At 49.3% G+C, this 115343-nt stretch carries 98 protein-coding genes, 5 tRNA genes, 3 rRNA genes, 1 other RNA gene, 5 pseudogenes and 1 other annotated feature (2 of these 113 only partly in view); of the genes and pseudogenes, 56 read left to right on the forward strand and 56 right to left on the reverse strand.

Annotated features, from left to right (window positions below; genetic code table 11):
* A protein-coding gene (gene trmN / locus PMPD1_RS16910; protein WP_173635149.1) for a tRNA(1)(Val) (adenine(37)-N(6))-methyltransferase TrmN crosses the window boundary here: on the reverse strand, window positions 1-452 show its 5' portion. 286 nt of this gene lie to the left of the window's left edge; the window shows 452 of its 738 coding nt (coding positions 1-452); it begins with the start codon at window positions 450-452; the stop codon falls past the left edge of the window.
* Window positions 453-584: 132 nt separating this feature from the next.
* On the opposite strand from trmN, the gene srmB reads away from it, so the two are divergent.
* A complete protein-coding gene (gene srmB, locus PMPD1_RS16915; RefSeq protein WP_173635150.1) occupies window positions 585-1910 on the forward strand; it encodes an ATP-dependent RNA helicase SrmB in 1326 nt (441 codons plus the stop codon).
* A gap of 209 nt (window positions 1911-2119) precedes the next feature.
* On the opposite strand, the gene grcA is transcribed toward srmB, so the two are convergent.
* Window positions 2120-2503: an autonomous glycyl radical cofactor GrcA gene (gene grcA, locus PMPD1_RS16920; protein WP_173635151.1), complete on the reverse strand. Its 384-nt coding sequence runs from the start codon at window positions 2501-2503 to the stop codon at window positions 2120-2122.
* Window positions 2504-2779: 276 nt separating this feature from the next.
* On the opposite strand from grcA, the gene ung reads away from it, so the two are divergent.
* A complete protein-coding gene (ung, locus tag PMPD1_RS16925) occupies window positions 2780-3457 on the forward strand; it encodes a uracil-DNA glycosylase (RefSeq protein WP_173635152.1) in 678 nt (225 codons plus the stop codon).
* 58 nt (window positions 3458-3515) lie between these two features.
* On the opposite strand, the gene grpE is transcribed toward ung, so the two are convergent.
* A complete protein-coding gene (gene grpE / locus PMPD1_RS16930; RefSeq protein WP_173635153.1) occupies window positions 3516-4097 on the reverse strand; it encodes a nucleotide exchange factor GrpE in 582 nt (193 codons plus the stop codon).
* Between the two features lie 122 nt (window positions 4098-4219).
* Here grpE and nadK point away from each other — a divergent pair, with 122 nt between their 5' ends.
* From nadK to bamE, 3 genes are all read left to right on the forward strand, one after another.
* Complete coding sequence (gene nadK, locus PMPD1_RS16935; protein WP_173635154.1) at window positions 4220-5098, forward strand: NAD(+) kinase; 879 nt, start codon at window positions 4220-4222, stop codon at window positions 5096-5098.
* Between the two features lie 87 nt (window positions 5099-5185).
* A complete protein-coding gene (recN, locus tag PMPD1_RS16940) occupies window positions 5186-6847 on the forward strand; it encodes a DNA repair protein RecN (RefSeq protein ID WP_173635155.1) in 1662 nt (553 codons plus the stop codon).
* 177 nt (window positions 6848-7024) lie between these two features.
* Window positions 7025-7369 carry an outer membrane protein assembly factor BamE gene (gene bamE / locus PMPD1_RS16945; protein ID WP_173635156.1) on the forward strand — a complete coding sequence of 115 codons (345 nt, stop codon included), beginning with the start codon at window positions 7025-7027 and terminating at the stop codon, window positions 7367-7369.
* A 49-nt stretch (window positions 7370-7418) separates the two neighbouring features.
* On the opposite strand, the gene PMPD1_RS16950 is transcribed toward bamE, so the two are convergent.
* The gene (locus PMPD1_RS16950; RefSeq protein WP_173635157.1) at window positions 7419-7706 is read right to left on the reverse strand and encodes an RnfH family protein; all 288 of its coding nucleotides are present in this window, start codon (window positions 7704-7706) and stop codon (window positions 7419-7421) included.
* Window positions 7699-8133: a type II toxin-antitoxin system RatA family toxin gene (locus PMPD1_RS16955; protein WP_173635158.1), complete on the reverse strand. Its 435-nt coding sequence runs from the start codon at window positions 8131-8133 to the stop codon at window positions 7699-7701. The genes PMPD1_RS16950 and PMPD1_RS16955 overlap by 8 nt, the downstream gene beginning before the upstream one ends.
* A 159-nt stretch (window positions 8134-8292) precedes the next feature.
* Here PMPD1_RS16955 and smpB point away from each other — a divergent pair, with 159 nt between their 5' ends.
* The 3 genes from smpB (at window position 8293) to PMPD1_RS16970 (ending at window position 10634) form a co-directional block, all read left to right on the forward strand.
* On the forward strand, window positions 8293-8775 hold the full coding sequence (smpB, locus tag PMPD1_RS16960; protein WP_173635159.1) for an SsrA-binding protein SmpB: 483 nt from the start codon (window positions 8293-8295) through the stop codon (window positions 8773-8775).
* 49 nt (window positions 8776-8824) lie between these two features.
* Window positions 8825-9188: a transfer-messenger RNA gene (gene ssrA / locus PMPD1_RS16965) on the forward strand.
* Between the two features lie 204 nt (window positions 9189-9392).
* Window positions 9393-10634, forward strand: coding sequence for an integrase (locus PMPD1_RS16970; RefSeq protein WP_173635160.1), 1242 nt, complete (start codon window positions 9393-9395; stop codon window positions 10632-10634).
* A gap of 36 nt (window positions 10635-10670) precedes the next feature.
* On the opposite strand, the gene PMPD1_RS16975 is transcribed toward PMPD1_RS16970, so the two are convergent.
* Complete coding sequence (locus tag PMPD1_RS16975; protein WP_173635161.1) at window positions 10671-11414, reverse strand: hypothetical protein; 744 nt, start codon at window positions 11412-11414, stop codon at window positions 10671-10673.
* Window positions 11415-11555: 141 nt separating this feature from the next.
* Here PMPD1_RS16975 and PMPD1_RS16980 point away from each other — a divergent pair, with 141 nt between their 5' ends.
* The 4 genes from PMPD1_RS16980 (at window position 11556) to PMPD1_RS16995 (ending at window position 14235) form a co-directional block, all read left to right on the forward strand.
* Window positions 11556-11768 carry a helix-turn-helix transcriptional regulator gene (locus PMPD1_RS16980; protein WP_072009167.1) on the forward strand — a complete coding sequence of 71 codons (213 nt, stop codon included), beginning with the start codon at window positions 11556-11558 and terminating at the stop codon, window positions 11766-11768.
* A 175-nt stretch (window positions 11769-11943) separates the two neighbouring features.
* Window positions 11944-12633: a YagM family protein gene (locus PMPD1_RS16985; RefSeq protein ID WP_173635162.1), complete on the forward strand. Its 690-nt coding sequence runs from the start codon at window positions 11944-11946 to the stop codon at window positions 12631-12633.
* A gap of 139 nt (window positions 12634-12772) precedes the next feature.
* Window positions 12773-13336, forward strand: coding sequence for a Clp protease/crotonase-like domain-containing protein (locus PMPD1_RS22790; RefSeq protein ID WP_354292668.1), 564 nt, complete (start codon window positions 12773-12775; stop codon window positions 13334-13336).
* A 296-nt stretch (window positions 13337-13632) separates the two neighbouring features.
* Window positions 13633-14235, forward strand: a complete 603-nt coding sequence (locus PMPD1_RS16995; RefSeq protein WP_173635163.1) for an inovirus Gp2 family protein — start codon at window positions 13633-13635, stop codon at window positions 14233-14235.
* Between the two features lie 40 nt (window positions 14236-14275).
* On the opposite strand, the gene PMPD1_RS17000 is transcribed toward PMPD1_RS16995, so the two are convergent.
* The 3 genes from PMPD1_RS17000 to PMPD1_RS17010 form a co-directional block, all read right to left on the reverse strand.
* Complete coding sequence (locus PMPD1_RS17000; protein ID WP_173635164.1) at window positions 14276-15190, reverse strand: hypothetical protein; 915 nt, start codon at window positions 15188-15190, stop codon at window positions 14276-14278.
* 43 nt (window positions 15191-15233) lie between these two features.
* Entirely contained in the window at window positions 15234-19085 is a 3852-nt protein-coding gene (locus PMPD1_RS17005) for a hypothetical protein (RefSeq protein WP_173635165.1), read from the reverse strand.
* 170 nt (window positions 19086-19255) lie between these two features.
* The gene (locus tag PMPD1_RS17010; RefSeq protein WP_173635166.1) at window positions 19256-20320 is read right to left on the reverse strand and encodes a DUF5677 domain-containing protein; all 1065 of its coding nucleotides are present in this window, start codon (window positions 20318-20320) and stop codon (window positions 19256-19258) included.
* A 193-nt stretch (window positions 20321-20513) separates the two neighbouring features.
* On the opposite strand from PMPD1_RS17010, the gene PMPD1_RS17015 reads away from it, so the two are divergent.
* From PMPD1_RS17015 to PMPD1_RS17030, 4 genes and pseudogenes are all read left to right on the forward strand, one after another.
* Window positions 20514-21416 (forward strand): radical SAM protein, encoded by a 903-nt coding sequence (locus tag PMPD1_RS17015; RefSeq protein WP_173635167.1) that lies wholly within the window; start codon window positions 20514-20516, stop codon window positions 21414-21416.
* A gap of 11 nt (window positions 21417-21427) precedes the next feature.
* A complete protein-coding gene (locus PMPD1_RS17020) occupies window positions 21428-21835 on the forward strand; it encodes a DUF6375 family protein (protein ID WP_103860969.1) in 408 nt (135 codons plus the stop codon).
* Window positions 21836-21849: 14 nt separating this feature from the next.
* Window positions 21850-25908 (forward strand): NACHT domain-containing protein, encoded by a 4059-nt coding sequence (locus PMPD1_RS17025; protein WP_173635168.1) that lies wholly within the window; start codon window positions 21850-21852, stop codon window positions 25906-25908.
* A 411-nt stretch (window positions 25909-26319) separates the two neighbouring features.
* Window positions 26320-26604, forward strand: a pseudogene (locus PMPD1_RS17030) (GTPase family protein); the annotation flags it as partial.
* A 7-nt stretch (window positions 26605-26611) separates the two neighbouring features.
* Here PMPD1_RS17030 and PMPD1_RS17035 read toward each other — a convergent pair.
* Window positions 26612-27825 (reverse strand): IS3 family transposase gene (locus tag PMPD1_RS17035; protein ID WP_173632181.1). Its coding sequence is split into 2 segments (ribosomal slippage): window positions 26612-27531 and window positions 27531-27825, totalling 1215 coding nucleotides; the frame shifts between segments, so codons are not numbered across the junction.
* A gap of 29 nt (window positions 27826-27854) precedes the next feature.
* On the opposite strand from PMPD1_RS17035, the pseudogene PMPD1_RS17040 reads away from it, so the two are divergent.
* From PMPD1_RS17040 to PMPD1_RS17085, 10 genes and pseudogenes are all read left to right on the forward strand, one after another.
* A pseudogene (locus PMPD1_RS17040) lies at window positions 27855-28433 on the forward strand (DUF932 domain-containing protein); the annotation flags it as partial.
* Window positions 28434-28463: 30 nt separating this feature from the next.
* On the forward strand, window positions 28464-28907 hold the full coding sequence (locus tag PMPD1_RS17045) for an antirestriction protein (RefSeq protein WP_173635169.1): 444 nt from the start codon (window positions 28464-28466) through the stop codon (window positions 28905-28907).
* A gap of 12 nt (window positions 28908-28919) precedes the next feature.
* Window positions 28920-29462, forward strand: coding sequence for a RadC family protein (radC, locus tag PMPD1_RS17050; protein WP_173635170.1), 543 nt, complete (start codon window positions 28920-28922; stop codon window positions 29460-29462).
* Entirely contained in the window at window positions 29459-29680 is a 222-nt protein-coding gene (locus PMPD1_RS17055; RefSeq protein WP_173635171.1) for a DUF987 domain-containing protein, read from the forward strand. Before radC ends, PMPD1_RS17055 begins: the two co-directional genes overlap by 4 nt.
* Before the next feature lie 12 nt (window positions 29681-29692).
* Window positions 29693-30058 carry a type IV toxin-antitoxin system YeeU family antitoxin gene (locus tag PMPD1_RS17060; RefSeq protein ID WP_173635172.1) on the forward strand — a complete coding sequence of 122 codons (366 nt, stop codon included), beginning with the start codon at window positions 29693-29695 and terminating at the stop codon, window positions 30056-30058.
* Window positions 30059-30096: 38 nt separating this feature from the next.
* A complete protein-coding gene (locus PMPD1_RS17065) occupies window positions 30097-30426 on the forward strand; it encodes a TA system toxin CbtA family protein (protein WP_173635173.1) in 330 nt (109 codons plus the stop codon).
* Between the two features lie 368 nt (window positions 30427-30794).
* Window positions 30795-31979 (forward strand): integrase arm-type DNA-binding domain-containing protein, encoded by a 1185-nt coding sequence (locus tag PMPD1_RS17070; protein WP_173635174.1) that lies wholly within the window; start codon window positions 30795-30797, stop codon window positions 31977-31979.
* Between the two features lie 1102 nt (window positions 31980-33081).
* Window positions 33082-38613 (forward strand): DUF3320 domain-containing protein, encoded by a 5532-nt coding sequence (locus PMPD1_RS17075; RefSeq protein ID WP_173635175.1) that lies wholly within the window; start codon window positions 33082-33084, stop codon window positions 38611-38613.
* Between the two features lie 136 nt (window positions 38614-38749).
* Window positions 38750-39424 (forward strand): annotated as a pseudogene (locus PMPD1_RS17080) (restriction endonuclease); the annotation flags it as partial.
* Window positions 39425-39480: 56 nt separating this feature from the next.
* Window positions 39481-40706 (forward strand): IS3 family transposase gene (locus PMPD1_RS17085; RefSeq protein ID WP_173635176.1). Its coding sequence is split into 2 segments (ribosomal slippage): window positions 39481-39823 and window positions 39823-40706, totalling 1227 coding nucleotides; the frame shifts between segments, so codons are not numbered across the junction.
* Window positions 40707-40717: 11 nt separating this feature from the next.
* On the opposite strand, the gene PMPD1_RS17090 is transcribed toward PMPD1_RS17085, so the two are convergent.
* The 3 genes and pseudogenes from PMPD1_RS17090 to PMPD1_RS22945 form a co-directional block, all read right to left on the reverse strand.
* Window positions 40718-41599, reverse strand: coding sequence for a hypothetical protein (locus PMPD1_RS17090; RefSeq protein WP_354292672.1), 882 nt, complete (start codon window positions 41597-41599; stop codon window positions 40718-40720).
* 384 nt (window positions 41600-41983) lie between these two features.
* Window positions 41984-42181: pseudogene (locus PMPD1_RS22940) on the reverse strand (phage polarity suppression protein); the annotation flags it as partial.
* Window positions 42170-42496: pseudogene (locus tag PMPD1_RS22945) on the reverse strand (IS3 family transposase); the annotation flags it as partial. The pseudogenes PMPD1_RS22945 and PMPD1_RS22940, both read right to left, overlap by 12 nt.
* A 165-nt stretch (window positions 42497-42661) precedes the next feature.
* Here PMPD1_RS22945 and PMPD1_RS17105 point away from each other — a divergent pair.
* Together PMPD1_RS17105 and PMPD1_RS17110 are read left to right on the forward strand one after the other, a co-directional pair.
* Window positions 42662-43384 (forward strand): hypothetical protein, encoded by a 723-nt coding sequence (locus PMPD1_RS17105; RefSeq protein WP_173635177.1) that lies wholly within the window; start codon window positions 42662-42664, stop codon window positions 43382-43384.
* A 2-nt stretch (window positions 43385-43386) separates the two neighbouring features.
* On the forward strand, window positions 43387-43860 hold the full coding sequence (locus PMPD1_RS17110; RefSeq protein WP_173635178.1) for a hypothetical protein: 474 nt from the start codon (window positions 43387-43389) through the stop codon (window positions 43858-43860).
* A gap of 336 nt (window positions 43861-44196) precedes the next feature.
* On the opposite strand, the gene PMPD1_RS17115 is transcribed toward PMPD1_RS17110, so the two are convergent.
* Both PMPD1_RS17115 and cynR read right to left on the reverse strand, forming a co-directional pair.
* Window positions 44197-47409 (reverse strand): autotransporter family protein, encoded by a 3213-nt coding sequence (locus tag PMPD1_RS17115; RefSeq protein ID WP_354292674.1) that lies wholly within the window; start codon window positions 47407-47409, stop codon window positions 44197-44199.
* Window positions 47410-47645: 236 nt separating this feature from the next.
* Window positions 47646-48521 carry a transcriptional regulator CynR gene (gene cynR / locus PMPD1_RS17120; RefSeq protein ID WP_173635179.1) on the reverse strand — a complete coding sequence of 292 codons (876 nt, stop codon included), beginning with the start codon at window positions 48519-48521 and terminating at the stop codon, window positions 47646-47648.
* Window positions 48522-48636: 115 nt separating this feature from the next.
* Between cynR and PMPD1_RS17125 the strand changes: the two genes are divergently transcribed.
* Window positions 48637-49284 (forward strand): carbonic anhydrase, encoded by a 648-nt coding sequence (locus PMPD1_RS17125; RefSeq protein ID WP_173635180.1) that lies wholly within the window; start codon window positions 48637-48639, stop codon window positions 49282-49284.
* On the opposite strand, the gene PMPD1_RS17130 is transcribed toward PMPD1_RS17125, so the two are convergent.
* From PMPD1_RS17130 to PMPD1_RS17145, 4 genes are all read right to left on the reverse strand, one after another.
* Window positions 49281-50669, reverse strand: a complete 1389-nt coding sequence (locus PMPD1_RS17130; RefSeq protein ID WP_173635181.1) for an LLM class flavin-dependent oxidoreductase — start codon at window positions 50667-50669, stop codon at window positions 49281-49283. The two genes, PMPD1_RS17125 and PMPD1_RS17130, sit on opposite strands and share 4 nt — an antisense overlap.
* A gap of 170 nt (window positions 50670-50839) precedes the next feature.
* Window positions 50840-51652 (reverse strand): MetQ/NlpA family ABC transporter substrate-binding protein, encoded by an 813-nt coding sequence (locus tag PMPD1_RS17135; RefSeq protein WP_173635182.1) that lies wholly within the window; start codon window positions 51650-51652, stop codon window positions 50840-50842.
* A gap of 20 nt (window positions 51653-51672) precedes the next feature.
* Window positions 51673-52341: a methionine ABC transporter permease gene (locus tag PMPD1_RS17140; protein ID WP_173635183.1), complete on the reverse strand. Its 669-nt coding sequence runs from the start codon at window positions 52339-52341 to the stop codon at window positions 51673-51675.
* Entirely contained in the window at window positions 52334-53359 is a 1026-nt protein-coding gene (locus tag PMPD1_RS17145) for a methionine ABC transporter ATP-binding protein (RefSeq protein ID WP_173635184.1), read from the reverse strand. The genes PMPD1_RS17140 and PMPD1_RS17145 overlap by 8 nt, the downstream gene beginning before the upstream one ends.
* A 242-nt stretch (window positions 53360-53601) precedes the next feature.
* On the opposite strand from PMPD1_RS17145, the gene speG reads away from it, so the two are divergent.
* The gene (gene speG / locus PMPD1_RS17150; protein ID WP_173635185.1) at window positions 53602-54150 is read left to right on the forward strand and encodes a spermidine N1-acetyltransferase; all 549 of its coding nucleotides are present in this window, start codon (window positions 53602-53604) and stop codon (window positions 54148-54150) included.
* A 46-nt stretch (window positions 54151-54196) separates the two neighbouring features.
* Here the strand turns inward: speG and PMPD1_RS17155 are convergent, their stop codons facing one another.
* Together PMPD1_RS17155 and PMPD1_RS17160 are read right to left on the reverse strand one after the other, a co-directional pair.
* The gene (locus PMPD1_RS17155) at window positions 54197-54619 is read right to left on the reverse strand and encodes a putative periplasmic lipoprotein (RefSeq protein WP_173635186.1); all 423 of its coding nucleotides are present in this window, start codon (window positions 54617-54619) and stop codon (window positions 54197-54199) included.
* A gap of 202 nt (window positions 54620-54821) precedes the next feature.
* Window positions 54822-55157 (reverse strand): DUF2002 family protein, encoded by a 336-nt coding sequence (locus PMPD1_RS17160; protein WP_173635187.1) that lies wholly within the window; start codon window positions 55155-55157, stop codon window positions 54822-54824.
* 152 nt (window positions 55158-55309) lie between these two features.
* On the opposite strand from PMPD1_RS17160, the gene PMPD1_RS17165 reads away from it, so the two are divergent.
* The 13 genes from PMPD1_RS17165 (at window position 55310) to emrB (ending at window position 68383) form a co-directional block, all read left to right on the forward strand.
* Window positions 55310-55624, forward strand: a complete 315-nt coding sequence (locus PMPD1_RS17165) for a DUF883 family protein (RefSeq protein ID WP_173635188.1) — start codon at window positions 55310-55312, stop codon at window positions 55622-55624.
* Between the two features lie 282 nt (window positions 55625-55906).
* Window positions 55907-56149, forward strand: coding sequence for a glutaredoxin-like protein NrdH (gene nrdH, locus PMPD1_RS17170; protein WP_173635189.1), 243 nt, complete (start codon window positions 55907-55909; stop codon window positions 56147-56149).
* A gap of 4 nt (window positions 56150-56153) precedes the next feature.
* Window positions 56154-56564: a class Ib ribonucleoside-diphosphate reductase assembly flavoprotein NrdI gene (nrdI, locus tag PMPD1_RS17175; RefSeq protein ID WP_173635190.1), complete on the forward strand. Its 411-nt coding sequence runs from the start codon at window positions 56154-56156 to the stop codon at window positions 56562-56564.
* Window positions 56537-58687 carry a class 1b ribonucleoside-diphosphate reductase subunit alpha gene (gene nrdE, locus PMPD1_RS17180; RefSeq protein ID WP_354292676.1) on the forward strand — a complete coding sequence of 717 codons (2151 nt, stop codon included), beginning with the start codon at window positions 56537-56539 and terminating at the stop codon, window positions 58685-58687. Before nrdI ends, nrdE begins: the two co-directional genes overlap by 28 nt.
* A 63-nt stretch (window positions 58688-58750) precedes the next feature.
* Complete coding sequence (gene nrdF, locus PMPD1_RS17185; RefSeq protein ID WP_173635192.1) at window positions 58751-59713, forward strand: class 1b ribonucleoside-diphosphate reductase subunit beta; 963 nt, start codon at window positions 58751-58753, stop codon at window positions 59711-59713.
* 398 nt (window positions 59714-60111) lie between these two features.
* Window positions 60112-61311, forward strand: coding sequence for a glycine betaine/L-proline ABC transporter ATP-binding protein ProV (proV, locus tag PMPD1_RS17190; RefSeq protein ID WP_173635193.1), 1200 nt, complete (start codon window positions 60112-60114; stop codon window positions 61309-61311).
* Window positions 61304-62401 (forward strand): glycine betaine/L-proline ABC transporter permease ProW, encoded by a 1098-nt coding sequence (gene proW, locus PMPD1_RS17195; RefSeq protein ID WP_173635194.1) that lies wholly within the window; start codon window positions 61304-61306, stop codon window positions 62399-62401. The genes proV and proW overlap by 8 nt, the downstream gene beginning before the upstream one ends.
* 55 nt (window positions 62402-62456) lie before the next feature.
* The gene (gene proX, locus PMPD1_RS17200; protein ID WP_173635195.1) at window positions 62457-63452 is read left to right on the forward strand and encodes a glycine betaine/L-proline ABC transporter substrate-binding protein ProX; all 996 of its coding nucleotides are present in this window, start codon (window positions 62457-62459) and stop codon (window positions 63450-63452) included.
* Window positions 63453-63805: 353 nt separating this feature from the next.
* The gene (locus PMPD1_RS17205) at window positions 63806-64543 is read left to right on the forward strand and encodes an AzlC family ABC transporter permease (protein ID WP_173635196.1); all 738 of its coding nucleotides are present in this window, start codon (window positions 63806-63808) and stop codon (window positions 64541-64543) included.
* On the forward strand, window positions 64543-64884 hold the full coding sequence (gene ygaH, locus PMPD1_RS17210; RefSeq protein WP_173636265.1) for an L-valine transporter subunit YgaH: 342 nt from the start codon (window positions 64543-64545) through the stop codon (window positions 64882-64884). The genes PMPD1_RS17205 and ygaH overlap by 1 nt, the downstream gene beginning before the upstream one ends.
* 91 nt (window positions 64885-64975) lie before the next feature.
* Complete coding sequence (gene mprA / locus PMPD1_RS17215; RefSeq protein WP_173635197.1) at window positions 64976-65509, forward strand: transcriptional repressor MprA; 534 nt, start codon at window positions 64976-64978, stop codon at window positions 65507-65509.
* 148 nt (window positions 65510-65657) lie between these two features.
* Complete coding sequence (emrA, locus tag PMPD1_RS17220; protein ID WP_173635198.1) at window positions 65658-66833, forward strand: multidrug efflux MFS transporter periplasmic adaptor subunit EmrA; 1176 nt, start codon at window positions 65658-65660, stop codon at window positions 66831-66833.
* Between the two features lie 14 nt (window positions 66834-66847).
* A complete protein-coding gene (gene emrB, locus PMPD1_RS17225) occupies window positions 66848-68383 on the forward strand; it encodes a multidrug efflux MFS transporter permease subunit EmrB (RefSeq protein WP_173635199.1) in 1536 nt (511 codons plus the stop codon).
* Between the two features lie 70 nt (window positions 68384-68453).
* On the opposite strand, the gene PMPD1_RS17230 is transcribed toward emrB, so the two are convergent.
* Window positions 68454-69500 carry a tRNA/rRNA methyltransferase gene (locus PMPD1_RS17230; protein ID WP_173635200.1) on the reverse strand — a complete coding sequence of 349 codons (1047 nt, stop codon included), beginning with the start codon at window positions 69498-69500 and terminating at the stop codon, window positions 68454-68456.
* Window positions 69501-69706: 206 nt separating this feature from the next.
* On the opposite strand from PMPD1_RS17230, the gene trxC reads away from it, so the two are divergent.
* The 5 genes from trxC to PMPD1_RS17255 all read left to right on the forward strand — a co-directional run bounded on the left by trxC (window position 69707) and on the right by PMPD1_RS17255 (window position 75421).
* Complete coding sequence (gene trxC, locus PMPD1_RS17235; RefSeq protein ID WP_173635201.1) at window positions 69707-70126, forward strand: thioredoxin TrxC; 420 nt, start codon at window positions 69707-69709, stop codon at window positions 70124-70126.
* An 83-nt stretch (window positions 70127-70209) separates the two neighbouring features.
* Window positions 70210-70911 (forward strand): tRNA-uridine aminocarboxypropyltransferase, encoded by a 702-nt coding sequence (locus PMPD1_RS17240; protein WP_173635202.1) that lies wholly within the window; start codon window positions 70210-70212, stop codon window positions 70909-70911.
* A gap of 34 nt (window positions 70912-70945) precedes the next feature.
* Window positions 70946-73603: a bifunctional acetate--CoA ligase family protein/GNAT family N-acetyltransferase gene (locus PMPD1_RS17245; protein ID WP_173635203.1), complete on the forward strand. Its 2658-nt coding sequence runs from the start codon at window positions 70946-70948 to the stop codon at window positions 73601-73603.
* 116 nt (window positions 73604-73719) lie between these two features.
* The gene (gene pssA / locus PMPD1_RS17250) at window positions 73720-75075 is read left to right on the forward strand and encodes a CDP-diacylglycerol--serine O-phosphatidyltransferase (RefSeq protein ID WP_173636266.1); all 1356 of its coding nucleotides are present in this window, start codon (window positions 73720-73722) and stop codon (window positions 75073-75075) included.
* A 25-nt stretch (window positions 75076-75100) separates the two neighbouring features.
* Window positions 75101-75421 (forward strand): YfiM family lipoprotein, encoded by a 321-nt coding sequence (locus PMPD1_RS17255; protein WP_173635204.1) that lies wholly within the window; start codon window positions 75101-75103, stop codon window positions 75419-75421.
* A gap of 148 nt (window positions 75422-75569) precedes the next feature.
* On the opposite strand, the gene rrf is transcribed toward PMPD1_RS17255, so the two are convergent.
* The 7 genes from rrf to rluD all read right to left on the reverse strand — a co-directional run bounded on the left by rrf (window position 75570) and on the right by rluD (window position 85665).
* A 5S ribosomal RNA gene (gene rrf / locus PMPD1_RS17260) occupies window positions 75570-75685 on the reverse strand.
* Between the two features lie 69 nt (window positions 75686-75754).
* Window positions 75755-78661, reverse strand: a 23S ribosomal RNA gene (locus tag PMPD1_RS17265).
* A gap of 335 nt (window positions 78662-78996) precedes the next feature.
* Window positions 78997-79072 (reverse strand) — tRNA-Glu (locus PMPD1_RS17270).
* Between the two features lie 174 nt (window positions 79073-79246).
* A 16S ribosomal RNA gene (locus tag PMPD1_RS17275) occupies window positions 79247-80788 on the reverse strand.
* The 16S, 23S and 5S rRNA genes sit together here with 1 tRNA gene alongside, the layout of an rRNA operon.
* Window positions 80789-81255: 467 nt before the next feature.
* Window positions 81256-83841 (reverse strand): ATP-dependent chaperone ClpB, encoded by a 2586-nt coding sequence (gene clpB, locus PMPD1_RS17280; RefSeq protein ID WP_173635205.1) that lies wholly within the window; start codon window positions 83839-83841, stop codon window positions 81256-81258.
* A 112-nt stretch (window positions 83842-83953) separates the two neighbouring features.
* Complete coding sequence (gene yfiH / locus PMPD1_RS17285) at window positions 83954-84688, reverse strand: purine nucleoside phosphorylase YfiH (RefSeq protein ID WP_173635206.1); 735 nt, start codon at window positions 84686-84688, stop codon at window positions 83954-83956.
* Window positions 84685-85665 carry a 23S rRNA pseudouridine(1911/1915/1917) synthase RluD gene (gene rluD, locus PMPD1_RS17290; RefSeq protein ID WP_173635207.1) on the reverse strand — a complete coding sequence of 327 codons (981 nt, stop codon included), beginning with the start codon at window positions 85663-85665 and terminating at the stop codon, window positions 84685-84687. The genes yfiH and rluD overlap by 4 nt, the downstream gene beginning before the upstream one ends.
* Window positions 85666-85795: 130 nt before the next feature.
* Here rluD and bamD point away from each other — a divergent pair, with 130 nt between their 5' ends.
* The 6 genes from bamD to PMPD1_RS17315 all read left to right on the forward strand — a co-directional run bounded on the left by bamD (window position 85796) and on the right by PMPD1_RS17315 (window position 90420).
* Window positions 85796-86527 (forward strand): outer membrane protein assembly factor BamD, encoded by a 732-nt coding sequence (gene bamD, locus PMPD1_RS17295; RefSeq protein ID WP_173635208.1) that lies wholly within the window; start codon window positions 85796-85798, stop codon window positions 86525-86527.
* Window positions 86528-86797: 270 nt separating this feature from the next.
* The gene (gene raiA, locus PMPD1_RS17300; RefSeq protein WP_173636267.1) at window positions 86798-87127 is read left to right on the forward strand and encodes a ribosome-associated translation inhibitor RaiA; all 330 of its coding nucleotides are present in this window, start codon (window positions 86798-86800) and stop codon (window positions 87125-87127) included.
* A 95-nt stretch (window positions 87128-87222) separates the two neighbouring features.
* Window positions 87223-87347: a sequence feature (Phe leader region), on the forward strand.
* Complete coding sequence (gene pheL / locus PMPD1_RS22795; RefSeq protein WP_354292928.1) at window positions 87224-87271, forward strand: pheA operon leader peptide PheL; 48 nt, start codon at window positions 87224-87226, stop codon at window positions 87269-87271. (Overlaps the previous feature by 48 nt.)
* Window positions 87348-87367: 20 nt before the next feature.
* The gene (gene pheA, locus PMPD1_RS17305; RefSeq protein WP_173635209.1) at window positions 87368-88528 is read left to right on the forward strand and encodes a bifunctional chorismate mutase/prephenate dehydratase; all 1161 of its coding nucleotides are present in this window, start codon (window positions 87368-87370) and stop codon (window positions 88526-88528) included.
* Window positions 88529-88651: 123 nt separating this feature from the next.
* Window positions 88652-89707, forward strand: coding sequence for an ABC transporter substrate-binding protein (locus tag PMPD1_RS17310; protein WP_173635210.1), 1056 nt, complete (start codon window positions 88652-88654; stop codon window positions 89705-89707).
* Window positions 89704-90420 carry a substrate-binding domain-containing protein gene (locus tag PMPD1_RS17315; protein WP_173635211.1) on the forward strand — a complete coding sequence of 239 codons (717 nt, stop codon included), beginning with the start codon at window positions 89704-89706 and terminating at the stop codon, window positions 90418-90420. Before PMPD1_RS17310 ends, PMPD1_RS17315 begins: the two co-directional genes overlap by 4 nt.
* Window positions 90421-90477: 57 nt before the next feature.
* Here the strand turns inward: PMPD1_RS17315 and tyrA are convergent, their stop codons facing one another.
* The 7 genes from tyrA to ffh all read right to left on the reverse strand — a co-directional run bounded on the left by tyrA (window position 90478) and on the right by ffh (window position 96536).
* On the reverse strand, window positions 90478-91599 hold the full coding sequence (gene tyrA / locus PMPD1_RS17320; protein WP_173635212.1) for a bifunctional chorismate mutase/prephenate dehydrogenase: 1122 nt from the start codon (window positions 91597-91599) through the stop codon (window positions 90478-90480).
* Window positions 91600-91602: 3 nt separating this feature from the next.
* Window positions 91603-92682 carry a 3-deoxy-7-phosphoheptulonate synthase gene (locus PMPD1_RS17325; protein WP_173636268.1) on the reverse strand — a complete coding sequence of 360 codons (1080 nt, stop codon included), beginning with the start codon at window positions 92680-92682 and terminating at the stop codon, window positions 91603-91605.
* Between the two features lie 339 nt (window positions 92683-93021).
* Entirely contained in the window at window positions 93022-93369 is a 348-nt protein-coding gene (gene rplS, locus PMPD1_RS17330; protein ID WP_085070477.1) for a 50S ribosomal protein L19, read from the reverse strand.
* A gap of 42 nt (window positions 93370-93411) precedes the next feature.
* Window positions 93412-94176 carry a tRNA (guanosine(37)-N1)-methyltransferase TrmD gene (gene trmD, locus PMPD1_RS17335; RefSeq protein ID WP_173635213.1) on the reverse strand — a complete coding sequence of 255 codons (765 nt, stop codon included), beginning with the start codon at window positions 94174-94176 and terminating at the stop codon, window positions 93412-93414.
* A 35-nt stretch (window positions 94177-94211) separates the two neighbouring features.
* Window positions 94212-94760 (reverse strand): ribosome maturation factor RimM, encoded by a 549-nt coding sequence (gene rimM, locus PMPD1_RS17340; RefSeq protein WP_173635214.1) that lies wholly within the window; start codon window positions 94758-94760, stop codon window positions 94212-94214.
* 18 nt (window positions 94761-94778) lie between these two features.
* Window positions 94779-95027 carry a 30S ribosomal protein S16 gene (gene rpsP / locus PMPD1_RS17345; protein WP_033739514.1) on the reverse strand — a complete coding sequence of 83 codons (249 nt, stop codon included), beginning with the start codon at window positions 95025-95027 and terminating at the stop codon, window positions 94779-94781.
* 147 nt (window positions 95028-95174) lie between these two features.
* The gene (ffh, locus tag PMPD1_RS17350; RefSeq protein WP_173635215.1) at window positions 95175-96536 is read right to left on the reverse strand and encodes a signal recognition particle protein; all 1362 of its coding nucleotides are present in this window, start codon (window positions 96534-96536) and stop codon (window positions 95175-95177) included.
* A 171-nt stretch (window positions 96537-96707) separates the two neighbouring features.
* Between ffh and PMPD1_RS17355 the strand changes: the two genes are divergently transcribed.
* Complete coding sequence (locus tag PMPD1_RS17355; RefSeq protein ID WP_173635216.1) at window positions 96708-97499, forward strand: cytochrome C assembly family protein; 792 nt, start codon at window positions 96708-96710, stop codon at window positions 97497-97499.
* Window positions 97500-97522: 23 nt separating this feature from the next.
* On the forward strand, window positions 97523-98809 hold the full coding sequence (locus tag PMPD1_RS17360; protein ID WP_173635217.1) for an HlyC/CorC family transporter: 1287 nt from the start codon (window positions 97523-97525) through the stop codon (window positions 98807-98809).
* Between the two features lie 41 nt (window positions 98810-98850).
* Here the strand turns inward: PMPD1_RS17360 and luxS are convergent, their stop codons facing one another.
* The 20 genes from luxS to PMPD1_RS17460 form a co-directional block, all read right to left on the reverse strand.
* Window positions 98851-99366, reverse strand: a complete 516-nt coding sequence (luxS, locus tag PMPD1_RS17365; RefSeq protein WP_173635218.1) for an S-ribosylhomocysteine lyase — start codon at window positions 99364-99366, stop codon at window positions 98851-98853.
* A 152-nt stretch (window positions 99367-99518) separates the two neighbouring features.
* Window positions 99519-101123 carry a glutamate--cysteine ligase gene (gshA, locus tag PMPD1_RS17370; RefSeq protein WP_173635219.1) on the reverse strand — a complete coding sequence of 535 codons (1605 nt, stop codon included), beginning with the start codon at window positions 101121-101123 and terminating at the stop codon, window positions 99519-99521.
* Window positions 101124-101154: 31 nt separating this feature from the next.
* Window positions 101155-101583, reverse strand: coding sequence for a YqaA family protein (locus PMPD1_RS17375; protein WP_173635220.1), 429 nt, complete (start codon window positions 101581-101583; stop codon window positions 101155-101157).
* Window positions 101580-102146, reverse strand: coding sequence for a fructose-1-phosphate/6-phosphogluconate phosphatase (gene yqaB / locus PMPD1_RS17380; RefSeq protein ID WP_173635221.1), 567 nt, complete (start codon window positions 102144-102146; stop codon window positions 101580-101582). Before yqaB ends, PMPD1_RS17375 begins: the two co-directional genes overlap by 4 nt.
* Window positions 102147-102443: 297 nt before the next feature.
* Window positions 102444-102520: transfer RNA gene (locus tag PMPD1_RS17385), tRNA-Arg, on the reverse strand.
* A 98-nt stretch (window positions 102521-102618) separates the two neighbouring features.
* Window positions 102619-102695: transfer RNA gene (locus PMPD1_RS17390), tRNA-Arg, on the reverse strand.
* A gap of 188 nt (window positions 102696-102883) precedes the next feature.
* Window positions 102884-102960: transfer RNA gene (locus PMPD1_RS17395), tRNA-Arg, on the reverse strand.
* Between the two features lie 4 nt (window positions 102961-102964).
* A tRNA-Ser gene (locus PMPD1_RS17400) sits at window positions 102965-103057 on the reverse strand.
* A gap of 288 nt (window positions 103058-103345) precedes the next feature.
* Window positions 103346-103531, reverse strand: coding sequence for a carbon storage regulator CsrA (csrA, locus tag PMPD1_RS17405; RefSeq protein ID WP_013574027.1), 186 nt, complete (start codon window positions 103529-103531; stop codon window positions 103346-103348).
* A 244-nt stretch (window positions 103532-103775) separates the two neighbouring features.
* The gene (gene alaS, locus PMPD1_RS17410) at window positions 103776-106403 is read right to left on the reverse strand and encodes an alanine--tRNA ligase (RefSeq protein ID WP_173635222.1); all 2628 of its coding nucleotides are present in this window, start codon (window positions 106401-106403) and stop codon (window positions 103776-103778) included.
* A gap of 140 nt (window positions 106404-106543) precedes the next feature.
* Window positions 106544-107053 carry a regulatory protein RecX gene (locus PMPD1_RS17415; protein ID WP_173635223.1) on the reverse strand — a complete coding sequence of 170 codons (510 nt, stop codon included), beginning with the start codon at window positions 107051-107053 and terminating at the stop codon, window positions 106544-106546.
* A 135-nt stretch (window positions 107054-107188) separates the two neighbouring features.
* Window positions 107189-108253: a recombinase RecA gene (recA, locus tag PMPD1_RS17420; protein ID WP_173635224.1), complete on the reverse strand. Its 1065-nt coding sequence runs from the start codon at window positions 108251-108253 to the stop codon at window positions 107189-107191.
* Window positions 108254-108350: 97 nt separating this feature from the next.
* A complete protein-coding gene (gene pncC, locus PMPD1_RS17425; RefSeq protein ID WP_173635225.1) occupies window positions 108351-108845 on the reverse strand; it encodes a nicotinamide-nucleotide amidase in 495 nt (164 codons plus the stop codon).
* A 183-nt stretch (window positions 108846-109028) separates the two neighbouring features.
* On the reverse strand, window positions 109029-109799 hold the full coding sequence (gene tam / locus PMPD1_RS17430; protein WP_173635226.1) for a trans-aconitate 2-methyltransferase: 771 nt from the start codon (window positions 109797-109799) through the stop codon (window positions 109029-109031).
* 58 nt (window positions 109800-109857) lie between these two features.
* Window positions 109858-110199 (reverse strand): zinc ribbon domain-containing protein YjdM, encoded by a 342-nt coding sequence (locus tag PMPD1_RS17435; RefSeq protein WP_173635227.1) that lies wholly within the window; start codon window positions 110197-110199, stop codon window positions 109858-109860.
* A gap of 115 nt (window positions 110200-110314) precedes the next feature.
* Window positions 110315-111385: a lytic murein transglycosylase B gene (gene mltB / locus PMPD1_RS17440; RefSeq protein ID WP_173635228.1), complete on the reverse strand. Its 1071-nt coding sequence runs from the start codon at window positions 111383-111385 to the stop codon at window positions 110315-110317.
* A 130-nt stretch (window positions 111386-111515) separates the two neighbouring features.
* Window positions 111516-111986, reverse strand: coding sequence for a hypothetical protein (locus PMPD1_RS17445; RefSeq protein ID WP_173635229.1), 471 nt, complete (start codon window positions 111984-111986; stop codon window positions 111516-111518).
* Window positions 111973-112800: a transcriptional regulator gene (locus PMPD1_RS17450; protein ID WP_173635230.1), complete on the reverse strand. Its 828-nt coding sequence runs from the start codon at window positions 112798-112800 to the stop codon at window positions 111973-111975. Before PMPD1_RS17450 ends, PMPD1_RS17445 begins: the two co-directional genes overlap by 14 nt.
* Before the next feature lie 296 nt (window positions 112801-113096).
* Complete coding sequence (locus tag PMPD1_RS17455; protein WP_173635231.1) at window positions 113097-114551, reverse strand: FAD-binding oxidoreductase; 1455 nt, start codon at window positions 114549-114551, stop codon at window positions 113097-113099.
* Between the two features lie 32 nt (window positions 114552-114583).
* Window positions 114584-115343 carry the 3' portion of an SDR family oxidoreductase gene (locus tag PMPD1_RS17460; RefSeq protein WP_173635232.1) on the reverse strand. The gene runs 26 nt beyond the window's last position, so the window shows 760 of its 786 coding nt (coding positions 27-786); its start codon lies off the right edge, out of view — the gene reads right to left on this strand; its stop codon occupies window positions 114584-114586.

The raw sequence follows: 115343 nt of genomic DNA on the forward strand, positions 1-115343 counted from the left end.
AGCGCGGCATGGTCGAGAGTATGGGTTGCCCGCGCCGCCGCGCGTTCCGGTGAAGAACAGGCGGTACCGGGCGTGAAAAAAGGGGGATTACTAACGATCAGCGAATAACGCGCTTCACGATTTTGCGCCCAGCTAATGATATCCTGCTGATGGATGCTGATACGTTCAGCCCACGGGCACTCAGCCGCGTTTTCTGCTGCTTGCAATGCGGCCGAGTCATCCAACTCAACCGCATCAATATGCACATCGCTGCCCGTGCGCTGCGCCAGCATGATGGCGATAAGCCCGCTGCCGGTGCCAATATCCAGCGCGCGCGTTACCCGCGCAACCGGAACCCAGGCGCCCAGTAATACGCCATCGGTTCCCACTTTCATCGCACAGCGATCATGCGCGATGAAAAATTGTTTAAAAGTAAACCCATCGGCGCGTAAAAGGCCTTTATGCTGTGACATTCAACCGATCCAAAATAGAAACGGCGATAGCATAGGGCAAAGTTAGATGAGAGAAAAGCTATCGCTGCGACACAAACAGATGAAGATCGCGTTCAATCTGTCTATAATCAGCGCCCCAAACTGAGGTAGACCATGACCGTAACCACATTTTCCGAACTCGAACTTGATGAAAGCCTGCTGGAAGCCTTGCAGGATAAAGGCTTCACGCGCCCAACCGCTATCCAGGCGGCTGCAATTCCGCCCGCACTGGAGGGCCGTGATGTATTAGGTTCAGCGCCTACCGGCACCGGGAAAACGGCGGCCTACCTGTTGCCCGCTTTACAGCACTTGATCGACTTTCCGCGTAAAAAATCCGGCCCGCCGCGCGTCTTAATTTTGACCCCAACGCGCGAGCTGGCGATGCAGGTTGCCAACCAGGCGCGTGAACTGGCGAAACATACACATCTTGATATTGCCACCATTACCGGCGGCGTGGCCTACATGAACCATGCTGAAGTGTTCAGTGAGAATCAAGATATTGTGGTTGCCACCACCGGTCGCCTGCTGCAATACATAAAAGAAGAGAATTTTGATTGCCGCGCGGTCGAAACGCTGATCCTGGATGAGGCGGACCGTATGCTGGATATGGGCTTCGCCCAGGATATTGAAACCATTGCCGGTGAAACCCGCTGGCGTAAGCAAACCCTGCTGTTTTCCGCCACTCTGGAAGGGGAAGCCATTCAGGACTTTGCCGATCGCATCCTTAATGAACCTGCGGAAGTCGAAGCCGAGCCCAGCCTACGGGAACGTAAGAAGATCCAGCAATGGTATTATCGTGCCGATGATTTACAGCATAAAACCAAATTGCTTGTACACCTTCTGCAACAGGCTGATGTCACGCGTTCGATTGTGTTTGTGCGTAAGCGCGACCGTGTACATGAACTGGTCGCCTGGTTACGAGAAGCGGGGATTAACACCAGTTATTTAGAAGGCGAAATGGTCCAGGCCAAGCGTAACGAAGCCATTGCGCGTCTGGTTGATGGGCGCGTGACGGTACTGGTCGCAACCGATGTGGCGGCACGCGGCATCGATATTGACGATGTCAGCCATGTGTTCAACTTCGATATGCCACGCACTGCTGATATCTATCTGCACCGCATTGGTCGTACCGGACGCGCCGGGCGTAAGGGAACCGCTTTATCGCTGGTTGAAGCGCACGACCATCAGCTATTAGGTAAAATTGGCCGCTATATTAACGAGCCCTTAAAGGCCCGTACCATTGATGAGCTTCGTCCAACCTCGCGTGTGCCGAGTCCAAAAGCAACCGGTAAACCGTCGAAAAAAGTATTAGCGAAGCGCAAAGAGAAAAAAGCGGCGGAAGAGACAAAACCTCGGGTTAAAAAACGCCATCGCGATACTAAAAATATCGGTAAGCGCCGCAAACCCAGTGCCGAGATAAAAAACGATAGTGTTGAATAATTGCACCACGCAACAAAAAACCGCCCTACAAGGCGGTTTTTTTTATCGGGGAAAGAGCAACATTTTTTCACTTTGTTGGCTATTTCAGACGATAAGCGTTTAAAGTTCGCCTACCCGATAAAACATAAAGTTAACAAAAATTCAACATTATGTTTTCTATCGCCTTTTCTCTATTCTGCCCGTGGTGAGCTTTTCGACAGCCGTACAGATTACAGGCTTTCAGTGAACGTACGGGTGATCACATCACGTTGCTGTTCTGGCGTCAGAGAGTTAAAACGTACCGCATAGCCAGAAACACGGATGGTTAGCTGCGGATATTTCTCCGGATGCTTCACCGCGTCTTCCAGCGTATCACGGCTTAGTACGTTCACATTCAGATGCTGGCCGCCTTCTACCCGCACTTGCGGCTGTGCTTCTAGCGGAACCTCGCGATATTCAATGTCGCCAAGCTCCGCGACAGGAACCACCTGGTCTTCGCTATATCCTGCTTTCGCGCATACACAGCGCGCTTGCGCTTTTTCGTCATCCAACAGCCAGAATGAATTCAATAACGCATCATTGCCAGACTTAGTGATTTGGATACCGGTAATCATTGTGTGCCTCCCAGGCTTATCAGGGCCAGTGCTTCCACCAGCAACAGGTCATTTGGTCAAACCATTTTCTCTGGTTGGTATATCAAGTGACTCACACCCTCACATTGACATAAATCAATAAACACTCATCATGCTTCTGCGCAGACACCTCAATTATTTGTTTTATATCAAATTTTCAAAAAAATATTTTTTGTTATTTTCAACTATTTTTTAAGGTTTTGCCGTTGGAGAATTAACGTTAAGCTACAGCCACATTAATGCAGAAGGGAGAACGTCATGGTCAACGCGATGACCTGGCACGATGTGCTGGCGCAGGAAAAAGAAAAACCCTATTTCATCGATACGCTTGCCGCCGTAGCGCATGAGCGTGCCGCAGGTAAGGTGGTCTACCCGCCGCAGAAAGATGTTTTCAACGCTTTTCGCTTAACGGAACTGGGCGCAGTGAAAGTGGTCATTCTGGGGCAAGATCCCTACCACGGGCCAAATCAGGCGCACGGGCTGGCATTTTCCGTGCGTCCCGGCGTAGCGGTGCCGCCTTCGCTGGTGAATATGTATAAAGAACTTGAGCAGGATATTCCCGGTTTTCAGCGTCCAAACCATGGTTTTCTGGAAAGCTGGGCAAAGCAAGGCGTGATGCTGTTGAATACGGTGTTAACCGTTGAGGCGGGTAAAGCTCACTCACATGCGCGGTTTGGCTGGGAGACCTTTACCGATAACGTGATAGCCGCGATCAATACTCATCGCGAAGGCGTCGTCTTTTTGCTTTGGGGCTCACACGCGCAGAAGAAAGGCAGCATTATCACCAGGCAACGCCACCATGTTTTACAGGCGCCGCACCCTTCTCCGCTTTCCGCGCATCGGGGCTTTTTTGGCTGCCAACACTTCTCACGCACCAATCAAATTCTAAGCGAAAGCGGCGAAACGCCGATTGACTGGACTCCGGTGCTGCCCTAATTGGTTTGGCGATGACCGGCGGATTAAAAACCCCCCGGTCATCGCCAGCAAGGCGGGATTAACTTTTCGCTTTCGCTACGGCTACCATCGCCGGGCGCAGCAAGCGGCCATTCAATGTGTAACCACGCTGCATCACCATCATTACATGGTTAGGCGCAACTTCTTCGGATTCCATCATCGACATGGCCTGATGAACTTCCGGGTTAAACGGCACATTCAGTTCACCCACAACTTCAACGCCAAACTTACGTACCGCGCCCAGTAGCGATTTCAGCGTGAGCTCAATACCTTCAATCATTGCGCTTAATTCTGGATTGGTTTTATCCGCCACCTCCAACGCACGCTCCAGGCTATCAATCACTGGCAGCAGTTCGTTGGCAAATTTTTCCAGGGCGAATTTATGCGCTTTTTCGACATCTTGTTCGGTGCGGCGGCGGATATTTTCAATCTCAGCCTGCGCACGCAGTTGTGCTTCACGCACTCCGCCCTGCGCCTGCGCCAACTCAGCTTCAAGCTGCGCGATACGCTCATCACGCGGGTCCACCACTTCTGCTGTCTCCGCGTCCTCTTGGTGCTGTTGTTCCATCTCAATCTCGTCTGAGACTTGCTCGTTTGGTGTGTTCTGTTCTTTACTACTCATGAATTTCTCCGCGTTTTGCACATTCGTCTCGCTGGTTCGCTTATTATGGGGATCAGAATCGCGGTTTCAAGAGAACCAGTCACATTGTCAGGGCAGATTAGCCCATAAGGAATGCCAGCATAATGAACAAACATTTCAACTGCATTGGTATTGTTGGTCATCCACGCCATCCAACCGCGCTGACAACGCATGAAATGCTCTATCGTTGGCTAACAGCCAAAGGCTATGAAGTCGTGATTGAGCAACAAATTGCGCAAGAACTGGCGCTGGATAACGTCTCCACCGGAACGCTGGCGGAAATTGGTCAGCGGGCGGATTTAGCGGTGGTGGTTGGCGGGGACGGTAATATGCTGGGCGCAGCGCGGGCATTGGCGCGTTATGACATTAAAGTCATCGGCATCAACCGTGGCAACCTGGGTTTTTTAACCGATCTCGATCCTGATAATGCGCAGCAACAGTTAGCCGATGTGTTGGAAGGTGAATACATTATCGAGAGCCGTTTTCTGCTGGAGGCGCAAGTCTGTCGCGGCGATAACGCCCCGCGCATTGGGACAGCAATTAATGAGGTGGTGCTACACCCTGGTAAAGTGGCGCATATGATTGAATTCGAAGTCTATATCGATGAAAACTTTGCATTCTCACAACGTTCGGACGGCTTAATTATTTCTACGCCTACCGGCTCAACCGCTTATTCACTTTCTGCCGGCGGCCCCATCCTTACTCCCTCACTTGACGCTATTGCACTGGTGCCGATGTTCCCGCATACCCTTTCCGCGCGCCCATTAGTGATCAGTAATAAAAGCACCATCCGATTGCGCTTTTCCCATATGCGTAGCGACCTGGAGATCAGTTGCGATAGCCAAATTGCACTGCCGATACAGGAAGGTGAAGATGTGTTAGTGCGCCGTAGCGACTATCATCTTAATTTAATACACCCAAAAAATTATAACTATTTCAATACGTTAAGCTCAAAGCTGGGGTGGTCGAAAAAATTGTTTTAAAAATCAGCACTCGCCACTTTACTGTATATAAAACCAGTTTATACTGTATGAAAAACCATATCTGTGTTTATGTACAGGAAGGCAACTATGCTGGCACAACTCACTATCAGTAACTTTGCTATTGTTCGCGAACTTGAGATTGATTTTCAACGTGGCATGACGGCGATTACCGGTGAAACAGGCGCGGGCAAATCCATCGCGATTGATGCGCTTAGTCTGTGCCTTGGCGGGCGTGCCGAAGCAGATATGGTTCGTCAGGGCGCACCGCGTGCGGATATTTGCGCGTGCTTTCAGTTGAAAGATACCCCATCCGCACAGCGTTGGCTGGAAGAGAACCAACTGGACGATGGGCAAGAGTGTCTATTGCGCCGAGTGATTAGCAGTGACGGGCGCTCACGCGGTTTTATCAATGGTACGGCGGTACCCCTTTCCCAATTGCGCGATCTCGGTCAATTGCTGATCCAGATTCATGGGCAGCATGCGCATCAACTGCTGCTTAAACCAGAACATCAGAAGACACTGCTGGATGCCTACTCCGGTGAAACGTCGCTGCTTGAGGAAATGGCTTCCCGCTATCATTTGTGGCACCAAAGCTGTCGCGCGTTGGCGCAGCATCAGCAATTAACTCTGGAGCGCGAAGCCCGACGCGAATTGCTGCAGTATCAGCTAAAAGAACTTAACACCTTCGCGCCGCTGGCCGGAGAGTATGAGCAGGTTGATGAAGAGTACAAACGGCTGGCGAATAGCGGGCAATTGCTTTCCACCAGCCAGCAGGCGCTGAATTTATTGGCCGACGGTGAGGATGCCAATTTGCAAAGCTTGTTATATTCCGTTCGTCATATGATGAGCGAGTTGATCACGATGGACGATAAACTCGGCGGCGTGTTCAATATGCTTGAAGAAGCAGCGATCCAGGTTAGCGAAGCGAGCGACGAATTGCGTCATTATTGCGATCGCCTTGATTTGGATCCGAACCGCTTACAAGAGCTTGAACAGCGGCTCTCGCGCCAAATCAGCCTGGCGCGTAAGCACCACGTCGCACCGGAGGCATTACCGCATCTTCACCAGCAACTGTTAGCCGAACAGGCACAGCTAGACCAGCAGGAAAACGATCAGGAAGCGCTGGCCTCAGCGGTGCAAATGCATTACCAGCAGGCGCTGAAAACCGCCCGCGCCCTCCATGAGCGTCGTACACATTACGCGCAAGAACTGTCGCATCTGATTGTCGAAAGTATGCAGATGCTGTCAATGCCACACGGGCGTTTCAGTATTGATTTGCAATTTAATGCCGAGCAGTTAACCGCTGATGGTGCCGATCGCATTGATTTCCGCGTTAGCACCAACCCCGGTCAGCCGCTGCAACCGCTGGCAAAAGTTGCCTCCGGTGGCGAGCTGTCGCGCATTGCGTTAGCTATTCAGGTGATTACCGCACGTAAAATGGATACGCCAGCACTCATCTTTGATGAAGTGGATGTGGGGATCAGCGGCCCAACTGCGGCGGTGGTTGGTAAAATGCTACGTCAACTTGGCGAGTCAACCCAGGTTATGTGCGTTACTCACCTGCCACAGGTGGCTGGTTGCGGGCATCAACACTTCTTCGTTAGTAAAGAGACCGATGGCGCGATGACGGAAACGCATATGCAACCGTTGGATAAGCGTTCACGTTTGCAAGAACTGGCACGTTTACTGGGCGGTAGCGAGGTGACACGCAACACGCTGGCGAACGCAAAAGAACTTTTGGCGGCCTAATGCGCACTTTTTTACATTCCGATGGTCATATGCTTGCTCTGTAAAGGTTTAAAACTGTGGAAAGGTCTATTATCATCGGCAACTTGTCGCCTGAGTAAAGAGACACCCTCGCAGGCAGAGTTCAGATTTGATGGCAACGATATAGCCTATAAATGATAAGGCAAAAAGGAATGTATAATGCGCTGTAAAACGCTGACTGCTGCTGCAGTGGTATTTCTCATGATGACCGCCGGCTGTTCCACGCTGGGACGAGTGGTCTATCGTCCGGACATTAATCAGGGGAATTTCCTGGTTGCCAACGACGTTGCCAAAATCCATACCGGCATGACCAAACAGCAGGTGGCCTATACGTTAGGGACGCCGATGATGAGCGATCCGTTTGGTAGCAACACTTGGTACTATGTGTTCCGCCAGGAACCAGGCCATGAAAAAGTTACCCAGCAAACCCTGACCCTGACTTTTGATGGTAACGGTACGCTGACCAATATTGATAATAAACCGGCTCTCTCTGGCAATAATTAGAGATAAGCCCGGATGTTGTCGATAAAAAAGGCGCCCCGGGCGCCTTTCTTCATTTCTTAGCAGAGCGCTCTGCGCGTTGACGCCGCAGTTCTTTTGGGTCAGCAACCAGCGGGCGGTAAATCTCAATACGATCGCCATCGCGCACAATGTCAGCTAACTTTACCGGGCGGCTATATACGCCGATCTTATTTTCATTCAGATCAATATCCTGACGTAGCTCCAGAATGCCGGAAGATTTGATCGCTTGCTCTACACTACTCCCTTCAGGGAGTGTGACACGGTAGAGATACTGTTTTTCGGGCAATGCGTAGACAACTTCAACCGCGATATCAGGCACGGTAAACCTCTTTTGCCCTAAGGGTAAATGCCTGAACCATACTGTTGGCTAACTCTTTAAAAATGCGCCCAAATGCCAGCTCAACCAGCATATTAGTAAACTCAAACTCAAGATTTAACTCGACTTTACAGGCATCATCACCCAGTGAAACAAAATTCCAGCCGCCGGTCAGTTTACGAAATGGCCCATCAACCAACTGCATATGGATGCTTTGATTGTCGGTTAGCGTGTTACGCGTGACAAAGGTCTTACTGATACCAGCCTTGGAAACATCAACAGAGGCGGTCATCTGCTGCTCACCGGACTCCAGTATGCGGCTACCGGTACAACCCGGCAGAAACTGCGGATACGCATCCACGTCATTCACTAACTGATACATCTGCTCAGCGCTGTAAGGAACAAGCGCAGAGCGGCTAATCTGGGCCATAAGGGATCCTGTTAATCTCGTAACGAGTAAATAATATCATTTTCAATAATCAAACAAAAATTCTCTGCCGTCGCCGACATGCTAAAATAGCGCTTTTCCCTGCCGCTGATGGAACAGGGGATGCCATTATTCATTGCCTGATGTAGACTAAGCCGCACTATGACAAAGAAAAAAGCACATAAATCCGGTTCCGCGACAATTGCCCTCAACAAGCGCGCCCGCCATGAGTATTTCATTGAGGAAGAGTTCGAAGCAGGCTTATCGCTACAAGGATGGGAAGTAAAATCTCTCCGCGCAGGTAAAGCCAATATCAGCGACAGTTATATTCTGATGCGCGATGGCGAAGCCTACCTGTTCGGCGCTACCTTTCAGCCGCTATTAGTCGCGTCCTCCCATGTGGTATGCGACCCGACGCGCAACCGTAAGCTCCTGCTCAAGAAACGTGAGCTGGACTCACTGTACGGGCGTATTAATCGCGAAGGCTACACCATCGTAGCGCTATCGCTATATTGGAAAAACGCTTGGTGTAAGCTGAAGATTGGCGTGGCGAAAGGTAAAAAAGAACACGATAAGCGCGATGACATCAAAGAGCGTGAGTGGAAACTGGATAAAGCACGTATTATGAAGCACGCGAATCGCTAAGCCTCTGGCATAGCGACGGGTTTTTCTGATATACTGCGCGACAGTACTTGGGGCTGATTCTGGATTCGACGGGATTTGCGAAGCCCTAGGAGCATGCCGAGGGGCGGTTGGCCTCGTTAAAAGCCGCAAAAAAATAGTCGCAAACGACGAAAACTACGCTTTAGCAGCTTAATAACCTGCTTAGAGCCCTCTCTCCCTAGCCTCCGCTCTTAGGACGGGGATCAAGAGAGGTCAAACCCAAAAGAGATCGCGTGGATGCCTTGCCTGGGGTTGAAGCGTTAAATCTAATCAGGCTAGTTTGTTAGTGGCGTGTCCGTTCGCAGCTGACAGGCGAATGTAAAGACTGGACTAAGCATGTAGTGCCGACGGTGTAGTAATTTCGGACGCGGGTTCAACTCCCGCCAGCTCCACCAAAATTCTCCATCGATGATTACCAGAGTCATCCGATGAAGTCCTAAGAGCCCGCACGGCGCAAGCCCTGCGGGCTTTTTTGTGCCTTGAATTTGTCCCGCGAAGTCTGAAGCAAACTAATTAAATCCGAACCTTTTAGGCCCATTGATAGGCCCAACAAAAAGCTATAGTGTTTTCGTTGGGCCTAAACGCATGGAGACTCTCCCATGGCAAGAAAAACCAAGCCGTTAACCGATACGGAAATCAAAGCCGCCAAACCTAAAGATACCGATTACCAGCTGTATGATGGTGACGGGCTTACTCTGTTAATCAAGTCCAGCGGTAGTAAGCTCTGGCAGTTCCGTTACTATCGGCCTCTGACCAAACAACGAACCAAACAGAGCTTCGGTGCCTACCCTGCCGTCTCACTTTCTGATGCGCGTAAACTCAGAGCCGAATCTCAAGTTTTATTGGCGAAAGACATTGATCCTCTGGAATATCAGAAAGAACAGGTGAGAAATTCTCAAGAGGCCAAAATCAACACTTTCCTGTTAGTTGCCGAGCGTTGGTGGAATGTGAAGAAAGCCAGCGTAACAGAGGACTATGCCGACGATATCTGGCGCTCGCTTGAGAGAGATGTTTTCCCAGCAATCGGTGATATCAGCATCACTGAGATTAAGGCTCATACTTTGGTTAAAGCAGTTCAGCCGGTTCAGGCCAGAGGGGCATTAGAGACTGTTCGCCGCCTTTGTCAGCGTATTAACGAAGTCATGATTTATGCGCAGAACACAGGCTTGATTGATGCAGTTCCCAGCGTAAACATCGGGAAAGCGTTCGAGAAGCCGCAGAAGAAAAACATGCCTAGTATCCGCCCGGATCAACTTCCACAATTAATGCAGACTATGCGCACGGCAAGTATTAGCTTGTCCACACGATGCCTGTTCATGTGGCAGCTTCTCACCATTACCCGCCCTGCCGAAGCTGCTGAGGCTCGATGGGATGAGATCGATTTTGATGCTAACGAATGGAAAATTCCTGCAGCTCGAATGAAGATGAACCGGGACCATACGGTTCCCCTATCCGATGAGGCTCTCTCTATTCTGGAAATGATGAAGTCACTCAGTGGTGGCCGAGAGTTTATCTTTCCCAGTCGCATTAAGCCTACCCAGCCGATGAACAGCCAGACAGTGAATGCAGCCCTTAAGCGTGCAGGCTTAGGGGGCGTACTCGTTTCTCATGGCTTGCGATCTATTGCTAGCACCGCCCTTAATGAGCAGGGTTTTTCGCCTGATGTCATAGAGGCGGCTCTGGCTCATGTGGACAAAAATGAGGTACGACGCGCTTATAACCGCAGCGATTATCTTGAGCAACGACGCCCAATGATGCAGTGGTGGGCAAACTTTGTTAATTCGGCCGACAAAGGAACCATAACCACTTTGAAATCAGCCGCTTTTAGACTTGTCGGATAAAAAATCCAACACGTTCAACCCAAATTAGCGTAAAATTTACGCTAATTTTTTGCCAACTTTTACTCGAACAGTAGCTTCGTATGCTGCCCTAACTTCACTATCCTCTCGACCCCAGCGAACTACAGTTTCAATAAGCTCGTCTACATTGAGATCCAATCCTGAATTTTGGTGTTTCATTTCCGTCACAAAGTTCATCAATTCCTGCTCGATGGCTCGAGCTGCGACGATTCTTTTTTGCCATCCACCATCAGAAGGGACATTTTTTAGGAGCAACCTAATGACTTCCTTCTTAACTGGAATGTAGTGCTCAGCTTTTGCCTTCCCTCCTTTCTTGGCTGATTGCCGCCTCCCCTCACTAATGATTTTTTCATCATCAATCAGTTGGTTAAAGTTCACACTTCCTCGGCATTCATTTAATATTCGATTTGCATGTAGAAATGACTCAACAGCCATTGCTGGGTCTGCACCCCATATTTCTCTTCCCCAGCGTTGAAACAAACCCGCAGCAAATAGGGCATCTTTAAAGAACTGTTTCAACCCTAAAGCCGAGTTCATCATAGGTACACATGTCCATTTCAGCTCTAGTTTCTGCCAGCATACATCATGCTCAATGTAGCGAGATCTATGTTGTAAAACCTCATCTCTTACATCATCGTTATCCTTCTCAAGGAATGCTAACCCCTCAATTAAGGCATTCTTAAACGGCCACTCTGAAGACTCAAGGAGCTTCTGCAAGTCCTCGCCCTGAACTTCAAACTCACTACAAAAAATTTTTAACATTTTTAATTAACCATTAATTTTCAATAAATTACAAAACAATCAGTATTGTAAAAAAAAACTTTTTGGCAAGTTAATTTTTTTCAAAGCGCAGAAAAGCTATCTTCGTTTCATCCCAAAGCACACAACCTAAGAGAAACGTTAATGAACACATCCAATGCAAAAATGATACGGATTGCATCTGTAATGAAAAAAATTGGCGTAGGTCGGTCAACCATCTACGATTGGATCAATCCAAAATCTCCACGTTACGATGCAACATTTCCAAAGCGCCGCCGTCTTGGTAAACAATCTATTGGCTGGCTTGAATCAGAAATTGATGAATGGATTTTACTTCGAGAACCAGTCTCTTGTTGATCATCCCACACAAATAACATCATTAATTAGCCATAATCAATGCACACAGCGTATTAACCAAGACATTAATTAACAGTGATATTTTCACTCCAAAATACACTTATGCATTCCAAACGGAAATATCAATTAAAAAATCAACACATTTAAAAAACTGCCACTTAAATATGAGTTCACCATGCCAATAAGAGTTACTTTTTCAACCAATCACATATCGACTATTGATTACTATAAAAATGTAAGTAAGGATTCTGGACAGTCTTTGTCCTCCGTTTTATCCGAGGAGTTATACAGAGCTTCGCAGTCGCATGCAACAAAGCGAATACCAATGATAAAGGATAAATCTACCCCAAAAAAAACCGATATGGAATTTTACGAGGAAATTTGGCAAGAAAGAATTTTAATACCTCAGAACGCCCTTGACGCAATGGAATTTAAAAACAACGTAAAAAGAAACGAAATGAACAAACTTGAAAAGGAAAAAATAAAAGAGAAGCTTGAGGATATAATTAACAACACAGGAGTTTGCAATGCAATATACATTTATACAGAAAGAAAAGTGAATAATGTAAGAAGGCTAGCAGCCGGTATCGGTTCAATATTACTACTGAGAAAAACAGTTCATGATGATGTTTTTTTTGGAATTAAAAAAGCAATCTTAATCCCAGCAATTGAATTAATTGCATACAGGATAGATACCTCACTGGAAAATCATGGCGTAAATACTAATTTTCCACATATTTGTTGGATCCCGATCTACTACATAAACAACAAAGCGGTGATGATACCTGTGATTAGAAAAAAAGATGTTTCATTAATGACTAAACCAGAAGGAGAAGTCGTTATAATCAACCCATTTAGTGAGTAAAAAGCATAAAATAACATTAGTAAAAAAAGCCAATACGTTGGCCTGATGATTCGGCGCAGATCAGGTTTAACGTTGACAGGGAAGTTTGTAGTCTTAAAAAGGTAGCAATAATTAATAACTGATACTGGAGTTATGCAGCATGGCCTATTTTTTCTACCATAAATGCAAAGATTCGGGAGAAGTTAAGGAGTTCAGAAACAAAGATGAAGTGGACGAAATCCGCAAAGCTTTGCTGATAAGTTCTGGAAGGACCATTATCGACAGGCAGCTATCCTCAGATACTCCGGATGTTCTGAAACATCTGATCAACCGAGACATGAGTAAAGGGGATGACTTGGTTATTTTGGATCTTAACAGTTTGGGTGGTAGTGCAGAAATGATTCAGGAGAAAATAATTCTCTGCGCCAGGAAATCTATACGTATTCACTGTTACTTTCCTCAAAAGAAGCTAACCTCGACTGCTGACGGTTATTTTTTAGCGTTGATATTGCCAATGATACATGACAAATGCAGGAGGGCGAATTTAGCGGCACTGAAGACCAGAAATATCACAAAACCACTAGGAAGGAGAGAAGGAAGTAAACATCGTGATCATATCGAGCTAGCTAAGCGCCGAGGGCTTACTCAGTCGCAAACCGCCAAACTATTGGAGATCAGCATATCGACAGTGAAACGTAACTGGAATAACGGAATTATCGGTTAATTCTAAAAAGCTAATTAGAGAGTAACTTTAATATAGCCACCACAGGCCAGGACTGTCTTTGTCTAAAATCTAGATGTTGGAAAGGTATTATAATGGCAATCTACTCTTAGCCCTGACTAATAGTCATCTAAGAGCAGTATTATTAATCAAGTAATTATCAGATCACAACAGTATGGGGATACGATGCTCTGATGCCTGAATATACCTGAATCAAAGACAATGTACAGTCTTATCTGTGTGGCAATCATTAATACGGTCTTTAAAGACCGTAGGACTAACCACATAGGAATACTGATATGAGTTATGTTGAACTTTACCGATCAATAATCAATCAATCATTGAATTTGATTACGAACAGGCACCAAAGAGTTGTTGCGTTCAGAGTTGATACTCATTTTCCGGGGATAGTTGACAACGGTGATAACATTTGCTGCTTTCATAGCCTGAAACCTGGTGAAATTAGCCGTATGTGCAAATCAATGGAGGCTAAGCTCATAGCCGATATTCAGAGAAAAGAGCGAGAAGGGAAACGCGTATACAGAGGAACAGTAATTATTATATGGGCGAGAGAATTTTCATTATCGGGTAAATGCCATTACCACCTTTGCTTGCTGTTTAACAAAGATGCCTACTACCATCTCGGGGATTATGAGCAAGAAAATACGCTAAGAGCAATGATCACCGGAGCTTGGTATAGCGCGATGGGCCTGCATCTGGACGATTATCGAGGCTTGGTGCATTTTCCAGAGAACTGCCGTTATGTGCTGAACTCGAACCATCTTGATTTCCAATATCATTATCAGGAGCTGCTGAACCGCCTAGATTATCTCGCTAAAATAGAGACCAAGATCTTTGGTGAAGGATATCGTAATTTCGGTTCTTACCAAATCGACCTTTAATTTCAATGTGGCCTTCCTGTTTAGGGAAGGCCTTCTCACGTCAGGGATAAGTGATATGTCCTACAATCGCGCAGATGAGTCGATAATCGCAAACGTAGAAGATTTCCGGATTTTCAGCATCTTGCTCGCCGATAAAGAAGACCCAGGCTTTATCTTTCAGCCCTTTGTCTTTAGCCTCTATTGCCTCTGTTCGGGCGGCCTCCAGCTCTTTACGAACCACAGTACGCTTGGCTTTTGACCAGCTAGTCCATTCAATGTGGATCTGGTAGCTTCGGGTTGGTTTAGGCTTACCTGCCTCATCTTTTCCCCATTCACCAGACAGCGGAATGATGAGTTTTTCATCATTTTCAGAAAATTTGTTCCAGAGTAGTGGTGCATAAAAGATCTTCGGCTCCGGGTAGGGTTGAACCTCTTTTCGGAGCTTTTTAAATGCCGTCATGTAGATTTGACCACTAATACCGGGAACGTTAAGCGACATTCCCCGGTCATGCGGGAAACGAATGAAGGCACGGCAAATATTACGAATAGCATTCACTTGACGCCGGGATTGTCGTTCGGGTGAATTACCTTCACCAGATGCTGAGGATGCTGAACGCGTCGAACTGGACTTACTTTCACCACCAGCGATATCTGGTTCAACAACCGGGCGCTGTTCAATCAACTTTAATCCCGAGGGCATTAAACCTGGGGCACTGTCCAGTATGTTGCGGACACTCTCCTTCAGGCCCTGGCGAATTACTGTGCTTTCAGCATCAGCATCACATTCATGATGATGTTGAATATGGCGTTTCTTTTTAAAATAGGCTCTAACTTTTTTATCTTTTTCCCATGCAGCAGGATGCATGGTTATACCACATCCCCAGCATACGTAACCTTCAGTATCAACGCTATCAAGCAACCAAAGATCCTCTGCCTCCACAATCTCACGGGTACGTTTATCACGTGCAGATTCCATTACTTTCTCCTTATCGCAGAACGTTTGTATAAGCTTCTAGCCTTTATTCAAACCGTTGTTCCCTTTCACTATCTTCCCGTTGTTCGCGTTCTTTTTGGCGTTCGATCCACTGACTCATTTTTTCACAAACTATTTTGGCAGCCTCGGCGATATCTGGACGCTCATGTTTGCACAGTGTGCTGATGGTCCTTGATCTAGCTTGCATTATATTCGCCAGGCTACCAGTCCAGGATGATGGAGTGATTCGCTCAGCAAAAGACTCCAGCACAACTAATGGCTCAGGAGAGGCCTCTAACAGTTCTATAGCAGCCTCGTGTAGGGTTAGTACATTCTGTTCATCATTCTTTGACCAGAGAGTAACGCCAGCCGCAATAGCAGCCCAAACTCTGGGGTCATTTCTAGCACGGCACCATGCAATCAAGACGCTAGTACTTACATCAGCAAGAGGAGAATGGCGTAAACCGCCACGACGAATAAAGAACTGTCTTCTCTGCTGTTGTTCCTCGGTGCATTCAAAAATGCAATTGAGAAATGATTCAGGCATTAACGCAACAGTTGTTGCTATAGCCTTCTCGAATTCAAAAACATATCCATAGCTTTCATCAATGACATTGAAAATTGTGTCTAGCCACTCAATTTTTTTTGCCTCATTACCATCGAAACGCAACGCGACATCGATAACTCGCTCCATGTGAAAATCAGTTGTACCTCTTTGGCCTCTGTCACTGTTTTTAACCCGCTGGATTGCAGCAGCAAGACCAATCAACCGAAAGTCTGCGCCAAGCGTATCTGCCGATTTGTCTTTACCATGCAGTCTCATGGAGAGCGCATGCAAAATGACATTATCTCCGCTTGTTTTATTCAGGAGCTGCTCAGCAAGCTCGAGAACACGAATTCTCGGCAAATTGGCATATTGTTCTCGCCATAAAATAGGCTCATACATGAAAGGGGTGATGTCTGGATCATCCAAATGCTTCATGCAGCGATCCAAATCATTTAATGTAAATTTCCCCCAAGGATGCAAGCCAACCAATACCTGTCGAAATTCAGGATGCTGCACACATTTGTCGAGAAACTCCTGTGCTAACGCTGGATCGGTAGAATCTACTTCTTCGATGAATCCCCTAAGGACTCCAAAATCTTTATTAACATTTGGCTGATTTTCTATTAGTTCAACAAGTTGCTGCCAGCCAATAAGAAGATCATGTGCCCCTCGAGCAAGTCCTCGACCAAAGACAGCGCGATAAGGCATTCCATCGATGGAGAACAGATCTGCTCCTAACTCCTCAAGCGCATGATTTGATAAGGCAAAGTCCTGTCCCAATTGAAGTGCTTTAGCTTCAAGTCGTTTTCCGGCTGCGGTATATTTATCGGAGTCCTCATGTTCAAAATCCGGATCCAGTGCCCAATAGTCATGATTTGTACTCAACACGTATGTCTTTATTGTTGGAATTAACTCTGTGGGCTCCAACAGCTTCTCTAAGGCAGCAAGATTGTCCGGTAACGGCTCAACATCATCTCCATCTCCATGCTTGGTATAGTCAAAATAGATTGTTGTACGAACGGCTTTCCAACCTTCTATCCAATGACTAAAAGCATTTAATGTACGGGCCGCATCGACGAGTTTGTCTCGCATTGCTTCTTGAAACCAAATTCCCCTGAATTTGTCAGCTAGGATTGATCGTGCCGACCTTTCAAGTTCAGGATCTCCGGATGCCGCTAATTGGATAATGGCGTCAATAAAGGAGCTGCGCCATTCGACAAGTTCATCATAGTTGGGTTCGTATCCATAGTCTCTTGGTCGAGCTCCAAACTCACCAACCCCAAACCCTGACCACGGTGGGCCATCCAGGGCAGTTGACAGCATCTTTAAGCCCAAAGATCTACGTGTAATAATGCTTGATGCAATGCATTCGTTCATTAAAGCAATACGCTGGCTTAGGGATGCATGAGTACCAGACAGATACGCCTGGAAAAACCTTGGGACCATGTTTCGAGCAGAATTCAGGTCATTATTATCGGCTTCGTTCTCTGCCATTTGAATAAGAAGCTTGGCGCATCGTTCAAAGGCGTTCGGTTCGTATGCCATCAATTGTAAAAGACGCAGAATACTACGTCGCTGCGGATTGTAGCCCGGTCCCATAACTTTGAAATCAGATGATGAGAGTACGGCCTCAATTCTGTTGAGCAATGCTTCAGGTGCAACCGGTCCGATATACTCAAGTATTCGTAACGAAATATCATTTAACTCGGCTATTCTTCCTAACATTCCTTCAGGCTGAAGCCAGGCTTCTACAATTTCTTTCGCAACAGGATGGTCATGCAACAACCCCAAGCGATGCGAAAAAGACATTAATAAACGCTCACAATCCGGAGCTTCAAAAGTCGCCCTAAGTTGATCAATGGGAATACTGTCGAGTGCGGATGCTGCCAATCTGTTAGCAATGGCATGAGGTAAGATAGCTCTCCAGTGAGATCTTTTCTGAACGATATGACGTTCCATCAGCTTCGTAACGGCTTTAAATAACTGGGTTCTGGAATACCCAAAGAGCGCCCCTAATATTTCCAGTTCATCGGTAGCAGCATCTGGACTAGAAATCGAGAATGAATACACCAGTGACAATATTTCAGCTTGCTCCCGTAAATTACCATCAGGATGATTACGCTGTTCAAACAAGCGATTAAATAACTGCGCATCAGAAAGTAGAGCCAAACTCTCGCCTTCCTCCCCTCTCTCAGCTATAGCCAAAGCAACTCTTGCATTCCCATCTGCAAACTCAGCAATACGACGGGCATTATTTTGACCAATTGAAGGGAAGCGACGAATAAGAAGTTGCTCTGCCACCTCTGGACCATCTGTCTCAATATGGATGACCTCAGTTGTCTGTGGTTTGTCATCCCTAATGTCGTACTCGATCGTGATGAGGCTTACTTCTTTTCCTGCGGCTGATACCTTGCTGGCAAGCGAAGCATGGAGCTCTGACGGGCAATTATCAAGGATCATAACTGCTCGTCGGTCCTCAGCGATCAGCTTATCAAGCATTGCTGTAGCCGACGGTACTGGCTCAGAGCCAGTATCAATATAAATAGCTACTGTCCGGTCAAGCGCATCTGTTCCAACAGTTTCATCAAAGAGCGCCTGAACGATCCGAGTCTTCCCGACACCAGATAATCCTGTAATACGAACCGCCTTATTCGTCGAACGGATAAGTTCTCGCATTGGGCTAATTGCTTCATCAATTTTGAGTTTTTGCCCCTTTCCCGACGGTAAAGTAATGGTTACACCTGGGGCTGAGATTAAAGTGTCTGTAACACCTTGTGGCGGGTTGCTCCAGGCTCCGTAGGGTTGCCAACCGGAATACCCTTGCCCAAGCTTCCCTTTTACCCACAGCATGATTGATGGATGTTGGCGCAGCCATTGAATGAGTTTGGAACGGTCGTAGAAATCAAGATGAAGATTGCTTTTGTTAGGATCATCTTTTACTGCATCCCTCATCGCTTTAAGACGATCTGTCTTTCCAGACGGCGAGCAATCATCACCAAGGCTGACAATGATGTAGCTTCCTTGTTTTCTGGCTTGTTCAGATATGATGGGTGAAGGCGATTTACCGGTGCCCATTTCCTTCTCAATTGCAGCCTTTGGCATCTTATGTTTCTTTGCCTGGAAGACCGTATCAGGCCTTACAAGAAAGCCAGGTTCCAGTTGATCAACTGGAACCTGAACATGGATATCAATTCCTCCGTCAGGGGCTGTAATTGAACCAGACCAATTTACACATGCTGGGCTATAGCCATGCATTGCCACTTCAGCTTCTGCTAGCCGAGCTATCAGCTCTTCTAGCTGGATATCGGAGAGCCGAAGTAATTCGTCCTTTTCAATGTCAAAGATTGCCACGCCTTCACCTTAGTAAAAAATTTTTGCCATTATTCATACTTTGAGTTCACCAAAAACTGAGTAACTTCTATCCATTCTCCAAATATTCAGCTTTCATGCATCGTTCGTTTGGGTTGACATCATGTGAGTAAGATTAAAATACAACCGGCGTCATTTTCGTTTCCCAGATTTTATTCAAAATTATCAGCTTCACCTTTCTTCATTAGGGCATCAGATGCGGCAACAACTTCTTCTTTCAACTTCTCATGCCACAACCAGAGCACGGAGCTATATAGCAAACGTTGATCGTTTGGTGAAACTGAGATTATCGCCTGAGTGGCCTGTATTAAGGACAAGCTGGTGCACTGAATAGGCTCTAACAGCCCTTCATTAGATGGTCCGCATAGCAAGAGATCTTTATTTGAAAGCGATGTACCGAGCTTGAAGCCAATACTGTCAATTCCTGCATGAATATACTGGTTGGCAAAGCCGTAGTGCGGTCGCAAAAAGTCCAGCTCGACAAATTCCTCAATATCACTAAAGCGAACCTTAGTTCTGGCACTGGGTTCTTTTCCTAAAGCTTTTGCGGCCCAACCTAATTCATTGCCGAAACCCGCTTCATACTTACCAACGATGTCATTTCTTTCGAGATCAAACCGACTTAAATCTTCTGGGGAGAAAGAAGTAAAACCCAACTCTTCACTATATTTATTATAGCGATTAGCAGCTTTTCGCCTCTGTATGCTCTGAAAATCCGTGAATCTTTTCGCCAGGTCTTCGTCGCCTTCTGCAATAAATATCAATATGGCCGTGGTTTCATGGAGCGTTCTCCAACGGGCCATTGCACCGTCTGCAAAGCCACCCTTTAGAAGATGAGATATCTCGCAGGAAACCTGGACAGCACGTGCGTGCAGTCGGGTGGTTATGTTCAGTTTTGCGGACCTTTCTCCAGAACCGGTGCGATACTCACTGTTTACCTCATTACTGATTTCAGTACAGCCATAAATTAATGCATCCAGCCGCTTTAAAGGGGACTCCCATGTTGTAAATAGTCTTCCTCTAAATGCATCTAAATTTTCATAATGGTCCTTTAATACCTCCCCTTTAGCCTCATCCAAATACTCGAACATTTTCAACGCAACCAAATGCTCTATGTCTTCAGAATGAGTATCTAACCACTCAGCAATCTCTGCGGGAGACATATTGCCGCTACCAGCCACATCCTGTATCTGAGAAAGTACTTTTTTGTTTAACAAGTTCAGTTCCTTAGAGAGGGTCAGCACTCCGTCGACGTAGTAATGTGGATTTACGTCGACACTAAACGCGTAACTTTTAAGCGTCTACTGAAAGCGAAAAGCAAACCTTACGCAATCTTTTTTTAGGGATTTCTCGCTATGATATTAAATACTCTTACTTTTGTGGGTTTTAAGCAGCGGGGAACTTGGTGTTATGAAGTCCAGAATCGGACCAAACGGAGTGCATTTCTTCGATCGAAATACAGGTTTGAACATCCTATTAGACGAATTGCACCCTCAGGGGGCAGTTTGGTCGACGTCTCCCCGTCAAGTCTCAATAGCACTCACCAATCTTTGCGATCTCCATTGCGCGTACTGTTTTGCGCCCAAACACAAGGCAGTGCTGCATACTAACCAAGTACTTAGCTGGTTAAAGGAATTGGATACTGAAGGATGCCTCGGCATCGGCTTTGGCGGAGGGGAACCAACTTTCCATCCAGATTTCGTCGAAATATGCAAACGGGCTGCCGGGGAAACTCAGCTTGCCGTGACATTCACGACCCATGGTCATCGTTTGTCGCAACAATTAGTTAAACACCTCAAAGGTTCAATTCACTTCGCGCGTATTAGCGTTGACGGGACAGGCAGTACCTATGAAGAACTGCGCGGAAAACCTTTTGCCAACTTACTTAAGGGAATTGAATCGATTGCAACATTGTCGCCCTTTGGAATAAACGTCGTGATAAACGAACGTACAGTCTTTGAGCTTGATGCAGTAACTGAGCTGGCGCAACAGTTTGGAGCTAGTGAATTGCTGTTATTGCCTCAGCAAGCAACTAACGCGGTCGCAAGTATGAATGAAGTGGTCGGCCGAGAGCTTAAGAACTGGGTCTCCAACTATAGAGGAGAGGTTCGACTTGCAGTAAGTGAGGTGGGAGCGTCAGGACTGCCCATATGCGATCCTCTTCCTGATGAAACTGGCCTTCGAGCCTACGCGCACATAGACGCTTCCGGCATATTGCGTATGAGTTCTTATTCAACCACCGGTGTGGATATTGGTGAAACCGGTGTTCTGTCAGCGCTTAAGCGACTTCGTAATACCTTAGAGATGAAATAAGGGGCACAGTAATGAAAATTTGGAACGGATATGGTTCTGAGCATTCGATGAACTTAGTTCTCATCGGAAAATTCAAGCAAGAGCAAGATGCAGAGAAGGTCGAGAAGGATATTAAAACGCTCAGTACTCAGGCTGAGAAAGATGAATGTTACTCGATCCCTTTTGATGAGCCAGAGAATCAACGGTTTTCAGATGAAATGCTCTCATTACTATACAGCCTAAAACTCCACACTTTAGGACCAACCGATCTTGGTCAATTGGTGTCAGATCATCATCTAGATCGTGAAGGCGATAGAATAACAATAACTACTGATGAGGCAGAGGTATCTGCGTTCGTTAAGCTGTTTGTCGAGGCTGGAGCAAAGGTTGAGATTTTCTCAGCGCATGACTATCCGTCCGATTCCAACGATGCCAGTTGACAGAGGATGCATTGATGCCTGAAGTAAATTGGAGAGTATTCAACGAACTGCCCGGTGCAGCAGATGTGAACTTCGAAAACCTTTGCCGCGCTCTTGTACGCCGACACTATGGTCGTTTCGGTCGCTTTAAGCAACTCGCAAATCAGCCTGGGGTGGAGTTTCACCTTGAGCTGACGGAGCCTTGTGATCTCGGTGCGCCACCAAGCTGGATTGGCTGGCAATGCAAGTGGTATGAGCTGGTGAATGGACAAGATTTGGGAGCCTCCCGCCGCAATAAGATCATCGAAGGTATCGAAAAGACGCGTAGGCATGTCCCTGGAGTGACCAACTGGAAGCTTTGGACTTATCACACGTTAACAAAAGGAGATCAAGAGTGGTTCTTCGCGCTAGAGCAAGACCGCTTCCCCGAATTGAAGCTAGAACTACTCACTGCTACGGATATCGAAGATCTTTTGGTCGGACCGGGAGCGCTTTTACGAGAAACCTACTTTGGTGAACTGGTTCTAACCCCAGAACTAATTGCTGAACAGTATAGGCTTGCTGCAGCTCCGTTTAAGAACCGCTACCAGCCAGACGTTCATGTTGCTGTGGGGGTTGAGGAGAATATATTCAGGCATCTGTGCAGCCAAAACGCATGGGAATCCTTGGAAGAACTCTCCAACGCTTTAAAAAAGAATCATACAAGCATTGCTTCGATTACTGAGCAAATCAAAACTGAGCTCAGGGCAGAAGTTGAATTACTCTTAGCCCGGGTTATTGGGTTGACTGAGTTTATTGATGGCTTACACACGGCGCTAGGCAAAGGTGACTTTAACTCTGTACATCAAGCATTGGTTTCAAATCCGCGTCAGCCGGTACGTTATGAAAGGCTACTTTCGAAATTGCGTGGAGCGCGCTTTGACGGGGCTCCGTTAACCGCTAATTTGGTTGCAGATATCCACGCGGTTTCGTCTGTTTTCCGCAGTCTGGAGCAATCGATTGGTGCCCGGGCGGTTGCTGTACTTGCGGCGGCAGGTGAAGGTAAATCTGAACTTGCAGTCAAGGTAACACAGCCAGAAGGGGAATTCCCAGGGGGGATCCTCCTATTGGGTAAGAATCTTCATTCAGGCCAGGGGCTTGATGATCTCGTATCTGCTTTCAAGATCTCTGGGAAGCCAGCAGAAAGTTTCGACCGCTTGATTGAGGCCGTAGATGCGGCAGGCCAGCGTGCAGGCAAACGCATACCTATTGTTATTGACGGTCTGAATGAGGCGGAAGATCCGAGAAATTGGAGGGATGAACTATCCCGAGCGGATGAGCTTCTAAAGAATTTTCCTTATGTCTTGTTAGTTGTCACTCTTCGCAATGAATTTGCCCCAATGTGTCTGCCCGAGGAGTTTCCCCAAGTTGAACATAACGGGTTTCAGGAAGATCCGAAGACAGCATTTGACAAGTACTTTGAGTACTACAAGATCGATGCTACCGATGCGGACCTACCAGTCGAACTCTTGCAGCACCCCTTAACACTGAGAATTTTTTGCGAAGTAGCAAATTCTCCTCGTCAGCATATTGTCGGAGTGGAAGCATTGCCCCGTTCGCTTGCAAGCCTGTTCGAAGCACATTTTAACAAGGTTGCAGCACGAGTCGCTGAGCTTTCACCGACGATGCATCGCATTTATCAAGATGACGTTCAGGATGCACTACTGACGATCGCGGGTCTTCTTTGGGATAACAATGCGAGAAGTGTGGATTTTCAAGCTACACGGACGGCAGTTCGGGATATGGGGTGGGATGACAGTATTATTCGTGCACTGGAGTCTGAAGGCATTCTCGTAAGGACTATTTCTCCAGAAGGTAGGCAAGGAGTTGCGTTTGCATACGACCTAATGGCCGGACATATGATGGCGCGTAACCTGCTTATGAAGCCTGAATTGGTGCAATGGCTACAAAGCGATGAAGGGAACGCAAAATTTAAATCTCATGGACCTGATTCGCATACCTTCGCTTATGACGTATTACGGGCTCTGGTTGATCTGTATCCGCAACACTCTGGTAGGCGGCAGCTTTGGCAAGACTTGTCGGATGATATACTCGTTATGAACGCTCTGTTATTGACGACGCAATCGGATCCAAGATATATCGGGCGGGCTACTGTTGAACGATTTGCTCAAGCTATGCAGGAGTCGAAGCGATTTGCACAACTTGCCTTCGAGAGACTACGGAGCACTAGGGCTGCGCTGGCACATCCGTTTGATATGAGCTTTTTGCATGATGTGCTAATGGCTATGTCCAACACTCAGCGCGATCTTTTTTGGTCAGAGTGGATTCGTCAGAAATCTGAACAAGTTAAAGATGACTTAAAATTCTTGTCGACGAGATGGAAATTGGGTCATCTGGATGAGCGTGAACTTCGGAGAGTTCGCTGGGTGATGTGGACATTGACGACGACATCCAGAGCTTTACGGGATATGGCTACCAAAGCCCTAAATGAATTTGCCATCAGGCGGCCAGAAGAGTTTTTCCGGTTGGCGATGGAGACAAATGCAGTTTCAGACCCATATGTCCCCGAGCGAGTGTTCGCCGCAGCCTACGGTGCAGTCCTGACCACTTGGTCGGATATCGATGCAGTAGAGTTACATGATGCGTTGCCACGGTTCGCTCGTGAGATTTACCAAACCATGTTTGCACCTGATGCTACAGCTCCTACTTGGCATGCGTTATATCAACAGTACTGCCTGGGAATCATTGCCATTGCAAGGATGGTGGATCCAAATTGTTTTTCAGAGGATGAAGCTGCTCATCTTGTTCCGCCTTTTAGCCATCTGCCTAACGTATTTAAAAGCATTCGTCAGTACGATACAGCAGTCATCAAGCAAGCGCAGAGCGCAGCGATTCGAATGGACTTCGGTAACTATACGATTGGGAGACTTATTCCACATAGATCGAACTACGATGACAGCAATCCAGAGTACCAACAGGTGTTGAAGGCAATTATTTCTCGAATGCTGGTGCTTGGTTATGACCCTGAGCAGTTCGAATCTATTGATCGGCAAATGTATTCCAGCTCTCGTATGGGAGAAGACAAACACAAAATCGATCGATATGGTAAAAAGTACGGCTGGATAGCTTACTTCGAGATGTGGGGACTGCGATACGCGCAGGGTCTCCTTTCCGAAGACCGCAGCGCTCGTCCATCGGACGCAGATATCGACCCAACGTTCCCGCTAGACGCTGTGAGCATTGATTTGCCACTTCCAGCCTTGTTTAGCGAACAGTCGTCAGATGATGGGGATTGGATCATGAGGGGTCCGCAACCTGACTACTGTAGCATCCTTGAGATTACGGAAATTGATGGTCTGACGGGGCCATGGATCCTACTTGACGGTTTTGTTGAGCAAAATGCTACCTCGGATGACCGGCAGATTTTCACTTTCCTGCGAGGAGTATTCGTAGATAGCCAAGAAGTTGACAATCTATGTAGGTTGTTCACTGATCTTGAATATCCTGGCAACAGCGCCATCCCTGATGCTCCTGGCTACTATTACACCTATGCGGGTGAGATGCCTTTCTCGTCGATTCCGGGGCTGCTAGTCGCAAATGAACAAGAGGATGATAGTGATGAAAATTTGGTGTCCGCAGACAGATGGTCAGGCAATGGCGTTGCGGTAGATATCACCGTGCAGGACTACAACTGGGAGAGTTACCATAGCGTGGAGAACCAAAGCAGCGGTGCGAGCCTGCCCTCAAAGCAACTTTGTGAGGCTTTGAATCTCAGGTACCGTGCAAACAAATGGGATTTGCATGATGCTGCAGGGGTAGCGTCACTTTACCGCAAAATTGGCGAATATGGTTCGGACGTCAGTGGCTCTGTCAGCTATCTACGTCGTGATCTACTTGACCGCTACTTGATGCAATCCGGTAAGGTATTGGTATGGCTTATGTGGGGAGTGCGTGGTTTTCATTATCGGTCCAACAAGACGCGCAATTTGCACCAGTATTACGTGAATCACCAAGAGATTCACAAACGTATTCATATCCATCAGATAGCTTCTAGTGCTAGTAACCCAAATATTGCGGACGGAGTCACTATATGAGTTACGAATTCAGAAATCTTTCATCCGTAAACTTTGAGGATCTTATTCGGTATCTCATCTGAAAATAAGAGAGGCTTCGCTTCGAAGCCTTCTGTCCGAACCGGTTAGAGGCATTAACGATAGACATGCTCATATTGACGGAAATTTATTCTAAAAACGAAGCATAATCGAGGATCTTCGTTCAGCAAGATGATGTCGCTATTCAGTATGAGTATATGTCGAGGGATGAACTAGGAACGTCCATTTTTTGCACAAAGTAATCTGTCAGCCAAGCATTCTAACATCGTCAAAATCGAAGCCATTGGTATTTGGCTAGCACTCCAAATAATTATAGACAGATATTATCTCAGCGACTCCCCCGCTTCCTTACCGGATAGCGGGGCTTTTTGTTTTTCACGTTGAGATCTTACTATGCAAAAATCTGACAGCCATCAGGCCTTTGAGCAACCGCTGGCTTCACTGCCACACAAGATTCGCAACCTCATCCTTGAACGTCTTCGTAGCCTGACGCAGTACGAACCTGTGATAGGTATTATGGGTAAAAGCGGTTCTGGTAAATCGTCCCTCTGCAATGCCCTGTTCCAGGGCGAAGTCACATCAGTCAGCGATGTGGCGGCCTGCACGCGAGATGTGCTGCGCTTCCGGCTCCGCAATGGCAATCACAGCCTGATGATTGTTGATTTACCTGGTGCCGGTGTAGTGGTCAAGTAATACTGGCCACGGTTTTACAGTAAGAACGGTATCGGTTCTCTGATTCTTCCGGCGTCAGCCCCCCGTTGTAATGATGAGGTCTGACGCTATTGTAGTAATTCTGGATATAACTGCCGATTTGTCGCCGGGCCTCATCCTTACCTGCGTAACCATTCGTCGGCACCCATTCTGTTTTCAGACTACGGAAGAAGCGTTCCATGGGGCTATTATCCCAGCAGTTCCCCCGACGACTGACGCTTTGCTTTATCCTGTAACGCCAGAGAACTTGCTGATATTTAAGGCCTGTATACTGGCTTCCCTGGTCGCTATGGAACATGACATCACGCGGTTGACCACGCGTCTCATAGGCCATCCGCAGAGCACTTCTTATCAGTGCGGTATCGGCATTCGCTGACAGACTCCAGCCGATAACCCTGCGGGCAAAAAGATCCATAACAACCGCCAGATAGCACCAGCGATTTCCAGCCCAGATATACGTAATATCTCCACACCATACCCGGTCTGGCTCCGGTACAGCGAACTGACGCTCGAGCAGATTCGGCAGGCAGGTATGCTCCTGACGGGCATTTTTGTACTGATGTTTTCCGGGCTGGCAACTGCTCAGGTTCAGGTATTTCATCAGACGCCCGGCACGGTAACGGGTCATCGGAACGCCATTTTGAGCCAGCATTTCAGCCAGCGTGCGTGCGCCTGCTGAGCCCCGGCTCTGGTTCCACGCCCGGCGTATTTCGCTGTACAACCTGACTCGCGCCGGATTGACAGTATCGCGTCGTTTTCGCCAGTACCGGTAACTGCTACGGTGTATTTCCAGCGCGGAGCAAAGGCTGACAACCGTGTGGCTGTCACTCAGTCTGGCGGCTATCGTGAACCGTTCAGTGAGTCGGACATCAAGAGTGCGGTAGCCTTTTTTAATATCGTATTCTGTTCCTCCAGGCGGCGAACCTGCTTTTCCAGCTCGCGAATACGTTGCTGTTCTGCAGTAATGGGAGTAGCAGAGGGCGTAATCCCCTGCCGCTCTCGCCTGAGCTGGCGCACCCAGCTCTCAAGGGTGGTAGAACCGACATTCATCGCTTCACTGGCTTGTCGATATGAGTAGCCCTTATCAACAATCAGCTGTGCACATTCCAGCCTGAACTCAGGGGTGAAAGTACGCTTAGTTTTCTTGTTCATTAAGTCACCTGTTTTATGTTGTGGTGAGAATATCACCTTTAATCAGGTGGCCAAATTTACTGTGCCACTACATTCGCCTGCGTCGTGCCGGACAACTGACCGGCCATCAGGTACCGGAAATCATCCTGCTCAACAGCCATGACGGCTCATCAAGCTACCAGATGCTGCCGGGACTTTTTCGTGGCATCTGTACTAATGGTCTGGTCTGCGGTCAGTCATTCGGCGAAGTGCGGGTACCGCATAAAGGTAATGTCGTCGAGAAGGTGATTGAAGGGGCTTACGAAGTGCTGGGGGTCTTTGATCGGGTGGATGAAAAGCGCGATGCGATGCAGTCGCTTGTGCTGCCATACCCTGCCCGTCATGCACTGGCGAATGCCGCAATGAAGTATCGATTTGGTGAGGACCACCAGCCGGTCACGGTATCGCAGTTGCTGACCCCGCGTCGTCGGGAGGACTACAGCGATGATCTGTGGACTGTCTACCAGCGCGTGCAGGAGAACCTGATGAAAGGTGGATTGTCAGGGCGAACCGCTCAGGGGAAAAGCAGCCGCACCCGTGCTGTTACCGGTATTGATGGCGATGTGAAGCTCAATCGCGCCCTGTGGGTTATGGCAGAAAACATGCTCGAATTTTTCGGGCGTTAAACAATCGTTCCGGCATAAGGAGATAGTTTGATGGATACACAAAACCTTCAGTTCGCTGAGCAGACAGCAATCACGGCCTCAGTGGTCCCTGACGAGTTACGCATCGGCTTCTGGCCACATCACTTTGGCTCCATCCCGCAATGGATAACACTTGAGCCCCAAATCTTTGCCTGGATGGATCGACTGTGTACCGATTATCACGGTGGTATCTGGAACTTCTCAACGCTCAGTAACGGCGGCGCTTTTATGGCTCCTGAGGCAGAGAACGATGAGAAGTGGAGATTGTTCAACAGTATGAACGGCAACGGCGCGGAACTTACTGGTGAAGCGGCAGGGATAGTCGCCTGTCTGATGACATACAGCCATCATGCCTGCCGTACGGAATGTGACGCGATGACTGAGCACTACTATCGCTTACGCGACTACGCGCTGAATCATCCAGAGTGCAACGCCATTATGCATCTTATCGACTGAGGAATGCCTGACATGAATACTGCATTATCCCCGGTGTCAGCGCAGCCCGAACTTTTCCCACTGACGATTATGACCCAGCATGGTTGCCTGCTCCATGCGACTTCCGGACTGACACCCTACGCCCAACGGACCATTCGCCGCGCTATCAACCTGCTGGATAAATATCTGCGCCAGCCCGGTATATCCTTTACCTCAAGTACTGCTGCCCGTGACTGGCTTCGGCTACAGTTGGCCAGACAGGAACGGGAAGTGTTTATGGTGCTCTATCTCGATAATCAGCATCGTTTACTGGAGAATGAAACGCTGTTCGCCGGTTCAGTTAACCATGTGCAGGTCCATTCCCGTGGGGTGGTGAAGTCAGCGCTTCGCTTCAATGCCGCAGCTGTCGTGCTGGCACATAACCATCCCTCCGGCGATCCGGAGCCCAGCAAAGCCGATCGCCAGTTGACTGGCAGGCTAAAGGAGATACTGAGCGTGGTCGATGTGAAAACGCTTGATCACCTGGTTGTTGGTCTAGAAGACATTGTGTCGTTTGCGGAGCGAGGCTGGATATGAAAATCATCAGTAAGCGCCAGGCCATGGCTCTGTACCTACAGCATCTTGGCTCCCGCCTGTTTCGCTTCTGTACCGGCAAATATAAATGGTCTGGCAGCATCTGCCATTATGCTGGCCTGGAAGTTCAGGACATATGCGGCGTTCTGACCGTGTTTGCTGAACGTCGTCAGGACCGCAATGGTCCCTATGTCATTCTTCGCAGTATCACTCTCATTTAATCAGGAACAATAATGAAGAAGCACTCAGAATCCGGTACCAAGCCGGAGAATCCCGTCATCCATCAGTGGGGACTGAAGCGCGATATAACACCTTGTTTTGGCGCACGTCTCGTTCAGGAGGGCAACCGTCTGCACTATCTGGCTGACCGAGCAGGATTTAGTGGGGCATTCACCGACGATGTTGCAATGCGCCTCGATCAGGCATTTCCGCTCATGATGAAACAACTTGAGCTGATGCTGACCAGCGGCGAGCTTCCCCCCCGCCATACACATTGCGTCACGCTGTACCACAACGGCCTCACCTGCGAAGCCGATACACTCGGCTCCTGTGGCTATGTCTACATTGCTATTTATCCCGATCAACCTGTGCCGCAGTAACTCAACGCTTATCCCCTGAACATCACAGAGTAAACATCATGCAAACCTTATCATCACACCCGACACGGGCGACTGAGCCCTGCCTGTCACCCGTTGAAATCTGGCAGCGGCTGCTGGCTCATCTGTTGTCTCAGCACTACGGCCTGACGCTGAATGACACACCGTTCAGTAATGAAACCACCATCCGGGAACATATTGATGCAGGAATATCGCTCAGCGATGCGGTGAACTTTCTGGTAGAAAAATACGGGCTTGTCCGTATCGATCGGAAAGGATTTTCTTGGCAAGAGCAGACCCCGTATCTTTCCGTAGTGGATATTTTGCGAGCAAGGCGCTCTGCCGGCTTGCTAAAAACTAACGCAAAATGAACGCTTACATACAGAGCAGACTAAAGGAAAGCAAAATGTTAATCTCACAGACGAAGAGACTTCTACTGTAACCTCCCCCTCCCCTGCAAAAAACCTGACATTTTCTTTTAGGACCAACAATGGGACCAAATTGAAAATTGAATTGAAGATTATCACCTATTAAACAACAAGTTACACCATCAATTCAGACTCCGCCAGCCCATCGGTGATTACCAGAGTCATCCGATGAAGTCCTAAGAGCCCGCATAGCACAAGCTCTGCGGGCTTTTTTGTGTCCATCATAATTTCTTAAGAGTTGCTAGAGTCCACGCCTTATGACACCCTCCTTTAGACCCACCAGTGTGGGTCCAAAATCAGAGGGTCCAAAAATGCCTAAGGTCGTCATAAAGCTGAATGATACCCAAATCAGGAACACCAAGCCCGGCGAGAAGGAAGTGAGTCTCTTCGACGGCGAAGGCTTGTTTGTGCGAATCTCACCATCAGCAAAAGGTGGTAAGAAAAACTGGTATTTTAGATACACAGTTCCGACGACCCGAAAACGCACAAAAATGAGCCTGGGTACTTACCCTCATCTCACCCTAGCTCAGGCCCGCTCTCTAAGAGACCAGTACCTCGCCCTTCTCGCCCAGCAGGTTGATCCACAGCAGCATAATGCTGAGAAAGCGAATGCTTTAAAAGCGGCTACTGAACACACATTGCTGGTGGTTGCAAAAAAATGGTTGGATGAGAAGAAAAGAACTTCAGGGATCACGAATGACCATGCAGAGGATATCTGGCGTAGCCTTGAACGAAACGTCTTTCCTGGACTAGGTAATGTTCCGATCAAGGAAATTCGTCCCAAACTCTTAAAGCAGCACTTAGACCCAATTGAGCAGCGTGGAATTCTTGAAACGTTAAGGCGTGTGATTTCCCGATTGAATGAAATTTTCCGCTGGGCGGCTACTGAGGAACTGATTGAGTTTAATCCTGCTGATAACCTCGCACAGCGTTTCACTAAGCCTAAAAAGCAGAATATGCCTGCATTACCCCTGTCTGAATTACCCCGTTTCCTGGCAACGCTGAACAATGCTTCAGTACGTATGGAGACAAGGCTACTGATTGAGTGGCAATTGTTAACATGGGTTCGTCCGGGCGAAGCCGTTCGAGCAAGGTGGGCAGACATTGATAAAATCAACAGGCTATGGACCATTCCTGCCGACTTTATGAAAATGAAAAAAACTCATAAGGTTCCTTTGAGCAAAGAGGCTTTGCGCATTCTTGATACAATGAGGCCGCTCAGTGGACATAGAGAGTGGATTTTCCCCAGCATTAAAGCACCACTTCAACATATGCATGAACAGACAGCTAATGCCGCTATTATTCGTATGGGGTTTGGAGGCGAGCTTGTAGCTCATGGTATGCGCTCGATTGCGAGAACAGCGGCCGAGGAGTCTGGTAAGTTTAGATCTGAAGTCCTTGAAGCAGCGCTTGCCCACCCCAAGAAAGACGAAATTGTTGCAGCGTATAATCGCGCGGAGTATCTCGCCGAACGAGACGCACTTATGCAGTGGTAGAGTGATTATGTGCAATCTCAAAAGTTTAAAGCGGTTGCTGCCTGACTTATGGAAATTCTATAGCTTTTTTAAATCAGGAAATTTTTCTCTTAAAAGTTATTCATTTTCAAACAAGTGCAACATTTTAAATTTCACATAAAAAAAGCCCCTGAGAGGCTTTTTTAATTATTTTGGTCAAAAATTCATTACGGCTTAGAATTTTTACTAGGTTTTACCTTCGGATTATTACCCGGAGTTTTTTTATTGTCACGTTGACGCTGATCAGGTTGTCCTGTTGAATCAGCTATTCGTTTTGGACCAGGCTTAAGACCCATAGCAATCCTCCTTTAACTGTTTAAGAGAGAACCTCTCCTGCTTAAAATACGACCAACAATGAGCTATTTCAAGATTTTTTTGAAGATTTATAAGGTATTTGATCAACATCTTAATATTATTCATCAAAACATGCCTAAACTATTCCAATCGAAAATTTCGGTTAATCTAAGATAAGCTATCTTTAGAGCGCTGGTTTTCAATGTATTTTCACTAAAAATTAGCCTGATACTAGTTAAAGAAGAATTAAGGAGTAAAACAATACACTCAGAGCTTTATTTAATTCTCTTCTAAAATCACGCCCCCTCTTTGCAGAGGTTAATTTTAAAAATAATCATTTAAATCATAAAGTTATTCGTAGGTGCTAGTGATAAAAGCATTCGGAAACCACATCTTGATATTATTCTTAATATTCAATAAATTACATAAAATTGTAGCTATTCACAAACTATATTTGGGTTTACTTCAGAACATAGCCCTTAAGCCAGCTGTAAACGTTATGATAAATTGATATAAGTAACGCCACATTCGATTAAAAAAGTTACAATACCTCTCGTCGAACCATCAACCCTACTTATGGGAATAGACTTCCTCAGTATTTATGACCTGCGGGGCAAATTATAACCTACTGATTGTTAACAATTTAAAATTAACACCATAACATTTATTAGAAAATTCTTAATTTTTTTACTAAAACACTCTAATATGTAGAGAAAATTTTTGTAGCTTAGATATCAAGTCTCAATGTATTGATACAAAAGAGAAATTTCTAATTCAAAGGTTATGCGGAATGGATGAAATTGAAGGCTCACTTTACAGAAACTCAAATCTATCACTTAGCCAAAAACTTGAAAAGGCACGAGCAGAACTTCTTGATCTGACTGCCCGAAATCGTTTACTGAACATACCAAAATCTAAAACCACGAAATTCTTAGAAGTGGTTAATGAGCGTTCTGATATTCTTTTCAAAATGCTGTTTGAAGAAGGAAAGCCCTTCACTTTTCTTCATGGTCGAGAAGATAAGAAAACAGCAGAAAATAATGAGAATAGTGAGAAAGAATCAGAATCAGAATCAGAATCAGAATCAGAAGATATTATTTTTTTAGATGACTCTGAAACTAATCATAATGATACAAAACTTCAGACTAAGCTCACGCCTAAGACATTACAAAAAAAGTTACTGGATTTGTATTACGACTCAAAAACTCTTGAAGAAGAGCAAGGCGTGAACATCCTGTTTCTGTCTTTGGGATCACTTAAATGGATAGATCCGAATAATAAAGCAAACATACGCCACGCCCCCATTTTATTGTTGCCAGTTGAATTAATACGAGCTAAAGCAGGAGAACGCTTTAAAATAAAAGTTAGGGATGAGGATATCATCAGTAACCTGTCGCTTGAGACATTACTTAGCCGTGTTCACCAATTAATCTTACCTCCCCTAAATATCGATGACGAATTTTCCTTAACAGACTACTTTGCTAAAATCAAGCAGACTATTTCACTGAAAGAAGGCTGGGAAGTATTAGAAAACGAGGTAAATTTAGGCCTTTTTTCCTACGCTAAATTCATGATGTATACAGATTTAGATCCTGATAACTGGCCCTCAGATTCAAAAATCACCGATCAGGAATCAATAAAGTGCCTTTTGGAAACAGGATTTTCTGGTGAAGAGTTAATCTCCGACGACATTGTAATTGACTCTGTCATTCCTCCCCGTGAAATGCTACATATTTTGGACAGTGACAGCTCACAGACTCTAGCCATTCATGAAGTACGTAATGGTAAAAGCTTAGTCATTCAAGGCCCTCCAGGAACTGGTAAATCTCAGACTATAGCAAACATCATAGCTTCAGCAGTCGCAGACGGTAAAAAAGTATTGTTTGTCGCTGAAAAAATGGCGGCCCTTGAGGTAGTTAAGCGCAGACTTGATCAGGCGGGTGTTGGAGATGCTTGCTTAGAGCTTCATAGCAACAAAACCAACAAAAGAGCATTCCTTGAAGAACTGAAGCGAGTTTGGGAACTTGGTTCCCCTCGGGGAGAATTTCCAGATACATTAGTTAATAATCTCACAGAAAGCCGCGATATTCTCAACAATCACCCTGCAAGAATTCATAAAACATACATGCCATCTGGGCTAACACCATATAAGGTTATGGCGCAACTGGTACGTCTCAGACAAACAGGTTTTGATCCTAACGATTATAATATTAACGGGTATGAATACTGGAGTAACGACGATTTCGAGAAAAGACATGCACTTATTGATGAATTAATTGAAAGAATAGTTGATATCGGCATTCCTGATTCGCATCCGTGGAATGGTATCGATAGAACTGAGATACTTCCTAGTGAAGTTGAAAGACTCACAGCTTCATTGACGAACCTGAAGTCTGAACTTTCAGATTCTATTGAAGAATCTATCCGTCTTTCTAAACTAACTAATGAAGCCTATCATATAGGCTCATTAAGAGAGTTGCAGGAATTCATAAAAATTGCTGAATTAATTAATTCAGCACCTAATTTATCACCTGAATCGTTAAGCTCGCCCTTATGGGTCACATCCAAAGATGAGATAAAAGCCTTAATTGAAGACGGGTTATTGTTTGAAGAACTTTATAAAAAACTTGAGAGCCAATTACATGCAGGTGAGTTTAACAAAGAGGTCGCCAGCCTTCATGAAGACTATCGTAATTTACCTGCAGATATTAACATCAATGCTTTTAATGCTGCATATAAACTGAAGACACTTACACCCAAGATCTTAAAAGAGTCTTCAAGGTTACAACAAGAGTTGGGTTCAAAAATTGGATTCTCAAATTTAAGTGAGATTGAAAGTCTCATTGAGTTGGGCGAAAGTATTACTCAGGCTCCGAATGTAAGTCCAGAAGCATTCATTGCCACTGTCTGGGAAGGTGGTATTGAAAAAGCATCAAGTCTGGTTGCAGACATTAAGCAACTTAGTATTTATAAAGAAAAAATAAATCTTATCTTCGTTGAAAAGGCGTGGGAAACAGATGTAGAAAGCACCCGGAATAGCCTAGAAAATAACACTGGCGCTTTTAAGTTTCTCAATAGCGAATGGCGAAAATCCAAAAAACTCACTATCTCCTTAATAAATGATAAAAGCTTAACGATACCTCAGCAGATTGAGTATCTCGGGCTATTGATAAAAGCACAGAAACTAAGAAAATCCGTCAGTGATTTGAACGAATTCGGACAGTCAGCTTTTGGTTCTGACTGGCGCGGTGAGAAAAGCGATAGTGAGTTGTTAAAATCACTTGTGGAGTGGATGCGTACCCTGCGTGGTATTAATTCTGAAGCCAGAATAATTGCAAGCCGACTTTCTAATAAAGAAGCTTTGTCATATCAAGTGAGCCAACTCAAGAAGCTTACAAATGACGTTTTAAGTGAAAGTCGTATTCTCTGGGATTCCCTTGGAAGCGCCCCAGAAGAATACTTTGATAACTGCTACGCAGTGAAAAATATCCCTTTAGAATCACTCTTAGAGAAATCTAATTTTCTGAGTGGTATTGACTCTGTGTTCAAAGAAGTTTTTGTCAAAACTGAATCCTCAGTTCCTGTTCGTATTGAATTGCTAAACCTGTTATTACAGACCCAGCAAAAAATTAAATCCATTTATACTTTCGATAATTTAGCTCAGTCAACCTTGTACCCATTATGGTTGAACGAAAACAGTGATTGGGAGTTGATACTAAATGCTTATTCATGGATCGAATCAAATAATGATCTGAGGTTTATAGCGTCTAAAATAGATGATAAACAGGGTTTAGTTGATAGATCTAGAGGTTTGTGCACGTCAGTGGAAGCGCATTTTACTAAGCTTACCTCAGTGATAAATTCTCTTGCATCTTCCTATGAATCAATTTTCAGCAATGAAAATATTCATGAAATACCATTAAAATCAATCCATGATAAGATTACTCTTTGGATAGATAATTCTGAACAACTTTCAAAATGGGTTGCTTGGCAAAATCGTGTAGAGTTGGCTAAAAAATTTGGTATTTATCCCTTAATCTCCGATTTGAGTAGTGGCGTTCTGTCCTCGGAACATTTATTGGGTACTTTTGATAGAGCCTATTTCGACTCAATTCTGTCTTTAATGGTCGAAGATGAGCCAGAACTGGCTCGTTTTGATGGTGATTTGCATTCAAGGCGAGTTGCAAGCTTCGCCGAAATGGATCTGCGAAGAATTAAAGCCTCTAGTTTTGAAGTTGTAAGAGCTCACCATAGAGCAATTCCTCCCAAAATTGGCGTCGGTCCTGTAGGTGTATTGCGGGGGGAGATGGCACGCAAACGCGGTCATATGGCAATTCGACAACTGATGATAAAAGCTGGTGCAGCTATTCAGGCCTTAAAGCCAGTGATGATGATGAGCCCTCTTTCCGTTGCTCAATTTTTAGCACCGGGTAAACAGTCATTTGATTTACTTGTAATGGACGAAGCCAGTCAGATTCAACCTGTAGATGCATTAGGGGCAATCGCTCGAAGTAAACAGATCGTTGTGGTTGGAGACGAACGCCAGTTACCCCCGACTTCTTTCTTTGCGAAAATGACAGGTTCTGCAGATGAGCAAGATGATGATGATTCAACTCAGGTGGCAGACATAGAGAGCATACTCGGACTTTTTGTAGCCAGAGGGTTGCCTCAAAAAATGCTTCGCTGGCACTACAGAAGCCGTCACCAGTCATTGATTGCTGTATCGAATAGCCAGTTTTATGAAAACAAGCTTTATATAGTCCCTAGTCCTTATACACAAGAAGCAGGTATGGGGCTACGATTCCATAAAGTTGAAGATGGCGTATTTGAATCTGGAAGAAATGTAAATGAAGCAAAACGGGTAGCAATGGCAATCCTTGAGCACGCCAGAAGCAAATCTAATTTATCTCTGGGTGTTGCTACCTTCTCTGTCACTCAAAGAAGATGTATACAGGACGAGCTCGAAGTCCTTCGCAGGCTGAACCCTGAGTTCGAGGATTTTTTCTATGCACATCCAAGTGAACCGTTTTTTGTAAAAAACCTTGAAAACATTCAGGGTGACGAACGTGACGTCATTATCATTTCTGTTGGATATGCCAGAAATCCACAAAACTACATGGCAATGAGATTTGGTCCTCTTGGATCTGAGGGCGGTGAAAGACGTTTGAACGTTCTTATAAGTCGAGCTAAAAGACGTTGCGAAGTCTATTCCTCTATTGAAGAGGACGATATCGATCTTGAAAGGGGTAAAGGCAGAGGTGTATTCGCTTTTAAACTTTTCCTGCAATATGCAAGAACAGGACGCTTGTCAATTGCAGAACAAAGTGGCCGTTCAATGGACAGTGTGTTCGAAGAACAGGTTGCAAATGCTCTTCAAAAAGAAGGCTTCCAGGTCCACCCCCAAGTCGGTATTGCAGGTTTCTTCATTGATTTAGCCATTGCCGACCCTGATATGCCGGGCCGCTACCTTATCGGGATTGAATGCGATGGTATGACTTACCACTCTTCCCGTTCTTCGAGAGAAAGAGATCGCCTGCGTCAGGCAGTGCTTGAGGATCATGGTTGGATCATTCACAGGATTTGGAGCACAGATTGGTTCCAGCGCCCCGAAGAGCAACTACAGAAAACTCTCTCTACTATTCAGGCGGCTAAGAAAGAGCTCGAAAATCGTTCTGAAGCTTCTCTATCTCGGTCAAGAGCTGTACCTGTCGAGATAGTGACAGTAGAAAGAGAGACTGTCACAGAGATTGGTCTAGAGACATTTGAAGGCAGTTTCAATGAAGCTGTTGCATATGTTGAGGCAGTTCCTGACGTTGATACAAGATTCCAGATTCATGAGACTCCAGTTGGCATACTGGCTAAGATAGTCGAGCAAATTGTTCTTGTTGAAGCCCCAATACATGTGAATGAAGTGATTACACGTGTCAGGTCAGCATGGGGTTTACAACGTGCAGGGGCTCGTATTGAAGCCATTGTCAAAGATGCAATAAAAATCACAACCTCAAGTTTTTCAATTTTCATGGAGGATGACTTTTTATACAACGATAATCTTTCCATAAAATTGAGAGACAGAACGAATGTTAAATCAGCAGGATTAAGAAAGTCGGAAAATATATCTAATAAGGAAATAGAAGCGGGAGTTATTGATATTATCAATAAAAGCTTCGGTGCTACCCAAGACGAGCTGGTCAATTCTGTATCAAGGGCTATGGGCTTCAAGGCTACAAGTGGTACTTTAAAAGGCATCATCATATCCATAATTCAAAAAATGGAAAATGATAATAAAATCGTTTTTAAAGAACCAATGTACTATATCATATGATACTAATTTAGTGGCTTGCACTTTAAGGCCGCTAAATGCGCAGAAACTTGAGACACAAGAATATCATTCTCGTGTCTCACTTATTAAATAGCTCCCGTTGACTCACTGTTTTAAAAAATAATATAGACAACACTTTATGATTTATCAATGTTATTCATGCAGCAAGACATCTTTCGAAATTATTTGTCCATGGTGTTCTGGCGGAGTACCAACTGCAACGAATTCATGGGGTACAAAAACACAACCCCCTATAACTTCAGAGCAAATGATACCTCTTAACCCCTCCTTTTATCCAGAATTTCAATATCAGTCGAAAGGAATCATAAAAGACTTATTCGGAAAAAAGAAAGAGCAATCCAAACTCAATAGTCTCCTGCAAAATGTTCTTGAAAAATATGCAACATTTAAGGATCCTTACTTCACCAATTTCATCTATACGACAAAATTTTCACATGATAAGCGGTCAGAAAGTGATTTATCTGAAGACAAAAGCAGTTATTCTGATTTTGTATTGTTTCGTGAGGTACTCGTTCGGAAGGGTTTTAATGAGTTAGAAGAACTGCCAATGCTTTTGGACAAGCTTTTACTTACCACATCATTTAACGCTTTATATAATGGGTTTGCAAAAGAGATCAAAAGACATATCAAACCTACGTTAACAGAATCTTTGAAATCATGGATTGAGGAAGCAGGAACAACATTTAGAGCTGATCTATCATTGTTTCTATACTTTGTCTGGAGCAATAAAATAGCCTTCTCTGCATTAGAATTCAATGAGAACGCGCAAAACACTCCCGGTGTAGCATTGATCTGTAATAGCCCCCGTTTAAACCGGACACTTCACCAGTAAGACATAGTCATAGAGCTATGTTTAAGGAGTGTCCTGTGCAAAGAATCGAAGTGATCACTGGCGAGCAAAAGCGCCGTCGTTATACTCCCGAAGAGAAAGCCCGTTTTGTTGCGCTCGCCATGCAACCCGGCTACACCGTCTCACTCGTTGCCCGGCAGTATGGCATCACACCCAGTCTTCTTTTTAAGTGGAAACGGCTCATGAACGATGGTGGGAAGTCTGCGATTGCTGCAGGCGACGAGGTGGTCAGCGTCTCCGAAGTCAAAGCGCTGGAGAAAAAAGTCAAACAGCTTGAACAAATGCTGGGACGCAAAACGATGGAAGCCGAAATCCTTCGGGACGCGCTTGAGATAGCCCAGGCAAAAAAGTTGATATCGCGCATGCCATTGCTGCCACCGGACGATATCCCCTCATCCGAATAGCTGAAGTGCTCTGTGTGTCGCGTTCGAATCTTTATGACCGGCTGCTGGAGAAACGCCAGCACCGGTCAGCACGCTACAGCAAAGACGATGACGCCCGACTGTTGCCGCTTATCCGCCAGATATGCAGCGAGCGGGCAACAAACGGCTATCGCCGCGTGACTGCGCACCTCAATCGTGCTCTGAGGCAACAAAACTGGCGGGTTAACCCCAAACGTATTTACCGGATCATGCAGGCGAATCACCTGTTGCTGGCAAAATCCGGTCATAAAAAGCCAGCGCGCAGTCATACCGGCAACGTCGTCACACTTAAGCCGGATACGCGCTGGTGTTCAGATGGCTTCGAAATCCGCTGCTGGAATCGGGAAGTCGTGCGGGTGGTGTTCAGCCTTGACTGCTGTGATCGCGAAGCCATCAGTTGGTCGGCGACAACAGGTGGAATAAACAGCGTTATGGTGCAGGATCTGCTGACAGAGAGTGTAGAAAAGCGTTTTGGAAATGCGCTTTACCTGCCACATGCCGTTGAGTGGCTGACGGATAACGGCAGTTGCTACATAGCGGACTCAACAAGAACGTTCGCCGCCTCGCTCGGGTTCATCGTGTGTACGACGCCAGTGCGAAGTCCGGAGAGCAACGGGATGGCAGAATCGTTCGTGAAAACGTTCAAGCGTGATTACGTGTATGTGAATGATCTGCCGGATGCGGTAACCGTCATGGAAAAACTGACGGAATGGATGGAAGACTATAATAACTGGCATCCCCATAAAGGTCTGAAAATGCAGTCACCGAGAGAGTACAGAAGTTCGCTGCTGGCTATAAATTAACCGTGTCCGTTTTAGCGGGGGCAACTCCAGATTTCGCCCAGAGTTTCATTGTTATCATTAACAATAAAAACATTCTTAAAGACATTCCTCGCACCAAAAACCGAGATCATTTTCCTAAATACATAATCCTCTACAAACTGACCTCGATGCTCTGCAGATATTGACTTGTATTTTTTGTCGTTATTCATCCAAAAAAATGGTGTCTCATATATAGACTGAGCCAAGGAATAAGCGGAAAAACAGAAGTATGTGTTATCCACACATATGATTGGTCTGGCATTATAAACATTAAAACTGCTCATATCAAAAAAATTCTCATTAGAGAGTTTTTGTGATGAAAACAAATCAACAATAGTTTTTACCTTACTACTAATTAAGCCGGTTTCGGTAGCTATTGAATCAATTGAAAGTTCGTAAGCCTTCAACAACCCTTCATTAAACACTCCTAAACCACGCCTTAAAAAATCACTAACTTGCCTTCCTATTATTGACTCTACACATCGCCCAACAGAAATCATTTCACTACATGAAAACCCCATATACTCTAGGAACCATGAATTATCCTTAGCATATTTTTCCTCTGCCATATCTAGGTATTGAAAATCGTATGCAGATTCTCCTGAGTAAAAAACACTCTCTTTTATCATCTTATTGTTGTATTCACCATCCCTATCACCAGAATACATGGCACTATGCAAAATAGCCAAAGATGAATTTACATCTTCGGTCAATTGAGACAACACAGCCTCACCAGGATATGCCATATTAACTTCGGACTTTAATAATAACCCTGCAATAGTAGAAATTTCAGTTCTTATCAATCTTTCTTTTTCGTACAAATGCTGCATATCCGTGGAGGAAAGCTCCTCCTCATAGAAAGTTGTATTATTCATACAACTCAATAACGCTAACACATGAATAAATCCGTCAGAAGAACACAATGATTCCAGTTTGGAAAAAATCTCAGACTCTGATTTTTGTATCATGAATACCCTCTCATATCCTTAATATGATTTATTCAACATAGTTAGTTTTTAAAGCTCCAGCATCATACGCCATTTTAAATTTTAATAAATTGATTCAACGTGCGTGCGCCGTGCTCTCCCCGCCACGCCTGCCCGCTTAAAGGGTCGCTTTTAATGCAGGTGCAAAGGTGACCTCAGGCCTCGCCACGGCTGGCGCTAGTCGGGAGCACAGGGGCGAAAAAAAGCATGCCCCCTTTGGATGCATGGCCTAATTTGGGAAAAATGGCGGGAATTACGGGGATTTTTGACAGGCTACCGCGCGGCCAGTCCGACACGTCGGCGAGTGTAAATCATGTTCTGTGCGGGGGTGAATTTTTCACGATTATCATCCCGCGAAGGCGCATCAGGCCTGTATCCGATGGCCGTTAAAATGTCGTTATCCTGTGCAGAATAATTAATTTCATTTCCTGCGGTCAGGCTGACGGAAAGGGCTTCACGCAGATACGTAATATCTCCGCACCATACCCGGTCTGGCTCCGGTACAGCGAACTTACGCCCGAGCAGATTCGGCAGGCAGGTATGCCACTGACGGGCATTTTTGTACTGATGTTTCCCGGGCTGACAACTGCTCAGGTTCAGAGATTTCATCAGACGCCCGACGCGGTAACGGCTCACCGGGACGCCGTTTGGGGTCAGTATTTCAGCCAGATCCGGCGCTCCCGCAGAGCCCCGGATCTGGTTCTATGCCCGGTGTATTTCGCTGTACAACTTGACTTGCGCCGGATTGACAGTGTCGCGGCGTTTTCGCCAGTACCGGTAACTGGTAGAACCGACATTCATCGCTTCACTGACTTGTCGATATGAGTAGCCCTTATCAACACCTTTAATCAGGTGGCCAAATTTACTGTGCAAGCTACGGCATCAGCGGTTTACTTTTGGTACAAAAATTCTACTATATTCACGTCATAATCAATCTTAAAGGGAATTATAATGGATACGACTCTGCTCAGCCCCCTGAATGCCAGTCGAAAAGAAAAATTTGAAAGCTCAATAAATGCATTACAGGGGGATGTCTCCGCCGCCGCCGCAAGGCTCTCAGTCGACCCACGGCTGCGCCTTGAATACTCTAAACGCATTAAGGAAATGGCTGCTGACCTCAGAGCTAAAGCGAATAGTGGCATTATCACTTGGGAAAAAGCGGCACTGGAGGCTCAGGAAACCAGAAATCTGGTAATGGAGATAGTGCGGACACGTAGCACGCCACTTGGACGGGCTATGGCCGAGAAAATGAAAACTTCTGGCAAAACATTTAACGAACTCGTCGCTAATAAAACGGTGTCGTTGTTTGGTCGTCAGGCTAACTTTGTTAATTTATCGGATGGACAGAAAAATCGAGTATATGCAAGTATTGTAGAATCTGCCGGTAGATCAAATGCAAGAGTGGATCTCCGAATGCGACAACTTTCTACAGCAGGGAAAGGTCTTATCATACTTTCTATCGCTATATCGGTTTATGAAATTTATAACGCTCAGGACAAAATTGCTGAAACCACCAAACAGGCCGTAATAGTGAGTTCCGGCGTGGCCGGAGGGTGGGCTGGTGGCGCAGTGGCTGGTTTAATGTGTGGGCCGGGTGCCCCTGTTTGTGTTCTTATTAGTGGCTTTGTCGGTGGTGCATTAGCAGCCTGGCAAATGGGACGAATCTGGGGATGAGAATGGAATTATCAAATGCGGTTTCTTTGTCTATTGTCACTGAGGCGAAAGAATATTCGCAGACTCAATGCAATATTTTAATTAATGGTAATAACACAGGTATAAAAGTTTCCGGTAAAATTCTTGAAGCCGCGATTGCGGTCGCTGAAGACTATTATCTTTTATTTCTTACCGATGATGTTATTTTCGAAGAAAGTCTGAACATTACTTTCATTCATTTGAAAACGGGTATCCTTGAAAATCTGGAACTGGGGGGGCAATATTCCACTGGCACCTTTGAGAAACTGCACATTGAGCAGGACTCTGTAAAATTTCGATTTATTGGCGATACGACCTGGAGTGTGAAGGTACAAAAGTCACCCTCTTTGAGACTCCCTTTCTCCGATCCCCGTGGAGTAACCCGATCTTCAAAACTGAAAAAATACATTGATATCACTGCCAATCCAGCTCCTGCCCGCATTGATGATAGTCGATAAGTATAGAGTTTTTTTACTTATGGAATAAAGCGAGCGGCAAACTGCCAGTTCAAATACCATTGGTATACGCTTAGGTATACCCATACAATTTTATATATTTCAAAAAGTTATAATATACATTCAGACTCCGCCAGCTTCACCAAAATTCTCCATCGGTAATTACCAGAGTCATCCGATGAAGTCCTGAAAGCCCGCATGGCGCAAGCCCTGCGTGCTTTTTTGTGTCTGTAATTTTCCGAGTCGTTCCGCCAATCCAAAGAAAATGCATACGCGCTTAATGGAGCACAGGTCTGGCGGAAACCGGCGTATGCACAATGTTCATCAAGCATCTCGGCATCAAAACATAACATTTACCCGCAACATCACCATTTGTGAGCGTGAATTCTCATTATCCAGCCCCCTCGTTCCCTGCCAGCTAATGCCGGGCGTCACACCATATGGCAGCAAAAAGTCGATGCCCATACCCAGCGCGAGATCTTCCTTGCTTTCGCTGCTCAACCTCAGGTTCCAGCTATCATTATTAACATCAGCATAGCCGAGCCGGGCGTGACCGGTATCGTTCATCAGTTGCGAATACTCAATCCGACTTTGTAATCGCATTACTCCCCAGCTAAATGGAGCGCCATACTGCCCACGAATTCCGGCCACGCCGGTTAACTGCGAAAAAGGCTGCGACGCAAAAGCCAAATTAAACGCGTTGGCATGTGTTTCGGTATAGCTATCCAGCCATGTTCGGTAGAACTGTACGCCGCCATAGGGCGCAATCACGCTATATTGCGTACGAAACTCATAGCCGGACGTTAATGCGCTAAATACCTGGCGACCGCTACGGCTGCCGAGAGCAAACACGCCGGTTTCGTTGACATAGCGACGGCTGTCAAAATTCAGACGGCTATAACCGAGCAGGCCGTCAAGGTAAAAAGCACCGGGATGGTAACTACCATAGAAAGCGCTACTGACGGATCGGCCATTATTGCGTGAACCGAAGTCGCCGATATCGCTAACGTCACGACCCACGCCCACGCCCACGCCACCCGTAAAATCGTCTGTCAGACGATAATCCCCTCCCATACTGACCCCTATCTGGGTATGAGAGAAGCTCACCGCGTTATCCTTATTGGTACCGAAATTGACATAGCCGCCGGTCCAGAATGCGAGGCGCTCAACTGACTGATTTTGCGCAACGGGTGATGAAGATAAATCATCGGGCGGTGGTTGCGGATGTTGCCAGCTGGTGGACGGCTCATCCGTCATCGCCTTTTCAGGCGTCGCCGTGGGGAAATTGAATCTAACACGGTTAAAATCAGCAGCCGTGCTCGGCCCCTGATGTAGCTGCTCCAGACGGTCATTAAAGTTACGAATCTGGGCACGAGCAAAGTTTTGCGCGGCCTGGAGTTGTGCGCTAAGCATGCCAATCACATCCGCATCCTTAGAGGGATCGGGTCTGGATGAGATTTGCACCACAACCTGTGCTGGCTGAGATGTACCGGCGCTACTGAGAAGGACATAGCGCAACGTTACCGTACCGCTGGCTTGTGCCGCCGCTTTAAACACCAGATTGAATGCCGAGCCACTTGACTCAATGGTTGCGACGCCCATTGAGGCTGCGGGTTGATTAAGCAGTTTGGCCCCATTAATTGGACCACCCGCCGCCCCCTGGATAAGGTTCACCTTTACCGACTGACCGGCATATAAAGCCGCGGAATGGTCGGTTGCCTGGGGGGGCGCAGCAGTAATCGTTAAGGTATAAGCGGAGCGAACCTTCACGCCTTGCGCATCGGTGGCGACAAGGGTAAATGCGCTTGATGTTGCCGTCCGGGGAATTCCGCTCAACTCTCCGTCAGTGAAAACCACCCCATTGGGTAACGTCCCATTAATCTGCCAGCTATAGGGCATCGTCCCACCGGCAACGCTGAAACTTTGGGTATACGCTTTCCCGACGATCCCATTAACCAATGCACCGCTTGTCGGCGTCAGCACTAACGTTGCCGACTCAACATTCAGGGTAACCGTCGCCTCTTGAGAGTCGCCATAGGCGTTAGTCGCGCGGTAGCTAAAACTATCCGTACCAACAAAACCCACGACAGGTCGATAGCGAATTTTTGTTCCCAGTACCATTGCCGTGCCATGAACAGGCTGCTTAATCACGGTCACCGCCGTCGCTTCCCCACCGGAGAGCGCCAGAGAAATCAGGTTATCGCGACTGTTTGCCGAAACGGTTGTCGATACCGCGCCGACAATGGGCGGCTGTCCGGTAACGGGTTGTTCAGCAACAGCCAAACTGTAACGAACGCTACCAGTTACACCATTGCTGTCGGTGGCGCCAATTTGGAGAGAATAATCTCCGGCCTTGGTGGGTGTCCCCGAAAGCTGCCCTGAATTGGGGTTAAGCACTATACCCTGCGGCAAGCCACTGGCGCTGTAGATATAAGGCGCGGATCCGCCTGTTGCTGCCACCGTTTGCGTCCAGTTGGTTCCTGCCGTCGCGGTGGCCAACGTCCCGGCCACGGGTGTGAAATTTAATATCGGAGCCGTTATCCGTAACGTCACGGTGGCATTTGCCGAGGTGCCCCATTGGTTAGTCGCATGATAGGTGAAACTGTCGTTTCCTGAGTATCCGGCAGCGGGAGTATAAGTGACAGAGGTACCGGCTACCGCGGCACTACCGTGTCCCGGAGAGCTAACGAGCGTGACAGAGTCTGCCGGGCCACCAGACAGCGCCAAAGCCACTGTATTATCGCTACTGTTAGCCGCCACACTAACGCTAACGTCTCCGGCAACCGGCGCCAGCCCTGAACGCTCAATGGTAATCGCATAACTTTTGGTGGTCATGCCGTCTTCAGCCGTCACTATCACTGTAATCGTATTGGTTCCTTCGCTAAGGCCGATAGAAGAGGAGGAGCCCGAGGAAACCGCCACACCATTCACCGTCATACTCGCCGCGCTATTGGAAAGATGCGGCGTCACGGTCAGCGAAGAGACGTTGTTAGCCACACTGGCAGTGTAATGGGTCGTTGCAGCAGAAAATGCCGGAGACAATTCTCCACTGGAGAGTGAGAGACCGCTCAAATCGGCATCAGAAGATAAGGTCGGTGCGGCGGCTGAGCAACGCACGGTAACCGGGCCAATATAGCCATTACTGGTGCTAACCCGAAAAAAAAGCCCGCCTGACTTTAACTGAGAAGAGGTCACATCGGCCGTATGCAACCCTGCGGTTCCTCCATCGCTACTGTAGCGAGAATAGGAGGACGCCACACTATAGCTGGCTAAAATAACCGCATCCGCGACAGTAGGATCGCCTCCGATACCGGCGCCGGAATCGGTGTATGAGACTGTCAGGCTTTCTCCACTATCAAACTCTGTGGCCTGATAGCGCAATGTCCCTGAACTCATCGGGCTGGCGGCATTGAGCGCAGAGCAGGCGGAAGAAAGCGCCTGCGCGGACGAAATAGTCACCATCGATAACAACAGGCACGAAAAGGCGAAATAACAGCCAGCCCGTAGCGACGCCAACAAACGAATAACCCCAGCGGAATAAAATTGCATCATCAATTTCTATAAGAATATTTTCATCTTCTTATCGTGTCATGAAGTCTGCGCATTGAAAGATGGGATAACACGAGGTTTTAATGGTTATTTTCAACCATTAATTTTCTTGATTGTCAGAATAATTAAATATGCATTAAACGCTTTCCACTTCCTGATAACGCTTACTCGCTATCAAGAAAATAGAGTCACCCTCTGTTTTAACACAGCTATCGTAGCGGGATAGGCTCATGCCAGGTTTACTTACCTTCGGTCATCAAGTGAATAAACGCACGCGTCGCTGCGCTGTGCCATCCATTACGACGCTGCATCAGAATAACATCGCGCCCCGGCAACGGGATTGCCAGCGGAACCGCCACCAATTGCTGCCGCTGTGCGGCAACCGGCTCCGGCAAAATTGTCGCCAGCAGGCTGTTACTGACAATTTCCTCTACCGCATTCATGGCATTGGTTTCAATAACCACCCGCAGGCCGATATGGTGACGGGAACAGTAATCGTTGATGTGTTGACGCGTTGCAAAACCATCGCTCAGCAAAATAAAGGAGAGCTGCGAGAAATCCTCTAGCGATAAGGGTTGCGCACGCTGCGCCAGAGGATGGTGTTTCCCCACCATTACCGCTAACTCCTCCTGGAAAATCACCGTTGTATCAAGGTCGGTAAACTGCGCGGGCGTGAAAGCGATCCCAAGATCAATTTTATCCTCCCCAATCTGCTTCTCAATTTCGCTCTGCATCATCTCTGTCAGGTTGATACGGATACCGGGATAACGTTCATGAAAGCGCTGGACCAGCGGCGCAGCCAGGTAAGTAGTAAATGTCGGCGTAATCGCCAGGCTAAGGAAGCCACGATGCAAATCCTCCACATCGTGAATGGCGCGCATCCCATCGTCCAGTTCCCTTATCGCTTGCCGGGCGTAGCGTTCCCACACCTTCCCGGCATCAGTCAGTTGGATTTTCCGTCCACTGCGATCAAAAAGAGGCGTATCTAATAGCGTTTCTAGCTGGCGAATTTGCTGCGAAAGCGTTGGTTGCGAGATATGTAGCCGCTCTGCTGCGCGGGTAAAATTTTCCTGTTCGGCCACCGCCAGGAAGTAGCGGATATAACGCAGTAGCATCGTTCCTCCAAACTATAGTTATTCTCTATGGTCATCATTGAGAATGAGTCTTGGCACCTATACTAGCTTTAGCGCATGCTTTGTCCATTCGTTTCGTTTATCCAATGGAGTTAGCATGAGAGAGATCGTCGAAGGTTTTTTAAAGTTTCAGCGCGACGAGTTTCCCCATCGCAGTGAACTGTTTAAAAAGTTGGCGCGTAGTCAGCAGCCGCGAACGTTGTTTATTTCCTGCTCAGACAGCCGCTTAGTACCGGAACTGGTGACGCAACGCGAACCCGGAGAACTGTTTGTTATCCGCAACGCCGGGAATATCGTGCCATCATACGGGCCGGAGCCTGGCGGCGTTTCCGCGTCGGTTGAATACGCCGTAGCGGCGCTTGGCGTGGGGGATATTGTGATATGCGGCCATTCAGATTGCGGTGCGATGACAGCCATCGCCTCTTGCCAGTGTCTCGATCATATGCCCGCCGTTGCGCATTGGCTGCGTTATGCCGATGCGGCGAAAGCGGTCAATGAAAGCCGTGAACACCGTTCCGATCGCCAGCGGATTGATGCCATGGTGCATGAGAATGTCATCGCGCAGCTCGCCAACCTGAAAACCCATCCTTCCGTGGCGCTGGCGCTGGCTCAGGGACGCGTGCGCTTGCACGGTTGGGTATACGATATTGAAAGTGGCGAGATTAGCGCGCTGGACGGGCAGACGCAGCAATTCGTTTCGCTGGCGGAAAACCCGGATGTTTCCGCCGCTCCTGCCTCCCGCTAAAGCGTACCGGCCAGCGTCTGCTGGTCGGTCAACTGACGCCGCCGGGCGGCAACGTGACGTTCCGGTAGCCGGTCGTGCTGATTAAATAACTTCCGCCGTAACGTACCTTCCTGATAAGCGGTTTTATAACGCCCTCGTTGCTGTAATGCCGGGACCACCAGCTCAATAAAATCGATATAGCTTTGTGGATTGACGATCCGCGTTAGATTAAACCCATCAATGCCCGATTCATCGACCCAGTGAATTAACGCTTCGGCGACCTGATCGGCATCACCGATAATTAGAGGATAACGCCCGCCCAACGCGTATTGCTCCAACAAACGACGGCGCGTCCAGCCGCTATAAGCTTTGGTCACCGACTCAATCGCCTGAACGCCGCTTACCTGAATCGGCTCATCCAGCGCGAAGCGAGCCAGATCAATGCCGGTGGAACTGGAAAAATGGGCAATACCGGCTTCCGGGCTGGCGTAACGCAAATACTCCTGATATTTCTCCTGCGCTTGCTGTTCGGTCGGTGCGACAATCACGCTAACGCCCATAAAGATTTTGAGATCATCAGCCTGCCGCCCGGCGGCCACCACCGCCTGACGTAGCCTTTCAACCTGCGCTTTCATCGCCTGTGGCGTGCTGCCATTCACAAAGGTGCATTCCGCATGGCGCGCAGCGAAAGCGATACCACGATCGGAGGCGCCCGCCTGAAACAGCACCGGCGTGCGCTGCGGTGAAGGAGAAGAGAGATGGTAACCTTCGACCTGGTAAAATTCGCCGTGATGACGTATCGCGTGAATTTTCGCCGCATCGGCATAAATACGCCGTTGTCGATCGGCGATGACAGCATCATCTTGCCAACTGCCTTCCCACAATTGGTAGGTCACATCAAGGAATTCATCAGCTTGATCATAACGCTGGTCATGCGCCAACTGTTGCTGTAACCCCATCGCCCGCGCCGCGCTATCCAGATAACCGGTCACAATGTTCCAGCCAACACGTCCATTGGTTAAATGGTCCAGCGTAGACAGACGGCGGGCAAAAGGATAAGGCGATTCATAGCTCAGATTAGCGGTCAGGCCAAAACCAAGATGCTGCGTCACACCCGCCATTGCAGACACCAGCAGCAGCGGATCGTTAACCGGAAGCTGGATTGATTCACGCGCGGTTAAATCGATCCCATTCTGGTACACATCATAGACGCCAAGAATATCGGCAATAAACAAGCCGTCGAACAGGCCACGTTCCAGCAAACGCGCCAAATCGGTCCAATAATCGAGTGAGGTGAATTCCGTAGAACGATCTAACGGATGCGTCCACATACCGTGATGGATATGCCCAACACAGTTCATATTAAAGGCATTCAGCAGAATTTTTTTCGCGCCAGACTGGCTCATGGGATCCTCTATGCTGCGGCAATGGATAAGTCATTAAGAGGTATTCTGCCATGTAATTTCGCGCAGCTTTATGCCATATAGCGCATTGAAATGCCGATAAAAATATATAGAAAGGGTTGCGAAGCTATCAAATAAAAAAGGCCAGTTTCCTGGCCTTATACGGTTAATTATTAGTTATTCACCGGAATAACCGCACCCTGATACTTTTTGCGGATCCAATCCTGGATCTGTTTTGAGTGTAATACCTTCACCAGCGCGACAATATCCGGTTTGTTTTCATCGCCGCGATGGACTGTGATGATATTGGCATAAGGGTTGTTTTCACCGCTCTCTACCGCGATAGGATCTTTCACCGGGTTCAGACCAGCATCAATCGCGTAATTGGCGTTAATCACCACCGCATCGCCCTCATCGTTGTTATACATTTGCGGCAACAAAGACCCTTCCACATTCGGCAGGAATTGCAGGTGCTTCGGGTTATCGACGATATCGCTAATGCGGGCATCCACTTTGCTAACGCCCGGCTTCAGTTTAATCACCCCTTCACGTTCGAAAATGGACAAAATACGCCCCTCTTCCGCCACCGCATCACGCATGATTACTTTGCCGTTTTGCGGCAGGTCTTTCAGCGACTTATATTTTTTCGAATAGATGCCGATGGGCTCAATATGGATGGCGCCAGCGCTGACAAAGTCATAACTTTTATCGTCAGCGTGATCTTTCAATACGCTCTTCAAATAAGGGATATGCTGGAAGTAGTTAGCATCAATATCATGGCTTGCCAGCGCCGTGTTCGGCAGGATGTAGTCTTGAAACGGTTTAATTTCCAGATCAATACCCTGCTTCGCAAGAATCGGCTTCGCCTGCTCCAAAATCTCGGCATGCGGAACGTTGGATGCGCCAACCGTTAACGTATCGGCCCAGGCTGTCAGGCTTAATGCGCTCAGCGTCGCGGCGGCCAGTAATGTCAGTGTTTTTTTCATCGTGATGGCTCTCAATATTATTAGCGTTTATCAAGCAGTGAGGTAATGACATCACCCAAAAATTGGATGATAAACACGATGACTAAAATCATCACCGTGGCGACCAACGTGACGTCATTGTGGTTACGCTGGAATCCTTCCAGATAAGCAAGATTTCCTAACCCGCCAGCACCGATCACCCCCGCCATGGCGCTGTAACTCACCAGAGCGATAAGCGTAACGGTGATACCTGAAACAAGCGCGGGTGATGACTCAGGCAGTAAAACACGAAAAATCAGCGTGCTCAGACGCGCGCCCATTGAGCGCGACGCTTCGATCACGCCCTTATCGACCTCACGTAAACCTATCTCAACCAAACGGGCATAGAACGGCGCCGCGCCGACAATCAGCGCGGGCAAAGCGGCGTTCGCACCGAGAATGGTGCCAATTAAAGCTTTGGTGAAGGGGATCAGTAATACGATCAGGATGATGAACGGGATCGAGCGGAACACGTTCACCACGATAGACATCAGGCGGTAAACCGTGCGCTGTTGGAACAATCCGCCGCGAGCGGTCAGAAACAGCGTCAGGCCGAGAATAATACCCAGTACAAAGGTCGCAATGCCGGAGAGCGCGGTCATATACAGCGTTTCAACGGTGGCCGCCCATAGCTGGTCGAGTTGCAGATGCGGGAATAAAGACTCAAACATGCTCAACCACCTCCACAGTGATAGCGTGGTTTTGCAAGTCATGCAAAATAGCCGCCAGTTGCTGCGAATCGGCGTTCAACTGTAGCCATAGTTCGCCAAATACACCTCTGGTGGTTTGCGTCATTTTGCCGTGCAAAATATTAAACGGTAGCTGGTAACGGAGCGCCAGTTCACTCACCACCGGCTGCTGCGTACTGTGCCCAATAAAGGTTAACTTCAGTAACTGACCACCCAACTCTGCGGCAAGCGCCGGGTCGAAAAGATCTTCATCTTGGCCGGTAGCGTAAATTTGCCGGACAAACTGACGGGTCGCGGTGTGACGCGGATGGGTGAAAACCGATAGCACCTCGCCCTCTTCAACAATTTTGCCTTCTTCCATTACCGCCACCCGGTGGCATATTTTGCGCACCACGTGCATTTCATGGGTAATCAGTACGATGGTCAGCCCCAGCTTGCGGTTAATATCCAGCAGCAAATCCAGAATCGAATCTGTGGTTTGCGGATCGAGCGCTGAGGTGGCCTCATCACAAAGTAAAACATCCGGATTATTCGCCAACGCACGCGCAATTCCGACCCGCTGTTTCTGACCGCCGCTGAGCTGTGATGGCCAGGCATTTTCACGCCCTTGCAGCCCCACCAGCGCCACTAACTCGGCCACCCGGCGACGTATCTCGGCTTTAGGCGTACCGGCTATCTGCATGGAGAAAGCAATGTTTTCACTGACCGTGCGCGACCACAGCAGATTGAAATGTTGAAAAACCATGCTGATCTTTAGCCTGGCCTGTCGCAGTTGTTCACCGCTTGCCTGAGCAATATCTTGTCCCGCAACCAGTACGCTACCGGCAGTCGGCTTTTCCAGCCCATTGAGAAGGCGAATTAAGGTGCTTTTCCCCGCCCCGCTATAACCAATAATGCCGTAAATTTGCCCGCGTTCGACGGACAAGCTGACATCATCCACCGCGGTGACCGCCACGCCCCCGGCGTTAAAAACTTTCGAAACATTCCTCAGAACGATCATTAAAGCGCTACTCGTTTTAGTTTCTTAAAGGTGATGGGTAATTAATCAGCCTGATAATTATCTGAAGATTATTTAATGGGCTAATCGCTGGCGATAATAGGCAAAGCCGACCGGGTTGAGAACAATCGAAAAGACATGTCTTATAACCGATGGTGCTATCTTCACGTAGCCACGGAAAACAGGCGTATCACGGCGTTACGCGCTATACTTCGCCACGGATTAACTCACTCAGGGATGTCATTATGACGGTTAAACTTCGTCCACTTGAACGTGAAGACCTGCGCTTCGTTCACCAACTGGATAACAACGCGAGCGTGATGCGTTACTGGTTTGAAGAGCCTTATGAGGCGTTTGTCGAACTTGAAGATCTGTACGGCAAACATATTCATGATCAAACCGAACGCCGCTTCGTGGTTGAGCACAACGATGAGAAAGTCGGATTAGTCGAACTGGTCGAGATCAATCACGTACACCGCCGCGCCGAATTCCAGATCATTATCGCCCCCGCGCATCAAGGGAAAGGTCTGGCCGGCAAAGCGGTAAAGCTAGCGATGGATTACGGCTTTTCGGTGCTGAATCTCTATAAATTATATTTGATTGTCGACCAGGAAAATGAAAAGGCGATTCATATTTACACCAAGCTGGGATTTGAAATCGAAGGTGTGTTGAAGCACGAGTTTTTTATTAACGGTGAATACCGTAATACCATTCGGATGTGCATTTTTCAGCATCAGTTTATGGCGCTATATAAACCACAACCGGGGAGTATGGTTAACCCCACAGCGCAATAATATCTACGCGAACAGGCTGGACCATCCAGCCTGTTTAAATACCTCATCAGCCGCCACGCGCGCCGACTCGGTTCATAAATGGCTGCGGGTGTTCCGGCTCAATGTTATACATCCCGCCGTAGAAAGGGTCGACAATTAGCCAACCAATAAATCCGCCTAACGGAATGTTTCCCAGGCTATACCAGAGGTTGGCGCTCTCTTTCAGCGGGAAAGTTACCGGCACATAACCGGGCCGCTCCAGCATGACCTGGTAGCGTTTTTTACCAAAGTAGCTGCCGTCTGATTTTGCCAGTTCCACGGTTTTCGGCGTCACACCTTCGGTTACCGCTCTGCCACTCTCATCTTGCACCACAAAGCTGGCGCCTTGTGGGAACGAATCAATCCGTACCCGCTGTGTTTCCGAGCCGACGATAGTGGCGCAGCCACTGAGCACACTGCTCGCCAGAAATAACGCTAAAAGCTGTTTCATCACGCATCCAAAATCCCACTCTTATGGAAACAGTGTAAACGCGAGGCGCAAGCTTTTCATTATATCAGGCTGGCATCATCAGGCGTAATAAGCCAAATTTTCAGCGAGTTAGGCGGGTTCACAGTGAAGGATAAACAGACAGGCAGAGCCGAAATCGGGAGGCTTCCCCGTAAGTAAGCACCGAACGGGGAAATACCGGCGGTTAGTCAAATAACCGTTCTAGATAACGTTCCAGCGCCGCACGGGAACTGAAACCATGGGGAATGCCATAATGATCGTGGGTATCGCCCACCAAATACATCGGAAATTGCGTGTAATGGTCGCAGGTTTTTATCTCCGACGCCGGATCGGCAATATGCTGGCTCTTCTCTTTTAAGGTCGGATGAATCACCAGTGCCGTACGACCCATTCGCGCCTCGCGGTTAACATACACATAGTTCTCGCCACGACGATATCCATACGTTTTAGCCGTCACCGTCTCCATTTCAAAGCCGGCTTTTTCCAATACGCGCGCTACCTCATCAGGTCGTAAATACATGTTCGATCCTCTCATTCTTCCAAAGCCCCGCAACATTACAACAGCCCGGTGGTTCAGGGCTTTCGGAATTATCCCTAAAGCCACGATTCAGCCAGCGGAGAAGACAGATGGTCTACACTTAGTATTACGTTATTTCTCTAAGGGAGTGAAAAATGTTTAATCGAACGACTAACAATGATGACATCGATATGAATCAGGATGTGACGGCATTAGCCGATACGCTGGACGACCTATTGAAGTCCTACGGCAGCAAAACTAAAGACGAAGTAGACGCCGCACGCAGTAAAGCCGAGGGGATACTAAAAGAGACCCGCGCCAAATTACATGGCCGCAATCGTGTTACCCAGGCAGCAAAAGATGCCGGCGATCACGTCGACTCCTATGTGCGCGATAAACCTTGGCACGGCGTCGGCATCGGTACCGCGGTCGGTATTGTTATTGGTGCCCTGCTGGCATCGCGCCGCTAAGCCCATCACCTTCTCTCTTCACCTTATCCCTGCCAGATGGCGGGGATTTTTTTCGGCTAAATTTTTTTTCACGCCTTCAGGCCAGGCCCGACAAGCCTTCCCCGCCCTACGCATCATAAAATCACAAAACGCTATATATTGTGTGGTTGCAATCCAAAACACCTACATCTAGTATTTAGTTCAACACAAACACGCTACACCTTGTGGCGACATGGGCGCGAACCGGCGAGAAAAGGATTCGCACAACGAGACGTTTTACAACCCTTAAGGTAAATACGAATCATGCGCATTATTATTTACACTAAAAATAATTGTGTCCAGTGCAACGCCACTAAAAATGCACTGGATAAAAAAGGGATCGATTACCAACTGATCAACCTGGATAGTGAGCCCGCAGCGCTGGAGACCCTTAAAGCATTGGGCTACCGCCAGGTGCCAGTGGTGATGAATGGACAAGATCACTGGAGCGGCTTCCGCCCGGATAAGATCTCCGCGCTCAGTCAGGTTTCGCTGATGGCCGGGTAAGCACATGGCTCACCTGATCTATTTCTCCAGCCAGTCGGAAAACACTCACCGCTTTATCACCCGCCTGGGGTTACCGGCGCAGCGTATTCCACTGGCAGAGGGAGAGCGGCTAGAGGCTACCAAACCGTACATTTTGGTGGTGCCCAGCTACGGCGGCGGCACCGCGCGTGGCGCGGTCCCTAAACAGGTCATTCAGTTTCTTAATCATGCGTCGAACCGCCACCTGATCCGAGGGGTTATTGCCGCCGGCAACCGTAATTTCGGTGAGGCCTTTTGTATGGCGGGCGACATTATCGCGCAAAAATGTCAGGTTCCTTATCTGTACCGCTTCGAATTGATGGGAACCGCCGACGATATCGCCAACGTGAAAGCGGGAGTAACCCAATTTTGGCAACGACAGAAACAATACGCGTAACCGCGCCTGCAGCGGCGCTGGATTATCACGCGCTCAACGCCATGTTAAACCTGTATGATGCGGACGGAAATATCCAGTTTGCTCAGGATCATGAGGCAACGCGGCAGTTTTTTCTGCAACACGTCATCCCCAATAGCGTGCCCTTCGATTCCATCGCCGAGCGTCTACGCTACCTGGTGGCCGAAGGCTATTATGAAGCGCAGGTACTCAACGCCTACGATTTTGAGTTTGTTTGTGACCTATTCCAACAGGCTTATCAGCGCCGTTTTCGCTTCCAGACGTTCCTCGGCGCGTGGAAATTTTATACCAGCTATACGCTGAAAACGTTTGATGGCAAACGCTACCTGGAAGGCTTTGAAGATCGGGTCTGTATGGTGGCGTTAACCCTGGCGCAAGGCGATACGGCCTTAGCTAACGCATTAATGGAAGAGATGCTATCCGGTCGTTTTCAGTCGGCAACCCCAACCTTCCTTAACTGCGGAAAACAACAGCGCGGCGAGTTGGTTTCCTGCTTCCTGCTACGTATTGAAGATAATATGGAGTCCATCGGGCGCGCGGTGAACTCGGCGTTGCAGCTTTCAAAACGCGGCGGCGGCGTGGCATTTTTACTCTCTAATTTACGCGAAGCGGGCGCGCCGATTAAGCGGATTGAAAACCAGTCGTCCGGCGTGATTCCGGTCATGAAAATGTTAGAAGATGCGTTTTCTTACGCCAACCAACTGGGTGCGCGTCAAGGCGCGGGGGCGGTTTATCTGCATGCTCACCATCCGGACATTTTACGGTTTCTGGATACCAAACGCGAAAACGCCGACGAGAAAATCCGCATCAAAACGCTCTCGCTTGGCGTCGTGATCCCGGATGTCACCTTTGAACTGGCTAAACATAACCGCGCCATGGCCCTGTTTTCGCCTTATGACGTTGAGCGTATTTATGGGTTGCCGTTTGCCGATATTAGCGTCAGCGAGAAGTATGACGAAATGCTGGCCGACGAACGGATTCGGAAGACATTTATTAATCCACGTGAGTTCTTCCAAACGCTGGCCGAGATACAGTTCGAATCTGGCTATCCCTACATCATGTATGAAGATACGGTAAACCGTGCGAATCCGATCAAAGGCCGTATTAATATGAGCAATCTCTGCTCAGAAATTTTGCAGGTCAATTCGCCAACTGAGTATCACCCAGATTTAGGCTATCGCCATATTGGTAAAGATATTTCCTGCAATCTCGGCTCTCTGAATATCGCTCATGCGATGGATTCTGCCGACTTCGCGCATACCATTGAAATTGCCATCCGTGGCCTCACGGCGGTGTCCGACATGAGCGATATTCAGTCAGTCCCGTCGGTGGCGCACGGTAACGCCCAGTCGCACGCCATTGGGCTTGGGCAGATGAACCTACACGGTTATCTGGCGCGTGAGGGGATAGCGTATGGTTCACCGGAGGCATTGGATTTCACCAACCTCTATTTCTATTGCGTCACCTACCATGCGCTGCGTGCCTCGAATCAGTTGGCGCGCGAACGTCAGCAAAGTTTTGCCGGTTTTGCGGCGTCACGCTACGCCAGCGGTGACTACTTTACCCAATACCTTGAAGGTGAGTGGCAACCGCGTACGCCGCGTGTCGCACAATTGTTTGCCGATGCCGGAATCACCCTGCCCGGCCACCAGCAGTGGCTCGCGCTGCGCGCTGCGGTGATGAAGGAGGGATTATATAATCAGAACTTGCAGGCGATTCCGCCAACCGGTTCTATCTCTTATATCAACCATGCCACCTCCAGCATCCACCCGATCGTTTCGCGGATTGAGATTCGTAAAGAGGGGAAAACCGGGCGGGTTTACTACCCGGCGCCGTTTATGAATAACGACAATTTGGCGCTGTATCAGGATGCCTATGACATTGGCCCGGAGGCGATTATTGATACCTACGCCGAAGCCACGCGCCATGTTGACCAAGGGTTATCGCTGACGCTGTTTTTCCGTGATACCGCCACCACACGCGACATTAATAAAGCGCAGATTTACGCCTGGAAAAAAGGCATTAAAACGCTTTACTACATTCGCCTGCGCCAAATGGCGCTGGAAGGCACTGAGGTGCACGGCTGCGTTTCCTGCTCGCTATAATCGCCGCCTCTCGCCCATAAAATATCCGGCGACCTGCAGGTCGCCGTCATGGCAGATAATAGAATGAAAACACTTAAACGCATTCAGGCAATCAACTGGAACCAACTTGAGGACGACAAAGATCTTGAGGTTTGGAACCGCCTTACCGCCAACTTCTGGTTACCTGAAAAGGTGCCGCTCTCAAATGATTTACCGGCATGGAATAGCCTCAGTAAACAGGAACAACAGCTCACGATCCGTGTGTTTACCGGCCTCACGCTGCTGGATACCATCCAAAATACGCTTGGTGCGCCAGCATTAATGGCAGACGCGCTAACGCCGCATGAAGAGGCGGTGATGTCGAACATTAGCTTTATGGAGGCGGTTCATGCGCGTTCGTATAGCTCTATTTTTTCTACGCTTTGTCATACCAGCGACGTGGATGCCGCCTATGCCTGGAGCGAAGAAAACGCGCCGTTGCAAAATAAAGCGGCGATTATTTTGCAGCACTACCATGCCGACGATCCGCTGAAGAAAAAAATTGCCAGCGTGTTCCTCGAATCATTCCTGTTTTACTCCGGTTTTTACCTGCCGATGTACTGGTCAAGCCGGGGTAAGCTGACCAATACCGCCGATCTGATCCGTTTGATTATTCGCGACGAAGCGGTGCATGGCTATTATATCGGGTACAAATATCAACTTGCGCTCGGCAACGCCGATGCAGCGCGTAAAGAGGAGCTTCAGCAGTTTGCCTATGATTTACTGCTCGCGTTATATGAAAATGAAGTGGCATATACCGACGATCTGTATGGCAATATCGGCTGGGGCGAGGAGGTAAAAACCTTCCTGCATTACAATGCGAATAAGGCTTTGATGAATCTTGGTTATGAAGCGCTGTTCCCGGCCGAGATGACCAATGTGAACCCGGCCATTCTCTCCGCGCTATCGCCTAATGCTGATGAAAATCACGATTTCTTCTCCGGTTCCGGCTCCTCCTACGTGATGGGAAAAGCGGTGGATACGGAAGATGAAGATTGGGATTTTTGACCGATAAATACCGGGCGCCGGGCGGGCGCCCGTTTGATTCCTTTTTTCGGCATTTAATGCACTAAATATCAGCAAATAAACACTTTCATTTAATGGAATAAATCCATTCAAACTGGTGCGCTTATCGGCAATCTATTTTGTCTTTTTAACGCACATTTTAACGCAAATCAGAAAAATCCAGGCCAAAATAATCCGCTGAATTTCCATACCTCAATCCACACGCATCCCTTCTCAGCACTGATATTATACTAAACGGCTGCGTTAGCGGATTCACTCATTACGTCTGCTAAAGGGTTGCCAGATACTCTCAGTATGTTAGGGTATAGTCCGAAAATTATTTGACCAGGACCCGTAGAAATATAAAAAAAGCAACCATTAACCAGGAATTATAAAATTGCATGGCAATTAAACTCGAAGTAAAAAATCTTTATAAAATATTCGGAGAAAATCCCGACCGTGCTTTTAAGCACATTGAAAAAGGAATTAGTAAGGAAGCTCTCCTTGAGAAAACAGGACTCTCTCTCGGGGTAAAAGACGCCAGTCTGGCCATTGAAGAAGGCGAGATTTTTGTCATCATGGGGTTATCCGGCTCCGGTAAATCCACCATGGTTCGCCTTCTCAATCGTCTGATAGAACCTACGCGCGGCCAAGTTATTATTGATGGCGTCGATATTGCGAAAATATCCGATAGCGAATTGCGTCAGGTGCGGCGAAATAAAGTCAGCATGGTATTTCAGTCATTCGCCCTGATGCCGCATATGACGGTATTAAATAACACTGCTTTTGGTATGGAGTTAGCTGGCGTACCGGTAAAAGAACGTCAGGATAAAGCGATGGACGCGCTGCGTCAGGTCGGGCTGGATAATTATGCTCACGCTTATCCCGATGAACTTTCTGGCGGGATGCGTCAGCGAGTTGGATTAGCGCGCGCGCTGGCCATTAACCCCGATATTTTACTGATGGATGAAGCGTTCTCGGCGCTCGATCCGCTTATTCGCACCGAAATGCAGGATGAGCTGATTAAATTGCAAGCCAAACATCAGCGTACCATTGTGTTTATTTCCCATGACCTGGATGAAGCCATGCGCATCGGCGATCGTATCGCCATCATGCAGGGCGGCGAAGTGGTGCAAATTGGTACGCCGGATGAAATTCTGAATAATCCGGCCAACGATTATGTACGAACTTTTTTCCGTGGCGTTGATATTAGCCATGTATTTAGCGCGAAAGACATCGCCCGTCGTAGCGCCGGTTCTTTGATCCGTAAATCCGCCGGTTTCGGCCCTCGTTCAGCCATCAAACTGTTGCAAGATGCCGATCGGGAATATGGCTATGTACTGGAAAAAGAAAAATTTGTTGGCGTTGTCTCGATAGATTCTCTGAAAGCCGCGCTGGCCGCCGGTGAGGGACTGGATGCCGCGCGACTCGATGCTCCCACTGCCGTAACGGGTGATACCTCGCTCAATGAACTGTTGTCGCATGTGGCGCAAGCGCCTTGCGCGGTGCCAGTCATCGGGGAGGAAAACCAGTATCTCGGCATCATTTCCAGGGGAACGTTATTGCAAGCATTAGATCGCGAGGGAGCCAACAATGAGTAATTCAGACAGTAATCCATGGGGCAGCGCGCCGGCACAGGCCGATAGCGCCTCCTCCAGTAGTAATGCTGGCGGCGCCAGCGACGCATGGGGTTCTCCGGCGTCCTCCGGCGGCCACGATGCGGCAGCCAACGGTAGCGATTGGCTGAATAGCGCGCCTGCGCCGCAGGCGGAACATTTCAACATTCTCGACCCGTTTCATAAGACGCTGATTCCGCTGGATAGCTGGGTCACGCACGGTATCGACTGGCTGGTCTCGCATTTTCGTCCGGTCTTCCAGGGGATTCGTGTCCCGGTGGACTATATTCTCAGCGCCTTCCAGCAACTGTTGTTGGGCATGCCGGCGCCGGTCGCGATTATCGTGTTCGCCTTAATTGCCTGGCAACTCTCCAGCTTTGGCATGGGGCTGGCGGCACTAATTTCGCTGATTTTAATCGGCGCAATTGGTGCCTGGTCACAGGCTATGGTGACGCTGGCTTTAGTGCTGACCGCCCTGCTGTTCTGCATCATCATCGGGCTGCCAATGGGGATCTGGCTGTCGCGCAGCGAAGGGGCGGCTCGGATTATCCGCCCCCTGTTAGATGCGATGCAAACTACGCCTGCGTTCGTCTACCTGGTGCCGATCGTGATGTTGTTCGGGATTGGTAACGTGCCGGGAGTGGTTGTCACCATTATCTTTGCGTTACCACCGATTATTCGTTTAACCATCCTCGGTATTAAACAAGTTCCGGCAGACCTGGTTGAAGCCGCCGAATCCTTTGGCGCTAACCCGCGCCAGATGTTGTTCAAAGTTCAGCTCCCGCTCGCCATGCCAACCATTATGGCTGGCGTTAACCAGACGCTGATGCTGGCGTTGTCAATGGTGGTTATCGCGTCAATGATTGCCGTTGGCGGCCTCGGCCAGATGGTATTACGCGGTATTGGTCGGCTTGATATGGGGCTGGCGAGTGTCGGCGGCGTTGGCATTGTGATCCTCGCCATTATTCTTGATCGCCTCACGCAATCATTAGGCCGTGATAGCCGTAGCCGCGGTAATCGCCGCTGGTATACCACTGGCCCCATTGGGCTACTGGCCCGTCCTTTTATTAAATAGTTCTCCCGGCGGTGCAAACAAAGCGCCGCCCTACCATTACTCATAAGGAATCACTATGCGCAAGACAGTTATTTTGGCCGCCGCCTTAACGACCCTGGCCGCGACGCAAGTTTCCGCCGCCGAGTTGCCGGGTAAAGGCATTACCGTGAAGCCGGTGCAGAGTACCATTACCGAAGAAACCTTTCAGACGCTGCTGGTGAGCCGTGCGTTGGAAAAACTCGGTTACAGCGTCGAAAAGCCTAGCGAAGTCGACTACAACGTTGGCTATACCTCCATTGCCTCTGGCGATGCCACTTTTACCGCCGTTAACTGGCAGCCTCTGCATGACGATATGTATAAAGCCGCCGGCGGCGATCAAAAGTTTTATCGCGAGGGTAATTATGTGCAAGGCGCGGCTCAGGGTTATCTGATTGATAAGAAAACCGCCGAGAAATACCACATTACGCGTATCGATCAATTAAAAGATCCAAAACTGGCGAAATTGTTCGACACCAATGGCGATGGTAAAGCGGACCTGACTGGCTGTACGCCGGGCTGGGGCTGTGAAGCGGTGATTAATCATCAGATCAATGCCTACGGCTTAAGCAATACGGTCGTGCACAACCAGGGCAACTATTCGGCGCTGATCGCCGATACGATTGCGCGTTATAAGCAAGGTAAACCCATTCTTTATTACACTTGGACGCCGTATTGGGTAAGTGATGTGCTGGTGCCAGGAAAAGATGTGGTTTGGTTGCAAGTTCCGTTCTCATCAATGCCTGGCGCGCAGAAAGGTGTAGATACCAAACTGCCTAACGGCGCTAACTATGGTTTCCCGGTCAATACCATGCGTATTGTCGCTAACAAAGCTTGGGCGGAGAAAAACCCGGCTGCCGCGAAACTGTTCGCTGAAATGCAGTTACCGATTGCCGATATTAACGCGCAAAACGCACGTATGCATCAGGGCCAGTCTTCTGAAGAAGATATCAACGCACACGTTGATGGCTGGATTAAAGCACATCAGGCGCAATTTAATAAATGGGTTCAGGATGCCCAAGCCGCCGCGAAATAATCGCAACGCCAAATAACCTGAATGTCAGCAGGGAGCCTTTATGGCTCCCTTATTGATCGCGGTTTGGTCCCTCACTTTCCCCGTCGGCATATCGTCATCCATAAACGCAGAATCTTCCGATATTATGTCTTATGACGCATTTTTTAACCGTCAGATATGAGGTGTCGCGCTTTCCGATAAGTGGCGCGCACCGTGGCGCTCACACTAATTAACCAACCAAATGTAAATCAGAAGATTTCCGCCCGACTGGGGTGTAAAGCGTTTACACAGTCTGGTATGGTTTGCACTGGTTATTCAGGTTGGTTATTTTTTCGCATGCAATTAATTAGAAATGGGAAAGGTATTTGTGCGTCATGAGTGAGCAAAATGAGGTGCCTGGCACAAGCACCAGCCCCATAGCAACACTACGCGAAGGGATGATTGATAGTTTACCGATCGTCATCAGCTACGTGCCTGTGGCCTTCGCTTTTGGATTAAACGCAACCAAGTTGGGCTTTACGCCAATTGAAGCACTTTTTTTCTCTTGCATCATCTATGCCGGAGCCAGTCAGTTTGTGATCACCGCTTTACTTAGCGCTGGCGCAACATTGTGGGTTGCCGCGCTAACCGTAATGGCGATGGATATTCGCCATGTGCTATATGGCCCTTCTTTACGCCAGCGGATCCTGCAACCGCTTAACGCGCGCAAAATGCCGTGGTGGGCATTTGGTCTCACCGATGAAGTTTTCGCTGCCGCCACCGCCAAGTTATATCGTAACCAACGAAGCTGGAGCGAGAACTGGATGCTGGGCATTAGCTTCTGCTCATGGTTTTCCTGGGTGTTGGGAACCGCGCTGGGCGCTTGGTCCGGCAACGGTTTGCTGGACAACTTTCCAGCGGTCGAAGCTGCGCTGACCTTTATGCTGCCCGCGCTGTTTATGAGTTTCTTGTTGGCATCATTCCAGCGCCGCCAGCGCTATACGGTGACCGCCGCGCTGGCCGGTGCGTTGCTCGGCGTAACGCTGTTTTCCATCCCGGCGGCGATCCTTTCCGGTATCGTTTTTGGCTGCCTTGCTTCATTGATTCCGGTCAGAACGAAAGGAACTTCATGATGAATACGCAAGTCTTACTGCTGGGCATCGTGGTGGGTACCGCCAACTTCCTGTTTCGTTATTTACCGCTACGCCTGAAGAAAAAACAGCAAACCTCTTCAATGCAGCGAGGTATTACTGCCCTGCTGCTGGATAGCATCGGTATTGCTTCTATCTGTGCTTTGCTGGTGGTTTCCAGCGTGCCGGATATTCAGCATAGCCCCGGCAAGTTAATTCCCACTCTAGTGGGGTTTGGCGTGTTGGGTGCAACCTTTTACAAAACCCGCAGCATCATTTTATCGACGCTGCTGAGCGCTCTGGGTTATGGAGTGACCTGGAAAATATTGATGGTGGCAATGTGATCGTGCGAACAATCACGTCCGGAAAAAATGATTATGCTTAATCTATCACCATCGTTACTATACCAGTCGTAACAAGTGAGGTTCCTTTAAGATGGAAAGTTCGTTTACTCCCATTGAACAGATGCTCAATTTCCGTGCCAATCGCCAGAAAGATTTCCCTTTGCAGGAGATTATGCTGACGCGTTTGTGTATGCATATGCAAAGCAAGCTGCTGGATAACCGCAATAAAATGCTGAAAGCTCAAGGGATTAACGAGACATTATTTATGGCTTTGATCACGCTGGATGCGCAAGAAAGTCAAAGCATCCAGCCATCAGAACTGAGCTCCGCGTTGGGCTCATCGCGTACTAATGCAACGCGCATCGCCGATGAGCTGGAGAAACGCGGTTGGATTGAGCGCCGTGAAAGCGATAATGATCGCCGTTGCTTACATCTGCATTTGACCGAAAAAGGCAATGCATTCTTGCGCCAGGTTCTGCCGCCTCAGCATCAAAGCCTGCAATATTTATGGTCGTCTCTGAGCACCAGCGAAAAGAGCCAGTTAGAGGGTATTACACGTAAGTTGCTCAATCGTCTTGATCAAATGGATGAAGAGCAACTTATCGCCTCGCTTTCTCGCCAATAGCAATTACTGCGACACAATCACGGTTAGAAACCGCTATTTTAGTCCCCCATTTACGCATGCCAGCGCTTGTACCGCTGGCATTTTAGGCTCGGGCAACTGCGTGCAAGGATGCGTGTAACCCGAAATACGTGGAAAACTGGAGAAAACCATGAGTGCAAATGCGGAGACAGTAAACCCGCAGCAGCCGGCCAATAAAAAGAAAAAACGCAAAGGCGCGTTGATTTTTCTGGCTGTTCTGTTTGTTCTGATTGGCATCGCTTACCTGATTTACTGGTTCCTGGTATTACGTTTTTACCAGGAAACGGACGATGCTTACGTTGCGGGAAACCAGGTGCAGGTTATGGCGCAGGTCTCCGGTAGTGTCAATAAGGTTTGGTTCGACAATACCGATTTCGTCAAAAAAGGCGATGTGTTGGTCACGCTGGACAAAACCGATGCGCAACAGGCGGTTGAAAGAGCGCAGACCGCTTTAGCCACCAGCGTGCGTCAAACCCATCAGCAGATGATCAATAGTAAACAGTTGCAGGCCACCATTGAGCTGCAAAAAACCGCATTATCCCAGGCAGAGGCGGACCTTCAGCGCCGTATACCGCTGGGCGCATCTAACCTGATTGGTCGCGAAGAGTTGCAACACGCCCGTGATGCGGTAACCACCGCCAAAGCGCAGTTGGATGTGGCTGTTCAACAATATAATGCTAACCAAGCCATGATCCTGAACACCTCGCTGGAAAATCAGCCCGCGGTTAAACAGAATGCGGCTGCGCTGCGTGACGCCTGGCTGGCGTTGCAACGTACCGAAATTCGTAGCCCGATGGATGGTTATGTTTCTCGTCGTAACGTTCAGGTGGGGTCACAGATCTCCACATCAACGCCGTTGTTGGCGGTGGTGCCTGCTCAAGGTTTGTGGGTAGACGCTAACTTCAAAGAAACACAATTAGCGGATGTACGCATTGGGCAATCTGCTACGGTGACTAGCGATATTTACGGTGATGATTTTGTCTATCACGGCAAAGTGGTCGGCCTTGATATGGGTACCGGTAGCGCGTTCTCTCTGTTGCCGGCGCAAAACGCCACCGGTAACTGGATTAAAGTTGTGCAACGTCTGCCAGTACGTATTGAACTCGATCCGAAAGAGACACAACAACGTCCACTGCGTATTGGCCTTTCCACGTTGGTCAAAGTGGATACCACCCATAAAGACGGCAGCATGCTGGCGACCAGCGTGCGGCAAACACCAGCTTATGAAAGTAATGCGTTGGCGCTAGATCTGGCGCCGGTGAATCAGATGATTGCCGACATTATTCATGAGAATGCGGGTCAATAGCGCCGGAGGCTGTTGTGGCACAAAAACCGCTTGAGGGCGCCCAACTTGTTTTAATGACCATCGCGCTGTCGATGGCAACATTTATGCAAGTATTGGACTCCACCATTGCAAACGTGGCCATTCCGACGATAGCCGGTAACCTGGGCGCCTCGAACTCTCAGGGGACGTGGGTTATTACCTCGTTTGGCGTTGCAAACGCAATCTCGATTCCCATTACCGGCTGGCTGGCAAAACGGGTTGGTGAAGTGAAGTTGTTCACCTGGGCGACGGCAGCGTTTGCCGTCGCTTCATGGCTGTGCGGCATGTCAGAAAACCTTAGCATGCTGATTTTCTTCCGTGTGCTACAAGGCGTGGTGGCCGGGCCGTTGATTCCGCTGTCGCAAAGTTTGCTGTTAAGCAACTATCCGCCTGCCAAACGGAGCGTCGCCCTCTCGCTGTGGGCGATGACGGTAATTGTCGCGCCGATTTGCGGCCCGATACTCGGCGGTTGGATCAGTGATAATTACCATTGGGGTTGGATTTTCTTCATCAACGTGCCGATCGGCGTGGTGGTGGTGTTACTGACGCTGCAAACGCTACGCACGCGGGAAACCAAAACCACGATACAACCGATTGATACCGTCGGTTTGGTGTTATTGGTGGTTGGGATTGGCTGTTTGCAGGTGATGCTTGACCGGGGACGTGAACTTGATTGGTTTAACTCCAGCGAAATAATAACGCTCACGATCATCGCCGTCATTGCGCTGGCGGTGCTACTGGTCTGGGAGTTGACCGATGACCACCCGATTGTCGATCTTTCGCTATTTAAGTCGCGAAACTTCACCATCGGCTGTTTATCGATCAGTCTCGCCTACATGCTCTATTTCGGCTCAATTGTTCTATTGCCGCAATTATTGCAAGAAGTGTATGGGTACACCGCGACTTGGGCCGGGCTGGCTTCCGCGCCAGTGGGGATTATTCCGGTTATTTTATCGCCCATTATCGGTCGTTTTGCCCACAAGCTAGATATGCGCCGGCTGGTTACCTTTAGCTTTATTATGTACGCGGTCTGCTTTTACTGGCGCGCCTATACCTTTGAACCCGATATGAACTTCGGCGCTTCGGCGTGGCCGCAGTTTATTCAGGGTTTTGCGGTAGCCTGCTTCTTTATGCCGCTAACCACCATAACGCTTTCCGGCCTCGCGCCCGAACGTTTGGCGGCCGCGTCCAGTTTGTCGAACTTTGTCCGTACCCTGGCGGGTTCAATCGGTACCTCAATCACCACCACGATGTGGACCGATCGTGAGTCGATGCACCATAGCTATTTCAGCGAATCGATTACTCCGTTCAATGATAACTCCCAGGCGATGTATCAACAGTTGGAACAATTGGGTATGACGCATCAGCAGGCTTCAGCCTATATTGCCCAGCAGATTACCAACCAAGGGCTGATTATTTCCGCCAATGAAATTTTTTGGGCATCGGCAGCGGTATTCCTGGTGTTACTGATTATGATTTGGTTCGCTCGCCCACCCTTTGGCTCCGGGAGTGGCGGCGGCGGTGCGCACTAATTAGCATTAGCACCGCGCAATAAAAAAGGGCACGTTACGTAACGTGCCCTTTTTTATTGCATCTGACAGGTTAATTGTGGTTCTGACGCCACCACTCGGCCAGCAAAATACCGGTTGCCACCGAAACGTTCAGGCTTTCTACCTTGCCCGTACCGCCGATCGAGATGCTGAGATCGCCCTGTTGCCAGATGCTATCAGATAAGCCATCGCGCTCTTGGCCCAGTACCAGCACCACTTTCGCCGGCAGCTTCGCCTGTGAAAGCGGCACGCCTTTATGGCTCGAAGTGGTCACCAAGGTATACCCCGCGCGCCGAAATGCATCCAAACCTGCGGCAAAACTTTCAGCGCCAAGCGCCTGAACGTGCTCCGCTCCGCCTTCCGCAGTACGGACAGCAGCGCCTGACTCCAACAGCGAAGCGTCATCCACCAGCAGACCTTTCGCGCCAAAGTGCGCGCAGCTGCGCATAATGCCGCCCAGATTATGTGGGTTACCGATATCTTCCAGCGCCAACACGCAATCTGTATCGCCGACACTGCTCAACCATTCGCTAACCGCCATACCCACACGCTTTTTAATCAAAAAGCAGACGCCACCGTGATGCTCGGTACCAGACGCTTTCGCCAGTTCTGCATCATCGACCACATGGTAGGCTTTACGGTTTGCGGCCATCCAACGCAGCGCTTCACGAAAGCGCGGCGTCACACCTTGCACAAACCATGCGCGAACAATGCACTCCGGTCGGCTCTGGAACAACGCCTGACAGGCGTTTTCACCATACACACGGGTTTCTTCCATGCGCTGGCGGCGTAACTGTTCCGGGTCGATAAAACTTTTACCGCTAATACCGCCGTGATCCGGCTTGCTCTCTTCATTCGGCGCACGCGATACGGTGCGCCACGGAGAATCACCGTGGGCGCTATCACGATCGCGATCACGCCCGCCGCGCGGCTTATCATCCGCATGCCGTGAAGGGCGACGACCGTTATCAGGTCGCGCGGCACCCGTACGGCCACCTTTGCCGGTACGTGGATTTTGTCCGCGTTTCTCACTCTCGTCATCACCGCGAACATACATCACTTTGACTTTGCCGCTTTTACCTTTAAATTCGTCGTTCATCTGTTCCTCCACCTGGCTGAGCGCGAAGCGCGCAGATTACCTGATGTGGGCCCGCTTAGCTATTAACTTCCACTAAAAGCTAATAACTATTGTACCCATTGAATATTCCACGTTGTTGCTGCATCAGCGTATACCGATAATTAACCTCTTAAAGTGTAGTAAGCGTTCACATAGCGCTTGATAGCAACTGATTACTGAGGTGAACAATGAATACGGTATGTTCCTCATGCCAGGCAACCAATCGCGTTCCGGAAGAGCGTATCGCTGACGGTGCAAAATGCGGGCGCTGTGGTAACGAATTGTTTGAAGGCGAAGTTATTAATGCAACGACCGCAACGCTGGATAAATATCTTCAAGATGAGTTGCCCGTGGTGGTCGATTTCTGGGCACCGTGGTGCGGCCCCTGCGTTAACTTCGCGCCAATCTATGAAGATGTCGCGGAGGAGCGCCACGGAAAAGTCCGCTTTATCAAAGTGAATACTGAAGCAGAGCCGGAGCTGAGCGCGCGTTTTCGTATCCGCAGCATTCCAACCATTATGCTGTTTAAACATGGTCAGGTTGTGGATGTTTTGAGCGGCGCGATGCCGAAAGCGCCGTTTAATGAATGGCTCGACGAGGCGATCTAACAAGGTGCGGCTGACGGTTGTTGGCCGCGCTACGTTTATCCCGCATTTCCCGTTACAATGGTGTTTTTCGTTGACCAGACACCATGACCAATAACGCTGTTCTGCAATTACGCGCCAAACGATTGGCGCAAGCGACACGCCCATTTCTTGCCCGCGGTAATCGCGTTCGTCGCTGTCAGGGATGTTTGTTGCCGCAAAAGCTGTGTCTCTGTCCGGAAATTTCACCGACCCACGCCCGTAGCCGTTTCTGTTTAGTCATGTTCGATACCGAGCCAATGAAACCCAGCAATACCGGGCGGCTGATCGCTGATATTCTGCCGAATACTCAAGCATTTGGCTGGTCACGCACCGAGCCCGATCCGGCATTGTTGGCGGCGGTCAATGATCCTCACTATCAACCGCTTGTAGTCTTCCCTGAATCTTATGCGGATGTCGGGCGTGAGGTATTGAACACGCCGCCACTCAGCGGAAAGCCACCGCTATTCATTATGTTAGATGGCACCTGGACTGAAGCCCGCAAAATGTTTCGTAAAAGTCCCTGGCTGGATAATCTACCGGTGATGTCGCTCGTGCTGACCACCCCGTCTCGTTACACGTTACGCGAGGCACATGCCGCCGGTCAGCACTGTACCGCTGAAGTCGCCGCCGAATTACTGGCACAGGCAGGCGATAGCGCCGCGTCGCAGGCGTTGACCGATCATTTCAACGTGTTTCGCCACCGATATCTGGCGGGAAAACCTCATCATCCGATCCATCACACAGCAAACATGGCGGAAAACATTTAGACTCAGGCAGAGCTAATTTATTCGGGAGTGGGAGATGAGCCAACGAGGACTGGAAGCGCTATTACGGCCAAAATCGATTGCCGTTATCGGTGCGTCAATACATCCCGGGCGCGCCGGTTATCTGATGATGCGTAATCTGTTAGCGGGCGGTTTTAGCGGCCCGGTTATGCCGGTCACTCCCAAATATCACGCGGTTTGTGGTGTATTGGCCTGGCCGGAGATTAACGCCCTGCCTTTCGCCCCCGATTTAGCCATTATTTGTACTAACGCCCGCCGTAACCTTGAGTTGTTGCGTCAGCTCGGTGAGAAAGGCTGCAAAGCCTGCATTATTCTTTCCGCGCCGGAGGGGCAACTCGCCGCTCTGAAAGCTTGCGCCAGCCAGTGGCAAATACGTTTATTAGGCCCAAATAGCCTTGGTTTGCTGGCGCCGTGGCAAGGGTTGAATGCCAGTTTTTCACCGGTGCCAATACAAAAAGGCAAGCTGGCGTTTGTTTCACAATCAGCGGCCGTCTCCAATACCATCCTGGATTGGGCGCAGCAAAGGCAGTTGGGCTTCTCTTGGTTTATCGCGCTGGGCGATAGCCTTGATATTGATGTCGATGACCTGCTGGATTTCCTCGCCCGTGATGGCAAAACCAGCGCTATTCTGCTTTACCTCGAACATCTCAGCGACGCACGGCGCTTTGTTTCGGCCTCACGTAGCGCGTCGCGTAATAAACCGATTCTGGTGATTAAAAGTGGACGTAGCCATCAGGCGCAGGCGCTTCTGAATACGCACAGCGGCCTGGATGCGGCCTGGGATGCGGCAATTCAGCGCGCCGGTCTGTTGCGCGTACAGGATACCCATGAGCTTTTTTCCGCCGTAGAAACGCTGAGTCATATGCGCCCGCTACGCGGAGAACGGTTGCTGATAGTCAGCAATGGTGCGGCGCCGGCTGCGCTAGCGCTTGACGCGCTCTACGCCCGAAACGGTAAGTTGGCGACGCTCAGTGAAGAAACCTTAACGGCGTTATCCGCTCTTCTCCCGGCTGGATGTACTTCAGCTAATCCCCTCGATTTGAAGGACGACGCCACCCCCGAGCGCTATCTGGCAACGCTGGAGCTGCTTTTAGATAACCGAGATTATGACGCGCTGATGATCGTCCATGCGCCTAGCGCAGCGGCGCCAGCTACGCTTACCGCGCAGCGTATCATTGAGTGTGTAAAGCAGCATCCACGCGGCGGACGCGTGACGTTACTGACTAACTGGTGCGGTGAATTTTCCTCACTGGAAGCGCGCCGCGCCTTTAGCGATGCCGGGATTCCGACTTATCGGACACCAGAGGGAACCGTGACCGCGTTTATGCATATGGTGGAGTATCGGCGTAATCAGAAGCAATTACGCGAAACACCGGCGTTACCGGTGAACCTCACGCAAGATACCGCGCATGCGCATCAATTAATTCGTCAGGCGCTACATGAAGGCGCCACTACGCTGGATACCCATGAAGTTCAGGCTATTTTGCAAGCTTATGGCCTCGCTACGCTTCCAACCTGGATCGCCGGGGATAGCGCCGAAGCGGTGCATATCGCCACGCAGATTGGTTATCCGGTGGCACTAAAATTACGTTCGCCGGATATTCCGCACAAGTCAGAAGTTCAAGGGGTCATGCTCTATTTACGCACTCCGGCCGAGGTGCAACAGGCTGCCGACGCCATTGTCGATCGCGTTAAACAGACTTGGCCGCAGGCAAGGATCCATGGGCTGCTGGTGCAAAGTATGGCTAACCGTGCCGGGGCACAAGAATTACGGGTGGTGGTAGAACAAGATCCGTTATTTGGCCCGGTGATTATGTTAGGTGAAGGCGGTATTGAATGGCAGGCAGATAAACAGGCAGTCGTCGCTCTGCCGCCGCTCAATATGACCCTGGCGCGCTACTTGGTAATACAGGCGATTAAAAGCGGTAAAATACGCGGCCGCAGCGCTTTGCGTCCGTTGGATATCGCTGGGATCAGCCAAGTTCTGGTACAGGTTTCTAATCTGATTGTTGATTGCCCGGAGATTACCCGTCTCGATATTCATCCCCTGCTGGCTTCCGGCAGTGAGTTTACCTTGCTAGATGTAACACTCGCTTTAGCCCCATTTAACGGTGATAACCAAGCGCGGCTGGCCATTCGTCCTTATCCGCATGCGCTGGAAGAAAAGGTGGTAATGAAAGATGGGGAACACTGTCTGTTCCGCCCCATTTTGCCGGAGGATGAACCACTATTGCAGCGGTTTATCGCCCAGGTGACCAAAGAAGATCTCTACTACCGCTACTTTAGTGAAATCAATGAGTTTACTCATGATGATTTAGCGAATATGACGCAGATCGACTACGATCGCGAAATGGCGATCGTTGCGGTACGCGAACACGGTGGCGAACCGGAGATCATCGGCGTGACCCGCGCGATTTCCGATGCCGATAATATTGACGCTGAGTTTTCGGTTTTGGTGCGTTCTGACCTGAAAGGTTTAGGCCTTGGACGACGTTTGCTGGAAAAGATGATCGCCTATACGCATGACCACGGGCTGCAACAACTTAATGGTATTACCATGCCAGGCAATCGCGGCATGATCGCGTTGGCGCGCAAACTCGGCTTCCGTGTTGATATGCAGCTTGAAGACGATATTGTTAGCCTTGCTCTGCCTCTCAAGCCGCCCATCAACTAAAATTATACAAAAGGTAAAATTCATACCTTCGGTTGCAGTTAATGTTAAGATTGTCGGTTAGAGTCATGATTTTATGGCAAAAGGCCATTCAATGAATAGAGAAGAAGCGCATTGTGATGTTGTCTAAATTTAAGCGCAATAAGCACCAACAACACCTTGCACAGCTACCCAAACTGTCTCAGTCCGTTGCTGATGTGACAATGCTGTATACGTCGGCAGATTTTCGCAGCACGCTGCTGAAGAAAATCGCGCAAGCGACTCAGCGGATCTGCATTGTTGCGCTCTATCTGGAAAATGATGACGGTGGGCGCGATGTGTTAACGGCGTTGTATGAAGCCAAACAGGCGCGGCCTGAATTGGACGTGAGCGTTTTCGTTGACTGGCATCGTGCACAGCGTGGGCGTATCGGCGTTGCTAAAGGCGCCACCAATGCTGACTGGTATTGCGAAATGGCCAGTCGATATCCCGCAATTTCTCTTCCGATTTATGGTATTCCGGTGAATACGCGAGAAGCGCTCGGCGTTCTTCATCTGAAGGGGTTTATTATTGATGATGCGGTGCTGTATAGCGGTGCCAGTATCAATGATGTTTATTTGCATCAGCATGATAAATATCGCTATGACCGCTATCAGCTCATCCGCAACCCAAAGCTGGCTGATGCGATGTTCGTTTGGATTGAACACCATCTAAAAAATGCTGAAGCTGTGCATCGTTTGGATCAGCATGAGCGCCCTAAAAGTCCGGAGATTAAAAACGAAACACGCCAGTTTCGTCAGGATTTGCGCGGTTTCGATTATCAGGTTCAAAACGAGAGTGGTAACGAAGAGCTGGCGGTGACGCCGCTGGTCGGGTTAGGTAAGCGCAGCCTTCTGAATAAGACCATTTATCACCTGATGCCGTGCGCTGAACAGAAGTTGATCTTGTGTACTCCTTACTTCAACCTTCCCGCCATTCTGGTACGCAATATCATCGGATTGCTGCGTCAGGGCAAGCAGGTTGAGATCATTGTCGGTGATAAAACCGCTAATGACTTTTATATCCCGCCCGACCAGCCCTTTAAGATCATTGGCGCGCTGCCCTATCTCTATGAGATCAATCTGCGCCGTTTTCTTAGCCGACTGCAATATTATTTAAATTCCGGCCAACTTACCGTACGTCTGTGGAAAGATGGCGAAAATAGCTATCATTTGAAAGGCATGTGGGTTGATAACGAGTGGATGCTGATTACCGGCAATAACCTGAATCCGCGCGCCTGGCGTCTGGATCTGGAGAATGCCATTTTAATCCACGATCCGCTGGAGCAACTTACGGAGCAACGTGAACATGAACTCGCGTTGATTCGTCGTCATACCACGACGGTTAAGCATTTTCGCGACCTCGAGAGTATTGCCGATTATCCAGTAAAAGTGCGCAAGTTGATCCGTCGGTTGCGCCGCATCCGTATTGACCGTTTAATTAGCCGGATCCTCTAAGTTCTCTACCGTCAGGGAGGTGTAATTGCGTAAGCGTTTATTATTACCTCTCTTACTGTGTTCGGGTTGTAGTCATGTGGCACAGGATGCCTGGACCGGTCAGGACAAAGCTCAACATTTTTTTGGCTCGGCGATGTTATCTGTCGCCGGGAATGAATATGGGCAAAAACAGGGATGGAGTCAGGGCCGAAGTAATAGCGTGGGGCTGATGTTTGCCCTGAGCTTGGGCACCGCCAAGGAGTGGTATGACAGCCGTCCGGCGGGGTCAGGCTGGAGTTGGAAGGACTTAACCTGGGATGTAGCCGGCGCGGCGGCCGGCTATGCATTATGGAACCTTGGTCAGTAGTAAGGCATATAGGTTGCGCTAATACTCCGACGGCAAAGACAGCCGCTATTACTGGGTTCGAACTTCGCAGCCAGTATCGTGACTGGCTGATTTTATCGCAACGAAAAAAGCCCCGTACGTCAGTACGGGGCCTCGTTCTTTATATAATGCCTGGCAGTTCCCTACTCTCGCATGGGGAGACCCCACACTACCATCGGCGCTACGGCGTTTCACTTCTGAGTTCGGCATGGGGTCAGGTGGGACCACCGCGCTAGTGCCGCCAGGCAAATTCGTTTATCCGGTAAACTCGCTGAAAATCAAAACCGCGTCTCTCAAGAACGCCTCTGGCGTTGTAAGGTTAAGCCTCACGGGTCATTAGTACCGGTTAGCTCAACGCATCGCTGCGCTTACACATCCGGCCTATCAACGTCGTCGTCTTCAACGTCCCTTCAGGACCCTCAGGGGGTCAGGGAGAACTCATCTCGGGGCAAGTTTCGCGCTTAGATGCTTTCAGCGCTTATCTCTTCCGCATTTAGCTACCGGGCAGTGCCATTGGCATGACAACCCGAACACCAGTGATGCGTCCACTCCGGTCCTCTCGTACTAGGAGCAGCCCCCCTCAGTTCTCCAGCGCCCACGGCAGATAGGGACCGAACTGTCTCACGACGTTCTAAACCCAGCTCGCGTACCACTTTAAATGGCGAACAGCCATACCCTTGGGACCTACTTCAGCCCCAGGATGTGATGAGCCGACATCGAGGTGCCAAACACCGCCGTCGATATGAACTCTTGGGCGGTATCAGCCTGTTATCCCCGGAGTACCTTTTATCCGTTGAGCGATGGCCCTTCCATTCAGAACCACCGGATCACTAAGACCTGCTTTCGCACCTGCTCGCGCCGTCACGCTCGCAGTCAAGCCAGCTTATGCCTTTGCACTAACCTCACGATGTCCGACCGTGATTAGCTGACCTTCGTGCTCCTCCGTTACGCTTTGGGAGGAGACCGCCCCAGTCAAACTACCCACCAGACACTGTCCGCAGCCCGGATTACGGGCCAACGTTAGAACACCAGCCATTAAAGGGTGGTATTTCAAGGGCGGCTCCACGGGAACTGGCGTCCCCGCTTCAAAGCCTCCCACCTATCCTGCACATCAAGGACCAGTGTTCAGTGTCAAGCTGTAGTAAAGGTTCACGGGGTCTTTCCGTCTTGCCGCGGGTACACTGCATCTTCACAGCGAGTTCAATTTCACTGAGTCTCGGGTGGAGACAGCCTGGCCATCATTACGCCATTCGTGCAGGTCGGAACTTACCCGACAAGGAATTTCGCTACCTTAGGACCGTTATAGTTACGGCCGCCGTTTACCGGGGCTTCGATCAAGAGCTTCGCGTTGCCGCTAACCCCATCAATTAACCTTCCGGCACCGGGCAGGCGTCACACCGTATACGTCCACTTTCGTGTTTGCACAGTGCTGTGTTTTTAATAAACAGTTGCAGCCAGCTGGTATCTTCGACTGCCTTCAGCTCCGTGAGCAAGTCACTTCACCTAACGACAGCGTGCCTTCTCCCGAAGTTACGGCACCATTTTGCCTAGTTCCTTCACCCGAGTTCTCTCAAGCGCCTGGGTATTCTCTACCTGACCACCTGTGTCGGTTTGGGGTACGATTTCGTGTTGCCTGATGCTTAGAGGCTTTTCCTGGAAGCTGGGCATTTGTTACTTCAGCGCCGTAGCGCCTCGTCGTCACACCTCAGCGTTAACGGCCTTCCGGATTTACCTGGAACGCCCGCCTACATGCTTAAACCGGGACAACCGTCGCCCGGCTAACATAGCCTTCTCCGTCCCCCCTTCGCAGCAACACCAAGTACGGGAATATTAACCCGTTTCCCATCGACTACGCCTTTCGGCCTCGCCTTAGGGGTCGACTCACCCTGCCCCGATTAACGTTGGACAGGAACCCTTGGTCTTCCGGCGAGCGGGCTTTTCACCCGCTTTATCGTTACTTATGTCAGCATTCGCACTTCTGATACCTCCAGCAGCCCTCACAGGCCACCTTCGACGGCTTACAGAACGCTCCCCTACCCAACAACACTTACGTGTCGCTGCCGCAGCTTCGGTGCATGGTTTAGCCCCGTTACATCTTCCGCGCAGGCCGACTCGACCAGTGAGCTATTACGCTTTCTTTAAATGATGGCTGCTTCTAAGCCAACATCCTGGCTGTCTGGGCCTTCCCACATCGTTTCCCACTTAACCATGACTTTGGGACCTTAGCTGGCGGTCTGGGTTGTTTCCCTCTTCACGACGGACGTTAGCACCCGCCGTGTGTCTCCCGTGATAACATTCTCCGGTATTCGCAGTTTGCATCGGGTTGGTAAGCCGGGATGGCCCCCTAGCCGAAACAGTGCTCTACCCCCGGAGATGAATTCACGAGGCGCTACCTAAATAGCTTTCGGGGAGAACCAGCTATCTCCCGGTTTGATTGGCCTTTCACCCCCAGCCACAAGTCATCCGCTAATTTTTCAACATTAGTCGGTTCGGTCCTCCAGTTAGTGTTACCCAACCTTCAACCTGCCCATGGCTAGATCACCGGGTTTCGGGTCTATACCCTGCAACTTAGCGCCCGGTTAAGACTCGGTTTCCCTACGGCTCCCCTATGCGGTTAACCTTGCTACAGAATATAAGTCGCTGACCCATTATACAAAAGGTACGCAGTCACCCCATAAATGAGGCTCCCACTGCTTGTACGTACACGGTTTCAGGTTCTTTTCACTCCCCTCGCCGGGGTTCTTTTCGCCTTTCCCTCACGGTACTGGTTCACTATCGGTCAGTCAGGAGTATTTAGCCTTGGAGGATGGTCCCCCCATATTCAGACAGGATACCACGTGTCCCGCCCTACTCATCGAGCTCACAGCCAGTGCGCTTTTGTGTACGGGGCTGTCACCCTGTATCGCCGGCCTTTCCGGACCGTTCCACTAACGCACAAGCTGATTCAGGCTCTGGGCTGCTCCCCGTTCGCTCGCCGCTACTGGGGGAATCTCGGTTGATTTCTTTTCCTCGGGGTACTTAGATGTTTCAGTTCCCCCGGTTCGCCTCATGCCACTATGTATTCATGACATGATGATGCACCGAAGTGCACCGGGTTTCCCCATTCGGACATCGCCGGCTATAGCGGTTCATATCACCTTACCGGCGCTTTTCGCAGATTAGCACGTCCTTCATCGCCTCTGACTGCCAGGGCATCCACCGTGTACGCTTAGTCGCTTAACCTCACAACCCACAGGCGTCCTTCTCATCCGGTTTCGTAACGACTGCGCGTCGTAAGGGCCGCGTTGTGCAGTGCTCGCAGATGCTCACATACTTCAGTATGCTCCGCCCTGCTGCGCGCTGACGCCTTGCCCTTACTTAGCTCGTTCGTTACTCCTTCGGAGCAGAACCGCTTTCGGGTGTAAGTATTTGAGAGACTCGTGAACAACCTTGCGGTTATTCATCGTTTCAATTTTCAGCTTGTTCCGGATTGTTAAAGAGCAAATATCTCAAACGTGACTCTTGCAAGTCAGCTTTGAGATATAACGGCACGCAACTTTCACTCACATACCAGCAAGTGGCGTCCCCTAGGGGATTCGAACCCCTGTTACCGCCGTGAAAGGGCGGTGTCCTGGGCCTCTAGACGAAGGGGACGTGAAATTTGCTTTACGAATCACCGATTCGTTAATTTCACGTAAGGGCGAGGTTTTTCTTCAGAAAACCGAGCGACATTGTCTTTTGTCGCAGCACCCCCAACGTGTAAACGCCTTGCTCATGACTTCTTATCAGACAATCTGTGTGAGCACTTCGCGGGAAAGTATCTTCAGGTAAGGAGGTGATCCAACCGCAGGTTCCCCTACGGTTACCTTGTTACGACTTCACCCCAGTCATGAATCACAAAGTGGTAAGCGCCCTCCCGAAGGTTAAGCTACCTACTTCTTTTGCAACCCACTCCCATGGTGTGACGGGCGGTGTGTACAAGGCCCGGGAACGTATTCACCGTGGCATTCTGATCCACGATTACTAGCGATTCCGACTTCACGGAGTCGAGTTGCAGACTCCGATCCGGACTACGACGCACTTTATGAGGTCCGCTTGCTCTCGCGAGGTCGCTTCTCTTTGTATGCGCCATTGTAGCACGTGTGTAGCCCTGGTCGTAAGGGCCATGATGACTTGACGTCATCCCCACCTTCCTCCGGTTTATCACCGGCAGTCTCCTTTGAGTTCCCGACCGAATCGCTGGCAACAAAGGATAAGGGTTGCGCTCGTTGCGGGACTTAACCCAACATTTCACAACACGAGCTGACGACAGCCATGCAGCACCTGTCTCACGGTTCCCGAAGGCACAAACGCATCTCTGCGTTCTTCCGTGGATGTCAAGACCAGGTAAGGTTCTTCGCGTTGCATCGAATTAAACCACATGCTCCACCGCTTGTGCGGGCCCCCGTCAATTCATTTGAGTTTTAACCTTGCGGCCGTACTCCCCAGGCGGTCGACTTAACGCGTTAGCTCCGGAAGCCACGAGTCAAGCTCACAGCCTCCAAGTCGACATCGTTTACGGCGTGGACTACCAGGGTATCTAATCCTGTTTGCTCCCCACGCTTTCGCACCTGAGCGTCAGTCTTCGTCCAGGGGGCCGCCTTCGCCACCGGTATTCCTCCAGATCTCTACGCATTTCACCGCTACACCTGGAATTCTACCCCCCTCTACGAGACTCAAGCCTGCCAGTTTCAAATGCAGTTCCCGGGTTGAGCCCGGGGATTTCACATCTGACTTAACAGACCGCCTGCGTGCGCTTTACGCCCAGTAATTCCGATTAACGCTTGCACCCTCCGTATTACCGCGGCTGCTGGCACGGAGTTAGCCGGTGCTTCTTCTGCGGGTAACGTCAATGATAAAGGTTATTAACCTTCACCCCTTCCTCCCCGCTGAAAGTACTTTACAACCCGAAGGCCTTCTTCATACACGCGGCATGGCTGCATCAGGCTTGCGCCCATTGTGCAATATTCCCCACTGCTGCCTCCCGTAGGAGTCTGGACCGTGTCTCAGTTCCAGTGTGGCTGGTCATCCTCTCAGACCAGCTAGGGATCGTCGCCTAGGTGAGCCGTTACCCCACCTACTAGCTAATCCCATCTGGGTTCATCCGATGGTGTGAGGCCCGAAGGTCCCCCACTTTGGTCTTGCGACGTTATGCGGTATTAGCCACCGTTTCCAGTGGTTATCCCCCTCCATCGGGCAGATCCCCAGACATTACTCACCCGTCCGCCACTCGTCGGCAAAGAAGCAAGCTTCTTCCCGCTACCGTTCGACTTGCATGTGTTAGGCCTGCCGCCAGCGTTCAATCTGAGCCATGATCAAACTCTTCAATTAAAAGTCTGATTTGCTTCCACTAGGGAAGCGTGCTCTGTGAATTAAACTTCGTAATGAATTACGTGTTCACTCACGAGACTTGATATTTTGTTGCATCCGGAGATGCTTACGATATCAATCCTGCGAGTGCCCACACAGATTGTCTGATAAATTGTTAAAGAGCAGTGCGAACAGCGGCTTAACCGCCTGTCGCGAGGTGGCGTATATTACGCTTTCCTCCCGCAGAGTCAACCCCGTTTTTCAGAAGTTTTCCTGCGCCTGACCCGGTACGCTTAACCGGTCGCTGCGACCGTTGTGCCGTGTCAGTGGAGGCGCATTATAGGGAGTTTCCCGCCGCCCGCAACCGCTAATTTAAAAAAAATGTTCAACCGTCTATTTTTTACCCACAACGAATGCAAATCAAACCGCTTAGTGTGATTTACGCACAAAAAACGGGCCAAACGGCCCGTTTTCATCTACTCACTAGCTTACTGATGGGCGACTATCGCGCCATCTTTTACATCCATCTCAATAGTTTTACCCGGAACCAACGCGCCAGAAAGAATCTGCTGCGCCAGCGGATTCTCAATCTGCTGCTGAATAGCGCGTTTTAATGGCCGTGCGCCGTATACCGGGTCGTATCCATTTTCGCCCAGCAATTTGAGCGCCTCATCAGAGATATGCACGGCAAAGCCCCGCTCATCCAGACGTTGATACAAGCGCTGCAACTGAATTTTGGCGATCGAAGCGATATGTTGCTCGCCCAATGGATGGAACACGACCACCTCATCAATACGGTTAATGAACTCCGGACGGAAGTGATGGCTAACAACATTCATCACCACATCCTTCATCTCGTCATAATTCAATGCGCCAAACCGCTCCTGGATCAGATCGGAACCAAGGTTAGAGGTCATAATCACTACGGTATTACGAAAATCAACCGTTCTCCCCTGCCCATCGGTTAAGCGCCCATCATCCAACACCTGCAGCAAGATATTGAACACATCAGGATGCGCTTTCTCGACTTCATCCAACAGGATGACTGAATAAGGACGGCGGCGTACCGCTTCGGTAAGATAACCGCCCTCTTCATAGCCAACGTACCCCGGAGGCGCCCCAACCAGACGCGAAACCGAATGTTTTTCCATAAACTCGGACATGTCGATACGCACCATCGCATCATCACTATCGAACAAAAAGTTCGCCAGCGCTTTGCAAAGCTCCGTTTTCCCTACCCCGGTTGGCCCCAGAAACAGGAAAGAACCAATTGGCCGATTGGGATCGGACAGCCCTGCCCTGCTACGGCGAATAGCATTCGACACCGCTTCCACCGCTTCATTCTGACCAATCACCCGCGCATGTAAATCTTGCTCCATACGTAACAGCTTATCGCGCTCGCCTTCCATCATGCGCGCTACCGGAATGCCGGTCCAACGCGCCAATACGTCAGCGATTTCAACATCCGTCACCCGGTTACGCAGCAGACGCATGGTTTTCCCTTCGGATTGCGTTGCCGACGCCAACTGCTTCTCCAGCTCCGGGATCTTGCCGTACTGTAATTCGGACATTTGCGCCAGATCGCCCAGACGACGCGCCTGTTCCAGCGATAATTTAGCCTGTTCCAGCTCAGCCTTGATAGATTGAGTGCCAGAGAGAGACGCTTTTTCCGCCTTCCACTCCTCTTCTAGCTCAGAGTATTCCCGCTCTTTTTGCCCCAACTCGTCTTCCAACATCTCCAGACGCTTAATACTGGCGTCATCAGACTCTTTTTTCAGTGCCTGTTGCTCAAGTTTAAGCTGGATAATACGACGCTCCAGACGATCCAGAGATTCCGGCTTCGAATCAATTTGCAGACGAATGCTAGAAGCCGCTTCATCAATCAGATCGATAGCCTTATCCGGCAATTGGCGATCGGCAATATAGCGATGTGATAACGTGGCCGCCGCCACAATAGCCGGGTCGGTAATTTGCACATGGTGGTGTAATTCATAACGCTCTTTCAGACCACGCAGAATAGCGATGGTGTCTTCCACGCTTGGCTCGGCAACGAATACTTTCTGGAAACGCCGCTCCAGCGCGGCATCTTTTTCAATATATTGACGATATTCATCCAGCGTGGTGGCCCCTACGCAGTGCAACTCACCACGGGCCAGCGCGGGTTTCAGCATATTACCGGCATCCATTGCGCCATCGGCCTTGCCAGCCCCGACCATGGTATGTAGCTCATCAATAAACAGGATGACATTGCCCTCCTGCTTCGCCAGATCGCTCAGCACGCCTTTCAGGCGCTCCTCAAACTCACCGCGATACTTCGCACCGGCCACCAGCGAACCCATATCTAATGCCAACACGCGGCGACCTTTCAGCCCTTCCGGCACTTCACCATTGATAATACGTTGCGCTAATCCTTCAACGATGGCGGTTTTCCCGACGCCGGGTTCACCGATCAACACCGGGTTGTTTTTAGTACGCCGTTGTAATACCTGGATAGTCCGGCGAATTTCCTCATCGCGACCAATTACCGGATCGAGTTTGCCCTGCTCGGCGCGCTCAGTCAGATCAATGGTATATTTCTTCAAAGCCTGGCGCTGATCTTCAGCCCCTTGATCGTTCACGTTTTCCCCTCCACGCATTTGCTCAATGGCCTTGGTCAGCTTTTCGCTGGTTGCGCCTGCGGATTTAAGCAAATCCGCCAGTGAGCCACGTGAGTCAAGGGCGGCCAGAACAAATAATTCAGATGATATAAAGTTGTCGCTGCGCTTTTGCGCCAGCTTGTCACAGAGATTAAGAACCCTGACCAGGTCGGCCGAAGGTTGTACATCGCCATCGGTGCCTTCAACTTGCGGCAAACGGCTAAGCGCTTGCTCAATACCCGAGCGTAAACCGCTCACGTCAACCCCGGCAGAGGTTAGCAACGGGCGTACGGAACCCCCCTCCTGCGTGAGCAACGCGCTCATCAGGTGTAATGGTTCGATGAATTGATTGTCGCGCCCGAGAGCAAGTGATTGGGCGTCGGCGAGAGCAAGCTGGAATTTATTAGTAAGACGATCCAGACGCATGATTCCTCCCATACAGGTCAAAATGCTACTGGAGATTAGATGAGGTCATCCCTCAAATTTTCAAGGTTAATGACCAATATGTTGGTGAAAAAAACCGCAAACTGGATCGTCTTGTTTCGTAAGGTTATATCAGCCAGATCAAACTTGCCATACGGCCCGTAACGCCATCGCGTCGGAAAGAGAAAAATTCTTCGCTCCGCGTAACGGTGCAAACCCCGCCGCCACTGATAGAACGGACGCCTTTTGCCGTTAGACGTAAGCGCGCCAAATGCCAGATATCAGCGTAATACTTTTCGCCCACCGCACGGAAAGCCCCTGCTGCCGCTGCATCATGCATAACGAAAGCATTATAGACTTCAGCTCCCACTTCAAATGCCTGCGGACCAATCGCCGGCCCAAGCCAGGCGTGTACTTCGGAAGCCGGGCACGAAAAATTGTCCAGCGTCGCCTCTAATACACCCGCGCAAAGCCCCCGCCATCCGGCATGCGCCGCTGCGACTTCGGCCCCATCATAGGCGCAGAAAAGTACCGGCAGACAATCCGCCGTCATCACCGCACACACGGTGTCAGGCCGATTAGTCCATGATGCATCGGCAGAAACTGCCTCTGCCGTGCTGTCGGCCGACAGCCGTAGTACATCGGTACCGTGCACCTGATTGAGCCAATGTGGTGACACAGGGAGTGCAGCGAAGGACGCCAGTCGCTCTCGATTGATATGGACATGCTCCGCCTCATCACCAACATGTGCGCCAAGGTTCAAAGAGCCCCATGGCGCATGACTCACCCCGCCAACACGAGTGCTCGAGCAAGCTCGCACCGATGCCGGGGCTGGCCAGTCAGGGATAATCAGTGGGTTCATAACCAATCCAATTGGTCTTTAAACGTTTCGGTATCTGCTTTCAACACCGTCATCAAGTCCACCATATCTTGCGGGATCGGCGCATGCCATTCCATCTCAATCCCAGTGACCGGATGGTACAACCGCAGCATAGTGGCATGTAGCGCCTGCCGATCGAACTGACGCAAAACCGCAATAAACTCATCGGAAGCGCCTTTCGGCGGACGGGGACGCCCACCATAGAGCTGATCGCCGACGAGTGGATGGTTAATATGCGCCATATGCACACGAATTTGATGCGTACGACCGGTTTCTAACCGCAAACGCAAACGCGTATGTGCGCGGAAGTGTTCCATGATGCGATAGTGAGTGGTGGCCGGTTTTCCCATCGGGTGAACCGCCATATGGGTGCGCTTAGTGGAATGCCGGCTAATCGGCTCGTTAACCGTGCCGCCTGCCGTCATATTGCCAATGGCCACTGCTTCATACTCACGCGTGATTTCACGTAACTGCAATGATTCGACCAGATGCGTTTGCGCCGGAATGGTTTTCGCCACCACCATCAAGCCGGTCGTATCTTTATCCAAACGATGTACAATTCCGGCACGCGGCACATCGGCAATCGGCGGATAATAGTGCAGCAATGCATTTAACACCGTGCCATCCGGGTTGCCGGCGCCGGGGTGAACCACTAAATCGCGCGGTTTATTGATTACCAGAATATCGTCATCTTCATAAACGATATTGAGCGCAATATCCTGTGCTTCCCAGCGCGCCTCTTCCTCGATTTCGGCCCGAATTGCGACCTCTTCGCCGCCGAATACTTTTTCTTTCGGTTTATCGATAATGTTACCGTTCACCGTCACGCGTCGATCAAGGATCCACTCTTTTATGCGTGAACGTGAATAATCAGGGAACAATTCCGCTAAAGTCTGATCTAAGCGTTGTCCGAGTTGTGATTCGGACACCGTTGCGGTGAGTTGAACTTGTTGTGCCATAAACAGCTTCTTCGTTAACGTTGGGTTTTCACGGCGATGCCGTTTAATATAATGTGCTATCGTACTTGGTCACTATCGGAAGCTTAACGGACAGCTTTCGCAATAACACTCTGAGGATAATCAAATCGTCATGACGCGTATGAAATATCTGGTGGCTGCAGCCACGTTGAGCCTGGCACTGGTTGGTTGTTCCAGCACCAAGGATGAGGTTCCAGACAACCCGCCATCCGAGATTTACGCTACGGCCCAGCAAAAGCTGCAGGACGGTAACTTTAAAGGAGCAATAACGCAACTGGAAGCGCTCGATAACCGCTATCCTTTTGGGCCGTACTCCCAGCAAGTTCAGTTAGACCTGATCTACGCCTACTATAAAAATGCCGATTTACCGATGGCTCAGGCAGCGATTGATCGGTTTATGCGTCTAAATCCGACCCATCCAAACATTGACTATGTCGTGTATATGAAAGGTCTGACGGATATGGCGTTGGATGATTCCGCGTTGCAGGGCTTCTTCGGGATTGATCGCTCCGATCGCGATCCACAGCACGCGCGCGATGCATTCCGCGACTTCTCTCAGCTATTGCGTACCTACCCGAACAGCCAATATGCGACCGATGCCCGGAAACGTCTGGTATATCTGAAAGATCGCCTGGCGAAGTACGAACTTTCCGTAGCGCAATTCTACACCAAGCGTGAGGCTTATGTCGCTGTCGTTAACCGTGTAGAGCAAATGATGACGGATTATCCAGATACGCAGGCGACGCGTACCGCTCTGCCGTTGATGGAAAATGCCTATCGCCAGCTACAACTGAATGCTGAAGCCGATAAAGTGGCAAAACTTATTGCCGCTAACCGGACCTGATCGGCCAACAATAAAAAATGGCAGCTCGCGGGCTGCCATTTTTTTGGCGAAAAAAACCACAAAAAACAGTTTTCCTCGCCCGGTTAACTTATCAATCTTGCCTGTTTAAACCGAGGGCGACAAGCCCTTCGCGTCGATTTATTCGTCTATTTCACAAATTTATCGACACTGACAAAAAGTGACATTTTTTCGTGATCACAATCACACATTGAGCCTTTTTTCGCGCTATGCTGGACTCACCAAGACGGAAATGACAGAGAGGTAAGAATGATGATTCTGAACATTACCAGCAAGCAAATGGAAATTACGGCGGCTATCCGCCAGCATGTCGAAGACCGTCTCGCCAAACTTGAAAAGTGGCAAACCCATCTGATTAATCCGCACATTGTTCTTTCGAAGGAGCCGAAAGAGTTTGTCGCCGATGCCACAATTAACACGCCGAATGGTCCTTTGGTTGCCAGCGCAAAAAATGAAGATATGTATGCGGCAATCAACGACCTGATCGCGAAGCTGGAACGCCAGTTAAATAAAGTTCAGCATAAAGGTGAAGCGCGCCGCGCCACCGCCAGCGTGAAAGATTATGTGAGCGTCGAAGAGTAACCCAGCTTTACAGGTAACGCGCCTCCGGGCGCGTTTTTTATTGACAGCAACAAATTGCAGCGGTTACTGTTAAGACAAATCACTACGGATAGCAATATGAAACCACAGTCGTTTTTCTTCGCCTTCTTTTTTACCTTCCCCTGAACGGGAGGCTATTCGTCGTGTAAGAAAGAAAGCGAAGACGAACAACAAAGCCTCCTGACCAGGAGGCTTTTTTTTGGACATCTGACAGGTAGCCCTATGACCCCCGAAAATCCATTACTGGCTCTGCGAGAGAAAATCAGCGCCGTCGATGAAACGTTACTGAGCTTGCTTGCCGAGCGCCGAATGCTGGCCATTGAGGTCGCAAAAGCAAAAATGGCGACTCACCGCCCGATCCGTGACATCGATCGCGAACGTGACCTACTCGAACGCCTGATTACGCTTGGAAAAAACCACCAGCTTGATGCGCATTACATCACGCGTCTTTTCCAGCAAATCATTGAAGATTCAGTATTAACTCAGCAAGCCCTGCTACAAAAACATTTAAACCCGGCAAACCTGAGCTCTGTGCGCATTGCCTTCCTCGGCCCGAAAGGTTCTTACTCCCATCTTGCCGCGCGTAAATACGCCGCCCGCCATTTTGCAGAGTTTATTGAAAGCGGCTGCCTGAAATTCCAAGACATTATTCGTCAGGTAGAAACCGGTCAGGCGGACTATGCCGTTCTGCCAATTGAAAACACCAGCTCCGGCTCTATCAATGATGTGTATGACCTACTTCAACACACCAGTTTGTCTATCGTCGGCGAAATGACCGTACCCATCGATCACTGCGTATTGGTCGCTGCTCCAACGGATCTCCAGCAAATTGATACGGTGTACAGCCATCCACAACCGTTCCAGCAATGCAGCCAGTTTATTAACCGTTTCCCACACTGGAAAATTGTTTATACCGAAAGTACCGCGGCGGCAATGGAAAAAGTCGCTGCGCTAAATACGCCGAACGTCGCGGCATTAGGCAGTGAAGCTGGCGGAGAGCTCTATCAGCTTCAGGTACTGGAACGTAACTTGGCGAACCAACAGCAAAACATCACACGGTTTATCATTCTGGCACGTAAACCGGTAGACGTTTCGGAGCAAGTTCCGGCTAAAACCACCTTAATTATGGCTACCGGCCAACAGGCCGGGGCGTTAGTTGAGGCATTGTTAGTGTTACGCCAACACAATCTGATTATGAGCAAACTGGAATCTCGCCCGATAAACGGCAATCCGTGGGAAGAGATGTTTTATATTGATGTGCAGGGAAACCTGCGTTCCAGCGAAATGCAGCAGGCGCTACAAGAGCTGGCGGCGATCACGCGTTCGCTGAAAGTACTTGGCTGCTATCCTGGCGAAAACGTGGTGCCGGTCGAACCGCGTTAATAACCCCACATGATGCCAACTCCCCGGTTGGCATCTGTTTGCCGTTTAACCCGTAGAGATCAATTTACCGGCGCGCAAATAACGTTATATTTAAGATTATATAACGGTAATTTGGTAATGATAATGCGTAAGATTTTCTCCACTCTTTCGGTTTGTTTCGCACTCGGTTTAGTCTCTTTTTCCTCACTCGCCTCACGCCAGGTCACCGACCAGCTTGGTCGTCAGGTCACCATTCCTGACCATGTTGATCGCGTGGTGGTGTTGCAGCATCAGACACTTAATCTGCTGGTGCAGCTTGATGCCACCAATACCATGGTGGGGATATTGGGCAACTGGAAACAGCAACTTGGCGATAATTATCAACGCCTGGTTCCTCAACTCACCACCATTCCCGCTTTGGGTGATTTAACCCATGTGGATTTGGAAAAGCTGGTTGCGCTACATCCACAGGTCGTCTTTGTGACTAACTACGCGCCAACGGAGATGATTAACCAAATTGAAAAGCTTGGCATCGCGGTGGTTGCAATCTCATTGCGTGCTGACGATAAGCAGCAACAAATGCAGCTCAACCCTCAGCTTCAGGACGAGGAAGCCGCCTATAACCAAGGTTTAAAAGACGGCATTCGCTTGATTGGCACCGTGGTTAATCACCAACAACAGGCAGAAGCGCTGATCAAGGCTACTTTTAGCCAACGCCAGGAAGTTAGCGACCGGTTGAAAGATATTGCACCGAAAGATCGTATCCGCGTCTATATGGCTAACCCGGATCTGACGACCTACGGCTCAGGTAAATATACCGGTTTGATGATGAATCATGCCGGGGCGCTTAACGTCGCGGCCTCGACGGTTAAAGGATATAAACAGGTTTCTATGGAACAAATTTTGGCCTGGAATCCGCAGGTCATTTTTGTGCAGGATCGTTATCCGCAGGTCATCAAAGAAATTAATACCCAACCGGCCTGGCAAGCGGTAGATGCGGTAAAAAATCATCGCGTCTATTTAATGCCGGAATACGCCAAAGCCTGGGGCTACCCGATGCCGGAGGCAATGGCGTTAGGAGAACTGTGGATGGCGAAAAAACTCTATCCACAAAAATTTAGCGACATTGATATGCAGCAACGTGCCGATAGCTGGTATCAACGTTTTTATCGTACACACTACACCGGCGGCAATGAATGAGTGACCTAACGGTATTGGCGGCAGGTAGTTTACGCCTGGTGTGGGAACAGGTTATGGCCGCCTTTTATCAGCACAGCGGCATACGGGTTGAAACGCAGTATGGCCCGGCGGGCCTACTGCGCCAGCGGATTGAAAAAGGTGAACGCTGTGACCTGTTCGCCTCCGCCAATTACGCCCATCCGAATAGATTACAGCAAACAGGTATCGCGCAACGGGTAGGGATTTTTACCCATAACCAACTTTGCCTGTGCGTGCGTAAGCACCTGATAGCGCCGGATAGCGACTGGCTAAGCATCTTGCAGAATCCCCGGCTTCGGGTCGCCACTTCTACACCAGAAAGCGACCCTTCAGGTGATTATGCATGGCAATGGTTCGATGAAATTGAACAGCGCTATCCTGGCGTTGGCAGCGCGCTGAAAAAGCGAGCGATGCCCTTAGTTGGCGGCTCCAATAGCCAGCCGATTCCGCAGGGGCAACTTGCCGCCGCCTGGCTATTAGGTAGCGGCCAGGCCGAGGTGTTTATTGGCTATGCCAGTTACGCCGCGCGGTTGCAGGCAGTAGCAGGAGTACAGGTAATTATGCCGCCGGCAGATTGCCAGATCCGCGCCGATTACGCTTTTGCCGTATGCCACCCTGCTGCGCAACCGCTGGCGGATTTCCTCATCACTGAGCCTGCGCAAACTCTGTTTCGTCAGGCCGGATTTTGTGATTAGCCAATAAAAAAGGCCGGGTAAGCGCGATGCTTAACCGGCCATAGTAGCCTTTACGTCTTATGAACGGCTATCGTTGGCTGAACGTAGCAACGAACGGCTTTCCGTCAGGAAACGTGGCGCATAGTCGCCAAACCAGTGTTCCACTTTGCGGAAACTATCAATAAACGCCTGTTTATCGCCCTGCTCCAGCAAACGAATCGCCTCGCCAAAGCGCTGGTAATAACGCTTAATCAACGCCAGATTACTTTCGGAAGACATAATGATGTCGGCATAGAGCTGGGGATCTTGAGCAAACAAGCGCCCAACCATCGCCAACTCAAGACGATAGATTGGCGAAGACAACGCCAGAAGCTGCTCCAGTTGCACATTTTCTTCCGCCAGATGTAAGCCATAAGCGAAAGTCGCGAAATGGCGCAGCGCCTGGATAAACGCCATATTCTGATCATGCTCAACCGCGCTGATACGGTGCAACCGCGCGCCCCAGACCTGAATTTGTTCAAGGAACCACTGATAGGCTTCCGGTTGCCGGCCATCGCACCACACCACCACCTGCTTCGCAAGGCTACCGCTATCCGGCCCAAACATCGGATGAAGCCCAACCACCGGCCCGTTGTGCGCAGCCAGCATAGCCTGCAGTGGACGATTTTTTACCGAGGCCAGATCGACCAGAATGCAATCATCCGGCAATGGCGGCAACTGAGCAATCACCTGCTCTGTCAGATGGATTGGCACGCTGATAATCACCATCCCCGCATCGCGTAGCAAAGCGTCGGCGTTATCCCAATCCTCTTTATCCAATACCTGAACCCGATAGCCTGACAGGGTTAGCATTTTCTCAAACAGGCGCCCCATCTGCCCTTTGCCGCCGACAATCACCACTGAACGCAGTTCCGGACACAGGGTTTTAAAACCTTTGTCATTTTCACTGGAGTAGGATTCACGCATCACGCGGCGCAGTACATCTTCAATCAAATCAGGCGGTACGCCAAGCAGCTCTGCCTCTTTACGACGTGAAGCCAACATTGAGGCTTCACGTTCCGGGACATAAATCGGTAATCCGTAACGACTTTTGACTTCGCCAACTTCCGCAACCAGGCTCAGCCGCTTAGCCAGCAAATCAAGCAACGCTTTATCTACTTCATCAATTTGATCGCGCAGCGCGGTCAGTTCAGCCACCATAAATTAAACCTCTTGTGACAGACGCGCCGCCAGCACGCCGTCAAGGTCCTGATGAATTTCTCGCAGCAGCGAATCCGTGGTTTCCCAATTGATACAGGCATCGGTAACGGAAACGCCGTAACGCATTTGACTGCGCGGCTGCTCAGAAGACTGATTGCCTTCGTGAATATTACTTTCCAGCATCAGGCCAATGATAGAACGGTTGCCATCTTTGATCTGCGCAACGGCAGATTCGGCAACGCCAGACTGGCGACGAAAGTCTTTATTTGAATTGCCATGGCTGCAATCTATCATCAGCGACGGACGGAGTCCCGCTTCTAGCATCGCTTTTTCGCATTGGGCCACATCTTCCGGCCCATAATTAGGCTGTTTGCCGCCGCGTAAAATAACGTGGCCGTCAGGATTCCCCTGCGTTTGCAACAAACAGACCTGCCCTGCCTGGTTAATCCCCACAAAACGGTGCGGCATTGCGGCAGCGCGCATCGCATTGATTGCGGTACCGAGGCTACCGTCAGTGCCGTTTTTAAAGCCAACCGGCATGGACAGACCAGAAGCCATTTCGCGATGCGTTTGCGATTCGGTCGTTCGCGCGCCAATTGCCGACCAGCTAAAAAGATCGCCAAGATATTGCGGACTGTTCGGATCTAACGCTTCGGTCGCCAAAGGCAGACCCATTTCAACCAGGCTTACCAGCAACTGACGCGCAATATGTAAACCGGTCTCCATATCAAATGAGTTATCCATATAGGGATCGTTGATCAACCCTTTCCAACCGACAGTGGTACGGGGTTTCTCAAAATAGACACGCATGACGATATACAGCTGATCCTTCAACTGTTCAGAGAGATCTTTCAGACGACGCGCATAATCCAAAGCAGCTTCGGTATCGTGAATCGAACAAGGGCCACATACCACTAACAGGCGATGATCGCGACCAGCAAGAATATTGGAAATTGTCTGCCGGGAAGCGGCAATCTGTTCTTCCAGCCGGGCGTTGAGCGGGAACTTTTTCTTCAGTTCCTCCGGTGTTATCAGAATTTGTTCGTCAGCGATATGGATATTATTCAGCGCGTCTTTTTGCATGGTTTCGATCCCTTTACTCATCTATGCGTTCGTCAGATCCTCAGAGAGGTGAAGGGTACTTTATCATATGACGTAAAGTATGCAATCCAGAGATGTACAGTTTTTTTACCACATTAAAATTACGTATAAATAGTTAAAATAAAAAACGTTTAATATTATTAAGTTAAATAAAAAACCATGCAATAGCACGCCCATAAATAGTGTAAATAATACTTTACAGCATTGGAGATTTCTTCTTTTCTTGCACCATCAAGATTGGGTTCACCGGCATAAAAAAGGGCTGACCTAATGGCCAGCCCCTGTTTCATATTAACTTTTGGATGCAGCGTTAGCTGTATCTTAGTTAAGGCGTTCTTTAATACGAGCCGCCTTACCAGTACGCTCACGCAGGTAGTACAGTTTGGCTTTACGCACAGCGCCACGACGTTTGACAGTAATGCTGTCGATAACCGGTGAGTGAGTCTGGAATACACGCTCAACACCTTCGCCGTTGGAAATCTTACGAACAGTGAATGCAGAGTGCAGACCGCGGTTACGAATAGCGATAACCACGCCCTCGAATGCCTGCAGACGTTTTTTAGAACCTTCAACGACCCATACTTTCACTTCCACGGAATCACCCGGACGGAAGGACGGTACGTCCTGTTTCATCTGCTCTTGTTCAATTTGCTTGATAATGTTGCTCATAATTAAATCTCTTATCCTGGGTAAACTGATATTTAAGGAAGGCTAACCTTCCGCATCATCGTTCTGTTGTCGGGCGAATTCTGTTTTGAATTCGGCGAGCAACTTTGCTTGCTCTTCAGTCAGAGCCAGGTTTTCCAGAAGTTCAGGTCTTCTAAGCCAGGTACGGCCCAACGACTGTTTCAAACGCCAACGGCGAATTTCAGCGTGGTTACCCGACAATAATACCGCCGGTACCTCTACGCCTTCCAACACTTCAGGTCGGGTATAGTGCGGACAATCCAGCAACCCGTCAGAAAACGAATCTTCCTCCGCCGACGCCTGTTTCCCCAGCACTCCCGGTATCAACCGCGAGACCGAATCAATCAGCGTCATTGCCGGCAGTTCCCCACCGCTGAGTACGTAATCACCAATCGACCATTCTTCATCGATTTCAGCGTTAATCACGCGCTCATCAATCCCTTCATAACGCCCGCAAACCAGAATCAACTTCTGCTGCGACGCCAATTCGCAAACGCCATCTTGGTCAAGCTTGCGCCCCTGAGGTGAAAGATAAATCACCTTAGCGCCATCACCCGCCGCTGCTTTTGCTGCGTGGATGGCATCCCGTAAGGGTTGCACCATCATTAGCATTCCCGGTCCGCCGCCGTAAGGACGATCATCCACGGTACGGTGCCGGTCATGAGTAAAGTCACGCGGACTCCAACTCTGAATGCTGAGCAGGCCATTTTTTACTGCCCGGCCAGTTACCCCGTAATCGGTAATAGCACGAAACATCTCTGGAAACAGGCTAATAACACCAATCCACATAGCATGTTCCGCTGTAGTACCGTTTTGTCCGGGGGTCAAAAACCAGGATCCCAATCTACTTCGATCGTGCCAGTAGTGAGATCGACATTCTTGATAACCTGTTCATCAAGAAACGGAATTAACCGCTCCTTCACACCGAATGCATCTTTCAGGTTTGCCTTCACGACCAGAACGTCGTTCGAACCGGTTTCCATCAACTCAGTGACTTTACCCAGTTCGTAGCCTTTAGTTGTGACCACCTGGCAACCGATAAGGTCTTTCCAGTAATAGTCACCCGTTTCCAGCTCCGGCAACTGCTCCGAATCTACGATAATTTCGCAATTAGTCAGTAGCGTCGCAGCATCACGATCGTCAATGCCTTTCACTTTGATGATCATGTCCTGATTATGGCGCTTCCAGCCTTCCAGCTCGATATGCTGCCATTGACCCGCACGCTGGATAAACCAGGGCTGATAGTCAAATATACTTTCGGCGTCTTCGGTGGAGGAAAACACTTTGAGCCAACCACGGATACCGTAGGCCGACCCCATCTTGCCCATAATCACAGGTTTAACGGGAGGCTGTGCGGCGAGTTGCTTGCTCATGGTAACCACCGTGACAGATTAAGCTGCTTTTTTTGCTTCTTTGATCAGCGCGTTAACGCGATCGGAAAGCGTAGCGCCCTGGCCAACCCAGTGCTCAATACGGTCCAGATCCAGACGCAGTGCTTCAGCCTGACCAGATGCGATCGGGTTGAAGAAACCAACGCGCTCGATGAAGCGACCGTTGCGAGCATTACGGCTGTCAGTAACGACTACCTGATAAAACGGACGCTTTTTAGCGCCGTGACGTGCCAAACGAATTGTTACCATAACATCCTCTTGAGTTAATAAAACAACCGGGCCCCATCGAGGAACGGGGCCCGGGTGCAATATAAAAAGCCCGAAAATTTTACTCATTTTGGCGCAAAAAGCAATCTAAAGCTGAGTAGCCTTTCGGGCGCTTCTGTTTTTTAACACTTAACGGCCGGGGAAACCGGGCGGCATCATTCCTTTCATGCCACGCATCATCTTCGCCATCCCGCCTTTTTTCATCTTCTTCATCATCCGCTGCATATCATCAAACTGCTTCAGCAAACGGTTCACATCTTGTACCTGCATACCGGAGCCAGTGGCGATACGACGTTTACGCGAGCCTTTAATGATTTCAGGTTTTTCACGCTCTTTGCGTGTCATAGAGTTGATCATCGCCTCCATGCGCACCAACACCTTATCATCCATCTGCGATTTGACGTTGTCTGGCAATTGCCCCATCCCGGGTAACTTACCCATCAGGCTCGCCATGCCGCCCATGTTACGCATCTGCTTCAGTTGCTCAAGGAAGTCATTAAGGTCAAAACCATCGCCCTTCTTCAGCTTGCTGGCAAGCTTTTCCGCCTGTGCGCGGTCAACCTTACTTTCGATATCCTCAATCAGCGACAGCACATCGCCCATGCCGAGAATACGCGAAGCGATACGATCCGGGTAAAACGGCTCCAGCGCATCGGTTTTTTCGCCTACACCCATAAACTTGATTGGCTTACCGGTGATCTGGCGAATCGACAATGCCGCACCGCCGCGCGCATCGCCATCCACTTTGGTTAAGATCACCCCGGTCAGCGGCAACGCTTCGTTAAACGCTTTTGCAGTGTTTGCGGCATCCTGGCCGGTCATCGCATCCACGACAAACAGGGTTTCCACTGGCTTAATCGCCGCATGGACCTGTTTGATCTCATCCATCATCGCTTCGTCGACATGCAAACGACCGGCGGTATCCACCAGCAGCACATCGTAGAATTTTAATTTGGCCTGTGAGAGCGCGTTATTAACGATCTCCACCGGCTTCTGGCTTAAATCCGAAGGACAGAAATCAACGCCAACCTGCTCCGCCAGCGTTTCCAACTGCTTAATGGCTGCCGGACGATAAACGTCGGCAGACACCACCAGCACTTTCTTTTTATGCTTCTCAGCCAGGAATTTACCCAGCTTACCCACGCTGGTGGTTTTACCGGCCCCTTGCAAACCCGCCATCAAGACCACCGCAGGCGGCTGTGCGGCGAGGTTCAGAGTATTATTTTCATCCCCCATCGCCGCAACCAGTTCGTTCTTAACAATCTTGACGAACTCCTGCCCCGGCGTCAGGCTTTTATTAACCTCATGCCCGACCGCACGCTCTTTAACCCGGTTGATAAAATCACGCACTACCGGCAGCGCCACATCAGCTTCCAGCAACGCCATACGCACTTCACGCAGCGTGTCTTTGATATTGTCTTCGGTCAGCCTTCCGCGGCCACTAATATTGCGCAGGGTTTGCGACAATCGATCGGTTAAATTATCAAACATCGTCTCTCGCTCAGGATATAAGAGAAGCCGCCTTCGGCCGGACGGCACAATTAGGCGGATTATAACACGAAGCGTCGACGATCTCTGCAATCGACGTTGAGAACGTTTGGAGCAATCTGTTGCTGGCGCTATACTGCTTTTTTCCTTATCCGGCCGATACCTGACACCTTTATGTCTGTTTTTGCGATAGTGGCGCTACTTGCCTATTCACTCAGCCTTGCCCTGATCATCCCTGGCCTGTTACGTAAAAACAGCGCCTGGCGTCGTCTGGCGGTACTCTCCGCTTTTGTGGCGTTAGTGGCGCATGGCGTCGCGCTGGAGCAGCGCATCTTTTCCGGCGACAACGGGCAAAACTTAAGCCTGTTGAATATTGGTTCGCTGGTGAGTTTGCTGATTTGTACCATTATGACTATTGTCGCCTCACGCAATCGTGGCTGGTTATTACTTCCCATTGTCTACAGCTTTGCGTTAATTAATCTCGCCTTTGCTACCTTTGTGCCGAATGCGTTTATCACACATCTGGAAACCACGCCGGGTATGATGATCCATATCGGTTTGGCGCTGTTCGCCTATGCCACGCTGATTATCGCTGCGCTTTACGCATTACAATTGGCATGGATTGATTATCAACTAAAAAATAAGAAGCTGGCATTTAGCCAGGATATGCCGCCGCTGATGAGCATTGAGCGCAAAATGTTCCACATTACGCAAGTTGGCGTGGTGCTTCTGACGCTGGTGCTATGCACCGGCCTGTTTTATATGAAAAATTTGTTCAGCGCCGAGAATGTGGATAAAGCCATTTTGTCCATTCTTGCCTGGTTTGTGTATATCGTTCTGCTCTGGGGTCACTATCATGAAGGGTGGCGTGGTCGGCGCGTAGTGTGGTTTAACTGCGGCGGCGCATTGCTGTTAACCATGGCCTATTTCGGTAGCCGCGTGTTACAGCACCTTCTCACTCACTGATTAATTACCACAAGGACTTCGCGTTGGAACATGTTTCAACCTCGACACTGATTATTACTCTGGTTGTCATGATTTTGGTTTCCGCCTATTTTTCTGGCTCAGAGACCGGCATGATGACGCTTAACCGCTACAAACTGCGCCATCGCGCTAAAAACGGCCACCGTGGCGCCCGTCGCGTTGAGAAATTGTTGCGCCGTCCTGATTTGCTAATAAGCCTGGTGTTGATTGGCAACAACCTGGTGAACATCCTTGCTTCCGCGCTGGCGACCATTGTCGGTATGCGGTTATACGGTGACGCTGGCGTCGCTATCGCGACCGGGGTTTTGACCTTTGCCGTGTTAATCTTCGCCGAAGTTCTGCCGAAAACGTTTGCCGCGTTGTACCCGGAAAAAGTGGCCTATCCCAGCAGCGTGCTACTCGGTCCGCTGAAAATCATCATGATGCCGCTGGTATGGCTGATGAATACCATTACTCATCTTTTGATGCGCATGGTGGGGATCAAGACCGACAGCGCAATGAGCGCCGCGCTGAGCAAAGAAGAGTTGCGGACCATTGTCTATGAGTCGCGTTCACTCATTTCACGCCGTAACCAAGATATGTTGCTCTCAGTGCTCGATCTGGAAAAGGTCAATGTGGATGACATTATGGTGCCGCGTAATGAAGTGGTTGGCATCAACATCAATGATGAATGGAAATCGATCGCCCGGCAGCTTTCCCACTCCCCTCACGGCCGCATTGTCCTATATCGTGATTCGCTTGATGATGCGGTGGGGATGCTGCGCGTACGCGAAGCCTGGCGCATGATGACCGAAAAGAAAGAGTTTACTAAAGAGAACTTATTGCGTGCCGCCGACGAGATTTACTACGTTCCGGAAGGGACACCGCTCAATGTGCAATTGGTCAAATTCCAGCGCAACAAAAAGAAAGTCGGCCTGGTGGTTGATGAGTATGGTGACATCAAAGGGTTGGTCACCATCGAAGATATTCTGGAGGAGATTGTCGGTGACTTCACCACTTCCATGTCACCGTCGCTGGCGGAAGAGGTAATGCCGCAAAATGATGGCTCGGTGTTGATCGAAGGCAGTGCTAATGTGCGTGAGATAAATAAAGCGTTTAATTGGCACCTGCCGGAAGAGGAAGCCCGAACCATTAACGGAATGCTGTTAGAAGTACTGGAAGAGATTCCACAGGCGGGTACACGCGTGCACATTAACCACTATGATATTGATATTTTGGATGTGCAGGACAACATGGTGAAGCAGATTAAGATTACGCCGCAAAAATCGATAAAAGAGTCGGTTGGCCGTTAACCATCAACATGGCAGGTGCCGGGTTGCCCCGGCACACCAGACTAGATATGTAACTCTTGCAACTTCTCTTTCGGCAATGCTAACTCATCGTTGTGGTTCACGCGGACATCGCTTTCAATAATGTGACGCGCGATATCTTGCGCTTCGTCCAGCGAATGCATCTCAAAAGTCCCGCACTGATACTCATTCAGCTCAGGGATTTTACGCTGATCGGTGACTTTCAGCACATCGCCCATTGCGGCCTTCCACGCTGTCGCCACACGCTGCTCATCAGGCGTACCAATCAGGCTCATATAGAAACCCGTCCGGCAGCCCATCGGCGAAATATCGATGATTTCAATCCCATCGCCATTTAGATGATTACGCATGAAACCGGCAAAGAGATGTTCCAGGGTGTGAATGCCACGCTCAGGCATCACTTCTTTGTTCGGCACGCAAAAGCGTAGATCAAACACGGTGATCGGATCGCCATGAGGAGTGTGCATGGTTTTAGCTACACGTACCGCGGGAGCGGCCATGCGAGTATGATCGACAGTAAAACTATCCAGCAGTGGCATATTGTCACCTCCTGTTTTGAGAAATTTTTTTAGAACGATGAAACTTTTCTGTTCGCCGTGCGTCTGAGTATATGAAAGACGCGCATTTGTTATCATCATCCCTGACAACAGAGATGTTTATTTCGGCCACAGCGATGTGGCCTTTTTCTTTTCTAGCCCGCCTTCGCGGCGAGGAATGCTTCAAAAGTCAGCGTATCACTCTGCTCAATATCGCGCTGCGCATCGCGTGAACGCAAGGCTTCTTGTGTGAATGCCTCTTCTGACAGCACTTCTAACGGCTCTTCAGACAACATATGGCGATATTGCTCCGCCAACGCCATGCCGGTGCCGCCAATACCGTCAGCCATCATCGCTTGCAGAATACGCGCCGAATAGGTGAGTTCCGGATCGTCAAAACTGGCGACCAACCGATCGCACACATCCTGATAATGGCGCTCACCTTCGTTACTATCCAGCGCCTCAGCAACCCGTTGTAGATCGGCAAACAACGCTTTCCCCACTTCCGCCATTGGCGCCAGGTTATCTTCGCATCCCATACCAAGCATCAGGCCCGGTTTACGACCTTCGAGAATAACGCGATTCCAGTTTTTACGGGTACATTGTAATTCAGCGCTACTCATTTCAGGCGCATCAGCCAGCGTACACCAAATCAGGAAAAGATCGAGGAAGCGAACCTGATTCGCATCAACGCCTATCGGCGAGAATGGATTAATATCCAGCGACCGCACTTCAATATACTCGATGCCGCCGCGCAGAAGCGCATCAGACGGCGCTTCGCCAGAACGCGTGACGCGTTTTGGTCGAATCGGCGCATACAGCTCATTCTCAATCTGTAACACATTGGTGTTCAATTGTAGCCAGTGTCCCTGACTATCTTTGATGCCCAAAGCGGCAAACTCTTCTGAAGGCGTCTTAATCGCCTTTTTCAAGGCATCAACGTAGGCCGCCAATGAATTGAAGGTAATGCCGAGGTTACTTTGTGACTTATTGGTATAGCCCAGGTCGCTTAAGCGTAAGGAAGTGGCATAAGGCAAATACAGCATCCCCGCTTCGGTACGTTCAAACGGTAACACGCTTTCTTTACCTTGCAGGAAAGAGGAACAAATCGCAGGCGAAGCGCCAAACAGATAAGGAATGATCCAGCCAAAGCGATAGTAGTTACGGATCAGACGCAGGTAACCTGCCGAAATCTCCGCTTTACCGCTCTCCTGATCCTTAATCCCCGCCCACTCTTGCCAGAAGGAGAGCGGTAGCGAGAAATTATAGTGCACGCCAGAAATGGTTTGCATCAACGCGCCATAGCGATTTTTTAGCCCTTCGCGATACAGCGTTTTCATACGACCAATATTTGAGTCGCCGTACTGCGCCAGCTCTATCTCTTCATGGTTTTTGATGATGCAAGGCATACTGAACGGCCACATCCGCTCTTCGCCAAGGTCGCGCGCAACGTGGCGATGAATATCTCGTAAGAAAGCCAGCAGGTGATCAATATCGTGATCGACAGGCGTAATGAACTCCAGCAGCGCTTCGGCAAAATCGGTCGTGATCCAGCTATGTGTTAACGCAGAACCTAGCGATTGAGGGTGGCCGGTTGTCGCCAAATGGCCGTCCGGCTCAATGCGTAAGGTTTCACGTTCAATACCACGGCCAATGCCTTTTAGCGCATGAGGATGGGCTTCCAGCCAAGAAAGCGCCTGAGATACATCCGGGATCAAATTGACCTCCCGCTCTAAGAATAATTTATTTTTGTTCAGCATAATGTTAACCGTAGCTTTGAATCTGTGCGAATCAATGCCACCACTCCATGCCCTGTAAGGTTGCAATCGCAACCACGATATAGCGCAACGTTTTGCCAACCGCCAAAAACAGTACCACCGGCAGCCACGAAAAACGTAGCCAGCCGGCAATCACACACAGCAGATCGCCGATCACCGGTAACCAACTGAAAAGCAGCGCCGCCGGGCCAAAACGCTGTAACCACGCTACTGCCGTATGGTGCCATCGCCCCTGAGGTCGAGATGGCAGCAAGCGGCCCAGAATAATATTGGTCAATCCACCCAGTGTATTCGCTACCGCTGCGACAAAAATTAACCCTACCGTCGATGACTTACCGGCCAGCATTAACGCGACCAGTAACACTTCTGAACTACCAGGAAGTAAGGTGGCGCTGAGAAAACTGCTGGCGGCCAGCGAGCCATATGCCAGCATCTCACTCACAGCAAGCGCACATCCACCGCATCCATACCAGCACGTTTCGCTGCCTGCATACCAAAATCAGCGTCTTCAAACACCACGCAGCGAGCAGGCGCTACGCCCAACAGCGCGGCACAGCGTAAAAAAGTATCTGGCTCGGGTTTATGGCGTTCAACATCATCGGCGCCGACAATCACGTCGAAATAATCGCGTAAGCCTAAATGACGCAATAATGTCTCTGCCATTTGGTGTTCACTACCGGTTCCCACCGCCATGGGTTTACGGCCATGATACGCTTTGACCACCTCAATCAGCGGCAACGGACGAACACTATCTAGCAACAGGGTTTTTGCCAGCGCGGTTTTCTCTTCCGCGAGTTGATAAGGATCGTGGCTGGCTTGGTGACTGTCGATAATCGCCTGGGCAACTCTCCAAGTTGGCGAGCCATTCAGCCCTACCATGGTTTTCTCGTCAAACGCCATCCCATAGCGCGCCAGGACCTGATGCCAGGCTTTTCGATGCGTCGGCTCAGTATCCAGAATTGTGCCGTCCATATCGAAAATCAGGCCATCATAACGATCGTACATTGCTTCTCCGGGCATAGAACAAACCAGCCCATACTTTATCGCAAAGCGTCCGGATTGTCGCCGTTAGAGATGAACAGCAAATGCTTTGAAAGCATTAGTATTTCAGGAAAGCAGAAATGACAGAGAGTTTTAGCAGGAAGTTGTTTGGGGAAAAAGAAGAAATGGTGCATCCGGGAGGATTATTCCGCTACGCGTCACCCTATGGGCCGTTGCTCAAGCAACGTTATCCTCCCTGGTGCGGGCTGCCAGATTGCTGCCTGACCAGACCGGGACTTACACGGTTATCTCAACATGAAATGGTGCATCCGGGAGGATTCGAACCTCCGACCGCTCGGTTCGTAGCCGAGTACTCTATCCAGCTGAGCTACGGATGCATCGGAAAGACTATGTTGCCTGAAAGAAAGCAATGTGACTTCTGAGGAACTAAAAAAGAAGGTATCTACCGGAGAGAAACCGCCATCTCAACATGAAATGGTGCATCCGGGAGGATTCGAACCTCCGACCGCTCGGTTCGTAGCCGAGTACTCTATCCAGCTGAGCTACGGATGCATAACAACTTCTTGTTTCACTTACCTTTAACCATTCGCCATCTCGCCAAGAAATGGTGCATCCGGGAGGATTATTCCGCTACGCGTCACCCTTACGGGCCGTTGCTAAAGCAACGTTATCCTCCCTGGTGCTGGCTGCCAGATTACTGCCTGACCAGACCGGGACTACACTATTATCTCATCATAAAATGGTGCATCCGGGAGGATTCGAACCTCCGACCGCTCGGTTCGTAGCCGAGTACTCTATCCAGCTGAGCTACGGATGCAAAATGGCGGTGAGGCGGGGATTCGAACCCCGGATGCAGCTTTTGACCGCATACTCCCTTAGCAGGGGAGCGCCTTCAGCCTCTCGGCCACCTCACCACACGCGTTCTTGCGAACTGTGCTTTTGAACTTTGTTTCCGCTCATCGGCACTGCGTGGCGCACATATTACTTTCCCGGACTTATAAGTCAAACAATTTTTCCCGGCTAATGATCGTTTGAACAAATCCCATTCAATCCGCGTATTTTCGAGACAAAAAGAGTGATTTATCAACAGCCATAAGCGGTTGCATTTCACAAAAAAGGGAAAAAATCGAAATAGAGAATAAAACAAACTGGCGGGAGGAAACCGGTAGCGCCTCGCTAAACATAGCAAGGCGCTGTATCCGTTAGTAACTCGTTTGCTGAGACTTTTCGGCCTGAATACGCTGATAGATCTCTTCGCGATGAACCGAAACTTCTTTAGGGGCGTTCACACCAATGCGAACCTGGTTACCTTTAACTCCCAGCACCGTTACAGTCACCTCATCGCCAATCATGAGGGTTTCACCAACTCGACGAGTTAGAATAAGCATTCTTTGCTCCTTGAAAGATTAAAAGAGTCGGGTCTGTCGGTTCCCGGCATTATCCATCATATAACGCGAAATGTAGGTGATGACAATGACATCAAAACATATCACCATGCCAATACATTCTGCTGATAGTTAGTTTAGCCGAAATACACCACACCAACCTGACTTTATGATTACAGGGCGTGCATTGTGCTAAAAAGCGCCAAGGTATCTGCTCCGTGGCGCTGTTCCAATGCATTTTTATTCATTACAGTTTAGCGGCGACCCATGACTCGACGCTAAGCAACGCGCCAGGCAATGCCTGTGCATCGGTACCTCCCGCCTGCGCCATATCCGGGCGTCCACCACCTTTACCGCCGACCTGCTGCGCGATTGCGCCAACCAGCTCACCCGCTTTCACACGGTCGGTAAGATCTTTTGTCACCCCAGCAATCAGGGACACTTTGCCTTCCGTAACCGTTGCCAGCACGATAATCGCCGATCCTAATTGATTCTTCAGATCGTCAACCATTGTACGTAACAACTTAGGCTCGACATTACTCAGTTCGCTAACCAACAGTTTTGCACCCTTCACATCAATAGCTTTACTGCTAAGCGATGCGCTCTCATGCGCGGCCTGTCGATCTTTGAGCTGTTGCAACTCTTTTTCCAGTACGCGTGCGTGCTCAAGCACTGAACGTACTTTTTCATTTAAATTGCTATTGTTGGCTTTCACCAACTGAGCAATATCCAGTAATTGTTCGCTTTGGGCATGAACCTGAGCCAACGCGCCTTCGCCGGTGACCGCCTCAATACGACGTACGCCCGCCGCGGTTCCTGACTCAGAAATAATACGGAACAGGCCAATATCTCCCGTACGACTTGCGTGGGTGCCGCCACAGAGTTCGGTAGAAAAATCCCCCATACTCAGCACGCGAACATGCTCATCATATTTCTCGCCAAACAGCGCCATCGCCCCTTTCGCTTTTGCCGCTTCCAGCTCCATGATGTTGGTTTCAATCGGCAAATTACGGCGAACCTGCGCATTGACAATATCTTCTACCCGGCGGATTTCCTCCGGTTTCATCGCTTCAAAATGCGAGAAATCAAAGCGCAGGTATTTGTCATTAACCAGAGAACCTTTTTGCGCCACGTGCTCGCCCAATACCTGACGCAGCGCCGCGTGCAATAGATGGGTCGCCGAGTGATTGAGACGAATGCGCGCACGGCGGGCTTCATCAACCTGCGCATCCAGGCGATCGCCAACCCGTAAATGACCGGACAACAGTTGCCCAATATGACCAATTGCCTGGCCATATTTTTGTGTATCTTTGACGGCAAACTCGGCGTTACCGCCATGCAGCACACCGCTATCCCCTACCTGACCGCCCGACTCGCCGTAGAAAGGTGTTTCATCTAACACGATAACGCCTTCTTGCCCGGCTGAAATCTCTTCTGCTGGCTGTCCGTTAACGTAAATCGCCGTCACGGCGGATTTCAACGCCAAGTGGTCATAACCTTTAAACGCAGAAGCGGCATCAATACGAATAACGTTGTTGTAATCCGTGCCAAACCCACTCGATTCACGGGCACGTTGGCGCTGCGACTCCATCGCTTTTTCAAAACCGGCTTCATCAATTTTTAAATTGCGTTCGCGGCACACATCAGCGGTGAGGTCAGCCGGGAAACCAAAAGTGTCATACAGGCGGAAAACCGTTTCACCATCCAGCGTATCGCCCTGCAGATTAGCTAACTCTTCATCCAGTAGCGCCAATCCGCGTTCCAGCGTTTTTGCGAACTGTTCTTCTTCGGTTTTGAGCACCTGCTCAACCTGTGATTGCTGGCGTTGCAAATCACTTCCCGCCGCGCCCATGACGCTAATTAACGGCGCAACCAGCTTGTAGAAGAAGCTCCCCTTCGCACCCAACATATTGCCATGACGAACCGCGCGGCGAATGATGCGGCGTAAAACATAACCGCGGTTTTCATTCGAAGGGATCACGCCATCGGCAATCAGAAACGCGCAAGAGCGAATATGATCGGCAATAACACGCAATGATTTATTTGCCAGATCGTGAGTACCAGTGACATCCGCGACCGCTTTGATCAAGGTCTGGAACAGGTCAATTTCATAGTTGGAGTTAACATGTTGCAGTACTGCAGTGATACGCTCCAGCCCCATCCCAGTGTCAACCGACGGTTTCGGCAACGGTAACATGGTGCCATCAGCCTGACGGTTGAACTGCATAAATACGATATTCCAGATCTCAATGTAGCGATCGCCATCCTCTTCCGGACTGCCCGGAGGGCCGCCCCAAATGTGATCGCCATGATCAAAGAAAATCTCGGTACACGGACCACAAGGGCCAGTATCACCCATTTGCCAGAAGTTATCTGAAGCGTAAGCGCTGCCTTTGTTATCTCCGATGCGGATGATTCGTTCACGCGGTACGCCAATCTCATTGGCCCAAATGTCGAACGCCTCATCATCGGTTTCATAAACCGTTACCCACAGGCGCTCTTTTGGCAGATTAAACCACTGCTCGCCGGTTAACAGTTCCCAGGCATAGGCAATGGCTTCGGTTTTAAAGTAATCGCCAAAGCTAAAGTTGCCCAGCATTTCAAAGAAGGTGTGGTGACGCGCGGTATAGCCGACGTTTTCCAAATCATTATGCTTGCCGCCAGCGCGTACACAGCGCTGCGAAGTGGTCGCACGCGAGTAGTTGCGCTTATCCTGACCGAGGAAAACGTCTTTAAATTGGTTCATCCCGGCGTTGGTAAACAGCAACGTCGGATCGTTATTCGGTACGAGGGAGCTGCTGGCTACAACCTGATGTCCCTTGCTATGGAAAAAGTCGAGAAACGCTTGACGGATCTCAGCAGTGCTCTTGCTCATAAATATCCTGGTATCACGCTAACGAACGTCCCGTATACTTAACTCAGCGCGGGTATCCCTGGCCGCCAACTGGGGGTATACGAACAAAAAGTTGGAATAAGATAAATTTTCTTCAAGGGGAAGTAAAATCCCATTGGCAGTCAATTGTCATAATTTCGAAAAATCGACTGGATATCTTCCATAAAGAAACCTTTCGATAACAAATAGCGCTGCACTTTGGCTTTTTCCTTCCATTCTGTCGGTAAGGGCAAACCGAACTTGCGTTCCGCAACGGCAAACGCCTGTTCAGCCCAATCCGTTTCAGCAGCGTCCAATGCGGCTTCAATCATTTCGCGCCCGATCCCTTTTTGCCCCAACTCCATACGGATACGTTGTGGTCCATAGCCTTTACGACCACGTCCAACCACAAAACGTTCAGCAAAACGTACATCATCCAGCCAACCATGCTCATGACACCAAGCCACAACCCGTTCGATTTCTTCTGGCGCAATGACTTCAGGCTCTTCGTGCCGATACGCTGCGGCACGCTCAAATGACAGCGTCAGTTTACGCCGAAACTCTGCTTCGCTATGGTCACGCATCGCAAGAATACGCGTGGCGCGATCAAGCAAGCGAGAGAAGGAAGATCGTTTATTGCTCGCGTCTGACATAACTCTCCCGGCGCTGAATACCTATAAATACCTTGGCTATAGTGATGAGGGTAACGAGAAAGCGTACAAAAGACAAAAGCCCCGACAAGCAACTGCTTACCGGGGCTTCAAAAAGAAAAGTGTTACGATACGTAATTAAAAGTCTTCTTGCGTCTCGCTGGCCGCGACTTCATTCTCGTCAACCGAGAAATCAGCCCCTTCGGTCGGGTTATTGAGCAACATATCGCGCAGTTTGCTTTCAAGCTCGTTGGCAATCGCCGCATTCTCTTTCAGGTAATTACCGGCATTCGCTTTACCCTGCCCAATTTTATCGCCGTTATAGCTATACCAGGCGCCCGCTTTCTCAATCAGCTTATGCTTCACGCCCAAGTCTACCAGCTCACCATAGACGTTAATGCCTTCACCATACATGATCTGGAATTCAGCTTGCTTAAACGGCGCGGCTACTTTGTTTTTCACCACTTTGACACGCGTTTCACTGCCCACCACGTTGTCGCCTTCTTTAATCGCGCCAATACGACGGATATCCAGGCGAACCGACGCATAGAACTTCAGCGCATTACCACCGGTGGTCGTTTCCGGGTTGCCAAACATTACGCCAATCTTCATACGAATTTGGTTAATGAAAATCAGCAGCGTATTAGATTGTTTCAGGTTACCCGCCAGTTTACGCATCGCCTGGCTCATCATACGTGCCGCCAGGCCCATGTGCGAATCACCGATTTCGCCTTCAATTTCCGCTTTTGGCGTCAGCGCCGCTACGGAGTCGACAATAATGACATCCACCGCGCCGGAACGCGCCAGCGCATCACAAATCTCTAGCGCTTGCTCACCGGTATCCGGCTGTGAACACAGCAGATTATCAATATCTACGCCCAGTTTTTTCGCATAGACCGGATCCAGCGCATGCTCAGCATCAATAAACGCACAAGTTTTCCCCTTGCGCTGCGCGGCGGCAATTACCTGAAGCGTCAGCGTGGTTTTACCGGAAGACTCAGGACCATAAATTTCGACGATACGCCCCATCGGCAACCCGCCGGCGCCTAGCGCGATATCCAGCGAAAGCGAACCGGTTGAAATGGTTTCAACATCCATCGAACGGTCTTCGCCCAGGCGCATGATGGAGCCTTTGCCAAATTGCTTCTCAATCTGCCCCAGCGCCGCAGCCAAAGCTTTCTGTTTATTTTCGTCAATAGCCATTTCCACTCCTAATCATGCAGGGTAAAGCACGCCAGAGGCCGCTTTGCTGTAATACCGAATGACAGTGATTATACTGTATGGTCATACAGTATCAAGTTTATTTTTTGAGAAAATCATCGCGTAACGTTGTCAGCGCATAAACCGTTGCCTGACGGCGTACCGCTTCACGATCGCCGACAAAATGCCGCCGCTGCGCCAGCCGTTGCCCGCGCGCGCTGACAAAACCAAACCACACGGTTCCTACCGGTTTCTCTTCTGAGCCGCCATCCGGCCCGGCGATGCCACTGACTGAGAGAGCAAAATCCGCGCCGGCGGCCTGTAACGCCCCGGCCGCCATTTCAGTGACCACTTGCTCGCTCACCGCTCCCCACTGCTCCAACGTCGCGGCCTGCACGCCAACCAGGCGCTGTTTCGCGTCATTACTATAGGTAATGAACGCACAGTCAAACCAAGCGGAGCTGCCAGCAACATCAGTGATGGTTTTCGCGATCCAGCCACCGGTACAAGACTCCGCCGTGGTCACTCTGGCGCTCTGCTGCCGCAATAATGCGCCAACTTCGGCGCCCAGCCTCGTCAATTGATCATCAGTCATAGCTTGTTCCTTACGGCATTGTGACTTATGCAACGGTAACAATAAATGCGTGCTAAAGCGTAGCCTTTTTCGGCGCTACGCGGCGAGAAATCGCGCTTTTGCGACAAAGCTTCCGCCACTCAGGAAACCATGAAGAAAATAGACAGGGCATGCTCCCGACGTCAGTGGCGTCGGGAAGAATAACTAGCGCCGTTGCGCGACAATAAATAAACGCGGGAAAGCAAGCAGAACGGCGCCATCGGCTTGAGACGGATACGCCTGGCTAATTTCATGTAGATAAGCGTGAAGGTACGTTTGTCGTTCCGGCGGGTCCAACGCCTCAAGAAATGGCCGCAGTCCGGTCGCCCTCAACCAGTCGATAATCGCCTGCGCCGAGGGCATTTGGTGATAATAGGTGGTGCGCCAGATATCCACCTGACAACCCGCGTTAACCAACAGGTCGTAATACTGTCCGGCCGTGAGCAGTTGTTGTCGATCAACCTTCTGCCCAAGCTTGTCACGCCATGGCGCACGCGCTGCCACTTCACGCATCAGACGATGCGAAGGTTCCTGCAGATTATCCGGCATCTGTACCGCCAGAACTCCCTGCGCGGCTAACTGGTTCGCCAGGTGGGGCAGTAGCCCGGTATGGTCGCTTAACCATTGCAATGAGGCATTAGCGTAAATCACATCCTGCGGATGTTGCGCATGCCAGCCACGAATATCTGCCTGAACAAACTGACAGTCCGGCAACCGCTGACGCGCCTGATCCAACATGGCTGGAGAGCTATCCACGCCAACCACTTTCGCCTGCGGCCAAGCGTGCCAAAGCAATTCAGTGCTATTGCCCGGCCCACACCCTAAGTCGGTAACTTCGCGGGCTTCCGCCACAGAAACGCGGGACAATAGCTCCTGCGCAGGCCGCGTTCTTTCCGCTTCAAACTGACGATATAGATCAGGATTCCAGTCTTGCATTTTCACCTCGTCGCCTGGCCAGCTTCAGCGAACTACCCCATCAGGTGAGAAGCGCGGCTCAGTTTTTCTTCACAAACTCGGATTTTAGCTTCATTGGCCCGAAGCCCTCGATTTTACAATCGATATTATGATCGCCTTCTACCAGACGGATCCCTTTTACCCGGGTGCCAATTTTAAGCATTGATGAACTGCCTTTCACTTTTAGATCTTTGATCACCGTGACGGTATCGCCATCCGCTAACAGATTGCCGTTAGCATCACGCACCGTCAACACATCATCATCTGCCTCCGCCGCTTCACTCAACGACCAGATATGGCCACATTCGGGGCAATTAAGCGTGTCGCCATCCTGCCAGGTAAATTCTGAATGGCACGCGGGACAATGAGGTAATGATTGCATGGGAAAACTCCGGTAAACGAATAGCGTAAGCGCTGAATAAAATCAGCAGAAAAATAAACGGGCGCCATTGTATAACCTTACACTCGCTAAGGATAGAGGCGGCGCCCGCGCAACATTATCTTGCCTGTTTTACCGCCTCACCCAATTGCCATACCGCCATTGCATAGTGGTTGCTGTGGTTATAACGCGTAATCGCATAAAAATTTGGTAACCCGTACCAGTACTGATACCAACTCCCCATATCAAAACGGAGTAGACTCACTTGCGATGCGTCGCCCAACGGCGCGAGCGGCCTTAAACCTGCGGCGGTTAATGTTGCCGGGGAATAGCGTGTTTTAAAGCCACTTTCCAACATTGGCGCCTGGCCGCTGGCCTTCACCGCTATCTCAGCGTCTCTTACCCATCCGTGCGCGTTAAAATAGTGCGCTACGCTACCAATCGCATCAATCGGATCCCACAGGTTAATATGACCATCGCCATCAAAATCCACGGCATATTGACTAAAAGAGGAAGGCATAAACTGCCCGTAACCCATGGCGCCGGCATACGACCCACGCAGGGCCAATGGATCGTCATTTTCGCTACGCGTCATCAGCAAAAAGGTTTCTAACTCAGTGGAAAAATAGTCCGCCCGACGTGGATAACTGAAGGAAAGCGTAGCCAGCGCATCAATAATACGTGTTTTCCCCATGACGCGGCCCCAGCGCGTTTCCACGCCAATAATACCGACGATAATTTCAGGCGGTACACCATACACTTGATGGGCGCGTTGCAAAGCATCCTGATATTGGTTCCAAAATGCGACGCCGTTTTGCACGTTATCCGGCGTGATAAATTTATTGCGGTAACGCAACCACGCGCCATTCGGGCCAGAGGGCGCTTGATACAACGGCGCCTGACGATCCATCAGGCGAATCACCCAATCGAGGCGCCGGGTTTGCGACAGTAATCCCTGGAGTTGTTGGCGACTGAACCCATGTTCATTCACCATTTTATCAATAAACCGCTCCGCGGCGGGATTACCGGCAAAATCGCCGCTTAACCACGCCGAATTGGCGGAGGGTACTAGTAGAGAGCTTCCGCCTCTGAACGGATTACCGCTCGGCTCAGGCGTCGCAACCGGCGGCTTGCTGCTACAGGCCGCCAGAAAAAAAAGCACCGGGAGAAGTGTGGCAAATTGACGCATCCGGAAATCCCTATACCCGACAAAAAATGAAGGTGTTATGTTAAGGGATTGTGTAGCGCGAATAAACGAGAAATGGCGGCTGAAGCCAAAACGACTACGGCCCCGCACAACCATAAAGCCTGGGTATCACTCAGTAGCACATGGCAAAAGGGAAAGCGTTATACTCCAGACGATACCCCTTACCTACCGGCGTAACCGTGATGTTTTGCACCCGTCCCTCTTCATAGTAAACCGGTGGAATTAGCAGACGATAATCTTCCGGACTGACACTGTTTTCCATCTGCGAAAGCGAGCTTTTATTGGTCAGCGTATATAAACCGCCATTGTTAATATAACTGACTTTAATCTGACGCCCGAGAATCCCCAGGTAACGCCCTTCTTTAAATACTTTACCACTAAGTGTAATTAGCCCGGCCCCCTGGGTGAACTGATAACGCGAGACATACGACAACTTATAACCATTGATATAAACCTTTCCCGAGGCGCGACAAGAAAAACTGGCAAACTGCTCTTTATGTAACACCAGCAAGAAGACAACCAACGCCAAAAAAAACAATAGCAACGCGCTAAATAACACTCTTTTTCTATTAATCACTTTCATTACTAAAATGCACCGCTGAAGAGCAAACATTATTTCGAATTTTATCTTCAATCGCATATCGGCACTGTATTACCGTATAATGCGGGACTTCTTCATAAGCTGTAATATAGATTTCACTTTTTTTCTGACAATCGATCACATCAACGCGTTTTACTTTATCAATAATATTCGAAGCACCTTCCCTTTCCCGATCAAAGTAAAATTTGCAACCATCCTTATCCTGATTAAAAAAGACGTATTCGATTTTTTTATACGGAAAGTAATATAAATAAACACTGAGAAAAAGCAGCAGTATGGCAGCAGCAATAGTGATACCAGAGCAAATACACCAAAACAGCTGCAGCGGTTGATGTAAACGTTCTTTATCCTCTGATAACGGCCGCTCCTCTATCGACCTCGGCTCTTCAACACAATGCTCCGGTGTCGGAGAGAGGGAAGATGTCCTCCAATCATTCGTGGTAATATCAAAGTTCTCGATAGAGAAAGTGAGAGGAATAATATAGCCACGCCCTTTTATCGTTACAATAACATCACTGTCAATTCCAACACTCCTTAACGAGCGGCGTAATAGACTAATATTTTGAACAAAGGTATTATTAGAAACAACGATATTTTTAACTGACCAAACATGCTCAATAAAGTACTCTTGAGGAACAACCTCACCATAGTGCTCTATTAATATGGATAAACATCGCGCTGTTGGCCAGTTAAGCCCGACGACTTTCCCGCTATTCTTGTTAACTAACTGATTGAGCTCCGGATAAAAATCTACGGTGGCACATAGCGTCACTCCCTGATGTTTTTTATCATCCATAATATTGCCAGGCAATCTAATAAATTATCGACATAGAATGAAGGTCAGAATTATTTATGTCAAGAATATTCTCATGACGACCGATTAAACATATAACACATTTACAACATATAATTAACAGTGAAGGTTATAAGCGGCGTAATAGTTAAATAACCCTCACGCTACGAATAATTAATATACAGGCACGCGAAATATGACGAATGAGCACGGTGAAAATGACTTTGAGGGAAGAAAAACTGAGGTGTGTAAAGCACGGAGGGGCTCAAAAAAGCCGGGTTATTTACCCGGCTTGTTGATTAGGCGTTGCGTGGGAAAATAGTACCGGTGTTCATAATCCCTTTGGGATCATACACTTCTTTTAACGCCTGCATAATATACCAGGCGCTGCCATGTTCTTGTTTTGACCAGTGAACACGGTGCTTGCCGATACCGTGATGATGAACCATCGACCCACCAAGCTTCAGCGTTTCTTCAACGATTATCTTATTCAGCGGGTTATGGTATTTGTCGATTTCCTCTTCCGGCTTACAGTCAACCACATTGTAATCATACACAAAATACATATTGGTGCCGTTGATGTAACTGTGTGACGAGTGACCGCCTAACATAGTGATATCTTGCGCATGAGGAAACTCCTGCTTAATACGCGCAATGACGTTTTGATAGATGCCATGAATATTTGACCAATCGCCCGAAACTTCAGTGGTGAACCCCATATTACCGGTGCGTAAAATCTGCTCACGCTCTGCCTGGACTTTATCCGGCCCCCAGTTGAGGTTATTAAACCACTGTTCAATCAATGTGCTGTCAACCGGCCGACATTCAGGATAACGCGCTACAACTTCAGCGATGCCGTTACCTGTTGCCTGTGCAATGCCTTTATTTCCTTCCGCCATAAAGATCAGAACACACCGGCCCTTGGCAAAGTGAGTAAAATGCTGTGAACCATCTTCCGCATCATATAAACGGGCAATCGATGGACGGTAACCTTCGACCATGACCTCACGCAGAATGTCAAAACCCACCTTCATGTTGTCAAGGGTATAGCCGTAGAACAGATTATTTTCCGGCATAAATTTAAAGATTTTGACCGTCACTTCCGTGATGTAGCACAGCGCCCCTTCATTCCCAATAATCACATGACGGATGTCCGGCCCGGCGGCGCGGCGCGGTACGTTTTTAATCCGCGTCACTTCTCCGTTCGGGAAGACAGCTTCCAGGCCGACGACCATATCCTCAATCGCCCCATATAGCGTGGAGAACTGGCCGATACTCCGTGTTGCAACCAGCCCTCCCATCTGTGCCAACGGTTTAGATTGAGGTGAATGACCGGTGGTGTAACCCTGCGCACGCAGTTGGTTCTCTAACACCTCCAGTGGAACGCCGCACTGAGCCGTAGCTTGCATATTAACCGGGTCAATCGAAATGACCTTGCTCATTGGTGAACCATCCAGTACTACCGAGTTTTCCACTACGGTTTCCAGGCCGCCTTCGGTGGCCGATGCCCCCGTCCGCGGCACGCAATTAATACCGTGCTGGTTCATAAATGCTAATACCTGCGCAACCTGTTGCGTATCCTGTAATTTCACCACCGCCGCCGGTAAAGGCAGGGTAAAAACGCCATGGATATCGGCATATTTACGAAAACGGTCGATACTGTTATGGCGCAAAACCGCTTCGTCAGTAATAACATGCTGCGGGCCAACAATCTCTTTAAGCTGGTTGACGATAGCTTCACGTGATAATGACATAATAAATCCTTAACAATAATCAATATGGATAATTAACGAACTAAATAACCGCCATCGACAACCAATACGTGCCCATTGACATAATCCGAAGCTTTACTGGCTAAAAAAACCATTGCTCCCATTAAATCCTGGGTATCTCCCCAGCGATTAGCGGGAATATGATCCAACACTCGTTGATTGGTTTCAGGATTACTGCGCGTAGCGGCAGTAATATTAGTGGCAAAATACCCTGGCGCGATGCCGTTGACTTGAATATTGTGCTGACCCAATTCATCACAATATGCTTTGGTTAAACCGGCGATAGCATGTTTTGTCGCCGCATAGGCCGGAGACCATTGCCCGCCAAGCCAGGAGAACAGCGAACAAATATTAATTATCTTCCCTTCTCCGCGCGCTACCATCACTTTCGCAGCCTCATGGCTCATTTCAAACGCGGCGGTCAGGTTGATATTAATCATCGGATCCCAGTCATCGCGACCAAAGTCCAACACTTTATTTAACTTACAAATGCCCGCATTATTAACTAAAATATCAACACTCCCGAACGCTTCCAGACAGCGGGCGATAACTTTTGCCGGTGCGCCTTTCTCGGTAATATCAATTTGCATAAAAGCAACGCGAGCACCCTGTTGTTCAATTAACTCGCGAGTTTCCGGGTTCGCTTCATTTAAATCAGGAATCAGAATATTGGCGCCCGCTTTCGCTAAGGCGGCAGCGAAGGCCTGACCGAGGCCGCTATTTCCGCCGGTAACAATGGCACTTTTTCCTTTAAGGGAGAAAAAATCCAGTGAG

The sequence above is a fragment of the Paramixta manurensis genome, from assembly GCF_013285385.1.
In the GTDB taxonomy this organism is placed as follows: domain Bacteria; phylum Pseudomonadota; class Gammaproteobacteria; order Enterobacterales; family Enterobacteriaceae; genus Paramixta; species Paramixta manurensis.

Coding starts and splice junctions, on each gene's coding strand:
- srmB (WP_173635150.1), top strand. CDS start 585: ATGACCGTAACCACATTTTCCGAACTCGAACTTGATGAAAGCCTGCTG.
- grcA (WP_173635151.1), bottom strand. CDS start 2,503: ATGATTACCGGTATCCAAATCACTAAGTCTGGCAATGATGCGTTATTG.
- ung (WP_173635152.1), top strand. CDS start 2,780: ATGGTCAACGCGATGACCTGGCACGATGTGCTGGCGCAGGAAAAAGAA.
- grpE (WP_173635153.1), bottom strand. CDS start 4,097: ATGAGTAGTAAAGAACAGAACACACCAAACGAGCAAGTCTCAGACGAG.
- nadK (WP_173635154.1), top strand. CDS start 4,220: ATGAACAAACATTTCAACTGCATTGGTATTGTTGGTCATCCACGCCAT.
- recN (WP_173635155.1), top strand. CDS start 5,186: ATGCTGGCACAACTCACTATCAGTAACTTTGCTATTGTTCGCGAACTT.
- bamE (WP_173635156.1), top strand. CDS start 7,025: ATGCGCTGTAAAACGCTGACTGCTGCTGCAGTGGTATTTCTCATGATG.
- PMPD1_RS16955 (WP_173635158.1), bottom strand. CDS start 8,133: ATGGCCCAGATTAGCCGCTCTGCGCTTGTTCCTTACAGCGCTGAGCAG.
- smpB (WP_173635159.1), top strand. CDS start 8,293: ATGACAAAGAAAAAAGCACATAAATCCGGTTCCGCGACAATTGCCCTC.
- PMPD1_RS16970 (WP_173635160.1), top strand. CDS start 9,393: ATGGCAAGAAAAACCAAGCCGTTAACCGATACGGAAATCAAAGCCGCC.
- PMPD1_RS16975 (WP_173635161.1), bottom strand. CDS start 11,414: ATGTTAAAAATTTTTTGTAGTGAGTTTGAAGTTCAGGGCGAGGACTTG.
- PMPD1_RS16980 (WP_072009167.1), top strand. CDS start 11,556: ATGAACACATCCAATGCAAAAATGATACGGATTGCATCTGTAATGAAA.
- PMPD1_RS16985 (WP_173635162.1), top strand. CDS start 11,944: ATGCCAATAAGAGTTACTTTTTCAACCAATCACATATCGACTATTGAT.
- PMPD1_RS22790 (WP_354292668.1), top strand. CDS start 12,773: ATGGCCTATTTTTTCTACCATAAATGCAAAGATTCGGGAGAAGTTAAG.
- PMPD1_RS16995 (WP_173635163.1), top strand. CDS start 13,633: ATGAGTTATGTTGAACTTTACCGATCAATAATCAATCAATCATTGAAT.
- PMPD1_RS17000 (WP_173635164.1), bottom strand. CDS start 15,190: ATGGAATCTGCACGTGATAAACGTACCCGTGAGATTGTGGAGGCAGAG.
- PMPD1_RS17015 (WP_173635167.1), top strand. CDS start 20,514: ATGAAGTCCAGAATCGGACCAAACGGAGTGCATTTCTTCGATCGAAAT.
- PMPD1_RS17020 (WP_103860969.1), top strand. CDS start 21,428: ATGAAAATTTGGAACGGATATGGTTCTGAGCATTCGATGAACTTAGTT.
- PMPD1_RS17025 (WP_173635168.1), top strand. CDS start 21,850: ATGCCTGAAGTAAATTGGAGAGTATTCAACGAACTGCCCGGTGCAGCA.
- PMPD1_RS17045 (WP_173635169.1), top strand. CDS start 28,464: ATGGATACACAAAACCTTCAGTTCGCTGAGCAGACAGCAATCACGGCC.
- radC (WP_173635170.1), top strand. CDS start 28,920: ATGAATACTGCATTATCCCCGGTGTCAGCGCAGCCCGAACTTTTCCCA.
- PMPD1_RS17055 (WP_173635171.1), top strand. CDS start 29,459: ATGAAAATCATCAGTAAGCGCCAGGCCATGGCTCTGTACCTACAGCAT.
- PMPD1_RS17060 (WP_173635172.1), top strand. CDS start 29,693: ATGAAGAAGCACTCAGAATCCGGTACCAAGCCGGAGAATCCCGTCATC.
- PMPD1_RS17065 (WP_173635173.1), top strand. CDS start 30,097: ATGCAAACCTTATCATCACACCCGACACGGGCGACTGAGCCCTGCCTG.
- PMPD1_RS17070 (WP_173635174.1), top strand. CDS start 30,795: ATGCCTAAGGTCGTCATAAAGCTGAATGATACCCAAATCAGGAACACC.
- PMPD1_RS17075 (WP_173635175.1), top strand. CDS start 33,082: ATGGATGAAATTGAAGGCTCACTTTACAGAAACTCAAATCTATCACTT.
- PMPD1_RS17090 (WP_354292672.1), bottom strand. CDS start 41,599: ATGAATAATACAACTTTCTATGAGGAGGAGCTTTCCTCCACGGATATG.
- PMPD1_RS17105 (WP_173635177.1), top strand. CDS start 42,662: ATGGATACGACTCTGCTCAGCCCCCTGAATGCCAGTCGAAAAGAAAAA.
- PMPD1_RS17110 (WP_173635178.1), top strand. CDS start 43,387: ATGGAATTATCAAATGCGGTTTCTTTGTCTATTGTCACTGAGGCGAAA.
- PMPD1_RS17115 (WP_354292674.1), bottom strand. CDS start 47,409: ATGATGCAATTTTATTCCGCTGGGGTTATTCGTTTGTTGGCGTCGCTA.
- cynR (WP_173635179.1), bottom strand. CDS start 48,521: ATGCTACTGCGTTATATCCGCTACTTCCTGGCGGTGGCCGAACAGGAA.
- PMPD1_RS17125 (WP_173635180.1), top strand. CDS start 48,637: ATGAGAGAGATCGTCGAAGGTTTTTTAAAGTTTCAGCGCGACGAGTTT.
- PMPD1_RS17130 (WP_173635181.1), bottom strand. CDS start 50,669: ATGAGCCAGTCTGGCGCGAAAAAAATTCTGCTGAATGCCTTTAATATG.
- PMPD1_RS17135 (WP_173635182.1), bottom strand. CDS start 51,652: ATGAAAAAAACACTGACATTACTGGCCGCCGCGACGCTGAGCGCATTA.
- PMPD1_RS17140 (WP_173635183.1), bottom strand. CDS start 52,341: ATGTTTGAGTCTTTATTCCCGCATCTGCAACTCGACCAGCTATGGGCG.
- PMPD1_RS17145 (WP_173635184.1), bottom strand. CDS start 53,359: ATGATCGTTCTGAGGAATGTTTCGAAAGTTTTTAACGCCGGGGGCGTG.
- speG (WP_173635185.1), top strand. CDS start 53,602: ATGACGGTTAAACTTCGTCCACTTGAACGTGAAGACCTGCGCTTCGTT.
- PMPD1_RS17155 (WP_173635186.1), bottom strand. CDS start 54,619: ATGAAACAGCTTTTAGCGTTATTTCTGGCGAGCAGTGTGCTCAGTGGC.
- PMPD1_RS17160 (WP_173635187.1), bottom strand. CDS start 55,157: ATGTATTTACGACCTGATGAGGTAGCGCGCGTATTGGAAAAAGCCGGC.
- PMPD1_RS17165 (WP_173635188.1), top strand. CDS start 55,310: ATGTTTAATCGAACGACTAACAATGATGACATCGATATGAATCAGGAT.
- nrdH (WP_173635189.1), top strand. CDS start 55,907: ATGCGCATTATTATTTACACTAAAAATAATTGTGTCCAGTGCAACGCC.
- nrdI (WP_173635190.1), top strand. CDS start 56,154: ATGGCTCACCTGATCTATTTCTCCAGCCAGTCGGAAAACACTCACCGC.
- nrdF (WP_173635192.1), top strand. CDS start 58,751: ATGAAAACACTTAAACGCATTCAGGCAATCAACTGGAACCAACTTGAG.
- proV (WP_173635193.1), top strand. CDS start 60,112: ATGGCAATTAAACTCGAAGTAAAAAATCTTTATAAAATATTCGGAGAA.
- proW (WP_173635194.1), top strand. CDS start 61,304: ATGAGTAATTCAGACAGTAATCCATGGGGCAGCGCGCCGGCACAGGCC.
- proX (WP_173635195.1), top strand. CDS start 62,457: ATGCGCAAGACAGTTATTTTGGCCGCCGCCTTAACGACCCTGGCCGCG.
- PMPD1_RS17205 (WP_173635196.1), top strand. CDS start 63,806: ATGAGTGAGCAAAATGAGGTGCCTGGCACAAGCACCAGCCCCATAGCA.
- ygaH (WP_173636265.1), top strand. CDS start 64,543: ATGAATACGCAAGTCTTACTGCTGGGCATCGTGGTGGGTACCGCCAAC.
- mprA (WP_173635197.1), top strand. CDS start 64,976: ATGGAAAGTTCGTTTACTCCCATTGAACAGATGCTCAATTTCCGTGCC.
- emrA (WP_173635198.1), top strand. CDS start 65,658: ATGAGTGCAAATGCGGAGACAGTAAACCCGCAGCAGCCGGCCAATAAA.
- PMPD1_RS17230 (WP_173635200.1), bottom strand. CDS start 69,500: ATGAACGACGAATTTAAAGGTAAAAGCGGCAAAGTCAAAGTGATGTAT.
- trxC (WP_173635201.1), top strand. CDS start 69,707: ATGAATACGGTATGTTCCTCATGCCAGGCAACCAATCGCGTTCCGGAA.
- PMPD1_RS17240 (WP_173635202.1), top strand. CDS start 70,210: ATGACCAATAACGCTGTTCTGCAATTACGCGCCAAACGATTGGCGCAA.
- PMPD1_RS17245 (WP_173635203.1), top strand. CDS start 70,946: ATGAGCCAACGAGGACTGGAAGCGCTATTACGGCCAAAATCGATTGCC.
- pssA (WP_173636266.1), top strand. CDS start 73,720: ATGTTGTCTAAATTTAAGCGCAATAAGCACCAACAACACCTTGCACAG.
- clpB (WP_173635205.1), bottom strand. CDS start 83,841: ATGGGAGGAATCATGCGTCTGGATCGTCTTACTAATAAATTCCAGCTT.
- yfiH (WP_173635206.1), bottom strand. CDS start 84,688: ATGAACCCACTGATTATCCCTGACTGGCCAGCCCCGGCATCGGTGCGA.
- rluD (WP_173635207.1), bottom strand. CDS start 85,665: ATGGCACAACAAGTTCAACTCACCGCAACGGTGTCCGAATCACAACTC.
- bamD (WP_173635208.1), top strand. CDS start 85,796: ATGACGCGTATGAAATATCTGGTGGCTGCAGCCACGTTGAGCCTGGCA.
- raiA (WP_173636267.1), top strand. CDS start 86,798: ATGATTCTGAACATTACCAGCAAGCAAATGGAAATTACGGCGGCTATC.
- pheA (WP_173635209.1), top strand. CDS start 87,368: ATGACCCCCGAAAATCCATTACTGGCTCTGCGAGAGAAAATCAGCGCC.
- PMPD1_RS17310 (WP_173635210.1), top strand. CDS start 88,652: ATGCGTAAGATTTTCTCCACTCTTTCGGTTTGTTTCGCACTCGGTTTA.
- PMPD1_RS17315 (WP_173635211.1), top strand. CDS start 89,704: ATGAGTGACCTAACGGTATTGGCGGCAGGTAGTTTACGCCTGGTGTGG.
- tyrA (WP_173635212.1), bottom strand. CDS start 91,599: ATGGTGGCTGAACTGACCGCGCTGCGCGATCAAATTGATGAAGTAGAT.
- PMPD1_RS17325 (WP_173636268.1), bottom strand. CDS start 92,682: ATGCAAAAAGACGCGCTGAATAATATCCATATCGCTGACGAACAAATT.
- rplS (WP_085070477.1), bottom strand. CDS start 93,369: ATGAGCAACATTATCAAGCAAATTGAACAAGAGCAGATGAAACAGGAC.
- trmD (WP_173635213.1), bottom strand. CDS start 94,176: ATGTGGATTGGTGTTATTAGCCTGTTTCCAGAGATGTTTCGTGCTATT.
- rimM (WP_173635214.1), bottom strand. CDS start 94,760: ATGAGCAAGCAACTCGCCGCACAGCCTCCCGTTAAACCTGTGATTATG.
- rpsP (WP_033739514.1), bottom strand. CDS start 95,027: ATGGTAACAATTCGTTTGGCACGTCACGGCGCTAAAAAGCGTCCGTTT.
- ffh (WP_173635215.1), bottom strand. CDS start 96,536: ATGTTTGATAATTTAACCGATCGATTGTCGCAAACCCTGCGCAATATT.
- PMPD1_RS17355 (WP_173635216.1), top strand. CDS start 96,708: ATGTCTGTTTTTGCGATAGTGGCGCTACTTGCCTATTCACTCAGCCTT.
- luxS (WP_173635218.1), bottom strand. CDS start 99,366: ATGCCACTGCTGGATAGTTTTACTGTCGATCATACTCGCATGGCCGCT.
- gshA (WP_173635219.1), bottom strand. CDS start 101,123: ATGCTGAACAAAAATAAATTATTCTTAGAGCGGGAGGTCAATTTGATC.
- yqaB (WP_173635221.1), bottom strand. CDS start 102,146: ATGTACGATCGTTATGATGGCCTGATTTTCGATATGGACGGCACAATT.
- csrA (WP_013574027.1), bottom strand. CDS start 103,531: ATGCTTATTCTAACTCGTCGAGTTGGTGAAACCCTCATGATTGGCGAT.
- alaS (WP_173635222.1), bottom strand. CDS start 106,403: ATGAGCAAGAGCACTGCTGAGATCCGTCAAGCGTTTCTCGACTTTTTC.
- PMPD1_RS17415 (WP_173635223.1), bottom strand. CDS start 107,053: ATGTCAGACGCGAGCAATAAACGATCTTCCTTCTCTCGCTTGCTTGAT.
- recA (WP_173635224.1), bottom strand. CDS start 108,253: ATGGCTATTGACGAAAATAAACAGAAAGCTTTGGCTGCGGCGCTGGGG.
- pncC (WP_173635225.1), bottom strand. CDS start 108,845: ATGACTGATGATCAATTGACGAGGCTGGGCGCCGAAGTTGGCGCATTA.
- tam (WP_173635226.1), bottom strand. CDS start 109,799: ATGCAAGACTGGAATCCTGATCTATATCGTCAGTTTGAAGCGGAAAGA.
- PMPD1_RS17435 (WP_173635227.1), bottom strand. CDS start 110,199: ATGCAATCATTACCTCATTGTCCCGCGTGCCATTCAGAATTTACCTGG.
- mltB (WP_173635228.1), bottom strand. CDS start 111,385: ATGCGTCAATTTGCCACACTTCTCCCGGTGCTTTTTTTTCTGGCGGCC.
- PMPD1_RS17445 (WP_173635229.1), bottom strand. CDS start 111,986: ATGAAAGTGATTAATAGAAAAAGAGTGTTATTTAGCGCGTTGCTATTG.
- PMPD1_RS17450 (WP_173635230.1), bottom strand. CDS start 112,800: ATGGATGATAAAAAACATCAGGGAGTGACGCTATGTGCCACCGTAGAT.
- PMPD1_RS17455 (WP_173635231.1), bottom strand. CDS start 114,551: ATGTCATTATCACGTGAAGCTATCGTCAACCAGCTTAAAGAGATTGTT.